This is a genomic window from Paraburkholderia kirstenboschensis (genome assembly GCF_904848585.1).
Taxonomy (GTDB): domain Bacteria; phylum Pseudomonadota; class Gammaproteobacteria; order Burkholderiales; family Burkholderiaceae; genus Paraburkholderia; species Paraburkholderia kirstenboschensis.
The window spans coordinates 1-115,343 of record NZ_CAJHCR010000010.1 but is presented as its reverse complement, the minus strand read 5'-3'; the positions used below and the strand labels follow the sequence as shown (position 1 = coordinate 115,343).

Annotated in this window: 105 protein-coding genes, 1 tRNA gene and 1 pseudogene (1 of these 107 running past the window's edge); 69 read left to right on the top strand and 38 right to left on the bottom strand. The window is 62.2% G+C overall.

Going from position 1 to position 115,343, the window contains the following annotated elements; genetic code table 11:
- The 10 genes and pseudogenes from JMY24_RS23720 to JMY24_RS23675 all read left to right on the top strand — a co-directional run.
- Window positions 1-900, top strand: the 3' portion of a protein-coding gene (locus JMY24_RS23720) for a recombination-associated protein RdgC (RefSeq protein WP_128594685.1). The gene continues 24 nt to the left of window position 1, outside the view; only the last 900 of its 924 coding nucleotides appear in the window; the start codon falls outside the window, past its left edge; its stop codon occupies window positions 898-900.
- A 491-nt stretch (window positions 901-1,391) separates the two neighbouring features.
- A pseudogene (gene tssG / locus JMY24_RS23715) lies at window positions 1,392-2,435 on the top strand (type VI secretion system baseplate subunit TssG); the annotation flags it as partial.
- Between the two features lie 45 nt (window positions 2,436-2,480).
- Window positions 2,481-4,349 (top strand): type VI secretion system baseplate subunit TssF, encoded by a 1,869-nt coding sequence (gene tssF / locus JMY24_RS23710; protein WP_236597493.1) that lies wholly within the window; start codon window positions 2,481-2,483, stop codon window positions 4,347-4,349.
- Window positions 4,350-4,392: 43 nt separating this feature from the next.
- A complete protein-coding gene (locus JMY24_RS23705) occupies window positions 4,393-7,077 on the top strand; it encodes a type VI secretion system Vgr family protein (protein ID WP_201703021.1) in 2,685 nt (894 codons plus the stop codon).
- A 44-nt stretch (window positions 7,078-7,121) separates the two neighbouring features.
- Window positions 7,122-9,053 carry a phospholipase D-like domain-containing protein gene (locus tag JMY24_RS23700; RefSeq protein WP_201703019.1) on the top strand — a complete coding sequence of 644 codons (1,932 nt, stop codon included), beginning with the start codon at window positions 7,122-7,124 and terminating at the stop codon, window positions 9,051-9,053.
- A gap of 122 nt (window positions 9,054-9,175) precedes the next feature.
- The gene (locus tag JMY24_RS23695; RefSeq protein WP_201703066.1) at window positions 9,176-10,714 is read left to right on the top strand and encodes a tetratricopeptide repeat protein; all 1,539 of its coding nucleotides are present in this window, start codon (window positions 9,176-9,178) and stop codon (window positions 10,712-10,714) included.
- 90 nt (window positions 10,715-10,804) lie between these two features.
- Window positions 10,805-10,945, top strand: a complete 141-nt coding sequence (locus JMY24_RS23690; protein ID WP_164853435.1) for a hypothetical protein — start codon at window positions 10,805-10,807, stop codon at window positions 10,943-10,945.
- On the top strand, window positions 10,942-12,393 hold the full coding sequence (locus tag JMY24_RS23685) for an SEL1-like repeat protein (RefSeq protein ID WP_236597485.1): 1,452 nt from the start codon (window positions 10,942-10,944) through the stop codon (window positions 12,391-12,393). Before JMY24_RS23690 ends, JMY24_RS23685 begins: the two co-directional genes overlap by 4 nt.
- Before the next feature lie 33 nt (window positions 12,394-12,426).
- Window positions 12,427-13,686: a tetratricopeptide repeat protein gene (locus JMY24_RS23680; RefSeq protein ID WP_236597484.1), complete on the top strand. Its 1,260-nt coding sequence runs from the start codon at window positions 12,427-12,429 to the stop codon at window positions 13,684-13,686.
- Window positions 13,607-13,870: a PAAR domain-containing protein gene (locus JMY24_RS23675; protein ID WP_128592379.1), complete on the top strand. Its 264-nt coding sequence runs from the start codon at window positions 13,607-13,609 to the stop codon at window positions 13,868-13,870. The genes JMY24_RS23680 and JMY24_RS23675 overlap by 80 nt, the downstream gene beginning before the upstream one ends.
- A gap of 421 nt (window positions 13,871-14,291) precedes the next feature.
- Here JMY24_RS23675 and JMY24_RS23670 read toward each other — a convergent pair whose 3' ends face one another.
- From JMY24_RS23670 to JMY24_RS23660, 3 genes are all read right to left on the bottom strand, one after another.
- Window positions 14,292-14,765, bottom strand: a complete 474-nt coding sequence (locus JMY24_RS23670; protein ID WP_128594687.1) for a VOC family protein — start codon at window positions 14,763-14,765, stop codon at window positions 14,292-14,294.
- Between the two features lie 36 nt (window positions 14,766-14,801).
- Window positions 14,802-15,266 carry a VOC family protein gene (locus JMY24_RS23665; RefSeq protein ID WP_128592381.1) on the bottom strand — a complete coding sequence of 155 codons (465 nt, stop codon included), beginning with the start codon at window positions 15,264-15,266 and terminating at the stop codon, window positions 14,802-14,804.
- A gap of 206 nt (window positions 15,267-15,472) precedes the next feature.
- A complete protein-coding gene (locus JMY24_RS23660; protein WP_128594688.1) occupies window positions 15,473-17,203 on the bottom strand; it encodes an SH3 domain-containing C40 family peptidase in 1,731 nt (576 codons plus the stop codon).
- A 118-nt stretch (window positions 17,204-17,321) separates the two neighbouring features.
- Between JMY24_RS23660 and JMY24_RS23655 the strand changes: the two genes are divergently transcribed.
- The 3 genes from JMY24_RS23655 to JMY24_RS23645 all read left to right on the top strand — a co-directional run bounded on the left by JMY24_RS23655 (window position 17,322) and on the right by JMY24_RS23645 (window position 20,112).
- Entirely contained in the window at window positions 17,322-17,747 is a 426-nt protein-coding gene (locus tag JMY24_RS23655) for a TOBE domain-containing protein (RefSeq protein ID WP_128594689.1), read from the top strand.
- Between the two features lie 87 nt (window positions 17,748-17,834).
- Window positions 17,835-18,335 (top strand): GAF domain-containing protein, encoded by a 501-nt coding sequence (locus JMY24_RS23650; protein WP_128594690.1) that lies wholly within the window; start codon window positions 17,835-17,837, stop codon window positions 18,333-18,335.
- 49 nt (window positions 18,336-18,384) lie between these two features.
- Window positions 18,385-20,112, top strand: coding sequence for a putative bifunctional diguanylate cyclase/phosphodiesterase (locus tag JMY24_RS23645; protein ID WP_128594691.1), 1,728 nt, complete (start codon window positions 18,385-18,387; stop codon window positions 20,110-20,112).
- Between the two features lie 434 nt (window positions 20,113-20,546).
- Here JMY24_RS23645 and rng read toward each other — a convergent pair whose 3' ends face one another.
- The 9 genes from rng to upp all read right to left on the bottom strand — a co-directional run bounded on the left by rng (window position 20,547) and on the right by upp (window position 29,603).
- Window positions 20,547-22,016 carry a ribonuclease G gene (gene rng / locus JMY24_RS23640; RefSeq protein WP_020069534.1) on the bottom strand — a complete coding sequence of 490 codons (1,470 nt, stop codon included), beginning with the start codon at window positions 22,014-22,016 and terminating at the stop codon, window positions 20,547-20,549.
- Between the two features lie 9 nt (window positions 22,017-22,025).
- The gene (locus JMY24_RS23635; protein WP_128594692.1) at window positions 22,026-22,655 is read right to left on the bottom strand and encodes a Maf family protein; all 630 of its coding nucleotides are present in this window, start codon (window positions 22,653-22,655) and stop codon (window positions 22,026-22,028) included.
- 364 nt (window positions 22,656-23,019) lie between these two features.
- Window positions 23,020-23,490, bottom strand: coding sequence for a 23S rRNA (pseudouridine(1915)-N(3))-methyltransferase RlmH (rlmH, locus tag JMY24_RS23630; RefSeq protein WP_128594695.1), 471 nt, complete (start codon window positions 23,488-23,490; stop codon window positions 23,020-23,022).
- A 66-nt stretch (window positions 23,491-23,556) separates the two neighbouring features.
- Window positions 23,557-24,012 (bottom strand): ribosome silencing factor, encoded by a 456-nt coding sequence (gene rsfS / locus JMY24_RS23625; protein WP_128594696.1) that lies wholly within the window; start codon window positions 24,010-24,012, stop codon window positions 23,557-23,559.
- A 4-nt stretch (window positions 24,013-24,016) separates the two neighbouring features.
- Entirely contained in the window at window positions 24,017-24,733 is a 717-nt protein-coding gene (locus JMY24_RS23620) for a nicotinate-nucleotide adenylyltransferase (RefSeq protein ID WP_413231266.1), read from the bottom strand.
- 61 nt (window positions 24,734-24,794) lie between these two features.
- Window positions 24,795-25,718: an oxygen-dependent coproporphyrinogen oxidase gene (hemF, locus tag JMY24_RS23615; RefSeq protein ID WP_201703018.1), complete on the bottom strand. Its 924-nt coding sequence runs from the start codon at window positions 25,716-25,718 to the stop codon at window positions 24,795-24,797.
- Between the two features lie 397 nt (window positions 25,719-26,115).
- Window positions 26,116-27,414, bottom strand: a complete 1,299-nt coding sequence (gene purD, locus JMY24_RS23610; protein WP_128594699.1) for a phosphoribosylamine--glycine ligase — start codon at window positions 27,412-27,414, stop codon at window positions 26,116-26,118.
- 350 nt (window positions 27,415-27,764) lie between these two features.
- On the bottom strand, window positions 27,765-28,493 hold the full coding sequence (locus JMY24_RS23605; protein WP_027776629.1) for a YebC/PmpR family DNA-binding transcriptional regulator: 729 nt from the start codon (window positions 28,491-28,493) through the stop codon (window positions 27,765-27,767).
- A gap of 459 nt (window positions 28,494-28,952) precedes the next feature.
- The gene (upp, locus tag JMY24_RS23600; protein WP_128594700.1) at window positions 28,953-29,603 is read right to left on the bottom strand and encodes a uracil phosphoribosyltransferase; all 651 of its coding nucleotides are present in this window, start codon (window positions 29,601-29,603) and stop codon (window positions 28,953-28,955) included.
- Between the two features lie 248 nt (window positions 29,604-29,851).
- Between upp and JMY24_RS23595 the strand changes: the two genes are divergently transcribed.
- From JMY24_RS23595 to JMY24_RS23525, 15 genes are all read left to right on the top strand, one after another.
- Window positions 29,852-30,631, top strand: coding sequence for an SDR family oxidoreductase (locus JMY24_RS23595; RefSeq protein ID WP_128590647.1), 780 nt, complete (start codon window positions 29,852-29,854; stop codon window positions 30,629-30,631).
- A gap of 96 nt (window positions 30,632-30,727) precedes the next feature.
- Window positions 30,728-31,117 carry a methylglyoxal synthase gene (locus JMY24_RS23590; protein WP_128590649.1) on the top strand — a complete coding sequence of 130 codons (390 nt, stop codon included), beginning with the start codon at window positions 30,728-30,730 and terminating at the stop codon, window positions 31,115-31,117.
- Window positions 31,118-31,206: 89 nt separating this feature from the next.
- Window positions 31,207-32,181, top strand: a complete 975-nt coding sequence (locus JMY24_RS23585; RefSeq protein ID WP_128594701.1) for a quinone oxidoreductase family protein — start codon at window positions 31,207-31,209, stop codon at window positions 32,179-32,181.
- Window positions 32,182-32,393: 212 nt separating this feature from the next.
- Window positions 32,394-32,507 (top strand): potassium ABC transporter ATPase, encoded by a 114-nt coding sequence (locus tag JMY24_RS23580; RefSeq protein WP_128590652.1) that lies wholly within the window; start codon window positions 32,394-32,396, stop codon window positions 32,505-32,507.
- Window positions 32,504-32,596 carry a K(+)-transporting ATPase subunit F gene (kdpF, locus tag JMY24_RS23575; RefSeq protein WP_020069547.1) on the top strand — a complete coding sequence of 31 codons (93 nt, stop codon included), beginning with the start codon at window positions 32,504-32,506 and terminating at the stop codon, window positions 32,594-32,596. The genes JMY24_RS23580 and kdpF overlap by 4 nt, the downstream gene beginning before the upstream one ends.
- On the top strand, window positions 32,593-34,398 hold the full coding sequence (gene kdpA, locus JMY24_RS23570; protein ID WP_201703017.1) for a potassium-transporting ATPase subunit KdpA: 1,806 nt from the start codon (window positions 32,593-32,595) through the stop codon (window positions 34,396-34,398). Before kdpF ends, kdpA begins: the two co-directional genes overlap by 4 nt.
- A gap of 82 nt (window positions 34,399-34,480) precedes the next feature.
- Window positions 34,481-36,577 (top strand): potassium-transporting ATPase subunit KdpB, encoded by a 2,097-nt coding sequence (gene kdpB, locus JMY24_RS23565; RefSeq protein WP_128594702.1) that lies wholly within the window; start codon window positions 34,481-34,483, stop codon window positions 36,575-36,577.
- A 44-nt stretch (window positions 36,578-36,621) separates the two neighbouring features.
- Window positions 36,622-37,200, top strand: a complete 579-nt coding sequence (gene kdpC / locus JMY24_RS23560; protein ID WP_128594703.1) for a potassium-transporting ATPase subunit KdpC — start codon at window positions 36,622-36,624, stop codon at window positions 37,198-37,200.
- Window positions 37,201-37,382: 182 nt separating this feature from the next.
- Window positions 37,383-40,304: a sensor histidine kinase gene (locus tag JMY24_RS23555; RefSeq protein ID WP_201703064.1), complete on the top strand. Its 2,922-nt coding sequence runs from the start codon at window positions 37,383-37,385 to the stop codon at window positions 40,302-40,304.
- Window positions 40,297-40,995 carry a two-component system response regulator KdpE gene (gene kdpE / locus JMY24_RS23550; RefSeq protein ID WP_128594704.1) on the top strand — a complete coding sequence of 233 codons (699 nt, stop codon included), beginning with the start codon at window positions 40,297-40,299 and terminating at the stop codon, window positions 40,993-40,995. The genes JMY24_RS23555 and kdpE overlap by 8 nt, the downstream gene beginning before the upstream one ends.
- A 119-nt stretch (window positions 40,996-41,114) precedes the next feature.
- A complete protein-coding gene (sugE, locus tag JMY24_RS23545) occupies window positions 41,115-41,435 on the top strand; it encodes a quaternary ammonium compound efflux SMR transporter SugE (RefSeq protein WP_128590821.1) in 321 nt (106 codons plus the stop codon).
- 203 nt (window positions 41,436-41,638) lie between these two features.
- Complete coding sequence (locus tag JMY24_RS23540; protein ID WP_201703016.1) at window positions 41,639-42,250, top strand: DUF4126 domain-containing protein; 612 nt, start codon at window positions 41,639-41,641, stop codon at window positions 42,248-42,250.
- Window positions 42,251-42,366: 116 nt separating this feature from the next.
- Window positions 42,367-44,856, top strand: a complete 2,490-nt coding sequence (locus tag JMY24_RS23535) for an ABC transporter permease (protein ID WP_236597492.1) — start codon at window positions 42,367-42,369, stop codon at window positions 44,854-44,856.
- A 31-nt stretch (window positions 44,857-44,887) separates the two neighbouring features.
- On the top strand, window positions 44,888-45,301 hold the full coding sequence (locus JMY24_RS23530) for a group II truncated hemoglobin (protein WP_020069556.1): 414 nt from the start codon (window positions 44,888-44,890) through the stop codon (window positions 45,299-45,301).
- A complete protein-coding gene (locus JMY24_RS23525) occupies window positions 45,294-46,022 on the top strand; it encodes a DUF924 family protein (protein WP_201703014.1) in 729 nt (242 codons plus the stop codon). The genes JMY24_RS23530 and JMY24_RS23525 overlap by 8 nt, the downstream gene beginning before the upstream one ends.
- A gap of 235 nt (window positions 46,023-46,257) precedes the next feature.
- On the opposite strand, the gene JMY24_RS23520 is transcribed toward JMY24_RS23525, so the two are convergent.
- From JMY24_RS23520 to JMY24_RS23470, 11 genes are all read right to left on the bottom strand, one after another.
- Entirely contained in the window at window positions 46,258-48,105 is a 1,848-nt protein-coding gene (locus JMY24_RS23520; protein ID WP_201703013.1) for an ArnT family glycosyltransferase, read from the bottom strand.
- A gap of 260 nt (window positions 48,106-48,365) precedes the next feature.
- Entirely contained in the window at window positions 48,366-49,112 is a 747-nt protein-coding gene (locus JMY24_RS23515) for an SDR family oxidoreductase (protein ID WP_201703011.1), read from the bottom strand.
- A gap of 67 nt (window positions 49,113-49,179) precedes the next feature.
- The gene (locus JMY24_RS23510; RefSeq protein ID WP_128594709.1) at window positions 49,180-49,764 is read right to left on the bottom strand and encodes an LOG family protein; all 585 of its coding nucleotides are present in this window, start codon (window positions 49,762-49,764) and stop codon (window positions 49,180-49,182) included.
- Between the two features lie 11 nt (window positions 49,765-49,775).
- A complete protein-coding gene (locus JMY24_RS23505; RefSeq protein ID WP_020069561.1) occupies window positions 49,776-50,489 on the bottom strand; it encodes a TetR/AcrR family transcriptional regulator in 714 nt (237 codons plus the stop codon).
- A gap of 222 nt (window positions 50,490-50,711) precedes the next feature.
- Window positions 50,712-51,407 carry a diacylglycerol kinase gene (locus JMY24_RS23500; RefSeq protein ID WP_128594710.1) on the bottom strand — a complete coding sequence of 232 codons (696 nt, stop codon included), beginning with the start codon at window positions 51,405-51,407 and terminating at the stop codon, window positions 50,712-50,714.
- A gap of 20 nt (window positions 51,408-51,427) precedes the next feature.
- Window positions 51,428-52,459, bottom strand: a complete 1,032-nt coding sequence (locus JMY24_RS23495; RefSeq protein WP_201703009.1) for a glycosyltransferase family 4 protein — start codon at window positions 52,457-52,459, stop codon at window positions 51,428-51,430.
- Window positions 52,460-52,499: 40 nt separating this feature from the next.
- A complete protein-coding gene (locus JMY24_RS23490) occupies window positions 52,500-53,441 on the bottom strand; it encodes a UDP-2,3-diacylglucosamine diphosphatase (RefSeq protein WP_128591190.1) in 942 nt (313 codons plus the stop codon).
- A 130-nt stretch (window positions 53,442-53,571) separates the two neighbouring features.
- Window positions 53,572-54,129: an RDD family protein gene (locus JMY24_RS23485; protein WP_128594711.1), complete on the bottom strand. Its 558-nt coding sequence runs from the start codon at window positions 54,127-54,129 to the stop codon at window positions 53,572-53,574.
- 13 nt (window positions 54,130-54,142) lie between these two features.
- The gene (locus tag JMY24_RS23480; protein WP_201703007.1) at window positions 54,143-54,901 is read right to left on the bottom strand and encodes a DUF3106 domain-containing protein; all 759 of its coding nucleotides are present in this window, start codon (window positions 54,899-54,901) and stop codon (window positions 54,143-54,145) included.
- Window positions 54,902-54,917: 16 nt separating this feature from the next.
- On the bottom strand, window positions 54,918-55,346 hold the full coding sequence (locus JMY24_RS23475) for a DUF3619 family protein (RefSeq protein ID WP_128586923.1): 429 nt from the start codon (window positions 55,344-55,346) through the stop codon (window positions 54,918-54,920).
- Window positions 55,343-55,906: an RNA polymerase sigma factor gene (locus JMY24_RS23470; protein ID WP_027801291.1), complete on the bottom strand. Its 564-nt coding sequence runs from the start codon at window positions 55,904-55,906 to the stop codon at window positions 55,343-55,345. Before JMY24_RS23470 ends, JMY24_RS23475 begins: the two co-directional genes overlap by 4 nt.
- Window positions 55,907-56,261: 355 nt before the next feature.
- Between JMY24_RS23470 and JMY24_RS23465 the strand changes: the two genes are divergently transcribed.
- The 7 genes from JMY24_RS23465 to JMY24_RS23435 all read left to right on the top strand — a co-directional run bounded on the left by JMY24_RS23465 (window position 56,262) and on the right by JMY24_RS23435 (window position 66,305).
- Window positions 56,262-58,025: an acetolactate synthase 3 catalytic subunit gene (locus JMY24_RS23465; protein ID WP_128594713.1), complete on the top strand. Its 1,764-nt coding sequence runs from the start codon at window positions 56,262-56,264 to the stop codon at window positions 58,023-58,025.
- Between the two features lie 123 nt (window positions 58,026-58,148).
- A complete protein-coding gene (gene ilvN / locus JMY24_RS23460) occupies window positions 58,149-58,640 on the top strand; it encodes an acetolactate synthase small subunit (RefSeq protein WP_020069570.1) in 492 nt (163 codons plus the stop codon).
- A gap of 112 nt (window positions 58,641-58,752) precedes the next feature.
- Window positions 58,753-59,769: a ketol-acid reductoisomerase gene (gene ilvC / locus JMY24_RS23455; protein WP_128594714.1), complete on the top strand. Its 1,017-nt coding sequence runs from the start codon at window positions 58,753-58,755 to the stop codon at window positions 59,767-59,769.
- Between the two features lie 1,170 nt (window positions 59,770-60,939).
- Window positions 60,940-62,637 (top strand): group II intron reverse transcriptase/maturase, encoded by a 1,698-nt coding sequence (gene ltrA, locus JMY24_RS23450; RefSeq protein WP_128594715.1) that lies wholly within the window; start codon window positions 60,940-60,942, stop codon window positions 62,635-62,637.
- A 117-nt stretch (window positions 62,638-62,754) separates the two neighbouring features.
- On the top strand, window positions 62,755-63,393 hold the full coding sequence (locus JMY24_RS23445) for a phosphatidylserine decarboxylase (protein ID WP_128586920.1): 639 nt from the start codon (window positions 62,755-62,757) through the stop codon (window positions 63,391-63,393).
- Window positions 63,394-63,417: 24 nt separating this feature from the next.
- A complete protein-coding gene (gene pssA, locus JMY24_RS23440; RefSeq protein ID WP_027776653.1) occupies window positions 63,418-64,287 on the top strand; it encodes a CDP-diacylglycerol--serine O-phosphatidyltransferase in 870 nt (289 codons plus the stop codon).
- A gap of 470 nt (window positions 64,288-64,757) precedes the next feature.
- Window positions 64,758-66,305, top strand: a complete 1,548-nt coding sequence (locus JMY24_RS23435) for a 2-isopropylmalate synthase (RefSeq protein WP_201703005.1) — start codon at window positions 64,758-64,760, stop codon at window positions 66,303-66,305.
- A gap of 120 nt (window positions 66,306-66,425) precedes the next feature.
- Here JMY24_RS23435 and JMY24_RS23430 read toward each other — a convergent pair whose 3' ends face one another.
- The 3 genes from JMY24_RS23430 to JMY24_RS23420 form a co-directional block, all read right to left on the bottom strand.
- On the bottom strand, window positions 66,426-68,006 hold the full coding sequence (locus JMY24_RS23430; RefSeq protein WP_128594717.1) for a SulP family inorganic anion transporter: 1,581 nt from the start codon (window positions 68,004-68,006) through the stop codon (window positions 66,426-66,428).
- A gap of 76 nt (window positions 68,007-68,082) precedes the next feature.
- A complete protein-coding gene (locus JMY24_RS23425; protein WP_128586916.1) occupies window positions 68,083-68,718 on the bottom strand; it encodes a carbonic anhydrase in 636 nt (211 codons plus the stop codon).
- A 238-nt stretch (window positions 68,719-68,956) separates the two neighbouring features.
- Window positions 68,957-69,508 (bottom strand): hypothetical protein, encoded by a 552-nt coding sequence (locus JMY24_RS23420; protein ID WP_201703003.1) that lies wholly within the window; start codon window positions 69,506-69,508, stop codon window positions 68,957-68,959.
- A 185-nt stretch (window positions 69,509-69,693) separates the two neighbouring features.
- Between JMY24_RS23420 and JMY24_RS23415 the strand changes: the two genes are divergently transcribed.
- The 30 genes from JMY24_RS23415 (at window position 69,694) to JMY24_RS23275 (ending at window position 98,326) form a co-directional block, all read left to right on the top strand.
- Entirely contained in the window at window positions 69,694-71,073 is a 1,380-nt protein-coding gene (locus JMY24_RS23415) for a branched-chain amino acid ABC transporter substrate-binding protein (RefSeq protein ID WP_201703001.1), read from the top strand.
- A 210-nt stretch (window positions 71,074-71,283) separates the two neighbouring features.
- A complete protein-coding gene (gene rpsO / locus JMY24_RS23410) occupies window positions 71,284-71,556 on the top strand; it encodes a 30S ribosomal protein S15 (RefSeq protein WP_006048211.1) in 273 nt (90 codons plus the stop codon).
- Window positions 71,557-71,914: 358 nt separating this feature from the next.
- Window positions 71,915-74,062: a polyribonucleotide nucleotidyltransferase gene (gene pnp / locus JMY24_RS23405; protein WP_193425015.1), complete on the top strand. Its 2,148-nt coding sequence runs from the start codon at window positions 71,915-71,917 to the stop codon at window positions 74,060-74,062.
- A gap of 236 nt (window positions 74,063-74,298) precedes the next feature.
- The gene (locus JMY24_RS23400) at window positions 74,299-75,315 is read left to right on the top strand and encodes an NAD(P)H-quinone oxidoreductase (protein WP_128594718.1); all 1,017 of its coding nucleotides are present in this window, start codon (window positions 74,299-74,301) and stop codon (window positions 75,313-75,315) included.
- 193 nt (window positions 75,316-75,508) lie between these two features.
- Complete coding sequence (gene tpiA / locus JMY24_RS23395) at window positions 75,509-76,288, top strand: triose-phosphate isomerase (protein WP_128584811.1); 780 nt, start codon at window positions 75,509-75,511, stop codon at window positions 76,286-76,288.
- An 82-nt stretch (window positions 76,289-76,370) separates the two neighbouring features.
- Window positions 76,371-76,748 (top strand): preprotein translocase subunit SecG, encoded by a 378-nt coding sequence (gene secG, locus JMY24_RS23390; RefSeq protein WP_128584810.1) that lies wholly within the window; start codon window positions 76,371-76,373, stop codon window positions 76,746-76,748.
- 112 nt (window positions 76,749-76,860) lie between these two features.
- Window positions 76,861-76,945 (top strand) — tRNA-Leu (locus JMY24_RS23385).
- 160 nt (window positions 76,946-77,105) lie between these two features.
- The gene (locus JMY24_RS23380; RefSeq protein ID WP_013339872.1) at window positions 77,106-77,465 is read left to right on the top strand and encodes an NADH-quinone oxidoreductase subunit A; all 360 of its coding nucleotides are present in this window, start codon (window positions 77,106-77,108) and stop codon (window positions 77,463-77,465) included.
- Window positions 77,466-77,528: 63 nt separating this feature from the next.
- On the top strand, window positions 77,529-78,008 hold the full coding sequence (locus JMY24_RS23375; RefSeq protein WP_006052903.1) for a NuoB/complex I 20 kDa subunit family protein: 480 nt from the start codon (window positions 77,529-77,531) through the stop codon (window positions 78,006-78,008).
- Between the two features lie 20 nt (window positions 78,009-78,028).
- Window positions 78,029-78,631, top strand: coding sequence for an NADH-quinone oxidoreductase subunit C (locus JMY24_RS23370; RefSeq protein WP_128594719.1), 603 nt, complete (start codon window positions 78,029-78,031; stop codon window positions 78,629-78,631).
- Window positions 78,632-78,640: 9 nt separating this feature from the next.
- Window positions 78,641-79,894 (top strand): NADH-quinone oxidoreductase subunit D, encoded by a 1,254-nt coding sequence (locus tag JMY24_RS23365; protein ID WP_128584809.1) that lies wholly within the window; start codon window positions 78,641-78,643, stop codon window positions 79,892-79,894.
- A gap of 131 nt (window positions 79,895-80,025) precedes the next feature.
- On the top strand, window positions 80,026-80,511 hold the full coding sequence (gene nuoE, locus JMY24_RS23360; protein WP_128584808.1) for an NADH-quinone oxidoreductase subunit NuoE: 486 nt from the start codon (window positions 80,026-80,028) through the stop codon (window positions 80,509-80,511).
- Entirely contained in the window at window positions 80,508-81,836 is a 1,329-nt protein-coding gene (gene nuoF, locus JMY24_RS23355; protein ID WP_013587777.1) for an NADH-quinone oxidoreductase subunit NuoF, read from the top strand. Before nuoE ends, nuoF begins: the two co-directional genes overlap by 4 nt.
- Before the next feature lie 161 nt (window positions 81,837-81,997).
- On the top strand, window positions 81,998-84,331 hold the full coding sequence (gene nuoG, locus JMY24_RS23350) for an NADH-quinone oxidoreductase subunit NuoG (protein WP_128594720.1): 2,334 nt from the start codon (window positions 81,998-82,000) through the stop codon (window positions 84,329-84,331).
- Window positions 84,332-85,396, top strand: a complete 1,065-nt coding sequence (gene nuoH, locus JMY24_RS23345) for an NADH-quinone oxidoreductase subunit NuoH (RefSeq protein WP_128584807.1) — start codon at window positions 84,332-84,334, stop codon at window positions 85,394-85,396.
- A gap of 15 nt (window positions 85,397-85,411) precedes the next feature.
- Window positions 85,412-85,900 carry an NADH-quinone oxidoreductase subunit NuoI gene (gene nuoI, locus JMY24_RS23340; RefSeq protein ID WP_027776665.1) on the top strand — a complete coding sequence of 163 codons (489 nt, stop codon included), beginning with the start codon at window positions 85,412-85,414 and terminating at the stop codon, window positions 85,898-85,900.
- Between the two features lie 211 nt (window positions 85,901-86,111).
- Window positions 86,112-86,798 carry an NADH-quinone oxidoreductase subunit J gene (locus JMY24_RS23335; RefSeq protein WP_128584806.1) on the top strand — a complete coding sequence of 229 codons (687 nt, stop codon included), beginning with the start codon at window positions 86,112-86,114 and terminating at the stop codon, window positions 86,796-86,798.
- Between the two features lie 20 nt (window positions 86,799-86,818).
- Complete coding sequence (gene nuoK / locus JMY24_RS23330; RefSeq protein WP_013339863.1) at window positions 86,819-87,124, top strand: NADH-quinone oxidoreductase subunit NuoK; 306 nt, start codon at window positions 86,819-86,821, stop codon at window positions 87,122-87,124.
- Window positions 87,125-87,141: 17 nt separating this feature from the next.
- Entirely contained in the window at window positions 87,142-89,211 is a 2,070-nt protein-coding gene (gene nuoL, locus JMY24_RS23325; RefSeq protein ID WP_128594722.1) for an NADH-quinone oxidoreductase subunit L, read from the top strand.
- Window positions 89,212-89,225: 14 nt separating this feature from the next.
- The gene (locus tag JMY24_RS23320) at window positions 89,226-90,716 is read left to right on the top strand and encodes an NADH-quinone oxidoreductase subunit M (protein WP_128584804.1); all 1,491 of its coding nucleotides are present in this window, start codon (window positions 89,226-89,228) and stop codon (window positions 90,714-90,716) included.
- A gap of 24 nt (window positions 90,717-90,740) precedes the next feature.
- Window positions 90,741-92,213 (top strand): NADH-quinone oxidoreductase subunit NuoN, encoded by a 1,473-nt coding sequence (nuoN, locus tag JMY24_RS23315; protein WP_128594723.1) that lies wholly within the window; start codon window positions 90,741-90,743, stop codon window positions 92,211-92,213.
- A complete protein-coding gene (locus tag JMY24_RS23310; RefSeq protein WP_201702999.1) occupies window positions 92,213-92,509 on the top strand; it encodes a DUF2818 family protein in 297 nt (98 codons plus the stop codon). The genes nuoN and JMY24_RS23310 overlap by 1 nt, the downstream gene beginning before the upstream one ends.
- 43 nt (window positions 92,510-92,552) lie before the next feature.
- Window positions 92,553-93,143: an NUDIX domain-containing protein gene (locus tag JMY24_RS23305; RefSeq protein ID WP_128594724.1), complete on the top strand. Its 591-nt coding sequence runs from the start codon at window positions 92,553-92,555 to the stop codon at window positions 93,141-93,143.
- 318 nt (window positions 93,144-93,461) lie between these two features.
- Window positions 93,462-93,707: a hypothetical protein gene (locus JMY24_RS38455; RefSeq protein ID WP_128584800.1), complete on the top strand. Its 246-nt coding sequence runs from the start codon at window positions 93,462-93,464 to the stop codon at window positions 93,705-93,707.
- 46 nt (window positions 93,708-93,753) lie between these two features.
- Window positions 93,754-94,278 carry a helix-turn-helix transcriptional regulator gene (locus tag JMY24_RS23300; RefSeq protein WP_128594725.1) on the top strand — a complete coding sequence of 175 codons (525 nt, stop codon included), beginning with the start codon at window positions 93,754-93,756 and terminating at the stop codon, window positions 94,276-94,278.
- Between the two features lie 262 nt (window positions 94,279-94,540).
- Complete coding sequence (locus JMY24_RS23295; protein ID WP_128584798.1) at window positions 94,541-94,966, top strand: DUF1178 family protein; 426 nt, start codon at window positions 94,541-94,543, stop codon at window positions 94,964-94,966.
- 48 nt (window positions 94,967-95,014) lie between these two features.
- On the top strand, window positions 95,015-96,211 hold the full coding sequence (locus tag JMY24_RS23290) for an acyl-CoA dehydrogenase family protein (protein ID WP_128594726.1): 1,197 nt from the start codon (window positions 95,015-95,017) through the stop codon (window positions 96,209-96,211).
- 10 nt (window positions 96,212-96,221) lie between these two features.
- Entirely contained in the window at window positions 96,222-97,349 is a 1,128-nt protein-coding gene (locus tag JMY24_RS23285) for an acyl-CoA dehydrogenase family protein (RefSeq protein ID WP_128594727.1), read from the top strand.
- 36 nt (window positions 97,350-97,385) lie between these two features.
- Window positions 97,386-97,844 carry a MaoC family dehydratase gene (locus tag JMY24_RS23280; RefSeq protein WP_128584795.1) on the top strand — a complete coding sequence of 153 codons (459 nt, stop codon included), beginning with the start codon at window positions 97,386-97,388 and terminating at the stop codon, window positions 97,842-97,844.
- Window positions 97,845-97,846: 2 nt separating this feature from the next.
- Window positions 97,847-98,326 carry a MaoC family dehydratase gene (locus tag JMY24_RS23275; RefSeq protein WP_128594742.1) on the top strand — a complete coding sequence of 160 codons (480 nt, stop codon included), beginning with the start codon at window positions 97,847-97,849 and terminating at the stop codon, window positions 98,324-98,326.
- A gap of 91 nt (window positions 98,327-98,417) precedes the next feature.
- On the opposite strand, the gene JMY24_RS23270 is transcribed toward JMY24_RS23275, so the two are convergent.
- The 6 genes from JMY24_RS23270 to JMY24_RS23245 form a co-directional block, all read right to left on the bottom strand.
- Complete coding sequence (locus JMY24_RS23270; RefSeq protein WP_128594728.1) at window positions 98,418-99,119, bottom strand: glutathione binding-like protein; 702 nt, start codon at window positions 99,117-99,119, stop codon at window positions 98,418-98,420.
- 145 nt (window positions 99,120-99,264) lie between these two features.
- Window positions 99,265-100,521: an acyl-CoA dehydrogenase family protein gene (locus JMY24_RS23265; RefSeq protein ID WP_128594729.1), complete on the bottom strand. Its 1,257-nt coding sequence runs from the start codon at window positions 100,519-100,521 to the stop codon at window positions 99,265-99,267.
- A gap of 104 nt (window positions 100,522-100,625) precedes the next feature.
- Window positions 100,626-101,732, bottom strand: a complete 1,107-nt coding sequence (locus JMY24_RS23260) for a phosphotransferase (protein ID WP_128594730.1) — start codon at window positions 101,730-101,732, stop codon at window positions 100,626-100,628.
- Between the two features lie 20 nt (window positions 101,733-101,752).
- Window positions 101,753-102,469, bottom strand: coding sequence for a histidine phosphatase family protein (locus JMY24_RS23255; RefSeq protein WP_128584790.1), 717 nt, complete (start codon window positions 102,467-102,469; stop codon window positions 101,753-101,755).
- A 10-nt stretch (window positions 102,470-102,479) separates the two neighbouring features.
- Window positions 102,480-103,268: an oxepin-CoA hydrolase, alternative type gene (locus tag JMY24_RS23250; RefSeq protein ID WP_128594732.1), complete on the bottom strand. Its 789-nt coding sequence runs from the start codon at window positions 103,266-103,268 to the stop codon at window positions 102,480-102,482.
- Complete coding sequence (locus JMY24_RS23245; protein WP_128594733.1) at window positions 103,265-104,830, bottom strand: 3-hydroxyacyl-CoA dehydrogenase; 1,566 nt, start codon at window positions 104,828-104,830, stop codon at window positions 103,265-103,267. The genes JMY24_RS23250 and JMY24_RS23245 overlap by 4 nt, the downstream gene beginning before the upstream one ends.
- A gap of 123 nt (window positions 104,831-104,953) precedes the next feature.
- Here JMY24_RS23245 and JMY24_RS23240 point away from each other — a divergent pair, with 123 nt between their 5' ends.
- On the top strand, window positions 104,954-105,601 hold the full coding sequence (locus JMY24_RS23240) for a glutathione S-transferase family protein (RefSeq protein WP_201702997.1): 648 nt from the start codon (window positions 104,954-104,956) through the stop codon (window positions 105,599-105,601).
- Window positions 105,602-105,710: 109 nt separating this feature from the next.
- Here JMY24_RS23240 and JMY24_RS23235 read toward each other — a convergent pair whose 3' ends face one another.
- Window positions 105,711-106,883, bottom strand: a complete 1,173-nt coding sequence (locus JMY24_RS23235) for a pyridoxal phosphate-dependent aminotransferase (protein ID WP_128594734.1) — start codon at window positions 106,881-106,883, stop codon at window positions 105,711-105,713.
- 124 nt (window positions 106,884-107,007) lie between these two features.
- A complete protein-coding gene (locus JMY24_RS23230; RefSeq protein WP_128594735.1) occupies window positions 107,008-107,523 on the bottom strand; it encodes a putative toxin-antitoxin system toxin component, PIN family in 516 nt (171 codons plus the stop codon).
- A gap of 57 nt (window positions 107,524-107,580) precedes the next feature.
- On the opposite strand from JMY24_RS23230, the gene yaaA reads away from it, so the two are divergent.
- On the top strand, window positions 107,581-108,363 hold the full coding sequence (gene yaaA / locus JMY24_RS23225; protein ID WP_201702995.1) for a peroxide stress protein YaaA: 783 nt from the start codon (window positions 107,581-107,583) through the stop codon (window positions 108,361-108,363).
- Between the two features lie 65 nt (window positions 108,364-108,428).
- On the top strand, window positions 108,429-109,583 hold the full coding sequence (locus JMY24_RS23220) for a M14 family metallopeptidase (RefSeq protein WP_128594736.1): 1,155 nt from the start codon (window positions 108,429-108,431) through the stop codon (window positions 109,581-109,583).
- A 187-nt stretch (window positions 109,584-109,770) separates the two neighbouring features.
- Here the strand turns inward: JMY24_RS23220 and JMY24_RS23215 are convergent, their stop codons facing one another.
- The 4 genes from JMY24_RS23215 to JMY24_RS23200 form a co-directional block, all read right to left on the bottom strand.
- Window positions 109,771-110,400, bottom strand: coding sequence for a BspC domain-containing protein (locus tag JMY24_RS23215; protein WP_128594737.1), 630 nt, complete (start codon window positions 110,398-110,400; stop codon window positions 109,771-109,773).
- 189 nt (window positions 110,401-110,589) lie between these two features.
- A complete protein-coding gene (locus JMY24_RS23210; RefSeq protein ID WP_128588703.1) occupies window positions 110,590-111,264 on the bottom strand; it encodes an energy-coupling factor ABC transporter permease in 675 nt (224 codons plus the stop codon).
- Window positions 111,265-111,373: 109 nt separating this feature from the next.
- Window positions 111,374-112,252 carry a response regulator transcription factor gene (locus JMY24_RS23205; protein ID WP_128594738.1) on the bottom strand — a complete coding sequence of 293 codons (879 nt, stop codon included), beginning with the start codon at window positions 112,250-112,252 and terminating at the stop codon, window positions 111,374-111,376.
- Between the two features lie 211 nt (window positions 112,253-112,463).
- A complete protein-coding gene (locus tag JMY24_RS23200; RefSeq protein ID WP_201702993.1) occupies window positions 112,464-113,678 on the bottom strand; it encodes a DUF2863 family protein in 1,215 nt (404 codons plus the stop codon).
- Window positions 113,679-113,948: 270 nt separating this feature from the next.
- On the opposite strand from JMY24_RS23200, the gene JMY24_RS23195 reads away from it, so the two are divergent.
- Entirely contained in the window at window positions 113,949-115,064 is a 1,116-nt protein-coding gene (locus JMY24_RS23195) for an AI-2E family transporter (protein WP_201702991.1), read from the top strand.
- Window positions 115,065-115,343: the final 279 nt, after the last annotated feature.

Here is a 115,343-nt window from a genome sequence, read left to right as displayed (position 1 = left end):
CACCGCCTTCCCGCGCCGTGGTCCATCACCCCCGAACAGATGCAGAAGTGGCTCGCGCCGCATGCTTTCGCGCCCGGCAATAGTGTCGAGATGCAAAGCCACGGCTGGGCGTCTCCTCGCGACAATGATTCGCTTGTGTATGCGCTCAATGGGCAATTGCTGCTCACGTTTCGCACCGAAAAGAAACTGCTGCCGGCTTCGGTCGTCACGCAAGTCACGAAGGCGCGCGCCGCCGAACTGGAAGAGCAGCAGGGCTTCAAGCCCGGCCGCAAACAGATGCGCGAACTCAAGGAGCAGGTCACCGACGAACTATTGCCGCGCGCTTTCAGTATTCGCCGCGATACGCGCGTGTGGATCGATTGCCGCAACGGCTGGCTCGTCATCGATGCAGCGTCGCAAGCGGTAGCCGACGAAGTGCGCGGGCTGCTGGTGAAGTCGATCGATCAGTTGCCGCTCGGTACCGTGCGCGTCACACAATCGCCGGTTGCGGCCATGACGGATTGGCTGCTGTCGGGCGAGGGGCCCGCTGGTTTCACGCTCGATCAGGACACCGAGTTGCGCTCGCCGGCGGAAGGCAACGCGACGGTGCGTTACGTGGGACATACTTTGGACGCCGAAGATATGCGCCGTCATATCGAGGCCGGCAAGCAATGCATGCGGCTTGCGATGACGTGGAACGATCGGGTGTCGTTCGTACTGACGCCTTCGCTGACGATCAAGCGCATTGCGCCGCTCGACGTGCTGAAAGAAGCGAGCGACCCGACCGCGCAGAACGACGACGAGCGCTTCGACTCGGACTTCACGCTGATGACTGCGGAGCTCGATCGCATGCTGGGCGACTTGCTCGACGCGTTGGGCGGAGAGCAGGTTGATGCGGTGCTGCAGGCCGCGGCGGCTTGAGGGTGTTAGGTAGAGTTGCCCACCGGTAATGCAGACCGGCGTCCTTACATGGTTTCTAACTCTCAGCCTCCGTTGACATACACCTGTTGACGCATAGCTATTCGGCCCGCCTCGCGCGGGCTATTTTTTTCTGCCGTTCATACGCAAATGCCTCGTGGCGATAGTTATGGCCAACGGTGGCGACGCGGCATCGCAATCTGAATTTTCCGCATGCTTTTTCGGTAAATCCGGTAGGCGTCCGGCGCTGGTCTGATACCCGGATGAACTTGGCCTGCTCATAATCAGGGGTCAGGAATCCAGCAACGGACGGCTATGGCGATGAGCGACGCACACCACGGGAGCCCGAATGACGGGGCAACGGCGGGGCACGTGCCCGGGCAGATCTGTCGCAGCGTGCATTCTCATCCCGCCGATTGCTGCACCGTTGAAGCGCCCCGTCTGCGTGAACGCGCCGTCCGTTCCTTGCATCTGAGCACGGGCGACGAAGCCTGATGAGTCGCGCACCTGTCGACCCGGCCGCGCCCGACGTGGTGCTTTCTCCAGAAAGCGTTGAACAACTGCGGGCTGAACCCTGGCGCTATGGATTTATCTCCCTGCTGCGTCGCATCGGTGCTGATCCCCGCATCGATCCCATCGGCACTGCACGGCGCCCGCAGGCAGAACCCTTCCGTCTCGGTCAGGCACCAAGCCTTGCATTCGCGCCGCGCGAGATTGCCGACGTGTGCACGGTCAACGGGCGTCTGAAAATCCGGCTTCTGGGTCTGGGCATGCTCGGGCCAAACGGGCCGCTGCCCGTTCACGTCACCGAGATTGCGCGGGAGCGCGAGCAGAACCGGCACGACCCGACGCTGGTTGATTTCCTCGATATCTTTCATCACCGCTATCTGACGCTGCTGTATCGGGCGTGGGCGTCGGGCCAGGCTGCCGCAGGGCTCGACCGGCCGGACAATGAAGCGTTTTCGTTCTACGTCGCAAGCCTCACGGGCTACGATGTCGACGAAATTGCTCATCAGCCGTTTCCTGCGCATGCGCGTCTGGCGGCATCCGCGCACCTGGTGCGTGAAGGCCGCAATCCGGAGGACTTGCGCGCGACGCTCGAACACTACTTCGGCGTACCCGTCGCGATTGAGGAATACGTCTTTCACTGGATGGAAACCGCGCCGGCCAGCCACAGTTACCTTGGTGCGCCCGTGGAGTCGTCAACCCTGGCGATGGGCGCGATGCTCGGCGAGCAGGTGCCGGATCGCCAGCACAAGTTCCGCATTATCCTGGGACCGCTCGATATGGACGCCTACCTGCGCTTCACACCGCAGGGTGTGGACCTGCCGAAGCTGGTCGAGTGCGTGACGGAATTCACCGGACGGGGTTCCCGCTGGGAACTGGAGTTACGCATCAAGCCACAGGGCGCACCGCCTGCGGTACTGGGTGGGCCGCAGCGACTGGGATGGTCGGGGTGGCTCGGGCATGCGCCCACCAATGCGCCGATTACCGGCATGCGCTTTGAACCGGATTACTACGCGACGCGATTCACGAAGCGCGACAGTCCATACAGGCAACGCCGCGATACCGGCAAGGGCCACCTGCTGTCGTACTACAACGAAGAGCTACTGTATCTGCGGGAACTCGCCGCTGAATTCGGGCAGGCGCATCCGAAAATCGCGCGGCGTCTGGGCATGCAGGCGGGCGAGATCGGCGATGTCTACGTTCAGCGGCTGATCGAGGCATTCAGCTTCATGGCTGCGCGCATGCGCCTGAAGCTGGATGCCGCGTTCCCTGACTTCACCCGACCGCTGCTGCAATGCCTCTATCCAAACTACCTGGCGCCCACGCCATCGATGAGCGTGGCACGGCTTTACCCGGATCACGCGAAGGGCGAACTTGCCGGCGGAGTCTGTCTTGCTCGTGGCAGCCTGTTTGCGTCCGACGTGCCCGGTGGAGGCGGCTCGCCATGCCAGTTCCGCAGCACACAGGACGTCACACTGTATCCACTGGAAATCGTTAGCGCCCGGCTGACCGGCATTCCGCCCGATATCCCCGCGCTCGACCGTTACGTGCGTCCCGACCGGAAAGTGCGCGGCGCATTGCGCCTGCGATTGCGAACCACCGGCAGCATCACCGTTGGCCAGCTGCGCGGGCTTGATCGCCTGCCGGTCTATCTCGCGGGCGACGTGCAGACCGCGTCGCAACTGTTCGAACTCCTGCATACAGCGGGCATTGCATCCGTGCTCGCGACACCGGGTAGTTTCGCGACTGTTCACGAGCCCCTGCACGCTGTCAGACGTGATGCCGTCGTGCATGAAGGACTCGGCACGGACCAGGCGATGCTGCCGCTTGTCTGGCCGAAGTTTCACGGCCACAACCTGCTGCATGAATATGCGGTCTGCCCCGAACGCTTCCTGTTCTTCGCACTGACCGGGCTCGAGGCGGGCCTGCGCCGGATCAGAGGTCAGGAGGTTGAGATCGTCGTGCTGCTCGACCGCCCCGCAGGCGACCTGTGCAATCGGGTCGAGGCGTCTCACTTTGCGCTCTTCTGCACCCCTGTCATCAACCTGTTTCCGGTCAAGGTAGATCGGCTCAGGCTGCCTGACGATCACACACCGGCGCCGCTGCTTTTTGATCCACTCGCGCCCGAAGATTACGAGGTGTTTTCAGTCTCGGCGTTGTCCGGATTTGTCGACAGGAAATCTTCGGGACTTCAGTTCCATCCGCTGTACGAGCCGCTCGCGAACAACGAAACAAACACTGCTGAACGGTACTTCGTGGCAACCCGCGAGCCGGCGCAAGGCGGCGACCTGACGCGCCGCTACCAGACGCGCGCCGCCTACGCGCCGGGCGAGATGCTGATGTCGCTGGTCGACGCACACGGTGCGCCTGCTCATGACGACATGCGGTACATCAGCGCGCAGGTGTGGGTCACCAATCGTGATTTGCCCAGTCTTCTGCACGTGAACGGCGTGGACGATCTCACCCCGGTCGTCAGCGCGCCAGTCAGCAGCGTTGGACTGATCCGCGCGCCGACCGCGCCGAAAGCACCACTTGCGCAAGGCGCCACAGCCTGGCGGCTGGTCCGTCAGCTCAACTTCAATTATCTGCCGCTGGAGGACACCAGCGGCCAGAGGCTGCGCGAACTGCTCCTGCTGTACGCAACCGGCGACAACCCTCGCTTCGTGCAGCAGGTGCAAGGCATCGCGGGCGTCGAGATGCTCACGGTCACACGCAGGCTGCCCGACGCAGATGGACCCGTTTTCGGCTGCGGCACCGGCTGCACGCTCACGGTCGATGAAGCGGGCCTCGCCGGTGAGAGTCCGTATCTGCTCGGGCTGATCCTTGAGCACTATCTCGCACGGCACGTCTCGATGCATACCTTCGTGGAGACCTCCATGCGCTCGACACAGCGCGGCCCCGTCGCACAGTGGCCGCCGCGCATGGGCACGCGTAGCGCGGCCTGAATGGCCGGCCATTGCATCAATCGATTCTGGACGAAGGAGACGCATGCTGAAGTTTTCGACCCAACGCACTATCACAGCCAGCGGTGCGGCCTTGCCCAGGTCGCCGTCGGGCGAGCCCGCACTGGTGCTCCGATCGATCCGCGGCGAGGAAGCCCTGTCGGAAATTTATACATACCTGCTGGACATGGTGACGCCGGACGACCTCGACATGCTGGCCGACGACGCGGCGAACCTCGACCTGCGCGACATGATCGGCAACGAACTGACGGTGAGCATCCAGCTTGAGGGGATCAGCCGGTCGTCGGGCCCCGTGTGGGCACGGAATATCGGCAGCGGCACGCGTGAAATCAGCGGCATCGTCACGAGCGCGCGCTTTGTCGGGCAGCAGGACCGGCTCAGCCACTACCAGCTCACCCTGCAACCGTGGATCTTTCTGGCGGACCAGCGCTCGGACTACCGGATTTTCCAGCGCAAGAACGTGAGAGACATCATCCGCGAGGTCTTGCAGGCCTACCGGTACACCTGTGCCTGGCGCACCAGCCGGATCTACCCGCCACTCGACTACCAGGTCCAGTATGGCGAAACGGACTTCGCCTTCATCCAGAGGCTGATGCAGGAAAACGGCATCTACTGGTTCTTCGAACATACGCAAACCCACCACACGATGGTGTTCGTGGACCATGTGGGCGCGCACAGACCGGTGGACAGCGAGGCGTATCACACGCTCGCGTACTACCCGCCGGGACACAAGCTCGATGCCGAGTATATCGACGCGTTCGATATCGCCCAGACGCTGCAGTCGGGCGTGTGGACAACCAGCGACTACGACTTCAAGCAGCCCGAGGCGCATCTCGCGGTTCGCAGGGTCCAGCCGCAGGAGACGGTGGACAACGATCTGGCGCGCTACGAGTGGCCGGGCGACTACACGGACCCGGCCGAGGGGGCGAAGCTCGCGCAGATCCGCATCGAGGAAATCTTTGCGCGCGGCGAGCGGGCAGAGGGCCGGGGCAGCGTGCGCAATGTCGTGTGCGGGACGAGCTTCCATCTGGAGAACCATCCGTACCGCAAGGCGAATCGGGAATACATGGTGATCCGCGCGAAGCTCGACGCCGAGGAGACGGCGCAATCCTCCGGTTTGGGCGTCTACCGGTTCCGCACTGAGTTCACCGTGCAGCCGGCGACCAATGTGTTCCGCCCGGCGCGCACGGTCCTGAAGCCGCGCACAACCGGCCCGCAAACGGCTGTGGTGACGGGCTTCGACAGGAACGTCGTGTCCACCGAGCCGTATGGTCGCGTGACGCTTAAGTTCCGCTGGGACAGGTCACCGGACAGGGACGCGAACTCATCGTGCTGGGTGCGGGTGATGTCGCCATGGGCGGGTAACGGGCACGGGAGCATCGGCGTGCCGCGTGTGGGCACGGAAGTGATCGTGGATTTCATCAACGGCGACCCGGACCGGCCGTTCGTGATCGGGCAGGCCTATAACGCGAACAACATGCCGCCGTGGCCGTTGCAGGGTAACCACGTTCTCTCGGGCATGCGTAGCCGCAGCCTGAACGGGGGCGCGTCGAACCAGTTCGTCGCGGATGACACGCCGGGCGAGTTGCAGGCGCAGGTGACGAGTGACCAGGCGAATTCCCGGCTGGTGGTGGGCTACAACACGCGCATTGTGCCCGGCGAGGGACGCAAGCAGGCGCGCGGCGAGGGTGTCGAGATCGCCACCGACGCGCACGGCGTGTTCCGGGCAAACAAAGGCCTGCTCATCACCACGGAAACGCGCGACGGTGCGCAGGCCCCCGCGAAGGACATGGGCGAGACGGTGCAGCGGCTCACGCAGGCGCGCGAGCAGCATGAAAGCCTGGCTGGACTGGCGCAGCAGAACCAGGCGCAGGACCCGGACAAAGATCAGAGCGATGTCACGAAGGTCATCAAGGCGCAGAACGACGAAATCAGAGGGGCGGGCGGCAACAACGAAGGCCACTTCCCCGAACTGGCCAGGCCGCATCTGGTTCTCGCCAGCCCTGCCGGTATCGAAACCACCTCGGCGCGATCCACACATGTTGCGAGCGGTGAACATATTGCGTTGACCAGTGGCGAGCATGTGAGCGTGTCAGCTGGCGGACGGCTGCTGGCAAGCATCAGGAACGGGATCAGGCTGTTCTGCGTCAAGGCGGGCATGAACCTGATTGCCGCCGGCGGGGACATCGATCTGAAGGCGCTGAAAGACAGCGTCAACATTCTGGCGAAGCTGAACATCACTCACACCGCCAACCGGATCACGATCACCGCGAAGGACGAAGTGGTGATCAACGGCGGCGGTAGTTATACCCGGTGGAGCGCAGGACAGATCACGAGCGGTACTTCAGGTGGCTTTGCCGTTCACGCGGCCAGCCGTGCATTCACGGGGCCGGACAACCAGGAAAAGCCGGTGTTGCCTATGACGGCCCCAGTGAGGGAGGACCTGCACTTTGCGCTGAGCGCCTTGGCTGGTGAGGCGCATCGTTACCTGAACGAACCGTACGAACTCTACAAGGGCGCCGTGAAAATCGGCCACGGTCTCACCGATGAATACGGCCGCATTGTGGTCAAGGACCACCAGCCGGGTACATCCGCTTACCGGGTCAGGCTAAGTAACGGTGGTCAGTTTGATCTCAATGTGCGTGATGCACTCAATGGCAATCCTGATCATACCGATTACCGCACCAACCGCGGTGAACGTCTCGTTTAAGGCCGAGCGCCATTTCATCAAGACAGATCGACAAGGAAGACGACGTGCCACATTTCCCGCTGAAGACCCACAACACGGCAAACGTTGCCATCGATGAACAAAGAAGAACGGCGCAAGGCTCGGTGCAATGGCTGCTGGAAGGTAATCCGCTCGCGCCGATTACGGAAGGCAACCGGCTCGATTTCATGATCTGCGGCGAGGAGGGCTTCGCCTCCATTGCGAAGGACCTGTCGGAAGCGAAAGAGACTGTTGACCTGATCTGCTGGGGCTTCGATCCGGGCATGGAACTGGTGCGCAAGGGAGACCGGTGGAAGCGGGGCGAGACATATGGTGAAATCCTCGAGCGCATCACCACCAGAAAAGATCACCCGGTGACCGTGAGACTGCTGATCTGGTACGACCAGGTGGCGTCGGCGAAACAGAACAACATGCCCGGCTATACCGATCAGGGCAGCTGGAATCCTGTAGCGAAACTAGCAGGCGGATCCTCGCCTTATAACAACGCCGAACGCAACAAGGATTGCGTCGCGTGGTGGGGGCGTAATCTGCCCAATGGCAGTGGAAGCGGGAAGAATCCGCGCCTGCAGATTGTTTTGCGCAGCATTGACAAAAAGGATGTCCAGCAGGCGCTCACCAGTGAGGAGGACAAGCCTGCCTATCAATGGGGCAGTCCGGTTGATGAAACCGGCCTTCTGGTGGGCTATCCGACGCATCACCAGAAGCCGGTGCTGATCGACTATGCGTACGACGGCGGCAGCAAGGCGGTGGGTTACGTGATGGGGCTGAATTCGGTCACCGACTTCTGGGACACCACCGAGCACACGCTGGATGATCCGCTGCGCGAAACCTGGTCGAATGCCAGGACTGGCGACGAACGCAAACACGAAACGGCCACACAGAAACTGGCCAGTACCGCGACATACCGGCATACCAAGCCCTATCAGGATTATGCGTGCCGTGTCGTCGGCCCGGCGCTGCAGCAGTTGCACGAGAATTTTGTGAACGGCTGGAATGCGTTCGCCGGGAAGCTGAGGCTCACGGCGGATCCGACGGTAAAGCCGCCCAACCTGCCGACGCTGCCGGCCAACCCGGCGCACAAGGTGCAGATCGTGCGCACGCAGCCGCACGAGCATGAAAAGACCATCAAGGACCTGTATTTCCAGGCGACGAGTTACGCACGCAATTACATCTACATCGAGAACCAGTACTTCTTCTACCCGGAATTTGTGCGGAATCTGAAGGGCGAGCGCAAGAAATTCTGCGACGCCTGGGCGAGGCTATCGCGCAAACCGATGATGGAGGTTCCGTCGCTGCACCTGTTCATCGTCATTCCGCATCCTGAAGATGACGGGATGGTGCCGCGCACGTTCGACATGCTGACGGAACTGGGGGCGAGCAGCGCAATGCCCGAACAGGGAAAGTACGTTGACGGCGGCAAGCTCGATCAGGATTACGTGGATGCCCACGAGGGCGCAAAGGGCAACAAGGTGCTGAACCGTCCTGATCTGAAGGAGCTTCAGGCGACGTTCGGGCTGAAGGTGAGCGTGGCGCGGTTGCGCACCAGCGGTGCGGACGCGAACGGGAAGATGGCGTACCGGGAAATCTACATTCACTCGAAGCTGATGCTGATCGACGACGTGTTCGTGACGCTGGGCAGCGCGAACCTGAACCAGCGCAGCATGGCGGTGGACAGCGAGATCAATATCGCGGCGACCGGGCTGGAATGGGCAAGCGGGCTGAGGCAGCGGGTGTTTGAACTGCATTCGGGGGGAGTGACTAGCGGGACGGGAGACCGGGCCAGGATGCCTCATGTGTTTGACCAATGGGAAGGACGCATGAAGGATAACCACGACATTCAAATTGCAGGGAGCAAGAACCTTCGGGGTTTCCTGCTGCCGTTCGAAGACCACCGGGCGACCACGACGATGCACGCGTCGGTCACGCTGCCGTCCTCCAGCAATACGGCGCTCGCATGAAAGCAACCCGACTGATTTCCGTTGCGCGGCTCTGCCGCGTCCTGATCGCTGCCCTTTGCCTGAGCGTCACCGGCGTTCAGGCAGGAATCCTTACCTCACTGACCGATAAAGTAACCGCCACCATGTCCAGCCTGCCGCGTTACGAGAAACTGCCGCTGTTCGATCCGCATCGCAAGAGCTTTGCCTGTGTGTATCAGGACCAGCATGTGCCCGCCAATGACCCGCAGGCGGAAGTCTGGTTCCAGCAGGCGCTGGCGCTGAACAGCCCGGATATCTATTACCAGGACCGGGACTATCCGAAGATCTACCAGCTGTATCTTCAGGCGGCGGAACGCAACCACTGGAAGGCGATGCTCAACCTCGCGTCGCTGATTGTTGGTGGCGCCTCCGGTGTGCCGGAGCAGAACCGGGAGATTGCGATCCGCTGGGTCGAGAAGGCAATGCAGCTGGGTGTGCCGGACGCGTACGACGTGATGGGCACCTACCACCAGAACGGCATGATCCGGGGTAGCGACGCCACGAGTGCCTATGCGTTCTTCCAGCGCGCCGCTGACATGGGCAGTCCGTCGGCGATGACCTACCTTGGCTACAAGATGGCGGGCACCTACGATGATCCGGGCGAAGGCTTCTGGGGCAATCTGGCTGTCGCGGTCCCGATGCTCGAATGTGCATTTGCGCAGGGTTATGGCGACGCTGGCGAAAAATTGAGTCTAATCTACGCTCGTCCGAATACGCCAGAGGCCAAGCTCCGTGCGCTCAGGGTTCTGCATGAAGGCGTGAAACTCGGCAGTGCAAAATGCGCTAGCAGCATAGCTCCTGAATTTCGTGGTTTTGACCTCGAAGATGGCAGCAATCTCGTGGGCCACATCGACAAGGCGCGTGCCGAACGCTATAGCACACTGGCCAGAGCCCTGGAGTTTTACGAGGGCCGCCTGAAACTGCCAAACCTTGACAAGATACTGCCACTGCCGCCCGCACCGCTGCCGAAGTGGGACGGCAACAAACAGACGCTGATCGACGCAGCCAAGGCGGTCACGCTGCCGCCCAGAGCACGACAGGGCGCTATGTTGCACGGGCGCGAATTCATGCTGGAAGGCCATGGCGTGCTGTCGCTCGCGCAAAGCCCTTATGCGGTCGCCGGTGACCAGCCAGTGCCCGAAACCGGCTACTGGCTCGCGCTCTACAGTCCGTCGATGACAGGCGCTGAAAAACCGGCGTATGCGCGTGGACAGTTTCCGGAGCGTTACCAGACCGGTGAACGTTTTGAAGGTTCGCGCTTTGAATGGCTGTCACCAGCAGAAGTGCAGTGGCAGTACCTCGGCGAAGCTCGTCCATTGCCTCCGGGGCGTGATGTCTTCCTGAGACAGATGCTCGGGGCGGGACTACTGCGACAGGTATCGCCGCCCGCATCAAATCTGCAATGCAACGGCATGCAACGCTGCCCCCAGACTGGCATCTGGGAAGGCCGCATACCGGCAGAGCACCCGCTGGCAGCACTGTACAACCGGTGGGAACGGCAGACGTTTGTGGAACAGGGCCAGTCCTTTCCGGACCCACGCGGGCACCTGTTGGAGATCGCGTCAGAAAGCGTGCAATGGACTTACCTCGGTAGCCCTAACGCCGACGCGGATGCACCCGGCTTAAAAAGGATCACTCTTTAAGCCATCCGACATGATCTGATTCAAGGAAGAATGCGATGGCACGGCAGGCCGGGCTCGGATGCCGTCATCGCCAGGGATTGGAATACGCAAATGAAGGACAGCCTCGTCATCCGAATGAAGGGCGTTGAGAACACGAAAGGTTTCCTGCTGCCGTTCGAAGATCGCCGGGCCACCACAGCGATGCACGCATCGGTCACCCTTCCGTCATCCGGCAATACGACGCTCGTATGAAAACAAACGGTTCGATCTCCGTAGCCCGACTCGGCCGCCTGCTGATCGCGGCCCTTTGCCTGTACGGTACCAGCGTGCAGGCAGGGCCCTTCACCTCGCTGACCAACAGGCTGGCAGCCACCATGTCTAGTCTTCCGCGTTACGAGAAACTGCCGCTGTTCGACCCGCATCGCAGGAGCTTCACCTGCTTGTACCAGGATCAGCGTGTGCCCGTCATTGACCCGCAGGCCGAAGCCTGGTTCCAGCAGGCGCTGGCGCTGGACAGCCCGGATATCTATTACAAGGAACGGGACTACCCGAAGATCTATCAGTTATATCTTCAGGCTGCCGGACGCAACCACTGGAAGGCGATGCTCAATCTTGCCTCGCTGATTGTCAGTGGCTACCCCGGCGTGCCGGAACAGGACCCGGAGAGGGCGATTGGCTGGGTCGAGAAGGCGATGCGGCTGGGCGTTCCGGATGCGTACGACATGATGGGCACCTACCATCAGAACGGTATGGTCCGGGGCGGCGATGCGACGAGTGCCTATGCGTTTTTCCAGCGCGCGGCCGACATGGGCAGTCCGTCGGCGATGACGTTCCTTGGTTACAAGATGGCCGGTACCTACGATGATCCGGGCGAAGGCTTCTGGGGCAATCTGGCTGTCGCGGTCCCAATGCTCGAATGTGCATTAGCCCAGGGTGATGGGGATGCCGCCGAAAAGCTCGGTTTTATATATGCACGTCCCGAGACGCCAGAAGCCAAACTTCGGGCGCTCAAGGTTCTGCATGAAGGGGTGAAACTCGGGAGTGCAGAATGTGCAAGCAAACTGTCCATCGAGTTTGACGGTTTCAATCTGACCAGTGGCCGCAATTTGCCAGGCCACATCGACGAGGCACGCTCTGAACGTTATAGCACCCTGGCCAGAGCCCTTGAGTTTTACCAGGGTCGCCTGAAACTGCCAAACCTGGACAAGATACTGCCGTTACCCCCCGCGCCGCTGCCGAAGTGGGATGGCAGCCGCCAGACGCTGATCGACGCTGCCAAGGCAGTCACGCTCCCGCCGCCCAAAACCTCGCAGTCCACAACATGGCAGACACCGGCTGACATGACGGGACATTACCCGACGGAAGCCCGCCAGTTGCCTCCCGGGCGTGAGGTCTTCCTGACCCAGATGCTCCAGGCCGGGCTGCTACGACTGGTGTCTCCGCCCGAATCGCGCCTGATATGCAATGGCGTGCAGCGTTGCCCGCAAACGGGTATCTGGGAGGGCCGTGTCGCCGCAGATCATCCGCTGGCCGGACTGTACAACCGCTGGGAACAGCAGGCGTTTGTGGAGGCGGGCCAGTCGTTCCCGGAGCCGCGCGAACGCTTCCTCGACATCGCATCGGAAAGCGTGCGATGGATCTATCACGGCAGCCCTAACGCCGATGCCGATGCGCCCGGTGTGAAGAAGATCACGCTGTAAGCCGGCAGGCGATAACTTGACAGGGAAAACAGGATGGCAGATCGACAGGGAAGAGACATGGCTGGGCAGGGAAAGTACGTTGACCGCGGCAAGCTCGGCATGAAGGTAATCGGACTGATTTCCGTTGCGCGGCTCTGCCGCGTCCTGATCGCTGCCCTTTGCCTGACCGTCACCGGCGTTCAGGCAGGCATCCTTACCTCACTGACCGATAAAGTAACCGCCACCATGTCCAGCCTGCCGCGTTACGAGAAACTGCCGCTGTTCGATCCGCATCGCAAGAGCTTTACCTGCGTGTATCAGGAGCAGCATGTGCCCGCCACTGATCCGCAGGCCGAAGCCTGGTTTCAGCAGGCGCTGGCGCTGGACAGCCCGGATATCTATTACAAGGAACGGGACTACCCGCAGATCTACCAGTTATATCTTCAGGCTGCCGGACGCAACCACTGGAAGGCGATGCTCAATCTTGCCTCGCTGATTGTCAGTGGCTACCCCGGCGTGCCGGAACAGGACCCGGAGAGGGCGATTGGCTGGGTCGAGAAGGCGATGCGACTGGGCGTTCCGGATGCGTACGACATGATGGGCACCTACCATCAGAACGGTATGGTCTGGGGCGGCGATGCGTCGAGTGCCTATGCGTTTTTCCAGCGCGCGGCCGACATGGGCAGTCCGTCGGCGATGACGTTCCTTGGTTACAAGATGGCCGGCACCTACGACAATCCGGGTGAAGGCTTCTGGGGCAATCTGGCTGTCGCGGTCCCGATGCTCGAATGCGCGTTTGCACAGGGTTACGGGGATGCAGGCGAAAAGCTGAGCTTAATCTATGCACGTCCGAATACACCGGAGGCCAAGCTTCGTGCGCTCAAGGTTTTGCATGAAGGGGTGAAACTCGGTAGTGCAAAATGTGCAAGCGCGCTATTCACCGAGTTCGACGGTTTTGACCTCGAAGCGGGCAGCAATCTTGTTGGGCATATCGATAAGGCGCGTGCCGAACGTTATAGCAAGCTTGCCCGGGCCTTGGAGTTTTATGACGGCCGGCTAAAGCTTCCAAACCTTGACAAGATACTGCCACTTCCCCCCCGCACCGCTGCCGAAGTGGGACGGCAACAAACAGACGCTGATCGACGCAGCCAAGGCGGTCACGCCGCCGCCGCCACCCGGCGTAAAAAAGATCACCCTTTAGCTACCCGGATTATCAGATACAGAGGAAAACACAATGGCACGGCAGGTAATTGTAGTGGGCGACACAATGGCCCCCCACGGCGGCACGGTCATCACCGGCTCCGACGTCGATAGCGTAGATGGAAAGGGCATCGCCCGTCAGGGTGATCTGGTTGACTGCACGGAGCATGGCGTCAACTCTATCGCCGAAGGTGATGAGTCGAGTATTTTCAGCGGTAAGCCAGTGGCCCTTGACGGCCACCGCGCGGAGTGCGGCTGCTCACTGGTCAGCCGTACCGGCACCTTATCTATATCGTGAATCGTTGTTCACACAGCAACGCCACGTGCGGGTGCGGTCTTCTATCAGCATCGTTTAACCAGTTGAACTGTCCAGGCCGCGTGGGCGGTTCGCTACGGGCGAGTTATTCGAAGGAGTGGTGAATGGCGAACTGTTCGGAAGACTTCGAACTGAAAGGCAATGCGCCCGACTCTTGAGGGCATTCAGACCAAAGCAGAACCAGCAAGCAATAAAGAAGATGAGCGGCGCTGCTGGCACCCGTCACGGCAAATGTGTCTTGCACCACGCGCTGGTGGTCGAAAAATTTCCGGGCGTGTGGGGAACAGACTTTTCCCCACACGTCGCCCGAAAAACGATGCGTAGCCTCACCATACATCACACGCTGTGATCTTTTACGGCTTTGCAAACATATCCTGCAAGCAGCTTCACCCCACCACTCAAACTACTCACCCCGATACGCCCGCTCCAACCCCTCGACATCGAGCTTCACCATTTTCATCATCGCCTGCATCACGCGATTCGCCTTGGCGGTATCCGGATCGCGCAGCATGGTCACGAGCACATCGGGCACGATCTGCCACGAGACGCCGAACCTGTCCGTCAGCCAGCCGCATTGCCACGGTGCGCCGCCGTCCGTAAGCTTCGCCCAATAGCTGTCGATTTCTTCCTGCGAACTGCAATGGACAAAGAGAGAGATCGCCGGCGTGAACGCAAACTGCGGGCCGCCATTCAGCGCCATGAATTCCTGGCCTTCAATCTCGAACGTGATCGCCAGCACGCCACCCTCGGGTCCGGGGCCCGCCTCCGTGTAATGCATCGTGGTGACAATGCGCGACCCCGAAAAAACAGACGTATAGAAGCTTGCCGCTTCTTCAGCATTCCCGTCGAACCACAGACACGGCGCGATCTTCTGCATGGCGGTCTCCTGCTCTTTGAGCGGACGCGCCGCGGGTTACTTCATGGCGGCCATGGCCTGCTGGATCTCTTCGGTGCTGAGATCGCGCTTGTGCGTGGCCAACGACCAGCTATGGCCGAACGGGTCTTTCAGCTGGCCGTAGCGGTCGCCCCAGAACATGTCGGCGACAGCCATCTTGACGGTCGCGCCCGCATCGACGGCTTGCTGGAAACTGGCGTCGACATCTTCGACGTAGTGGTGAATCGTCACCGGCGTGCCTTGCAGGTGGTTCGGTCCGAACGCCTGGTGTTCAGGCCATTCGTCGGTGAGCATCAGCATCGAATCGCCGATTTTCAGGCACGCGTGCATCACTTTGCCGCCCGGTCCCGGCAGCCGGAACTGTTCGACGGCGTTGAAGGCTTTCGTATAGAACGCGATGGCTTCGGCCGCGTTTGCGCAGATCAGGTATGGCGTGAGCGAGTGCATCCCGTCCGGGATCGGTTTGACAGCAGTGCTGGTCATGACGGCGACTCCTTGAAGTAACAGGTTCGTGGATTGAAAGTCCGACTGTTTCAGCCAGGCTTCCAACGTTACGACGAGTACGTCACCGCCGGATCGACACTCCGTAAAAAATATTTTTCAGCACGAACGTGCGCGTGACCGACCAACGTTCTAATGCGTGAAAGTCTCTTGTCAGCCCTCAGCCCTCAGCCCTCAGCCCACAGCCCTCAGCCCGCCGGATTGTCTTCGTCCGCAGGCGCCACTGCGGGTCCTGGCGAGGGCGCCGCCGCGCCGGCGGGCGCGCCGAGTATGCTGATCTGGAAAGTCGGCGTGGCCGCGAGTGACTGCAGTGTGGAATCTTCAGGAATGTGCTCGAAAAGCGGCAGGATGACGGAGCCGCCGATCACCGCGCGCCGGCTGTTGTCAGCCGGACGCAATCCCCACACATCCTGATAGACGACCGGGACCGCGACGCCGTTGCGAGTCGTATTGCCGATGTAAAGCATCACATGCCCGCCGATATAAATCAGCGTGCGTAACGGCACGCCATGTTGCGCCAGATAGTCGAGGCGTTGTCCAGGCGTCGAAGCGGACAGATCGATCATGCGCCCGGCGCTCATCTGCGTGGACGAATGGCGCGGCAACCACACGCCGAAGGTCGCGAAGATGCTTTGCAATTCCGACGAGCAGTCGTTGTAGAGGCCGCTGTTGCCCCAGCCGTAAGGCCGGCCGATCAGCGCTTTCATCAGCTTCGCGAGATGGCGCGGCGTGGCGGCGAGCGGCATCGGTGCAATCTGTGTGTCGCTGAGCTCCGCTGTGCGCACGATCGCGTCGCCTTCTGCGTCCCGTGCGGGCACGAGGACTTCGCGTGGAGTTGGCGTGTCGGCGACTGCGCGACGTTCGCTAGCGTCGGCGCCGGCATTCGCGTTGGGACCAGCGTTGGCATCCGCGTCCACGCTCAGGTCATTCGCAGCGCCACCACCGCTAGCGCCACCGTCAGCCGCCGCCCTTGTCTTCGCGCTGTGCCCCGCATTGACCGACGAGCGCGCGATCAATGGCAGCAGCGTGCCGGCAACCGCATCGAAGCGGAACACGCCGCGGCTATCGCGCACCGGCGCGGAAGCAGCGATCACCGCGCCGAGCGATTTCGCCGTCGCTGCGCGCCATGTATCGACGAATCGCTCGTTCGCCATGCCCACGCCGTCGCTGCGCACCCAGCCCTGCACGTCCGGCGTCTGCACATAACGCCACGCGCCGTCGACGCTCGTGCCCAGCACATACAACGGCGTGCCCGGCCGCACCGCAGAGATTTGCAGGTTGTCGAACGGATAGCCTTCGCCAGCCAGACGATGGCTGTAAAACGACGGGTCGGAGGTCGGCAGCTCGCGCACCATGAGGTTGGTTGTCGCGATTGCGCGCCGTGTGGGCTGATAGACCGGCGCCTCGGCGAACTGCGCGACGTTCATGTTCCGCGCGATGGCGTCGATCCACGCCTTGTCGTGCGGGCGGAAGTTCTCGCCATAACCGATAGCCGCGCCGCTCTTGCCGCTATTGTCGAAGCTGGCGATGCGGCGCTGCTGCAACGCGACAATATCCGCGCCTTGCTGGCGGTAGACTCGCATGGCGACGTACGCGGAATTCCACGGCGACGGCGCATTCGTGCCGGTGCCGAAGTAGCGTGCATAGAGCGCCCGGAAATGCGCTTGCTGGTCGGCGGCGCTCAGGAACGCCTGGTCGTAACCGGGGCTGGACGGATCGAGCCAGTGATCGACGTCCTGATCATAGGCGGCGAGCGGAAACAGCGTAATCGTATCGGCGGTAACATGCGCGTCGCGTGTCTGCGACGGATTGCTACACGCGGCAAGCGCCGTAAGCGAAGCGAGAGCCACGGAAAATACGACGGCGCGCGCGGCGTTCGGCCACAGGCGAGCGATGCGGGAAGGGACGGCTACAGGCATGAGTTCGGCAAAGTAAGTCCAAGGGCACGATGATACGGCGTCGCGCGTTCCATTACACTTGATCGATTAGCAAACGAACGCATTCGACGCCTCGCGCGTTGAACCAAAGGAGCACGACATGCAAACGAGCGCACGCAACCAGTTTGCCGGCGAAGTGATAACAGTCACGCACGGCGCCGTAAACGACGAAGTCACGCTGCGCACCGCTGACGGACTCGAAATCGTCGCGATCATCACGCACGGCAGCGCAACGGCGCTTGGTCTCGCCGCAGGCAAGAAAGCCTTCGCGCTGGTGAAGGCGTCTTCGATTATCGTGATGGTCGACGTAGCGAAGAATCAGGTGTCGGCGCGCAACTGCATCCCGGGGACCGTGACGGCAGTAACGAAAGGCGCGGTCAATTCGGAGGTGATCATCGGCGCGGGCGGCGCGCAGATCGCCGCGGTCGTGACCAACGAGAGTGCCGAGCGCCTGGGCCTCGCGGCAGGCAAAGCGGCGACGGCGATCTTCAAGGCATCGAGTGTGATCGTCGGTATCGAGTCGTAGTGGCCGCACTCCAGTGAAGCGGAGCGCCGCTTGCTTTACACTGGGCCGCCTGGTTGCCTCACTTTCCGCTTTTATCACGGACCCGTCATGTTCGAAGTTTCCTCCGCCTCGCAACTGCCCAAGGCCACGCATTACGAAGAACTCGTCGCGCAGGCGCGCGCGCTCCTCGCCGACGAAACCGACTGGATCGCCAACGCCGCGAATTTCTCATCGTTCGTATTTCATTCGCTGAGCGATCTGAACTGGGCCGGGTTTTACTTTTACGACGGCCGCGAACTCGTGGTCGGCCCGTTTCAGGGAAAGCCGGCGTGCGTGCGCGTCGCGCTCGGCAAAGGCGTCTGCGGCACGGCTGCGCAAACGCGTGAGACGCAGGTCGTACGTGACGTCCACGAGTTTCCCGGCCATATCGCTTGCGATTCCGCGTCGCAATCGGAAATCGTCGTGCCGCTCGTCGCACCCGACGGCACGCTGATCGGCGTATGGGATGTGGACAGCCCGCTTGTCGCGCGCTTCGACGAGTACGACGCAAAGGGCATGCAAGCACTCTGTGCGGTGTTTGTCGAAGCAGCGCTGCCGCGCGCGCCCTAACCGCCGCACGCGGTCTCAGTCATCGTCAGAAAAATACAAGGCCCGCGCGATGCAAGACCCGTCTCATCCCTCAGTGCATGCGCGCGACGCCGCTCTCGCAGCGGCCCCATTCGGCATGTTCATTTGCAATGCGCAAGGCACGTTCGAGCACGTCAACGCGGCATTCGAAAAACTGACGGGGATGACCGCCAATGAACTGGTCGGCCGGCGCAGCTTCGAATCGCTGCACGATCCGGCCGAGCTCGCGAGACGCCGCGCCGAATTGCCGATATTGGCCGCGATAGGCGCACGCTACGAGAGTGAGTGGACTTATCTGCGACGCAGCGGCACGCCGGTGCGGGTGGTGCTCGCGCTCTCTCCGCTTTCCGGTGAAGCGGCGTGTGATGCCAGCGAGGCGCGTTACATCGGCGTAGTCGTCGACATGACGCGCTATGCTCAATCGGACGCGCGCCTCTGGTATGTCTCTCATCACGACGGCGTGACGCGTCTGCCCAATCAGACGCTTTTCACCGAGCGCCTCGAGTTGACGATCGCACGCTGCGAACGCCACACGAGCGGCTTTACCGTGTTAATCGCCGAGCTCGATCACTTGCGCAAACTCCGCGACGCGCTCGGTCTGCACGCGGCCGAGCTCGTATTGCAGATCGTCGGTGAGCGGTTGCGCGGCCTCTTTCCGAACGACGGCACGATCGCCTCGATCGGCGGCACGCAGTTCGCATTGCTGATCAACGAGACCGGCCCCGCTGCCGATTCGTTCGCTGCCGAGGCGCTTAGCCGCATTGCCGAGCCGATCGACTATGGCGGAACGGCGCTGAACATCGCGGCGAGCATCGGCATCGTCGCGTATCCGGACGACGGCGGCGATGCGCCGACGTTGATGCGCCGCGCTGGCGTCGCGCTCTCGGCGGCAGCGGCGGTCAACGGCAACGCGGTCCGGCGATTTTCGACCGCGCTCGAAGGGCAGGCCGCGCGCCGCTTCCAGATCGAGACCATGTTGCGTGAAGCGTTGGAACGCCAGCAATTGCATCTCGTCTACCAGCCGCAGGTGACGCTTGCCACTGGCCGCATTGCGCAAGTCGAAGCGCTGCTGCGCTGGAATCATCCGCAGCGCGGCATGATCAGTCCGGCCGAATTCGTGCCGGTCGCCGAAGAGTCAGGGTTGATCGAGCAGATCGGCGAATGGGTGATCCGCACGGCGTGTCGCGACGCGGGCAAACTCCTTCGCCTCACCGGCAACCTGCCGCGCGTCGCGGTCAATGTGTCGCCGCAGCAGTTCCAGCGGCACGACCTCTTCGAGACCATTCGCGGGGCGCTCGACAGTGCCGCGCTCGCTCCGTCCTATCTGGAAGTGGAGATCACCGAAGGTGTGTTGCTGGGCGACACTGAGCAGACGCTGCAAACGCTCCACGCGCTGCGCGAACTCGGCGTGGAGATTGCCGTCGACGACTTCGGAACAGGCTATTCGAGTCTCGCGTATTTGACGCGGTTTCCGTTGAATCGCCTGAAGATCGACCGGTCTTTCGTCACGCGAATGGGCACGGATCCGCAATGCCACGCGCTCGTCGGCGCGATCGTGGCGATGGCGCACGCGCTCGGGCTGCGCGTCACGGCGGAGGGCGTGGAAACACCCGAGCAGGCGGCGCAGTTGCAGGCGCTTGGTTGCGACGAGGCGCAAGGGTTCTGGTTTTCGCGGCCGGTGACGGCGTCGGGGTTGGGGAGTTTGTTGAGTCCGTCGGGCGCGCGTGGCGCTGATGGAATGCGTGCCGTCCACGATTAGGGTGGCGGCAGTGTTTGCTGATCCGTCCGGACCGGCGCCGCGTGTCTTCAACTCCGGTCATGGGCGCCGTGAATGGCGGCCAGCCGATCGTCAGTGCGGGCCATCAATTCGAGTACCTCTCGCAGCACCAGTTACTGATTGAGTACCGCACTCCGCCGCGGCGATTCCAATAACCGATGCGAGATCGGCTCAAGGTCGCGAAAATCTGCAGATTGGTTTCCCGCGAGGCCGCTTGCATAGCCAAGGCTCGCCGGCGCGGATAGAAGTTGCATGCGGCCAGCGGCGCTGAGCAGGTACGCAGTAGCGTTGGCGGGCGCATCGCAGCAATAGAGGACCGCTCGCTTAAGACCGGCCTCGTCGGTTGGCACCGTGCCGAGATACACGCCGCACGGCGAGCAGATCGACGAGGGCGCCCGCCACACAGCAGTCAGCCACTACATCAAGACTATATCGTACTGCTCCTGACTCAAATTCGACTCCACCTGCAACGACACCGGCTTGCCGATAAAATCAATCAACATTGCCAGATGCTGGGACTCTTCTTCGAGAAACAGATCGATCACCTGTTGCGACGCGACCACGCGGAACTCGCGCGGATTGAACTGTCGCGACTCGCGCAGAATCTCGCGCAGCACGTCGTAGCAAACGGTACGCGGCGTTTTCACCTGGCCTTTGCCCTGGCAAACCGGGCACGGCTCGCACAGCACGTGCGCGAGCGATTCGCGCGTGCGCTTGCGTGTCATCTCAACCAGCCCTAGTTGCGAGAAACCATTCACGGTCACGCGTGTGCGGTCGCGCGACAACGCCTTCTTCAATTCGCCCAGCACCTGATCGCGATGCTCGACGTTTTCCATATCGATGAAATCGATGATGATCACGCCGCCCAGATTGCGCAACCGCAATTGCCGCGCAATGGTATGCGCCGCTTCCAGGTTCGTCTTGAAGATGGTGTCGTCGAAATTGCGCGCGCCGACGTAGCCGCCCGTATTCACGTCGATGGTGGTCATTGCTTCGGTCTGGTCGATCACCAGATAGCCGCCCGACTTCAGATCCACGCGGCGCGACAACGCGCGCTGGATTTCCGCCTCGATGTTGTACAGATCGAAAAGCGGCCGCTCGCCCGTGTAGTGATGCAGCTTCGCGGACACCGCCGGCGTGAACTCCGCCGCGAAATCGGCCAGCATCTGATACGTCTCGCGCGAGTCGACCTGAATGCGCGACGTTTCATCGTTGACGAAATCGCGTAGCACGCGTTGCGCGAGATTCAGATCCTGATAGAGCAGGCTCGTGGGCGGCATGCGCTGGCCTTGCGACAGAATCGTCGCCCATGTCTTGCGCAGATATGCGACGTCGGCGGCCAGTTCTTCGCTCGTCGCATCTTCGGCGATGGTGCGCACGATGTAGCCGCCTTTCTCGTCGGCGGGCAACACGGCGGTCAAACGTGCGCGCACGGCTTCGCGCTCGGCTTCGCTTTCGATCTTCTGCGAGATGCCGATATGCGGCTCTTGCGGCAGATACACGAGCGTGCGCCCGGCAATGCTCACTTGCGTGGAAAGCCGTGCGCCCTTGGTCCCGATCGGATCCTTCACCACCTGGACCATCAGCGTCTGACCTTCGAACACGATCTTTTCAATCGGCTGATGCGGCGTCTGATGTTGCGGCTCGCCGGCAATGCGCGGGTGCCAGATATCGGCTACGTGCAAAAATGCGGCGCGCTCCAGACCGATGTCGATAAACGCGGATTGCATGCCCGGCAACACGCGCACGACTTTGCCGAGATAGACGTTGCCGACGCGGCCCCGCGACAGCGTTCGTTCGACGTGAAGTTCCTGGACGGCGCCTTGCTGGACGAGCGCGACGCGCGTTTCCTGCGGCGTGACATTGATCAGGATTTCTTCATTCATGGTGTTGTTCTAGAAGTCGATGCGCGCTGCACGCAGGAGGGCAGCGGTTTCAAAAAGCGGCAAACCCATGATACCTGAATAGGACCCGTCGATATGCTCGATAAACTCCGCGGCGCGCCCCTGCACGCCGTACGCTCCCGCCTTGCCGAGCGGCTCGCCGCTCGCTACATAGCGGTGAATCGTGTCTCGATGCAACGCAGCAAAGCGCACTTTCGATGTGGAGAGCGCGGCGGGCAGTAACTCGCCGTAAGCATCGACTACCGCCACGGCGGTCAGCACTTCGTGATCGCGGCCAGACAGGCGCGCGAGCATGGCTTGGGCATCGTCGGCGTCAAGCGGCTTGCCGAGAATCGCATCGTCGACGGTGACGGTTGTATCCGCAACCAGAATAGGTCGCGCGACGTGGTTGCCGGCCACGAGCCGGGCGCGCGCGGCCCGCGCTTTCGCCACGCAGACACGTTGCACATAGTCGTGGGCGCGCTCGCCGGGCAATTCGGCTTCGAGCGCTTCGGCGTCTTCATCGGGGCGCGGCAGCAGCAGTTCGAAGCGCACGCCGATCTGTTGCAGCAACTCCTGACGGCGCGGACTTTGCGACGCGAGATACACGAATGGATGCAGCGAAGCGGCGGACGTTGGCATGAAAATGTCTCGAACAAACGGATTATGTGAGCGCGCGATGAGGGTGTCGATTTTGCGCCGAACGAGCTTTGCGGGTGCATGCCGGCGATCTATCCTGCCGACGCGCGCGCGCGCGCGCGCACGCCGAGCCGCAGCCCGCACCGCGCCCTGACGCGCCGCGCTATGACAAACGCGACGCGCGCGGCCAGCATGGGGACGCCCGACCAGGAGCGCCGGGCCAAGAGCGCCCGGCTAGGGGCGCCAGGCCACGGGCGCGCGTCAACAGCGTAATGAAGAACTATGGCAATTGCCGGCGATTACTTCCACAACGTCCCGCGTCAGGAACAACGGGACTCGAAACGCCTGGCGTCTCGATCAATCTAACTCACGCGCGATGATACGGATGATTCTGCGTGATGGTCCACGCGCGGTAAAGCTGTTCGGCGAGCAGCACACGTACCATCGCGTGCGGCAACGTGAGGCTCGAGACGCGCAGCATCATGTCGGCACGCGTCTTCAGTTCGGGATCGAGCCCGTCGGCACCGCCGATCAGAAACGCGACGTCGCGTCCGTCCTGCTGCCAGCCGGGCAGGGCGCCGGCAAGTTGCATGGTGGTCCAGTCTTTGCCGCGTTCATCGAGCGCGACGATGCGCGCGTTTTTGGGCAACGCGGCTTCGATCTTCACTCGCTCGGCGGCCATTACGCTCTCCGCCGGACGGCCCGACGAACGCTGCTCGGGCTTGATTTCGCGCAGTTCGATACGCAGCTCAGGCGGCATGCGCTTCGCGTATTCGTCGAAGCCGACAGCGATCCAGTCGGGCATCTTGTGGCCGACGGCGAGGATGTGCAGTTTCATGATGCCTGGGAGCGCCGCTCGCGCAGTTCCATCTGGAGGCGGTTCAAGCGAGCGGTCAAAGCCCGCTCACTTCCGGCGCGCGGCCGTCTTGCGCGCGGGCTTCTTCACAGCCGGCGCCTCTTCGTCTTCTTCGTCCTCGTCGGGCTCGCTCGAACGCGCGCCGCCGAACGGATCAGGCGTAGAGAGCTTGATGCGGACCGGCTTGTCGCCCCAGATTTCCTCGAGGTTGTAGTACTGGCGCAGCGCCGGTTGCAGGATGTGGACGATCGCGTCGCCGCAATCGACCAGCACCCATTCGCCGATGTCCTCGCCCTCGGTGCTGACGATGTCGCCGCCGGCTTCCTTGACGTTCTCGCGCACGCTCGAGGCGAGTGCCTTGGTTTGCCGGTTGGAGGTGCCGCTCGCGACGATCACACGATCGAACAGCGCGGTCAGGTGGCTGGTGTTGAACACCTTGATGTCTTGCGCTTTGACGTCTTCGAGAGCGTCGACTATCACGCGTTGCAGTTTGCGAATATCCATGGATTTACCGGTGGTACAAATGATGTTGAAGAATGTAGTCCCACACCGCAGTGGGGACGTGGCTTGCGGCCTCACCCTGCTGTTCGCCGCCCACATGGGCAAGCCGCTGGCTCACCTGTTCACGCAGATGCGCGCGAATGTCGGTGGCCGAGACGTTGAACGCAAGCGTGGTATCGATCAGCAAGTGGCCGCAAGGCGTGGCTTGCAGAACGTCGGCGCTGGCGCGGCGCGCGTCGATTTCTTTCGCGACCGCGGGCGGAATCGACGCGAGATCGAAACCGGGCCGCGTGGCCGCGCAGATGTGCGCGAAGTCGAACAGGCGCCGCCAGTCGCGCCATGTATCGAGATGCACTAGTTGATCTGCGCCGATCAGCAATGCAATGGATGCCTCGTCGCCTTCCCGTTCGCGCCAGCGTTGCAGCGTGTTGACAGTGTAGGTCGGGCCTTCGTGCTCGATTTCGTCGGTTGCGACTCGCACCGTCGCTCCCGGCAGCACGAGTTGACCGGCCGCCGCGCGTGTCATGGCGAGGCGATGCACGGCCGGCGACACGTCCGCTTTCTGCCAGGGCTGGCCGGCCGGCAACAGCACGAGCTCGGTCAGTTGCAGCACGTCGGCGAAACGCCGCGCGAGCGCGAGGTGGCCGTCGTGGATCGGATCGAAAGTGCCGCCGAGCAAACCGATCCGGCGAGGCAGTGCAACGGGATGAGCGTTCGGCTTCAGGTGAAAATCCTTTGTCGTAGCCAGGTGCGGGGCAGTGCGCCTCTCCGGGGTTCCAGAGCGCTCACAGCCAGTCGCGCGGCACGAGAAAATCGGTGTAAAGGCGCGCTTCCGGCGTGCCGGGTTCCGGATGCCAGTTGTAGCGCCAGTTCACCACAGGCGGCATCGACATCAGAATCGATTCGGTGCGTCCGCCGCTCTGCAGTCCAAACAGTGTGCCACGGTCGAAGACCAGATTGAACTCGACGTAGCGTCCGCGCCGGTAAGCCTGGAAATCGCGCTCGGCCTCGCCGTACGGAATGTTGCGGCGCTTTTCGATGATCGGCAGGTACGCCTTGAGGAACCCTTCGCCCACGCTTCTGAGCATTGCGAACGATTGATCGAAGCCCGGCGCCGAGTAATCGTCGAAAAAAATCCCGCCGATGCCGCGCGGCTCGTTCCTATGCTTCAGGAAGAAATAGTCGTCGCACCAACGCTTGAAACTCGGGTACAGGTCCGCGCCATAAGGCTCCAGCGCATCGCGGCACACGCGGTGAAAATGCCGCGCGTCTTCTTCGTAGCCGTAGTACGGCGTCAGATCCATGCCGCCGCCGAACCAGAACACCGGCTCTTCGCCAGGCTTGGTCGCGACGAGCAGGCGCACGTTCATATGCACGGTCGGGCAGTGCGGATTGTGCGGGTGCAGCACGAGAGACACACCCATCGCCTCGAAGCCGCGCCCGGCCAGTTGTGGGCGCGCCGCGCTCGCGGAGCCCGGCAACGCGTCGCCCGCGACGTCGGAAAAGCCAATGCCGGCACGCTCGAAGAAGTTGCCGCCTTCGAGAATGCGCGTGAAGCCGCCGCCACGCAGCTTTTCGCCGGGCGTGCGCTGCCATGCGTCGGTGGCGAAGGGCTTGCCGTCGAACGCGCCCAGCGTGTCCGCGATTTGTGTTTGCAGGCTTTGCAGCCAAATGCGCACGGCTTGTGCGTCGTAGCTCGGATCGGTCATCAATGCAGGTGCTGAAGGCGGCACGTCGGTGCCGCGGGTTGCTCGTGAAGCGCCGCGCTGTATTTCGGAGATGCCGCCGCGAAGGCGCGGCCGTTCGGGTGCAGGGTGCTGCGCGCGCGGCAGGGTTGCCCGTTGCTCGGGCGTTTAAGCCGTGGGCACCGTTCCCGCCATTTGCCCGACTTGCCGCATTCGCCCCTTCGCCTGATTCGCCCCTTCGCCTCATTCGCACCGAGGCTCGGCGGTACCGGATTCGCGGTGCACCGACGGACGCAGTTCTCAGCCGGGGCTTCGCGCTGCCTCTGCCGTTACGCCAATGCGGGCGCGGACGAACAAGCGCCGCCGCAAACCCGCAGTGTAGCGCCGCTGGCGCACCACACGGGCGAGCGCGCCACGCGCGTCAGTGCTTGCCTTCCGTCCTGGCGTCGTGCTTGCGGTTCAGCGCGCGATAGCCGATGTCGCGCCGATACTGCATGCCGTCGAACGAGATCTGGTTGATCGTTTCATACGCGACCGACTGCGCGCTGCGCACGGAATCGGCCAGACCGACCACGCACAGCACGCGGCCGCCCGACGTGAGCAGCTTGCCGTCCGTTAGCGTGGTGCCCGCATGGAAAGTGACCGAGTCCGCCGTTTCCGCAGGAATGTCGTTGATGCGGTCGCCCTTGCGCGGCGTGTCCGGATAGTTGTGCGCGGCGAGCACCACGCCGAGCGCGGTGCGGCGGTCCCACTCCAGTTCGACCGTGTCCAGCGTGCCGGCGATTGCCTGCTCGACCACCTTCGAATAGTCGCCCTTCAGACGAGCCATGATCGGCTGCGTTTCGGGGTCGCCCATGCGGCAGTTGAACTCGAGCGTTTTGGGATTGCCTTGCGCGTCGATCATCAGGCCGGCGTACAGAAAGCCGGTGTAACGGATGCCTTCCTTTTCCATGCCGCGCACGGTCGGCAGAATGATTTCGCGCATCACGCGCGCATGCAGTTGCGGCGTGACGATCGGCGCGGGCGAGTATGCGCCCATGCCGCCGGTATTCGGGCCCTGATCGCCGTCGAGCAGACGCTTGTGATCCTGGCTCGACGCGAGCGGCAGCACATGCTTGCCGTCTACCATCACGATGAAGCTTGCCTCTTCGCCCGCGAGGAACTCCTCGATCACAACACGCGCGCCGGCGTCGCCGAGCTTGTTGTCGGAGAGCATCATGTCGACCGCGGCGTGCGCTTCTTCCAGCGTCTGCGCGACGACCACACCCTTGCCGGCGGCGAGGCCGTCAGCCTTGATGACGATCGGTGCGCCCTTTGCGTCGAGATACGCGTGCGCGGCGGCGACGTCGGCGAAGGTTTCGTATTCGGCCGTGGGGATCGCGTGGCGCTTCATGAACGCCTTCGCGAAGTCTTTCGAGCTTTCGAGCTGCGCTGCTTCCTTCGTCGGCCCGAAAATCTTCAGACCGCGCGAGCGGAACAAATTGACAATGCCTGCCGCGAGCGGCGCTTCCGGCCCGACCAGCGTGAAGGCGATCTGTTCCTGCTCGACGAAATCGGCGAGCGCGGCCGGCTCGGTAATGTCGACGTTGCGCAGACGCTCGTCCTGCGCGGTGCCGCCGTTGCCAGGCGCCACGTAGACGAGCTGGACCCGCGGCGATTGCGCGAGCTTCCATGCGAGCGCATGTTCGCGACCGCCGGAACCGACGACGAGTAACTTCATGTGAATCCCCGAGACTTTAAAAACCATAAACGGCTGAAGCAGCAAGCGCAGCCGTGCAATAAATAGCGAGATTCGCGCCGGGTCAGCCAGCGCCGGCGATGAAGCCGGCGCAGCAAATCCGGGACGAACCCGAGTGGCGATGGCATGGCGGGCGCACGACCCTGCACCTATGTCCAAAACGCCCGTTCAGCGCAACGACCTGCATAAAGCGGCAATAGCGGCGGCAATAACAGCGGCGATCAAGCAGCAATCGAGCAGCAATCGAGCAGCAACGCGAGGGGCCGCCGGCAGCACCGCGCGGATTCGGGTTCGCCCAAGGCGGACCCGACCCGCATGCTGCGTGAGCAAGCTCACTCGTCGGCGATCGCGGCGTTTGTATAGACTTCCTGCACGTCGTCCAGATTTTCCAGCGCGTCGAGCAGCTTCTGCATTTTCACCGCGTCGTCGCCCGTGAACTCGACTTCCGTCTGAGGTTTCATCGTCACCTCGGCCACTTCGGCCTTGAAGCCCGCGGCTTCGAGCGCGGTCTTCACCTTCGGGAAATCGTTCGGCGGGCACAGTACTTCAATGCTGCCGTCCTCGTTCGTGACGACGTCGTCAGCACCGGCTTCGAGCGCGGCTTCCATCAGCTTGTCTTCGGGCGTGCCCGGCGCGAACAGGAACTGGCCGACGTGATCGAACATGAACGACACCGAGCCGTCCGTGCCCATGTTGCCGCCGTTCTTCGAGAACGCGTGACGCACTTCCGCCACTGTGCGGGTACGGTTGTCGGTCATGGTGTCGACGATCACCGCCGCACCGCCGATGCCGTAGCCTTCGTAGCGGATTTCCTCGTAGTTCGCGCCGTCGACGCCGCCCACGCCGCGCTGGATCGCGCGGTTGACGTTGTCTTTCGGCATGTTGGCGTCGTACGCCTTTTCGACGGCGAGCCGCAGACGCGGATTCGAGTCGATGTCGCCGCCGCCCATGCGCGCCGCGACCTGAATTTCCTTGATGAGCCGCGTCCAGACCTTGCCGCGCTTGGCGTCGGCCGCTGCCTTCTTATGCTTGATGTTGGCCCATTTCGAATGACCCGCCATACCTTTCTCCGTCGCGCGCGCCAGCGGGGCGCACGCATTGTGCAATTGTCGTTGCGATTCCGGGCGCTCGTGCGTGTGCTTGCCGCCTCGTGCCTCGATGTTGAATTCGTGCCCAGTCCGTTTAACCGCCGCGCCGCGCCTTGCGTCGCCTCGCGCCGCGGCAGGCGCGGCTGGCGGGTGCGAAGTGCTGTGGCGCGCCCGGCAGGCGCCATGCGGCTAACGCACCGCGAATAACGGCTGGCTCGCCCGGTCAGCGTGCATTGCCCGCCCGGACACGCGATGAGCCTTAAGTTGCCGGAAGCGGGGCTGCCCCGGGGCTGCCCTTTAAGTGGACTCGAATTTTATCACGCCGGGAGGGGGCGGCAGAGGCAGACATTGACGTGAATTGCACAGAAAGTGCGCCTGTGGGGCGCTCAGCGGCGGTGATGCAATGCCGCCGGCCCCGTTTTTTTCCAACCCTCAGTTCTTCGTCCCGAACAACCGGTCGCCCGCATCGCCCAAGCCCGGCACGATGTACGCGTGCTCGTTCAGATGCGAATCGAGCGATGCAACGAAAAGCTTCACGTCCGGATGGGCGTCCTGGAACACCTGCACGCCTTCGGGCGCGGCGACCAGCGCGAGGAACAGGATGTTTTCACCCACCACGTTGCGGCGCTTGAGCACGTCGACTGCATGCACGGCCGAATAGCCGGTCGCGACCATCGGATCGCACAGAATGAACACGCGGTCTTCGAGATCGGGCAGGCGCACCAGATATTCGACCGGCCGGTGATCTTCGGCGCGATACACGCCGATGTGACCCACGCGCGCGGACGGCACCAGTTCCAGCAGGCCGTCCGACATGCCGATGCCCGCCCGCAGCACCGGCACGATTGCGAGCTTCTTGCCCGCGATCACCGGCGCGTCGATCTCGACGAGCGGTGTGCTGAGACGGCGCGTGGTCATCGGCAGGTTGCGGGTGATTTCGTAGCCCATCAGCAGCGTGATCTCGCGCAGCAGTTCGCGGAACGTGCGCGTCGAGGTGTCCCGGTCGCGCATGTGCGACAGCTTGTGCTGGATCAGCGGGTGATCGAGGATGAAAAGATTGGGGAAACGGCTGTCCTGAGTCATGGGCGGGGCACGAGCGGCGGCAAAAAGGTCGATTCGGGGCCGATTCGGGGATCGGTTCGGCGCTTTGCACGGCGAGCGCAATCAACTTGCGACGGCCGGCGCACGCGCCACGGCGCAAGTTTACCGAAAGAGTGGCACCGGAAGATACCGGAGATTGCAGCAGCCCGGCGCAGTCCGGCACCGATTCTTCTAGAATCGGGGGAAACTTTGCAACCATTCAGCAAGACGCCAGCGAGGAGAACGCACACATGGACATGGGAATTGCAGGACGCACAGCGCTGGTTTGCGCGGCGAGCAAGGGTTTGGGGCGCGGCTGTGCCGAAGCGCTCGCGGCCGAGGGCGTCAACCTGACGATCGTCGCTCGCACCGCCGCGACGCTCGAGGCGACAGCCGACGAAATTCGCCGTCAAACCGGCGTCGAGGTGAAGACGGTCGCATGCGACATCACCACGCCCGAAGGCCGGGCCGCGGCGCTGGCAGCCTGTCCGCAGCCGGACATTCTGGTGAATAACGCGGGCGGCCCGCCGCCGGGCGACTTCCGCGATTTCACGCACGACGACTGGATCCGCGCGCTGGAAAGCAACATGCTCACGCCGATCGAGCTGATCCGGGCGACCATCGACTCGATGAGCGCGCGCGGCTACGGGCGCATCGTCAACATCACGAGTTCGGCGGTGAAAGCGCCAATCGACGTACTGGGACTGTCGAATGGCGCGCGTTCGGGCCTGACCGGCTTCGTCGCGGGTCTTGCCCGCAAGGTGGCGCCGACCGGCGTCACGATCAATAACCTGCTGCCGGGAATGTTCGACACCGACCGGATCGCCGTCACCATGCAGGCCGCAGCGAAATCGAACAACATTTCCATCGAGGAAGCCCGCGCGCAGCGCATGAAGACGATTCCCGCCGGACGCTTTGGGAATCCCGACGAATTCGGCCGTGCCTGTGCCTTTCTGTGCAGCATCCACGCGGGTTACATCACCGGACAGAACTGGCTGATCGACGGCGGCGCCTATCCCGGCACGTTCTAGACGCATACGTTCGCGACGTACGCGCCGTGCGTACGGACAGCACTTCGAGCAACATCACAACAACGACAATCACAACGGTTCCAGGAGTCTTACGTCATGACCACTCGCATTGCGCTGATCGCGCACGATCACAAGAAAGACGACATCGTCAAACTGGCCGGCGAATACGTCGACACGCTCAGGCGCTGCGATATCGTCGCGACCGGCACGACCGGCGGGCGCATTGGCGAAGCGCACGGGCTGACAGTCGAGCGCATGCTGTCCGGCCCGCATGGCGGCGACCTGCAGATCGGCGCGCAACTGGCGGAAGGGCGTGTGGACATGGTGATCTTCCTGCGCGATCCGATGACGCCGCAACCGCATGAACCGGACATCAACGCGCTCGTGCGCGCATGCGACGTACACAACATTCCGTGCGCGACCAACATCTCGACGGCGCGCATGATTCTCGACGTGCTCACGCTGCGTCTCACGCAGCAGGTTTGACGCTGCATCCGCCAGACTCATCGGCCAGGCGCATCGGCCAGACTCATCGGCTAGACAATCAGCCCGCATTCCAAATCAAGGAGACATGAATGGTCAAAGCAATCCGATTCGATAAAACCGGCGGCCCTGAAGTGATGAAATGGGTCGACGTCGAGGTGGGCGACCCCGGCACCGGCGAAATCCGCATCCGTCAGACGGCGGTCGGGCTCAACTATATCGACGTGTACTTCCGTACCGGTTTGTATCCGCTGCCGCTGCCGGGCGGCCTCGGCATGGAAGCGGCCGGCGAGGTGATCGCGGTCGGCGCCGGCGTGAACGATCTGAAAGCGGGCGATCGCGTCGCCTACGTGGCGAGGCCGCCTGGCGCGTATGCGCAGGAGCGCGTGCTGCCGGCCGCACAGGTCATCAGGCTGCCGGACGCAGTGAGCGATGAACAAGCCGCGTCGGCGATGCTGCAGGGCCTCACCGCGCAGTACCTGCTGCGCCGCACGTATCGTGTGAAGGCCGGCGACACCATTCTGATTCAGGCGGCGGCGGGCGGGGTGGGTTTGCTGGTGTGCCAGTGGGCGAAGGCACTTGGCGCGACGGTGATCGGCACCGTCGGCTCGGACGAGAAAGCGGAGATCGCGAAGGCCCACGGCTGCGATCACGCCATCGTCTATACGCGTGAGAACTTCACGAAACGCGTGCGCGAAATCACCAATGGCGCGGGCGTGCCGGTGGTGTACGACTCCATCGGTAAAGATACGTTTACGGGCTCGCTCGATTGCCTCGCGCCGCTCGGCATGTTCGTGAGCTTCGGCAATGCATCGGGACCGCTGCCGCCGATCGACTCGTCCGAATTCGCCGGCCGCGGCTCGCTGTTCTTCACGCGTCCCACGCTGTTCACCTATATCGGCAAACGCAGCGACTACGAGGCGATGTCGGCCGAACTATTCGATGTGCTCGTCTCCGGCAAGGTCAAGACGAGCATCAATCAGCGCTACGCGCTCGCCGATGTTGGTCAGGCGCATGCCGATCTCGAAGCGCGCAAGACCACGGGGTCGACTATTCTCTTGCCGTAGTCCCCATGCGCGTTCACGCGTTGTCTTGACAGTCCGGACCTGAGCAGCGAACAGGTCGAACCTTTCACCACCACCAGGGCCGTTGCATCTCGCGATGCAACGGCCTTGTGCGTTTACGCGATTTTTATATCGGGAACGCCAGCTTTGATCAGCCCTTTACGCGCTTGCGCATACCGTTGTGGCTATCCGAGTTCCGTCAATGGAGAATCAAAATGGATGTGCTGTACGTCGTAGCCGTCGCGCTTTTTACCGCGCTGACCTTCGCACTGATTGCCGGCTGCGAGAAGCTGATGCCGTCCCGTCGCGGCCAGGGAGCACGCTCATGAACTGGATGCTGTGGCTCTCCGGCGCGGCGACCGCGCTGCTGTTCGCGTACCTCGTCTATGCGCTGTTGCGCGCGGAGGACATCGAATGAACACGAATAATGTCTTGCAGGCGGCGCTCTTTCTCGTCGTGTTGCTGGCCGCCGCGGTGCCGGTGTCGCGCTATCTGCATGGCGTGATGGACGGCAGTTCGCGCGTGCTGCGCATCGGCGGGCCAATCGAGCGGCTGTTGTATCGCGTCGCAGGCGTCGATCCTTCGGCGGAAATGAGCTGGAAGCATTACGCGATCGCGACGATTGCGTTCAATGCGCTGGGCGTCGTGTTTCTTTATCTGCTGTTGCGCGTGCAGGGCTGGTTGCCCGGCAATCCGCAGCAGTTCGGCGCCATGACCGTCGACGGTGCGTTCAATACCGCGATCAGCTTCGTGACCAACACGAACTGGCAGGACTACACGCCTGAACAAACGGTGGGCTATCTCACGCAGATGCTCGGCCTCACGGTGCAGAACTTCTTCTCCGCGGCTACAGGCATCGTCGTCGTGATCGCGCTGATTCGCGGCTTCGCGCGCCATACGGCGCAAACCATCGGCAATTTCTGGGTCGATCTCACACGCGTGACGCTGTACGTGTTGCTGCCGATGTCGGTCATCATCGCGACGCTGCTGATGAGCCAGGGCGTGATCCAGAATTTCAAGGCGTATGAGGACGTGCCGACGTTGCAGACCACGACCTACGCCGCACCGAAGATCGACGCGCAAGGCAATCCGGTGAAGGACGCGAAGGGTAACGCGGTGACTGTCGATACGCCGCTAAAAAAGCAGACCATCGCGATGGGCCCGGTTGCATCGCAGGAAGCGATCAAGATGGTCGGCACCAACGGCGGCGGTTTCTTCAACGGTAACTCCGCGCATCCGTACGAGAACCCGACGCCGTTCTCCAACTTCCTGCAGATCTTCGCGATCCTGATCATCCCCGCCGCGCTCGCGCTCGTGTTCGGCCGCATGATCGCGGACCGCAAGCAAGGCGTGGCCGTGCTCGCGGCGATGACGATTGCGTTCGGCGTATGCGTATTCGGCGAGATCGGAGCGGAGCAGGGCGGCAATCCGGCCTTCACCGCGTTGCACGTCGATCAGTCGGCGAGCGCGATGCAGTCGGGCGGCAACGCGGAAGGCAAGGAAACGCGCTTCGGCATCGCGCAATCCGGCATCTTCACGGTCGCGACGACGGCGGCTTCATGCGGCGCCGTCGCCAACACGCATGATTCGCTCACGCCTATCGGCGGCCTCTATCCGCTGCTGTTGATGCAGCTTGGCGAAGTGATCTTCGGCGGTGTCGGTTCGGGCCTGTACGGCATGCTCGTGTTCGCGCTGCTCGCCGTGTTCGTGGCGGGTCTGATGATCGGCCGCACGCCGGAATATGTCGGTAAGAAGATCGAAGCATACGAGATGAAGATGGTGTCCATCGTCGTGCTGCTTACGCCGTTGCTCGTGCTGGTCGGCACGTCGATCGCGGTGCTGAGCGACGCGGGCAAGGCGGGCATCGCCAATCCGGGCCCACACGGCTTCTCCGAGATTCTCTACGCGTTCAGTTCGGCCGCGAACAACAACGGCAGCGCGTTCGCGGGCCTGACCGTGGGCACGCCGTTCTATAACTGGCTCACTGCAATCGCGATGTGGTTCGGCCGCTTCGGCACCATCGTTCCCGTGCTCGCGATTGCGGGCTCGCTCGCCGCGAAAAAACGTATCGGCGTGACCGGCGGCACGCTGCCGACGCACGGGCCGCTTTTCGTCGTTCTGCTACTCGGCACGGTGCTGCTGGTCGGCGCGCTCACTTACGTGCCGGCGCTCGCGCTGGGTCCCGGCGTCGAACATCTGATGTTGATGGGCGCCCACTGATGCCAGCGCCGATGTGCAAGGACATGTCGAGTCGCGTATCCGTACGCGTCGGCAAAAAAGCAACGCGAAATTCGAGGATTCAATGACTGAACACAATGCAACGAGGTCCATGTTCGATCCGGCGCTGCTGCGCCCGGCGATCGTGGACTCCTTCAGGAAGCTCACGCCGCGCACGCAGTTCCGCAATCCGGTGATGTTCTGCGTGTACGTCGGCAGCATTCTTACGACGGTTCTATGGATCGCCGCGCTCGCCGGTCAGGCGGAGGCGCCTGCGGGTTTCATCCTCGCGGTCACGCTGTGGCTGTGGTTCACGGTACTGTTCGCGAACTTCGCCGAAGCGCTCGCCGAGGGCCGCTCGAAAGCGCAGGCCGCATCGCTGCGCAGCGCGAAGAAAGACGTGATGGCGAAGAAGCTCAACGAGCCGCATCCCAAGTCGCCGATTCGTATCGTCACGGCGTCGGATTTGCGTCGTGGCGACGTCGTGCTGATCGAAACCGGCGACGTGATTCCGGCCGACGGCGAGGTGGTGGAGGGCGTCGCGTCCGTCGACGAATCCGCGATTACCGGCGAATCCGCGCCGGTGATTCGCGAGTCGGGCGGCGACTTTTCTTCGGTGACGGGCGGCACGCGCGTGCTCTCCGACTGGATCGTCGTGCGCGTCACCGCAAATCCCGGCGAAGCGTTTCTCGACCGCATGATCGCGATGGTCGAAGGCGCGAAGCGTCAGAAGACGCCGAACGAAATCGCGCTGACCATTCTGCTGGTTGCGCTGACCATCGTGATGCTGCTCGCGACGGCTACGCTGCTGCCGTTCTCGATGTTCTCGGTGGAAGCGGCGCACCTGGCAAATGCGGCGGGCCACGTAGTCACGATCACCGCTCTCGTCGCACTGCTCGTTTGCCTGATCCCGACCACGATCGGCGGCTTGTTGTCGGCCATCGGCGTGGCTGGAATGAGCCGCATGATGCAGGCGAATGTCATTGCGACGTCGGGCCGCGCGGTCGAGGCCGCCGGCGACGTCGACGTGCTGTTGCTCGACAAGACCGGCACGATCACGCTCGGCAATCGCCAGGCGTCGCTCTTCGTTCCGGCGCCGGGGCTTACCGAAGAAGCGCTCGCGGACGCAGCCCAACTCTCGTCGCTTGCCGACGAAACGCCCGAAGGACGCAGCATCGTCGTGCTCGCGAAACAACGGTTCAATATCCGTCAGCGCGATATGGCGTCGCTGCATGCAGTGTTCCTCGCGTTCACCGCGCAAACCCGGATGAGCGGCGTCGATCTGCCAAACCGCGAAATTCGCAAGGGCGCCGCCGATGCGGTGAAGAATTACGTCGAAGCGAACGGTGGCCGTTTTCCGCACGAAGTCAGCAACGCCGTCGCCGAAGTCGCGCGGCGCGGCAGCACGCCGCTCGTCGTCGCGGACAAAGGCGAACACGGCGCGCGCGTGCTCGGCGTGATCGAGTTGAAGGATGTGGTGAAAGGCGGCATCAAGGAACGCTTTGCCGAGTTGCGCAAGATGGGCATCAAGACGGTCATGGTGACAGGCGACAACCGGCTGACCGCGGCGGCGATTGCGGCAGAAGCGGGCGTCGACGATTTCCTTGCCGAAGCGACGCCCGAAGCGAAGCTCGCGACGATCCGCGCACACCAGGCCGAAGGACGCCTCGTGGCGATGACGGGCGACGGCACGAACGACGCCCCCGCGCTCGCGCAGGCCGACGTCGCGGTAGCGATGAACACCGGCACGCAGGCCGCGAAAGAAGCCGGCAACATGGTCGACCTGGATTCGAATCCGACCAAGCTGATCGAGATCGTCGAAATCGGCAAACAGATGCTGATGACGCGCGGCTCGCTCACCACGTTTTCGATTGCCAACGACCTTGCCAAGTACTTCGCGATCATCCCGGCTGCGTTCGCGACCACCTATCCGGCGCTGAATGCGCTGAACGTGATGCATCTGGCGACGCCGGCATCCGCGATCATGTCGGCGGTGATTTTCAACGCGTTGATCATCGTGCTGCTGATTCCGCTCGCGTTGAAGGGCGTGCGTTATCGCGCGCTCGGCGCTGCGGTGCTGCTGCGACGCAATCTGCTCGTGTACGGGCTGGGTGGAATCGTGGTGCCGTTCATCGGCATCAAGTTGATAGATATGGTGCTGGCTGCGTCCGGCTGGGTTTGAGTTCGGCCGTTTGAAAACCGGCAGCTTACGAGGAAACAATCGTCATGAAAAATCTGTTGCGTCCTTTGATCGTCATTTTCGCGGTGCTTAGCGCCGTTACCGGCCTCGCTTATCCGGCGTTGATGACCGCCGTGGGCCAAACGCTGTTTCGCGATGAGGTCAATGGCAGCCTCATCGAGCAGGACGGCAAGTTGGTCGGCTCGAAGCTGATCGGCCAGCAGTTCGACGCGCCGCAGTACTTCTGGGGACGTCTATCGGCGACAAGCCCGATGCCCTATAACGCACAGGCTTCGGGCGGCTCCAATCTCGGGCCGACCAATCCGGCGCTTCTGGACGAAGTGAAAGGCCGCATCGATGCTTTGAAGGCAGCGGGCACGGATATGTCGAAGCCCGTGCCGGTCGATCTGGTGACTTCTTCCGGGAGCGGACTCGATCCCGAGATCAGCCCGGCGGCGGCCGCTTATCAGATCGATCGGGTCGCGAAAGCGCGGGGGCTCGCGGAGAACGATGTGCAAGCGCTAGTGGACCGTTACACGAGCGGCCGTCAATTCGGCGTTCTCGGCGAGCCGCGCGTGAACGTGCTGCAACTGAACCTCGCGCTCGACGAGATGAAGCGCGGTTGAGGGCGCTTGATTGGAGTTTGGCGCGGCGCTAACGAACAAGCGGCGGAACACGCGGCGCGCGCGAATGCGCTTCTTATCTTTTCACAGGCCACGGCCGTGCATCGTCACGAACGATTTGCGGCCGAGCCGCCGCCGTGCCACCATGCACGCAACGCCGCGTGCCTACCATCAAACATGCAAGCATGAACCGCCCCGATCCCGATGAACTGCTCGACAAGCTGCAGCGTGACGAACAACAGCGTCAACGCGGCAGGCTGAAGATTTTTTTCGGCGCGTCGGCGGGCGTCGGCAAGACATACGCGATGTTGCAGGCGGCGCGCCGCCGTCGTGACGAAGGCGCGGACGTGGTGATCGGCATCGCCGAAACGCATGGACGTGGCGAAACGGCCGCGCTGCTCGAAGGACTCGACGTGCTGCCGCTCGCGCAGTTCGACTACCGTGGCCGCAAGCTCGGCGAATTCGATCTCGACGCGGCGCTGGCGCGCAAGCCGCAACTCATTCTCGTCGACGAACTCGCGCATTCGAATGTGCAGGGCGCGCGGCATCTCAAGCGCTGGCAGGACGTGTATGAACTGCTCGACGCCGGCATCGACGTCTATACGACCGTCAACGTTCAACACCTGGAAAGCCTGAACGACGTGGTTGGACAGATCACGGGCATCCGCGTGTGGGAGACAGTCCCCGACCGTGTGTTCGATCGCGCCGACGAAGTCACGCTGGTCGACCTGCCCGCCGAGGAACTGCTCGACCGCATGCGCGACGGCAAGGTGTATCTGCCGCAGCAGGCCGAGCGCGCTGTGCGCAATTTTTTTCGCAAGGGCAATCTGATTGCGCTGCGCGAGCTGGCATTGCGCCGTACGGCCGATCGGGTCGACGCGCAAATGCGGGAGTACCGTGCTGACCGTTCGATCGAGCGGATCTGGCAGGCGCGCGAGCGCTTGCTGGTATGCGTCGGTCCCGGTCCCGAAGCGCCGATGCTGGTGCGCGCGGCGGCTCGTCTCGCCGCGAGCCTGAAGGCCGACTGGATCGCCGTGTATGTGGAAACACCTGCGCTGCAACGTTTGCCCGATGCGCGCCGCGAACGCACGCTGAACGCATTGAAGCTCGCCGCGGAACTCGGCGCGGAAACGGCGACGCTCGCAGGCGCCGACGCGGTTTTGGCACTGGCCGGTTATGCGCAAGCTCGCAACGTTTCGAAACTGGTGGCGGGCGCGTCGACCCGCTCGGGTTTGACACGCTGGCTGCGCCGGCCGCTTGGCGAACGCATCGCGGAAAAGGCGGGCCATGTCGATCTCACGCTGATTCGCGCGTCGTCGTCGGAAAGCGGCAGCGGCGAGCAGCACCGCTTGCTCAGCACGACCGCGAACGCGTGGCGCGACGCGTTGAGCGCCGCGCGCGAACGCCGCTCGCCGCCGCGCGCGTATGGCTTTGCACTGGCGATCTGCGCGGGCATCACCGCGTTGTCGAGTCAGCTGAGCAATCGCATCGATCTGACGAACCTCGTCATGCTGTATCTGCTCGGCGTGATCTTCGCCGCGGCGAAGCTCGGGCGCGGGCCCGGCGTGCTGCTGTCGTTCGTGAGCGTCGCCGCATTCGACTTTTTCTTCGTGCCGCCGCGCTTCTCGTTGTCGGTGTCGGATACGCAATATCTGCTGACGTTCTTCGGCATGTTGCTGACCTCGCTCGTGATCAGCCATCTAACCTCGAGCTTGCGGCGCGAGGCGCGCGTGGCGCGGCGTCGCGAGCAGCGCACCGGCGCGATGTACTCGATGGCGCGCGAACTGGCCGCGGCGCTGACTACCGAACAGATCGTCGGCATTGGCAGCCGTCACGTGAGCGAAGTGTTCGGTGCGCGCGTGGCGATTTTGTTGCCGGACAGCGCCGATCGGGTGAAGCAGAAAATCGAGGACCCGGACGCCGCCATCACGCTCGAAGGCGAACTGCTCGATACCGATGTCGGCCAGTGGGTCTACGATCACCAGAAGCCGGCCGGACACGGCACCGACACGCTGCCCGCTGCGGCTGCTTTATATCTGCCGCTGAAGGCGCCAATGCGCACGCGCGGCGTGCTTGCAGTGGTGCTGCGCGACGAACGCGAACTGGATGTGCCCGAGCAGGAGCGCATGCTCGACGCGTTCGCCGCGCAGATCGCGCTGGCGCTCGAGCGCGTGCATTACGTGGACATTGCACGCGATGCGCTCGTCAGTATGGAATCCGAACGTTTGCGCAACTCGCTGTTGTCCGCGATTTCGCACGACTTGCGCACTCCGCTCACGACTATCGTCGGCTTCTCGTCGATGCTCGCAGAATCGCGCGGACCTCACGTCGACGCGGAGCGCGACGGTGAACTCGTCGAGGCGATCCATGAAGAAGCGCTGCGCATGACCGGCATCGTGACGAATCTGCTCGACATGGCGCGCTTGCAGGCGGGCAGCCTGCAGCTAAACCGTCAGTGGACGCTGCTCGAAGAAACCGTGGGCGCCGCGCTGCGTGCCTGCAAGCGTGCGTTGACCGGACACCCGGTGCAGGTGAATCTCGCTGCCGACCTGCCGTTGCTGCATCTGGACGCTGTACTGATGGAGCGGCTTTTCTCGAACCTGTTCGAGAATGCGGCGAAATACACTTTGCCGGGCACGCCGTTGAGCATCGGCGCGCAACGCTTCGAGGTGGACGGCAAGCCGTTCGTGCGCGTCACCGTCGACGATAATGGGCCGGGTCTGCCGGTCGGCATGGAAACGCGAGTGTTCGAGAAGTTCACACGCGGCGAGAAGGAATCGGCCAAGCCCGGTGTGGGCCTGGGTCTCGCGATTTGTCGCGCGATCGTGGAGGCGCATGGCGGGAGCATCGGTGCGCTCAATCGCATGCCGGCAGGGGCGGCAGGGGCGGCAGGGGCGGCAGGGGCGGCAGGGGCGGCAGAGTCGGGAGAGTCGGCTGAAGGTCGCATCGACGGTGCGCGCTTCTGGTTCACGCTGCCCGTCGACACGCCGCCGGACGCGCCGGATGCAATGGAGGAAGAAGCCGTCGACAATCCGGCTCAGCAGCCGCTTGCTTCCCCGCATTTGAACCCGCACCTGGACCAGCTTGCGAAACCAACTCATGAGTGAGCCGAGCATCACCGTCGTCCTGATCGAGGACGAAAAGCAGATCCGCCGTTTCGTGCGCACGGCGCTGGAAGGCGAGGGCATCGCTGTGCATGACGCCGAGACCGGCAAGCAGGGTCTTGTGGAAGCCGCGACGCGCAAGCCCGATCTCGTGATCGTCGATCTCGGGCTGCCCGACACCGACGGGCTCGACGTGATCCGCGAATTGCGTGGCTGGAGCGAATTGCCGGTGATCGTGCTGTCGGCGCGCACGCAGGAGAGCGAGAAAGTCGCGGCGCTCGATGCCGGTGCGGACGACTACCTGACCAAGCCGTTCGGCGTGTCCGAACTGCTCGCGCGAATTCGCGCGCATCTGCGGCGTCGCAATCAGGGGGGCGCGAACGAATCGCCGCAGGTGCGCTTTGGCGCGGTAAGCGTCGATCTGGCGTTGCGTCAGGTGACGCGCGAGGGCGCCGTGGTTCATTTGACGCCGATCGAGTATCGGCTGCTCGCGACGCTGGTGCGCCATGCAGGCCGCGTGCTGACGCACCGGCAATTGCTGCGCGACGTGTGGGGGCCGTCGCATGTCGAGAGCTATCACTATCTGCGCATCTATATGGCGCATTTGCGCGGCAAACTCGAGCGCGATCCGGCGCAACCCGAGCACATCGTCACCGAGACGGGTGTCGGTTACCGGCTGGTCGGCGTGGCTTGAGCATGCGGCGTGCGCCCCGAAGCGCGATGGCGACTGGGTCGTTATAATTACGGGCCGTAAGGACGGCCTTACGCTTTTCACAAACGGGGACGGCCCCATCTGATCAATGGAGCTGTTTCATGTCCTGGATTCTTCTATTTATCGCCGGTTTGCTCGAAGTCGCGTGGGCGGCCGGTCTTAAAAGCTCGGACGGTTTCACCCGGCTCTGGCCTTCCGTCTTCACCATCGTGACGGCGGTTGGCAGCTTCGTCCTGCTTGCCATGGCAATGCGGCAGTTGCCGCTCGGCACCGCTTACGCGGTCTGGACCGGCATCGGCGCGGTCGGCGCGTTCATCTTCGGCATCGTGATGATGGGCGAGGCGCTGACGCTCCCGCGGGTGGCGAGCGCGGCGCTGATCGTCGTCGGACTGGTCGGGCTCAAGCTGTCGTCGGGACATTGAGCCGCTGCACACGCCGCCATTTTGCAAGCCACTCTGCGTTCTGCGAATTAACGTGGCTATAATGAGATTGAAACCAACCTGAATTTGCCCGCGGCCTGCTCGGCGCGGCCGGCTTGGCGCGGGTCTGACGACTTCGGTGTGGCGGCTCCTTCCTGATTGGCCCGCCGAAGCGCCTGGCACGCACCGCGCGCCTGGAGGCGGCCATGCTTGAATCACTTTCGCTCGCTGCGGGGCTCTCATGGGGCAGCGGCCTGCGCCTCTATCTGACGGTCCTGCTGGCCGGCGTGTTCGAGCGCCTCGGCCTCGTTCATCTTCCCGATACCTTGTCCGCGCTGTCCTCGCCGTGGGTGATCGGCGTGGCGGGCGCGCTGACCGTCACCGAATTTCTTGCCGACAAGATTCCCGCGTTCGATTCTCTGTGGGACGCAATCCACACCTTTATCCGCATTCCGGCCGGCGCGGTGCTTGCAGCCGGCGCACTCGGCCATGCCGATCCCGCGCTGCTGACCGTCGCCGCGCTCGCGGGCGGCACGCTCGCGGGCACCGCGCATCTCACGAAAGCGGGCACGCGCGCGCTAATCAATCTGTCGCCGGAACCGGTGTCGAATATCGTCACGTCGACCGCCGAAGACGGTCTCGTATTCGGCGGCATCCTGCTCGCGCTCTTCGTGCCGCTGCTGTTTCTGGTACTGATCGTCGGGTTTCTCGTGCTCGCCGGCTGGGTGTTGCCGCGGCTGTGGCGCGGCGTGCAGGGCGGCTTTCGCGGCATGGCCACGCATATGGTGTCGCGCCTCGCGAGGAGCAGGCACGATTGAGCGATACCAGCGAAACGAACGAAACCAGCGACAAGGTCAGACATTCCACGGCGCGCGTCGCCGTAGCTGCGGCGCGCCGCTTTAGCGGCGGCGATCTGCTGCGCCAGGCGATTCGCATGACGGCGCGCGACTGGCGCGCGGGCGAACTCACCATGCTGCTGCTCGCGCTGGTGCTGGCCGTCGCGGCGCTATCGAGCGTCGGCTTTCTCGCCGATCGTTTGCATCAAGGGCTCGAGCGCGATGCACGGCGCATGATCGCCGCCGACTTCATCGTGCGCGCCGATCATCCGGTCGATCCGCAGTTCGCGCAGCAGGCGTCGGCGCTCGGGCTGAGCACGGCGACCACGGCAATCTTTCCAAGCATGATCAACTCGACCGCCGCGCAGCCGGTGTCGCGACTCGCCGCGATCAAGGCAGTGTCGCCGGGCTATCCGCTGCGCGGCGCGTTGCGGATCGCCTCCGCGGCCGCGGCGGCGGATCATCCCGCGCAAACCATTCCCCCTCCGGGCATGGTCTGGGTCGATCAGCAACTGCTCGACGCTTTGAAGGTGCGCATAGGCGACACGGTGAAGGTCGGCAACCACAGCTTCACCATCGGCGCAATGATTACGCGCGAACTGGACCGCGGCTTTTCGTTCGTCAACTTTTCGCCCCGGCTGATGATGCGCGCCGACGAGGTGCAGTCCACCGGACTCATCACGTTCGGCAGCCGCGTGACGTACCGGCTGCTGGTCGCGGGCACCGATGCGTCGGTCGCGCGCTTTGCAGAGTTCGCGCATGGCAAGGTGGACGGCGGCAAGATGCGCGGGGTCGCGCTCGAATCGTTGCAGGACGGCCAGCCGCAAGTGCGCCAGACACTCGACCGCGCAAGTCATTTCCTCACGCTCGTGTCGCTGCTGACCGCGCTGCTCGCGGCGGTGGCGATCGCGATGGCCGCGCATCGGTATATGCGCAGGCACCTGGACGGTTGCGCGGCAATGCGTTGTCTCGGCGTGAGTCAACGCACGCTGCGCGCACTGTTCACGCTCGAATTCGTCGGCGTCGGCGTGGTGGGCGGCGCGCTCGGCGTCGCATTAGGGTATCTCGGCCATCTGGCGTTGCTGACGTGGCTTGGCAGCCTCATCGACGTCGTGTTGCCGTACCCCACGGCATGGCCGGCGCTCGAGGGCATCGCCGCCGGTCTCGTGCTGCTGCTCGGTTTTGCGCTGCCGCCGCTGTTGCCGCTCACGCGTGTGCCGCCGGTTCGCGTGCTGCGTCGCGAGTGGGGCGAAGCGGGGCGCACGGCGTGGGCCGCCTACGCGCTTGGTATCGTGCTCTTCGCCGGACTGCTGATCGTTGCGGCGGGTGAGTTGAAGCTCGGCGGAATTGTCGCGGGCGGTTTCGCGGGCGGGCTGCTGGTGTTCGCGTGCGTCGCCCGGGTTGCGCTTTGGGGCGCGGCGCGCGTGGTGCGCAGCGAGCGTGTGAATGCGGGCATCGGCTGGCGTTATGCGCTCGCCTCGCTGGAGCGGCGCAGCAGTGCGAGCGCGTTGCAGATCACCGCGCTCGGCATCGGCCTCATGTGTCTGCTATTGATCGCGATGACGCGCAATGACCTCGTGGCCGGCTGGCGCAAATCGACGCCGCCCGATGCGCCGAACGAATTCATCATCGACATTCAGCCCGATCAGCGCGAAGCGGTCACGCATTATCTGGACTCGCACGGCGTGCCCGGCACGGTGCTCTCGCCGATGGTGCGCGGCAGGCTCACCGCCATCAATGGCAAAGCGGTGAATCCCGATTCGTTCAAGGGCGACGACGCCAAACGGCTAGTGGACCGCGAATTCAATCTGTCGTACACGACTCAGTTGCCCGAGGACAATCGCCTTTCCGCGGGCACCTGGTACGGCGACACGAAGACGCCGCAGATTTCGATTGAAGAAGGCCTCGCGAAGCTGATCAACGTCAAGCCGGGCGACGTGCTGCGCTTCGACGTCACCGGCTTGCAGATCGACGCGCCGGTCACGAGCGTTCGCAAGCTCGACTGGGGCTCGTTCAAGGTCAACTTTTTCGTGTTGATGCCGCCGGCCGCGTTGCAGGACTTCCCGGCCACGTTCATCACGAGCTTCCATTTGCCGCCGGAGAAACGTTCGACCATCGACGGCCTGATCGCCGCCTACCCGAACCTCACGGCCATCGACACCGGTCCGATTCTCGCGCAGGTGCAGCGCGTGTTGCAGCAGGTGATCGGCGCGGTGCAATTCCTGTTCGCCTTCACGCTCGCGGCGGGTGTGCTCGTGCTGTACGCGGCGCTCGCCGGCACGCGCGACGAGCGTATGCGAGAATCCGCGCTGCTGCGCGCGCTGGGCGCATCGCACGGCCAGGTGCGTGCGGTGCAGATTGCGGAGTTCGTCGCGGTCGGCGCGCTCGCCGGATTCATGGCGGCGGTCGGGGCGCAGGTGATCGGCTGGGTGCTCGCGACTCGCGTGTTCCAGTTTTATCTGGAGTTCGATCCATGGATGCTGCCCGCCGGAGTCGCGGCCGGCGTTGCCTGTGCCGCGGTCGGCGGCTGGCTGAGTTTGCGGCATGTGCTGTCGCGTCCCGCGTTGCAGTCGTTGCGGGACGCCTGAATTTTCCCTCGATTTCTGTTGATGAGTTGTTATGAGTGAGCTCGATGACGAAGTGTCGGCGGCGCAGCCGACGGCCTTCGAACTGGTCGGCGGAGAAGCGCGTGTACGCGAACTCGTCGACCGTTTTTACGACCTGATGGATCTCGAAGCGGAGTTCGCCGGCATTCGCGCGTTGCATCCCGAGTCGATGGACGGCTCGCGCGACAAGCTGTTCTGGTTCCTCTGCGGATGGCTGGGCGGCCCCGACCATTACATCAGCCGGTTCGGGCATCCGCGCCTGCGTGCGCGGCATTTGCCGTTCGCGATCGCGTCGAGCGAACGGGACCAGTGGCTTCGCTGCATGGCTTGGGCGATGGAAGACATAGGGCTTGCCGAGCCGCTGAGAGAACGTCTGCTCGGCTCGTTTTTCGAAACGGCCGACTGGATGCGCAACCGCAATGGCTGACGCTGACGCTGACGTCGGTGGCGCGGCGCCGTCCCCGGCGCCGGATGCGCTCACCGTTGCGCTTGAAGGCGAGGCGGCCGGCGGCGCGTCGGCTGACTACGCCGCGCTCGATCCGCAGGCGCGCGCCGTGCTCGACTGCTGGTTCGGTACGCCGGACTCGCCGGACTTCGGCGAGCCGCGCAAGCTCTGGTTCACCGCCGACGATTCTTTCGATGCGATGTTGCGCGAACGTTTCGGAACGCTGATCGATGCGGCCCGCGAGTCCCGGCTCGACAGTTGGGCCGCAACGCCGCTAGGGGCACTCTCGCTCGTCGTCGTGCTGGATCAGTTTTCGCGCAACTGCCACCGCGACACGGCGAGGGCATTCGCGGCCGATCGGAAAGCGCTGGCTGTTGCGCAGCAGATGGTTGCGAGCGGAGCGGATCGGCTGTTGCCGGGCGTGCATCATCGCGCGTTCGCTTATCTGCCGTTCGAACACGACGAATCGCTTGCGAGCCAGCATGAGTCGCTGCGTCTTTTCAAAGCCCTTGCCGCCGAGCCGGGCGGTGCGTCTTACTACCCGTTCGCGGTGAGGCACGCAAAAATCATCGAGCGCTTTGGACGCTTTCCGCATCGTAATGCGGTGCTGGGGCGTGAATCCACAGCCGATGAACTCGCCTTTTTGCGCGAGCCTGGCTCGTCGTTTCAATCGCGCGCGAGGAAGCCCGCCGGCGGGGGTTGATGCGCGTTTTAGCCGTCCGATGCACTGCGTTGGGGGCTAACGCCTGAACTTTGCGATCTTCTTGAACGGGCGCATTGCCCCCTAAGGCGCGGGCGCCGCTCACTTAATGCGCGGGCCGCCGCTCGCTTAATGCGCGGGCCGCCGCTCGCTTAATGCGCGGGCGCCACTCACTTAATGCGCGGGCCGCCGCTCACTTAACGCGCGGGCGCCGCTTACTTAACGCGCGGCCCTCGCCTTATGGAGTTCCCGAAGCCGCAGCCGGCGTTGCAGTCGGCGTGCGCACGAAGACGCGCAACAACTCGTCGGTATCGCCCGGACGCGCGCCCGACCAGAAGAGCCGCCAGTCGCCAGCCGGTGTGCGCGGGTTGTCTCGCCGGCTCCCGACGATCAGCCACGTACACTCGGTTGTGCCGGTATCGGCGGCCGGCCGATGCTCGATGCCGGTGTAATACTCGAGCATCGGCGCTTCGGATTCGCCCAACCCGACGCTCGCCATGCAATCGCCGTCATTCCATTGCACGCTCAACACCGCGCCGAGGTTTTCGAACACTGAGCGGTAGCTCTTCGCGTAATCGAGCCAAGGCAGCAGCAGCGTGCTCACCAACCCCCAGGCGACGATAGCGCCTGCGCACCAGCTCAGCAGGCCGCGCCATTTCCCCGAGTACTTGAAGACGGGCAGCAGCCACAGCCAGCCGATAGTCATCAATAGCGCGGCGGCGATCAGCCCGGGGCGGACGGGCAATACGAAGTCGAGCGGTAACCATCGACCGAGCCGGTGCAGCGATGCGTGCGTGTTCGCCGGGCTGCTCACGATCGACCAGACAATCCATGCGAGCGCCGCCGTGCTGCCGAACAAAACGCGGCTCGTCATGTCCCACGCCGTATGCAGACGCTGCGGCAGCCGTTCGGCGCCTTGCATTGCGAGCAACGCCAGCGGAGCGATGAACGGCAGAATGTACAGCTCGCGGATCGTCGCCGAGCTTTGCAGCACGACGAAACCAGTGCCCGCGAATACCGCCGGCAAGGCGACGCTCGGGTCGCGCCAGCGCCGCCATGCGCCGCCCGCAAGTGCGGCCACTGCCAGCGGCACGGCAGGAAAACCGACGGTCAGCACGGTGCGCAGCACGAATAGACGGTTCTCGCTCTCCGAGCCGAGTTCGGCCACCGAAAAACCAAAAAACCGGCCGACGTTGTTATCCCACAGCCACACCTTGAAGAGCGCTTCAGAGCGCAGATAGAAGCAGACCGGCCAGATCAGTGCGAACGGCGCGCACACCAGCGCGGCCACGCCGAGCGCGCCGGCGAAGCTGCGGCTGCGGCAGGCCGGATAAAGTGCGAGGACCGCGCAGACGGTCGCCCCGAACACCAGCGGCACGAACAGGCCCTTCGCGAGAAACGACACGCCGACGCCCACGCCGAACGTCGCGGCGCCGCTTAGAATCGCATCGCGGCGCTGCGGGACGGCGTCGACAGACACGTTGTTTCGTTGTCCGTCATAACGAAGATGCGTGAGCACGAGTTCGAACAGCCCGCAAAAGCCGATGGCCGCACCTGCCATCAGCGCGACGTCGGTCATCATGTCGTGCACGTGTTTGACGACGACGAGGGTGCCGCCGAATAACGCCACGGTGCTGACCACGCGCAAGTCGAGCCAGTTCGATGTATCCACTGCGCGGCGCGCGACGCGGGCCGTGTAGTACACGGTCAACCCTGCGAACAGCGCGCTTGCGAGGCGCGCCGCGTCATGCAGAGGCAGATAGCGGCCGAACATCCATGCGAGGCCGGCGGCCACCCAGTCGTAAACAGGCGGTTTTTCGACGAACGGCTGGCCCGCATTGGTCGGCACCACGAGATCGCCTGTGTCGAGCATGTGCCGGATGATGCCGAACGTATAGGTCTCGTCCTGTTTCCAGGGATCGTGACCCAAGGTGCCCGGCAAAAGCCACGCGCAGACGATCGCCATCGCGACGAGCCAAAGCAGCGGACGCACCCTGGTGAGCGCACGCCAACGCTCGCGGTGGGGCGCGCGATCGGCAGCTTGCGAGCCGGCGGCCGGCGATGGTGCGATTGGCTTTTCTTGCATGAGACGATCTCTTGTCGCGGTAAGCGGCAACTCAGGCGCGTGTACCGTGTTCTTGCTGGCGTCGCGGGCAACGGCGCGCGATCGGCCGCGATTGTAGTCTCTAATTATTACGATCGATTACAGGCGCGGCGGGCGTACGAACGCGGCAATTGAACGTGCCGGGGCAATGCCGATCCTGATCGGCGGGGCCATCGCGTGACATGGAGAAGACGCGGCGCGAGATCGGCGCCGCGTGAATCGACAGTGAAGAAGAGCGGGGCCTAGCGGCCGCCCGCGACGTCGACGAGCGCGCCGGTCACATACGACGCGGCGTCGCTCAACAGCCAGACGATGGTTTCGGCAACTTCGTCGGCGCGGCCGGGACGGCCCAGCGGTGTTGCCGCGCCCAGTTGCGCGGCGCGTTCGGGCTTGCCGCCGCTCGCGTGGATTTCAGTGTCGATGAGACCCGGCCGTACTGCGTTCACGCGCACGCCTCGTGGGCCGAGTTCCTTCGCGAGCCCGAGCGTCATGGTGTCGACCGCGCCTTTCGCGCCTGCATAGTCGACGTATTCGTTCGGCGAACCCAACCGCGCCGCCGCCGATGACACATTGACGATCACGCCGCCCGCGCCGCCGCGATCCGTCGACATGCGCCGCGCGGCTTCGCGCGCGCATAGATACGCGCCCAGCACATTGACGTTGAAGATACGCGTGAGGCGCGCAAGGTCCATGTCGGCGAGTTGCATCGACGGTGCAACGATGCCCGCGTTGTTGACGAGCGCGTCGAGCCGGCCAAAGGTCTGCTCGATCCTGTCGAACATCGCAATCACGTCGGCTTCGTTCGCGACGTCGCCGGCAATTGGCAATGCGCGTCCGCCGGCTCGCTCGACTTCGGCGACGGTCTCCTGCGCGGCCGCGAGATTCTGCGTGTAATTCACGCCGACCGACCAGCCGCGCGCGCCCAGCAAGCGCGCAGTCGCGCGGCCTATGCCGCGGCTACCGCCGGTGATCAGAACGGTTTGGGTCATCGCAACCTCAACGTGCAGGTAGAGTGGGCGCCAGGCAAACGCGGCGGTCTTTCAATCGCTGACGCAATCAGACGGCGTCGCGGTTGATCGCCCACTTGTCGGCGGCGGGCGGTTGATAGCGTTGCAGCTTGCCGATCAATGCGCCGGGATCGGCGTCGATCTGCAGGATGTCGAGATACGTTTCGCGCATGAAGCCTTCTTCGACAGTGTGCTGCAAGAGCTTGATCAACGGATCGTAAAAGCCGTCGATATTGAGCAGTGCCACCGGTTTCTGGTGATAGCCGAGCTGCGCCCACGTGTAGACCTCGAAGAACTCCTCCAGCGTGCCCGCGCCGCCCGGCATCGCAACAAACGCATCGGACAGATCGGCCATCATCTTCTTGCGATGATGCATGTCGGGCACCACGTGCAGTTCGGTCAGCCCGTTATGGCCGACTTCCTTGTTGACGAGCAACTCGGGAATCACGCCGATCGCGCGGCCGCCTTCGGCCATGACGGTGTCGGCGATCACGCCCATCAGGCCGACTTTGCCGCCGCCGTAGACCAGCGCGAGACCAGCTTCTACGAGCGTGCGGCCGAACGCGCGCGCCGCTTCCGCATACAACGGTTTGGCCCCATTCGAGGAGCCGCAATACACACACACCGACTTCATGGAAAAACGTCCTATTCGTTGCGAGGCGCGGCGCCTTCTTTCGGCGGCAGATAGTCGTAGAACTCGCGCTTGGGCAGCTTGCCCGACACCAGGTCGTCGAAAATCTGCCGCGAGCGGCCGCGCAGATAAGGCGCCATCAACGACACGATCTGCACGCTCACCTGGTGCAGTTCCGCGCGAATCGCTTCCTGCTCGTTGTATTTGCGCGGGTTCATCACGAACTGATACGACAGCCAATACGTTGCGATCACGCCGATGTTGGTCGCGATCACTTGCAGTTCGTCCGGCGTGGCGACCATTTCGCCGTCAGCCACGAGTTGATCGCAGAACTGGCTTGCAAAGCGCACCTTGTGACTGATGATCTGCTTGAAGTGTGTTTCGAGCGTGCGGTTGCGTGCAAGCAGATCGTTCAGATCGCGATACAGGAAACGGTAGCGCCATGTGAAATCGACCATGTATTGCAGATACGACCACATTTCGTCGATGGTCGCGCGATGGTCGTCGGGAAAACGCAGACGCTTTTCGATCTCCTGCTCGAACTGGCTGAAGATGCTGTTGATGATGTCGTCTTTGTTGCGGAAGTGGTAGTACAGGTTGCCTGGACTGATCTCCATTTCCTCGGCGATAGTCGTCGTCGTGACGTTCGGCTCGCCGATTTCGTTGAACAGCTTCAACGACAGTTCGAGTATCCGTTCGCGCGTGCGGCGGGGAGGTTTGGCTTCCATGTCGTCCGGCCCTGGTTACGCCGGGTTGGGCGCGCGGCGGCGTGCCGCTGCTGCGTGTTCCACCCGGACGCGGTTGCTATTTTGAGACTGCCGGACGATTATAAACCGAGCGTTCTAATATCAAGCGGATACTCAGGGTTTTCATTTCTGTGGCGCACGCAAGTGATCCGAACGCTGCGTTTGCAGTGTTCAACCTCGCCGCCGGGTTTCGTTGCGTTGTCCTCAAAGCCACGCTTTGACCCAGTGCACGACGAGCGGGCCTACGATCAACACCCACGTCATCAGGCACATGCCGAGCGCAACCATCACCGCCGCGCTGCCGAGGTCTTTCGCGCGCCGCGACAGTTCGTGCCGTTCAAGCGAAATACGGTCGATAGCCGCTTCCACGCTCGAATTCAGCAATTCGACGATCAGCACCAGCAGCACGGAGCCAAGCAGCAACACGCGCGATACCGGTTCGACCGGGACCAGCACGCCGCACGGAAGCAGAATCGCGGCAAGTGTCAGCTCCTGGCGAAACGCGCTCTCCTCGCGGATAGCGACGCGAAAGCCGGCGAGCGAGTTTTTCATCGCGTGCCAGGCGCGGGTGAGGCCGCGGTTGCCCTTGTACGGATTGAAGGGCAGAGGCGCGAGCGGATCGTCGGGACCGAGCGGTTCGTGCTGGGTGTCGCTCCTCGCGGGCGTGCCGTTGTGGGCGCGCTCGCCGCTTTGGCTGTTCCGGCGATGCGCTCCGATTTGATCCGGCACTGTGGATTCGCTGACGTCGTCGAACGGCTCGACGCCCGCGGTGTCGTGGTCGTTGTAATGGTCCCGGTGGTTGGGATGGTCGGGATGGTCGCTGTGATCGTCGTGGGCGTGAACGGCGCGCAGCGCGCCGTTCGAGGACGCGCGGCTCGCTGGAGAGTATCTGCTTCGCATGGGCAACCAGGCGCGCCGCGTCACGCGGCTGCGCTTTCCTCTTGATACGACGCACGCGGCAACGGCTTCAGATGCGCGGCGAACTGCTCGGAGGCCGCCGCCCACGAAAAGCGCTCGGCCCACGCGCGGGCGTCCGCGCGGTCGATCTTGAGCGCTTCCAGACACGCGTCGCGCAGGTCCTCGTTCATCGCGCCGGCGCCGCCGTCGCCGAGCACGTCGATCGGGCCGGTGACCGGATAGGCGGCGACCGGCGTGCCGCAGGCGAGTGCTTCGAGCAGCACGAGCCCGAACGTGTCGGTGCGGCTCGGAAAGACGAACACGTCCGCTGCAGCGTAGACCTTGGCGAGCTCGGCCTGTGTGAGCACGCCGAGATAATTGGCTGTCGGATAGCGCGACTTCAGCTCGGCCAGCGCGGGCCCTTCGCCAGCCACCCATTTCGAGCCGGGCAAATCGAGCTTCAGAAATGCTTCGACGTTTTTCTCGACGGCCACGCGCCCCACGTACAGAAAGATCGGCCGGGCGGTGTTGAGCACCTTCGAATCCATCGGGTGAAAAATGTCGAGATCGACACCGCGCGTCCACAGCACGACATTCGTAAAGCCGAATTTTTCGAGGTCGCTTTTGACGACCGGCGTCGGCGCCATCACGGCAAGCGACGGCTTATGGAACCAGTGCAGGAACTTGTACGTAGCGGCGAGCGGAATGCCGAAACGCGCCTGCACATATTCGGGAAAGCGCGTGTGATAGGCGGTCGTGAACGGCAGCTTGTGCTGGATCGCGTAAGCGCGTGCTGCCATGCCGAGCGGGCCTTCGGTCGCGATGTGGAGCGCATCGGGCGCGAATTCGTCGATACGCCGGCGCAGCTTGCGGCGCGGCAGCAGCGACAGACGGATCTCGGGATACGTCGGGCAGGGAATCGTCCGGAATTCGAGCGGCGTCAGCAGGTCGACGCGGTGGCCGAGCTCGGTCAACTCGCGCGTGGTGTTCTTCAGCGTGCGCACGACGCCGTTGACCTGCGGTTCCCATGCGTCGGTGACGATCATGATCTTCATCGATTGGTTCCTCGATTCGAGCCAGGAGGGTTAAGAGGGATTACGCCGTCGCCCGGGCCTTTTGCACGCCCGCTTCCGGGGCGCGCATCACGGTCCAGTAGATCACCTTGAGTTCGCCTTCGTACGTCTCGACGAGCGCCGACAGGCTTTCGACCCAGTCGCCGTCATTGCAGTACAGGACGCCGTCTATATCGCGTATCTCGGCCTTGTGGATGTGCCCGCAGACCACGCCGTCGCAGCCGCGGCGGCGCGCTTCGTCGGTCATCACGCGTTCGAACGACGAGATGAAGTTCACCGCGTTCTTTACCTGATGCTTCAGGTATTGGGAAAGCGACCAGTACGGGAAGCCGAGCCGGCTGCGGATCCGGTTGAACCAGCGGTTCAGGATCAGGATCATCGTGTAGAGGGTGTCGCCGAGGTAGGCGAGCCACTTCGCGTGCTGGATCACGCCGTCGAACAGATCGCCGTGCACGATCCACAGACGCTTGCCGGCGAGCGTCGTGTGGAAGGCTTCGCCGCGCACGTGGATGTCGCCGAACGCGAGGTCGCAGAACTGGCGCGCCGCTTCGTCGTGATTGCCGGGCACATAGACGACCTGCGTGCCTTTGCGCGCCTTGCGCAGCACTTTCTGCACGACGTCGTTGTGGGCCTGCGGCCAGTACCAGCCTTTCTTCAACTGCCAGCCGTCGATTATGTCGCCGACGAGATACAGATACTCCGACTCGTTGTGGCGCAGGAAGTCGAGCAGATAAGGCGCCTGGCAGCCGCTCGATCCGAGGTGGATGTCCGACAGCCAGATGGTGCGGTAACGATGCGGCTCCGCGTGCTCGTCGTCGTGCTGGGCCGCGTGCGTATCGAGCGGCAGCGGCGCGACGGGGAGCGGCAAGCCGTGGCTATGGGTGGGTTCGGGGCGGAACGCGACGGGGTCGACGCTCGGGCCAGTCTGGCGGAACAGGGAAGTCGCGGACGTTTTGGAGTCCATGGCTCACGCGTCGAGTTGCAGTGCCCGTATTGGGCCTACGGCGCGTGACTGTGCCGTGACAGTCATGAGAAGTTCTTATTACTGCGGCGGGCGGGGAGGGCGCGCGAGATTCGCCAGGCGCGTGCAGCGCTCAGCGCGCTACGTCGATTACGCGCGTACCCGCGAGACGGTCATGTAGAAACTGACGGCTTGCGCCGAAACGGCCGGTGGCCGCCCACAGCACGAACCAGATAGCGGCGATCGCAAGCGTTTGCGGCAAGCGCAGGCCGAGGAGCGGATGCAACGCGAGCGGCGGCAGAAACCATAGCCACGCAAGCACGTAGCGTGCAATCGCCCGCCAGGCGGAGAGTGGCGCGCCATTGGCCGCGACCACGCGCAGACGCCAGGTTTTCATCGGCAGGGTCTGGCCGCTGTGAGTCCAGAACCACACGAAATACAGACCGACGACGAGGCCGATCCACGCCGCCAGCAGATTGTGGTGCGTGAGTCCGTTGCGCTGCTGGGTGAGCGTGCTGAACAGGTAACCGGCGACGAATACGACGCCGAACAGCAGCAGCGCTTCGTAAAGCAGCGCGGCGAGGCGGCGGCGAACGGTAGGCGGGGTGCCCTTCGAAACAGACGGCTCCGGCCGGGACGGACTCGCGTTGGAGGTCGAACTGGATCTGGAAGTCACGCGCGGTTCGGACACGGGCAAGAGCGGCTCACGAACCGTTGAAAATCGACGGCGCTTCCGCCGGGGAGACCGGCAGCGGCGTGGCCGGCACGAAGCTGCCAGCTGCCGGGATGCCCGGCAGCGACGCCGGGCTCGGCAAAGACACGGCCGCCGCTGCGCTCGCCGACGACGTGCCGCTCGCGGCACGCTCGCGCGCATTGACGAGCCGGTCGAGCCCCTTGATCTCGCTGCGGCCGGACGGCGGCGCGCTGACCACGCTCGGACGCCGCTTGTGCTCGCTCGCGGCGAGTCGCTGCTTCAGTTCTTCCGGCAACTCCTGATACGCCTTCCACGCGTTCTGACGCGCTTCCCGGGGCAACTGCTTGGAAACCTGGTAGTTTTCACGCGCGACGCGGCGCTGATCAGGCGTCATGCGCACCCATTCGGTCATCCGGTCATGCAAGCGTTTTTGAGCTTCAGGCGACAACTTCGAGTAACGCGATGCGATTTTCAGCCATTTGCGCTTGCGTTCGTCGCTGAACGAATCCCACTGCGCCTCGAATGGTGCCAGCGCCATGTGCTCCGCGGAGCTCAGCCGCGACCACGCCAGCGGGCTTTTGCTACCAGGCAGGCTGGGCAATTCGACGCCGAGTGCGGGCGCGGGCGGGCGCGCCGCGCCGTTGCCGGTCGCGGCGGGCGCGCCGGCGGGCGAAGGGCTCGGGTAGAAGCGCGGATACGTCGCGGCAAACGACACGAGAGCCGCAATCGCACATCCGAAAACAACGGCAAGGCCGCGCTTGTAGCTCACCCGAACTATCTCCCGCTCAGTGGGCGCGCGAAAGATACGCGTTGAAGCCGTGGTCGAGATAGGCATTGAGCGGCAGGTCGTCGCTTAACATGGCGGCATCGATATCGGCGAGTTCAGCCGTACGCTGCTGGTCTTCCCAGTAGGCAATGCCCACGAGGCTCACGACGAGCGCGGCGAGCGGCCACGCGAGCGCGAAGCGGCGCAGCGGCGAACGACGGCGTTGCGGCAGTTCGCCATGCGACAGACCGGCGGGCATGCCAGCTCCGGCGAGAGCAGGCACGAACACCGGCGCGCTCACGGTTTCGGGCTTCTTGCGGGCAAGCGCGGCGCGACGCGCCGCAGCGAGTCGATCGACGGTGGCGGGCGGAATGCTGGCGGCGTTTTCGTCGAGCGCGCGGCGCACCTGGCGCGCGAACTCGAGTTCTTTTGTTTCAAGGGAGCTCATAGCGTGATTCCTTTGGCCTTGAGCGCTTGCGCCAGCGTGTGAGTGGCCCGCGAACAATGTGTCTTCACACTGCCTTCGGAGCAGCCCATTGCGGCGGCAGTCTCGGCGACATCCATATCTTCCCAATAACGCATGAGAAACGCCTCCCGTTGACGTGCCGGTAACTTTTGGATCTCGTCGTCGATCATCTGCAAGACCTGTTCGCGTTCGAGCTTCTGCTCGTTGCTCTCGGCGCCTGCCGAGCCCTGCTGGGCCTCGAACGTTTCCAGCGGATCGAATTCGTCGTCGTCGGCATTGCCAAGCGACGAGAACAGACTGACCCACGTATTGCGTACTTTCGCACGACGGAAATGGTCGTGCATCGCATTCTGCAGAATACGCTGAAACAGCAGCGGAAGCTCGGCCGCGGGACGGTCGCCGTATTTTTCGGCGAGCTTGATCATCGCGTCCTGCACGATGTCCAGCGAGGCGTCGTCGTCCCGCACGGCGTAGACCGTCTGCTTGAATGCGCGCCTTTCGACGCCCGCCAGAAAATCGGCGAGTTCCTTGTCTGATGCCATCCGTTTGGGGGTCGGCGCAGCGAGCGTGCGCGTAATCGGTCGAAAAATGTCGTAAAACTCGCGGATGCTAACAAACTTTTGCGAAAGCAGGGGCGAAACCTGGGCCGCCTGGCATCGTCATGACGATGCGAGCCGGTCAGAAGAGCGCCTCAGGGACGGGCATTCGGGCAATATTTGCTTGACCGCGCGGGCGTCTGCCGCTATCGTCGCTGGTTCGCAACATAAGTGACTTGTCTCATTGAGGTGTGGCCCAAGAAGCTCACCTGTCAACTGGACGCGCCGCTTGAACCCGAGCCACAAGCCCGGCAGAGAGCACCCGATCAATTTTTTGCCGAAAATTCGAAAGGTGAATTGAATGAATATGCCCAGCGCGGAATTCTCCACGTCGGATACCACTCCACAACACGAAGCTGACTCTATCGGCGCCACCGTGCTCATGAAGGCACTGGCCGACGAAGACGTCGAATTTGTTTGGGGCTATCCCGGCGGCTCGGTACTCTACATTTACGACGAGCTGTACAAGCAGGACAAGTTTCAGCACATTCTCGTGCGTCACGAGCAGGCCGCGGTTCACGCCGCCGACGCCTATTCGCGTTCCACCGGCAAGGTCGGTGTGTGCCTCGTGACTTCCGGCCCCGGCGTCACCAATGCGGTGACCGGCATCGCCACCGCCTACATGGATTCGATCCCGATGGTCGTGATCAGCGGCCAGGTGCCGACTGCCGCGATTGGCCAGGATGCGTTCCAGGAGTGCGATACGGTCGGCATCACGCGTCCCTGCGTGAAGCACAACTTCCTCGTGAAAGACGTGCGCGACCTCGCCGCCACCGTCAAGAAAGCGTTTTACATTGCCCGTACCGGCCGCCCCGGCCCGGTGCTGATCGACATTCCGAAAGACGTGTCGAAGGCGCCTTGCCAGTACGACCCGATCAAGACTGTGTCGCTGCGCTCGTACAACCCGGTCACGAAGGGCCACTCCGGTCAGATCCGCAAGGCTGTTTCGCTGCTGCTCTCGGCGAAGCGCCCGTACATCTACACCGGCGGCGGCATCATCCTGGCCGATGCATCGCGTGAGCTGAACCAGTTCGCCGATCTGCTCGGCTATCCCATCACCAACACGCTGATGGGTCTGGGCGGCTACCGCGCGAGCGACAAGAAATTCCTCGGCATGCTCGGCATGCACGGCACGTACGAAGCCAACATGGCGATGCAGCACTGCGACGTGCTGATCGCAATTGGCGCGCGCTTCGACGACCGCGTGATCGGCGACCCGGCGCACTTCGCGTCGCGTCCGCGCAAGATCATTCATATCGACATCGATCCGTCTTCTATTTCCAAACGCGTCAAGGTCGACATTCCGATCGTCGGCGACGTGAAGGAAGTGCTGAAGGAACTGATCGAACAGTTGCAAACGGCCGAGCATGGCCCGGACACCGCGGCGCTTGCCGACTGGTGGAAGGACATCGAGGCCTGGCGCGCGAAAGACTGCCTGAAGTTCGACCGCAAGAGCGACATCATCAAGCCGCAGTACGTGGTGGAAAAGGCGTGGGAGTTGACCGACGGCAATGCGTTCGTCTGTTCCGACGTCGGTCAGCACCAGATGTGGGCTGCGCAGTTCTATCGCTTCAACAAGCCGCGCCGCTGGATCAACTCGGGCGGCCTCGGCACCATGGGCTTCGGCCTGCCCGCAGCGATGGGCGTGAAGATGGCGCACCCCGACGACGACGTGCTGTGCATCACGGGCGAAGGCTCGATCCAGATGTGCATCCAGGAGCTCTCGACCTGCAAGCAGTACGAGACGCCTGTGAAAATCATTTCGCTGAACAACCGCTATCTGGGCATGGTGCGCCAGTGGCAGCAGATCGAATACAGCAAGCGCTATTCGCATTCGTACATGGATGCGTTGCCCGATTTCGTGAAGCTCGCCGAGGCATACGGTCACGTCGGCATGCGTATCGAACGCACGGCCGACGTCGAGCCGGCGCTGAAGGAAGCGCTGCGCCTGAAAGATCGCACGGTGTTTCTCGACTTCCAGACCGATCCCACCGAAAACGTCTGGCCGATGGTACAGGCCGGCAAGGGCATCACCGAGATGCTCATGGGTTCGGAAGATCTATAACGACGGCGCGTTGAGTTAAACGCGGTGCCGGCTTCGTCATGCGCGCCTTCATGAAAGGCGACAAGCGGACGAAGCGGCGCGAACCGTTCGCAGACATCGACAAACATCTGGAAGAAGCGAATCATGAGACACATTATTTCCGTCCTGCTGGAAAACGAACCGGGCGCGTTGTCACGCGTGGTGGGTCTCTTCTCGGCACGCGGCTACAACATCGAAACCTTGACGGTGGCTCCGACCGAAGACCGTTCGCTGTCGCGCATGACCATCGTCTCCATTGGCTCGGACGACGTGATCGAACAGATCACGAAGCATCTGAACCGCCTGATCGAGGTGGTGAAAGTGGTCGACCTTACCGAGGGCGCCCACATCGAGCGCGAGCTGATGCTGATCAAGGTGAGGGCGGTCGGCAAGGAACGTGAGGAGATGAAGCGGATGTCGGATATTTTCCGCGGCCGCATCATCGACGTCACCGAAAAGACCTACACGATCGAACTGACGGGCGCAGCCGACAAGCTCGACGCCTTCATCGAAGGGCTCGACGCCACAGCGATTCTCGAAACGGTCCGCACGGGCAGTTCGGGCATTGGGCGCGGCGAGCGCATTCTGAAGGTGTAACCCGCTCCGCTTCGATCCGGCCGGGTGGCGTTCATTACTACCCGGCCTTGCAACACAACATTCGCAGTATCTGAATCTCTCTGAATCATCCGAATCTAGCCAAGGAACCGACATGAAAGTTTTCTACGACAAGGACGCCGATCTCTCCCTCATCAAGGGCAAGCAGGTCACCATCATCGGCTATGGCTCGCAAGGCCATGCGCACGCGCTGAACCTGAACGAAAGCGGCGTGAACATCACGGTCGGTCTGCGCAAGGGCGGTGCATCGTGGAGCAAGGCTGAAAACGCCGGCCTGCAAGTCAAGGAAGTGGCGGAAGCCGTGAAGGGCGCGGACGTCGTCATGATGCTGCTGCCGGACGAGCAGATCGCCGAAGTTTATGCGAAGGAAGTGCACGGCAACGCCAAGCAAGGCGCGGCGCTCGCGTTCGCGCACGGCTTCAACGTTCACTACGGTCAGGTGATCCCGCGTGCCGATCTGGACGTGATCATGATCGCGCCGAAGGCGCCGGGCCACACGGTTCGCGGCACCTACACGCAAGGTGGCGGCGTGCCCCACCTGATCGCCGTTGCGCAAGACAAGTCGGGCGCGGCACGTGACATCGCTCTGTCGTACGCGGCAGCGAACGGCGGCGGCCGTGCGGGCATCATCGAAACGAACTTCCGCGAAGAAACGGAAACCGATCTGTTCGGCGAACAGGCCGTGCTGTGCGGCGGTACCGTCGACCTGATCAAGGCCGGTTTCGAAACGCTGGTTGAAGCGGGCTACGCGCCGGAAATGGCGTATTTCGAATGCCTGCACGAACTGAAGCTGATCGTCGACCTGATCTACGAAGGCGGCATCGCGAACATGAACTACTCGATCTCGAACAACGCCGAATACGGCGAGTACGTGACGGGTCCGCGCATCGTGACGGCTGAAACGAAGAAGGCGATGAAGGCCGTGCTGACCGACATTCAGACGGGCGAGTACGCGAAGAGCTTCATCATCGAAAACAAGGCTGGCGCACCGACGCTGCAATCGCGCCGCCGTCTGACGGCCGAGCACCAGATCGAGCAGGTCGGCTCGAAGCTGCGCGCAATGATGCCGTGGATCGCGAAGAACAAGCTGGTCGACCAGTCGAAGAACTAAGAAGTCCGTTTTATCGTCTCATACCGGCGCGGCGCACCGCCGCATGCGTCGGTAATGCAAAAAGCCGCCCGAGGGTGCTGAACCCCGGGCGGCTTTTGCTATCCTACGGTTTTACGTGCGACACGCATGCTCGTGTCCGTCAGCCCCACGTTACGGGGCATCGACTAGAGGGTTATTGAGGAAGGTCTTGACTGGACTCACCATGCCCTCCGCAGGCGGCTCCCTTGTGAGCTGCACTTTAAGCAGTAGATGTGTCCTTATGGACACACCTTGGTAGTGAACACGGGACACGGCGCAGTCTGCCGTCAACCGTATTGCATTGACCTGATTACCGTCAGGTCCCGCCCAGTCAGCGGCTTCATCTCCGCCGACAGGGCGGGGTGGTGTTTGCAATTCCCGCGCCTTCGGGCAACGGAGTCGCTAAACGACACGAGCGAAAGCTCGGCGTGTCATTGTTCGGCCTCGCTGGCTGAATTGGCGAGGGTAGTGAACCTGCTGTACGACCAGCAGTAGCCTAGGAAGACATGCGTCACTGGCAACGGTGAGGTGTGAAGCTCTTCTGACAATGTACCCCCCGGAAGTTCGGGCAGATGGTGGCTGTGAAACGACCATCTGGAGACTCCCAGCAGCAACGGGGTTGAGGGGCTAGGCTGGCTGATACGGTTAACGTAAGTGAACTGCTGATAAACCTCGTAAGTAGGACGGTGCCAAAGCTGCTGGTAGGCATCAACCAAAAAGGTGTGCGGTCGGATAGCTCGCTGTAAATTCGGGCTACGTCGTCTTCGGACCGCCGGGGAATAGGCAGAACCTAAGTCAGTCGTGTGACATGCCGGGAACGTGGTAAGGCTGTATGGTTGCCGGAGCAGTGAGGCTGGCAGGCGGACCGTGAGGAACGCTGTTAATTGTGCAGGTAGAGGACGACGGAAAAAGCGAAGGCCGGGCTGTAATGGTCCGGATAGGGGTTGAGACATCACCTCACGCGAAAGCGGGCAGACTTCCGTCTGGTCTACCGTCGCAAGACGGCTGACTGACCTTTAGCTGGAACTGGTGATTGCTGGCGGCTTCTTAGTCGTCAGTGCTTGTTGTTTACCCCCTTGCGGGAGCAGATCGCTCCCGCAAGGGGTGATCTGTTCTCCGCCCGGGATTCACTTCTTCGAGTAGGAGAGCAGCATGAAAGTATCTGGCCGAAAGACTGGATCTGCGCTTTCCCACGCGCCGGACAACTGGTACGCCGTAGATTGGCGACGGGTTGAACGGAACGTGAGAGGGATGCAGATACGAATTGCGAAGGCGACGCGGGAAAGTGACTGGCGCAGGGTGAAAGCCCTGCAACGGATGCTGACCCGCACGTTGTCCGCGAAGCTGTATGCGGTACGACGTGTTACGCAGAACCAGGGTGCGCGAACGGCGGGAGTCGATCGTGAACTGTGGGATTCGCCTGAGAGCCGATGGGAAGCCATCGGCAGGTTGAAGCGGCGCGGATATAAGCCTCTGCCATTACGGAGAGTCTTTATCCCCAAGGCCCATGGAAAAGAACGCCCTCTGGGCATTCCAACCATGCGGGACAGGGCGATGCAAGCTCTGTATCTGCTGGCTCTGGAGCCGGTGTCGGAATCGACGAGCGACGCGAACTCGTATGGGTTCAGGCTGAACCGCTCGACGGCTGACGCCATGTCGCAGATTTTCGTCGCCATGTCCCAAAAGGGCTCAGCCCGCTGGGTACTGGAGGCGGATATCAAAGGCTGCTTTGACCACATCAACCATGAATGGCTGGAGAACCATGTCCCTATGGACAAGGAGATCCTCCGGAAGTGGTTGAAGGCTGGCCTGATTTATAAAGGTCAGCTACAGGCGACTGAGGCTGGTACGCCGCAGGGAGGGATCATCTCCCCGACGCTGGCGAACGTGACGTTGAACGGGCTGGAGCGTGAACTGATCGCGCACCTCGGTGCGAAGTTCGGGATCGCAAAGGCGAAGAAGCTGAAAGTGAATGTGGTGCGGTACGCGGATGACTTCGTGATTACCGGTGACTCGCAAGAGGTGCTGGAGCAGGAAGTTCGGCCTTGGGTGGAAGCATTCCTTGCCGTTAGAGGATTGCAACTTTCCGAGGAGAAAACACGGATCACGCACATTGACACAGGCTTTGATTTCCTTGGGTGGAATTTCCGAAGGTACTCGGGAACGCTACTCATCAAGCCGAGCAAAAAGAACGCGCAAGCGTTCTATCGCAAGGTGGCGGAAACGATCAGCGGTAACAAGACGGTGAAGCAGGCGAGTCTGATCCGGCTGCTGAACCCGATGCTACGAGGCTGGGCGCGGTATCACAGTCCTGTAGTAGCCAAAGAGGCGTACAGCCGCATGGAGTCTTTGATTTTCCGGAGGCTCTGGCGGTGGTCTAAGAGGCGGCATCCGAGCAAGAGTGCCGACTGGGTGAGAAAGAAGTACTTTCACTCAGAGGGCAGCCGACACTGGGTGTTTGCTGTTCCAGTGGTTCGTGAAGCAGGAAAGGGGTTACTTGAGCTGTACCAGATCAGCGGTACCGAAATCAGGCGACACAGAAAGGTCAAAGGGGCGTTCAACCCATTTGACCCAGAGTGGGAGCAATACGGCGAGCAGTTGCGCGAGGCACGCATGGAACATTCGATGCGACACCGGCGACAATGGGTCTCGTTGTACATGTCACAGAGCGGATTGTGCGCGCACTGTGGATGCGCTCTGACGAAGGAAACCGGTTGGCATGACCATCATCTGGAATATCGGATGCATGGTGGATCGGATGCTCTTTCGAACAGGGTTTTGCTTCACCCGGACTGCCACCGGCAAGTGCACGCAGGTAAAATTGCAGTAACTAAGCCGGCCCGGGACTAACCCCGGGCTTTGTTTGTAGATTTGAGCCGTATGCGGGGAAACTCGCACGTACGGTTCTTAGGGGGCTCCTCTTCCGCGAGGAAGGGGGGCTACCCTCCAAAAATACTGAAGCCACCCATGAATTACCCACATCCGATCATCGCGCGAGAAGGCTGGCCGTTCATCGCCATCGCGGCCGTCGTTGCATTACTGGTTCACGCCTTCGCGGGATTCGGCTTTGCGTGGCTCTTCTGGCTGATCCTGATCTTCGTCGTGCAATTTTTCCGCGATCCGGCGCGCCCGATTCCGACTCAGGCGAATGCCGTGCTATGCCCGGCCGACGGCCGTATCGTCGCAGTTGAAACCGCGCATGATCCGTACGCCAATCGCGAAGCGCTGAAAATCAGCGTGTTCATGAACGTGTTCAATGTCCATTCGCAGCGCTCGCCCGTCGACGGTGCGATCTCCAAGGTCGAATATTTCCCCGGCGCATATCTGAATGCCGCAGTGGAGAAGGCTTCGCTCGAAAACGAACGCAATGCAATCGTGATCGAAATGGCCGGCGGGCAAACGGTCACGTCGGTGCAGATCGCCGGTTTGATCGCGCGGCGCATTCTTTGCTATGTACGTGCTGGCGAGCCGCTTTCCCGCGGCCAGCGCTATGGCTTTATCCGCTTCGGTTCGCGCGTCGATGTGTACCTGCCTGTGGGTAGCCGTCCGCGAGTGTCTATCGGCGAGAAGGTGTCGGCGTCGTCCACGATCCTCGCTGAACTGTAAAGCGGCACAAAGGAGATTGTCCGAATGGCCGCATTCAAACCGCGCCGACCGCGCACCAGTGGACCGTTACCGCGTCCGTTTCGCCGCAACAAGCCGATCGTCACGGATTCACCGGTGGTGGAGAGTCGCCGCGCCCAGCGTCAGCAATTCCTGAGAAAGCGCGGTATCTATCTGCTGCCGAACGCGTTCACCACGGCGGCGCTTTTCTGCGGCTTCTTTGCCGTCGTCCAGGCGATGAACGTACGTTTCGAAGTCGCGGCAATCGCGATCTTCGTGGCCATGGTGCTCGACGGCATGGACGGCCGCGTCGCCCGTATGACGCATACGCAAAGCGCATTCGGCGAGCAGTTCGACAGTCTGTCCGACATGGTGTCGTTCGGCGTTGCGCCGGCGCTCGTCATGTATGAGTGGATCCTCAAGGACCTTGGCCGGTGGGGCTGGCTTGCGGCGTTCGTCTACTGTTCGGGCGCGGCGTTGCGGCTTGCGCGCTTCAACACCAACATCGGCGTGGTCGACAAGCGCTTTTTCCAGGGCATGCCGAGCCCGGCAGCCGCGGCGCTGATCGCGGGCTTCGTGTGGCTTGCCACCGACAACCGCGTGCCGCTCAAGCTCGTCTGGCTGCCGTGGGTCGCTTTTGTGCTGACGATCTACGCGGGCGTGACGATGGTGTCCAACGCGCCGTTCTATAGCGGCAAGGCGCTCGACGTGCGGCATCGCGTGCCGTTCGGCGTGATTCTGCTGGTGGTCGTGGCATTCGTGCTGGTGTCGTCCGATCCGCCGCTCATGCTGTTCGGCCTGTTCGTGCTGTACGGTCTGTCCGGCTATGTGTTCTGGGGCTACCAGGCTTTACGCGGCAGGGCGAATCCGGCTCGTTCGGTCGCGCACGACAGGTAGCCTGGTGTGCATGCACGCTGCTCACTCGTAGTGTAAGAACTCGCGAAGTATCGAAACGGCGGCCTTCGGGTCGCCGTTTTCATTTTCCGATGCCGCTTGCAACCTCGCTCCAACGCGCGCCGCGTGGAGGTTTGACGTCAATTGCACGGCGAAGGGAATGCCGCTATAGTCGTTGGATGACTGCGTCCGCGTTGGCTTTTTAGCCGCAGTAGAGGCGGCGTGGGCGGCGCGGCAACACGGGCCACGATCGCGGGCCACGTTCGGGCCACAACTGAGCCACAAAGAGCCACGACCGACCCGCACCGCAAACCCGACACGCCGGCGCATTGATCGCGCTGACCGCCGCACCGACCGGTTCGCGCCCGTTCCGCTTCATACATGGTCGAGCGTTGCTTGCGGCGCTAACGGCGGCGGCATCCACATTCCAATATCCGATTCCCACAATTGAACGACTCCGCAGGAGACTCGACATGTCCGACAAACTGATCATATTCGACACTACGCTGCGTGACGGCGAACAATCGCCCGGCGCGTCGATGACGAAAGAAGAAAAAATCCGTATCGCGAAGCAACTCGAACGGATGAAGGTCGACGTGATCGAGGCAGGCTTCGCGGCAAGTTCGAATGGCGACTTCGACTCGATCCAGACAATCGCGGGTCTGATTAAAGAGAGCACGGTGTGCTCGCTTGCCCGCGCAAACGACAAAGATATCCAGCGTGCAGCCGACGCGCTCAAACCCGCTGAGCGTTTCCGCATTCACACGTTTATCGCCACGTCGCCGTTGCACATGGAAAAGAAGCTGCGCATGACGCCGGACCAGGTGTTCGAGCAGGCGAAGCTGGCGGTTCGTTTCGCCCGGAAATTCACCGACGACGTCGAGTTCTCGCCGGAAGACGGCAGCCGCTCGGACATGGACTTCCTGTGCCGAGTGCTGGAAGCGGTGATTGCGGAGGGCGCGACCACCATCAACATCGCGGACACCGTTGGTTACGGCGTGCCCGAACTCTACGGCAATCTCGTGAAGACGCTGCGCGAGCGCATTCCGAACTCGCACAAGGCGGTGTTCTCCGTGCATTGCCATAACGATCTCGGCATGGCGGTGGCGAACTCGCTGGCCGGCGTGCAGATCGGCGGCGCACGTCAGGTCGAGTGCACGATCAATGGTCTCGGCGAGCGTGCGGGCAATACGTCGCTCGAAGAAATCGTGATGGCCGTAAAGACTCGCAAGGACTATTTCGGCCTCGAACTCGGTCTCGATACGACGCAGATCGTGCCGGCTTCGAAGCTGGTATCACAAATCACCGGTTTTGTCGTACAGCCGAATAAGGCCGTGGTGGGCGCGAACGCATTCGCGCACGCGTCCGGCATTCACCAGGACGGCGTGCTGAAGGCGCGCGACACCTACGAAATCATGCGCGCGGAAGACGTGGGCTGGAGCGCAAACAAGATCGTGCTCGGCAAACTGTCGGGGCGCAATGCGTTCAAGCAGCGTCTGCAGGAGTTGGGCATCGCGCTCGACAGCGAGGCCGAACTGAACGCGGCGTTTGCCCGCTTCAAGGAACTGGCCGACCGCAAGGCGGAGATTTTCGACGAGGACATCATCGCGATCGTCACCGAAGAATCGGCTGAGGCGCAGCAGAAAGAGCACTACAAGTTCCTGTCGCTGTCGCAGCATTCCGAGACCGGCGAACAACCGCATGCAAAGATCGTGTTCGCGATGGACGGCAAGGAGATCACCGGCGAGGCGTGCGGCAACGGTCCCGTGGATGCCACGCTCAACGCAATCGAAACGGAAGTGGGCAGCGGCTCCGAGTTGCTGCTTTACTCTGTGAATGCGATTACCACCGGCACTCAGGCGCAGGGCGAAGTGACCGTGCGGCTTTCGAAGAGCGGGCGCATCGTCAATGGCGTGGGCACGGATCCGGATATCGTGGCGGCTTCCGCGAAGGCTTATATCTCGGCGCTCAACAAGCTCTATTCCAACGTCGACAAGGTGAATCCGCAACGTTCCGAATGAACTCGCGGCAGCGGCTCATGCGTTGCCGTCACTAGAAAATGATGCCCCGCGCCTTGAATGGCGCGGGGCATTTTTTATTGCCGCATGCTCGTCTCGCTCGTTTGCCGCAGTCTCCCCACGTTACTCGGTCGCCGCACGTCGCATCGACCAGCCGCGCGCAGCGCGTGCCTGACCTCGCACCTGATGCCGCACTTCGACCGCAATGCCGCGGCGTGGCGCGTCCTCGACAAAGGTATCGAGCAGTTCACGCACATCGTGGTCGACGAAATCGGCGCGCGTCGCATCGACTATCAGCGTCGCGCCGTCGGGAATCTGCTGCAGGTAGTGCTTGAGCGGCACCTTGCCGAGAAACGACACGTCCTTGCGGAACGACAGCAGGTAATGATCGCCGTGTTGCGCAAGCACGATCGGACGGCGCAGATTCGCATACAGCGCAAGCAGCACGCTGCACAGAATGCCGAGCACGATGCCGATCAGCAGATCGGTCGCGAGCACGCCGACCAGCGTGACGATAAACGGCGCGAAGGGGGCAAACCCCTGTTTTGCGACCGCGACGAACAGCGACGGCTTGGCGAGCTTGAGCCCCGTGTAAATCAGGATCGCGGCAAGACAGGCGAGCGGAATCAGGTTGATGACGCTCGTCAACGCAAACACGCTGACGAGCAGCAGCACGCCGTGAATGATCGCCGACAGACGGCTTTGTGCGCCGGCATGCACGTTGGCGGAACTGCGCACGATCACCGCCGTAATCGGCAGGCCGCCTATCGCGCCCGCAATCAGATTGCCGACGCCTTGGGCCTTCAGCTCACGATCCGGCGGCGCGGGACGCCGTTCGGGGTCGATCTGCTCGACCGCTTCGAGGCTCAACAAGGTTTCGAGACTCGCGACGATCGCAAGCGTGATCGCGACGCGCCACACGTCCGGGTTGACGAGTTGCGCGAAATGCGGCCCGAAATCGGCCCACTCGAGCGCGACGCTCAACGCCGCGAACGATTCCAGCGACGGCAACGCGACGCGATGTTCCGCCGGCGGCGCGAGCGACGGCGCCAGCATGTGCAGCAGCAACGTGGCGCCGATACCCAGCAGCACGACCGCGAGCGGAGCGGGGACGATGCGCACCAGCGCAAAGCGGCGCATGGGGCGCGTTTCCCAGCCGATCAGGATCGCCAGAGACAGCAGCGTGATCACGCAGGCCACGAGCGAGACCGAGCCGAATGGCGCGACGATCGTGCCGGCAGCTTGCGCTGCGGCGGGCGCGCCGTTTGCCGCTTGTCCGGGGACCAGCCCGAGCGCAAGCGGGAACTGTTTGACGATCAGCAGCACGCCGATCGCGGCGAGCATGCCCTTGATGACCGGCGACGGCACATACGCCGCGAAACGGCCCGCCTTGAGCATTCCTAAGCCGAACTGGATCGCACCGGACAGCAGCACGGCCGCGAGGAACGCCGAAAAGCTCCCGAGCTGCGCGATCCCGTCGACGACAATCACGACGAGACCGGCCGCCGGTCCGCTGACGCTCAGGCGCGAGCCGCTGAGAACCGCGACCACGAGGCCGCCGACGATGCCCGACACAAGTCCGGCAAACGGCTCGACGCCCGACGCGTTGGCGATGCCGAGACACAGCGGCAGAGCCACGAGGAAAACGACGGTGCCCGCAAGCACGTCGCGCTGAAATGTCGAAAAGAAAGCTCGAAGGTTCATGGTGTCGGTGCTCAAATGAGTGATGCCTGATCGCAGGCGAAGGCTGAACCGGATAGGCCCCGAACGCGGATGCGCATCAGGCGGCGCTATGGGCGGCGGTCTCGCAGGTCATTGCGTCGTCGGCCTCGTAACCGGACGCGAGCACCTTGATGCGCCCGTCTTCGAGCGCGAAGATCCAGCCGTGCACGAGCGGCGCCGTCTCGGCATCGCGTACGATCGGATTCGCACGAAGTCGGCTCACCTGTTCGAGCACGTTCAGTTCGGCGAGGCGGTCGACGCGCTCACGTTCGCTCGCGTGTGCGTCGAGTTCGTCGCGATGATTCCTGGCGAGTGAACAGAGCGGCGCGATACGGCGATTTACGTGCGGCAGGCCCGGGTCGGGCGGCAACAACGAGGCGCGTACGCCACCGCAGCCGTAATGTCCGCAGACGATCACGTGGCCGACCTTCAGCACGCGCACCGCGTATTCGAGAACGCTCGCGGAGTTGTCGTCGTCGGGATTAAACAGGTTGGCAATATTGCGGTGTACGAACAGGTCGCCCGGCTCGCAGTGCGTGATGGTTTCGGCCGGCACGCGGCTATCCGAGCAGCCGATCCACAGCACGTGCGGATTCTGTCCGCGTACCAGATCGCGGAAAAACTCGGGGTTGCGCTCGGCGGTTTCATGCGCCCATGCGACGTTGGCGACAAGAAGGCGTTTGGGACGATTCATCGATAGCGGCTCCGTAAAGGGCGCATCGTCCGGTGCAGGAATCACGGCTGTGCCGTGTGGTCGCGCTCGTTGTTCCGCAGTCGGACCGGCATCGGATCAATGCTTACAAAAGCCTTTCTATCAAAAAATTAATTGCCTGTGTGTGAAATAAAATTCGTCGCCATGCGAAATAAATAAAAAAAAGCCGCTCTCGGGAGCGGCTTCGGGAGATGCATGGTTAGTGACTCGCAGCGCAAGGCTAGAACATGTTGCGGCGGTCCGGATCATGCAACGGATCCGGCGATTTTTGCGTGAGACGCAGCACGCCTTGATCGTCGAAATAGAAGCTGAACATCATGTACCAGTAGTTGTCCTCGAGATAGCGATAGGTCCAGACCTCGCGCTTCATCAGCGGGAAGTAGGACGTCTCCACCGGGCGGCCGAAGTTCACCAGCACGTCGCTTCTCGTCCACTTGCCGATTTCGGAGCGATAGAACTCGTTCGGCTGCAATACCTGGCGGACGTTCACGATCTTGCCGGAGGCGTCGACGTCCGCAGCGGTGGTCGTTTCGCCCATCGGCTGGGTCGGCCACATCAGCCGTTTGCCGCCGTTCGGCAAATCGTAGCTTTCGCGCGGCGGGCCGAGGCGCGCGACGATTGTCGATTCGTCCGCGCCCGCCTGGTATTGCTGCCAGGGCTGCGCGCAGCCGGCGAGGGCGAGCGCGCTCAGGCACACGAGCGCCGCGCGGCGCACGCGCCCGGCAGCCGGCGCCCCGATCAAGGCCGCCTTACGGTGATGCCGGTTCAACATGATTCCTCCGATGGCTTTCAAGTGGCGTTTTTATCATCATCACGGATTATTTTGACACGCGCCGCCGTAAAAGATTTGCGGTGCGCACGCGTTTGCCGGGCCCCACGATAACGGCTGGAGCGGCTTGCTTATTCCGTCGCCGACGCCCTATGATCCGCGCTTCGACGAATCAGACGGAACGGACGATGGCGAAGTGGCAATGGAAGACGGCCGTGGCATTGGCGGCACTCTCGGTGACAGTGGCAGCGGCCTGCGCTGCCGCGGCGCAAACGGCGCAAACGGCGCAAACGGCGCAAACGGCGCAAACGGCGCAAACGGCGCAAACGGCGCAAACGGCGCAGACGGTGCGGACGCCAGAAGCCGCGCCCACGCTTACAGGCGCGCCGATCCAACTGGCGCTGATCGAAGGCATGTCAGGTCCGTTCGCAAACGCCGGCGCGGCAGTGGAGCGCAATCTGCGCTACGGCGTCGAACAGGTGAACGCGCGCGGCGGTGTAAAGCTGGCGGACGGCGCTCACCCGCTCGAGCTGGTCGTGCTGGACAGCAAGGGCGGCACCGAAGAGGCGCTGACGCAACTGCGTGCCGCAGCCGACCGCCACATCGGTTATATCCTGCAGGGCAACAGTTCGGCGGTCGCGGCAGCGCTCATCGGCGCGATCGACAAGCAGAACAGCCGCGAGCCGGGCAACCGCGAGCTATTTCTCAATTATTCCGCCGACGACCCGGCACTGACCAACGCCAATTGCAGTTTCTGGCACTTCCGCTTCGACGCGCATGCGGGTATGCGCATGGACGCGCTTGCCGACGTGATCCAGCACGACCAGACGGTGAAGAAGGTATATCTGCTGAATCAGGACTACAGCTTCGGCCACGACGTGAGCCGTCTCGCGCGTTCGGCGCTGTCGGCGAAGCGTCCTGACATTGCGGTGGTCGGCGACGAGTTCCATCCGATTGGCCGCGTGAAGGATTTTGCGCCGTATGTCGCGAAAATCCGCGCGAGCGGGGCGCATGCCGTCATTACCGGCAATTGGGGCAACGACCTCACACTGCTCGTAAAAGCGGCGCGCGAGCAGGGGCTCGACACGAAGTTCTACACGTTCTACGGCAACAGTCTCGGCGCGCCGGCCGCGTTGGGCGACGCGGGCGTCGGGCGCGTGATCGCCGTCGCGGACTGGCATCCCAATGCGGGCGGCGCGGCCTCCGATGCCTGGTACGAGGCGTTTCGCGCTCGCTTCCCAGCCGCGCAGGACGACTACCCGGTATTACGCATGCCGCTGATGATCGAAACCCTGGCCGCGGCGATGAATCGCGCGAAAAGTGCCGATCCTACGGCGGTCGCACGGGCGCTCGAAGGCATCCGGTTCGACAACGGCTTCCACCCGTCGTGGATGCGGGCGGACGATCATCAACTGATCCAGCCGCTTTACGTGATGGAAATGGATAAAGTCGGCACGCGCGGCGTGCGCTTCGATAACGAGGGCTCCGGCTTCGGTTTCCGCACGGTGCTGGCGTTGCCGGCGGAGCGCACCGTTCCACCGAGCGTGTGCAGGATGAAGCGGCCGTGAAGCGCCGTTGCCCGCGCCTGCGCGGTGTCGTCCGCGGCCGCTGTCTGGCGCGGCACCGCAGGGTTCGCGGCGGGATCGCGCTGTGCTACAATACGCGTCCCGTTGCGGTACCGGCTGTCATGCAGGTGTCTGGCAGCGCTAGTTCGCACGGGTAACCCACGGCACGGCCTTTCTTCCGTGACCGCCTGTCTAGTTCTCAAGGAAATCGACATGTCCGCAGTTGATACAAGCAAGAAGTCCGAAGTCGTTGCGCAATTCGCACGCGCAGCCAACGACACCGGCTCCCCCGAAGTTCAGGTCGCGCTGCTCACGACCCGCATCAACGAACTGACCGTTCACTTCAAGGCACACGCGAAAGATCACCACAGCCGCCGCGGTCTGCTGCGCATGGTGAGCCGCCGCCGCAAGCTGCTCGACTACCTGAAGGGTAAGGACGCGGATCGTTACCGCGCACTGATCGAGAAGCTGGGTCTGCGTAAGTAATCGGCCAGTCGTTCAGCAAGATGCCTGTGTCAGTTCCACTGATACAGGCATTTTGTTTTTGCGCGGTGCGCTTCATGTGGGGCGCACAGCCTGTAGTCCGCCGCGGCGTGCCGGTTCATGCGGCGGGGCAGTAAGCAGTAAAAGCAGTAGAAAAAGCAGCAAATATAGAAACATGGCCGGGCTTCAGGGCGGAGCTTTGTGTCATTCCAGCGATTCGCGCGCTTAGTCGACGTAAGCAATGCAGACGGCGCAGAGCGTGGCTCTCTGGAATGGCATAACACTACTCTTCCCATGCGGCGCCGGTCCTGGCGTTGCCGCGCCGCTTCTGGTCCGCGCGGCATAACGATGAGGAAAAGCAATGACTATGTTCAGCAAGATCGTCAAAGAATTTAAGTGGGGACAACATAACGTTCGCCTCGAAACCGGCGAGATCGCTCGCCAGGCGAGCGGTGCGGTGATCGTCGACGTCGAAGACACCGTGGTTCTGGCGACCGTGGTCGGCGCCAAGACGGCCAAGCCGGGCCAGGACTTTTTCCCGCTGACCGTCGACTATCTCGAGAAAACGTACGCTGCCGGCAAGATTCCTGGCGGCTTCTTCCGCCGCGAAGGCCGTCCGTCTGAAGGCGAAACGCTGATCTCGCGCCTGATCGACCGTCCGTTGCGCCCGCTGTTCCCGGAAGGCTTCTACAACGAAGTCCAGGTCGTGATCCACGTCCTGTCGCTGAACCCGGAAATCCCCGCTGACATTCCTGCGCTGATCGGCGCGTCGGCGGCGCTCGCCGTGTCCGGTCTGCCGTTCAACGGCCCGGTCGGCGCTGCACGTGTGGCCTATATCAACAACGAATATGTGTTGAACCCGACGCGTCCGCAAATGAAGGAATCGGCGCTCGACCTGATCGTCGCCGGCACGGAACGCGCGGTGCTGATGGTGGAATCGGAAGCGCAGCAGTTGAGCGAAGAAGTGATGCTCGGCGGCGTGGTGTTCGGCCATGAGCAGATGCAAATCGCGATCGACGCGATCCACGATCTGGTCCGCGAAGGCGGCAAGCCTGAATGGGATTGGCAACCGGCCGCGAAGAACGAGCCGCTGATCGCGCGCGTGACGGAACTGGCGCAAGCCGAACTGCTCGCCGCTTACCAGATCCGCGACAAGCAGGCGCGTTCGACCAAGCTGAAGGAAATCTACGCCGCAGTTTCCGCGAAGCTGGAGCAAGACGCGTCGGCAAGCGGCACCGTGGCGGCCGACAAGGCAACTGTCGGCAACGTGCTGTTCGACATCGAAGCGAAGATCGTCCGTACGCAGATCCTGAACGGCGAGCCGCGTATCGACGGCCGCGACACGCGCACCGTGCGCCCGATCGAAATCCGTACCGGCGTGCTGCCGCGTACGCACGGTTCGGCACTGTTCACGCGCGGCGAAACGCAGGCGCTGGTGGTGGCAACGCTCGGCACGAAGGGCGACGAGCAGAACATCGACGCGCTCGAAGGCGAATACCGCGAACGCTTCATGCTTCACTACAACATGCCTCCGTTCGCGACCGGCGAAACGGGCCGCGTCGGTTCGCCGAAGCGCCGTGAAATCGGTCACGGCCGTCTGGCCAAGCGCGCGCTGGCTGCGTGCCTGCCGAGCGCCGACGAATTCGGCTACTCGATCCGCGTCGTGTCGGAAATCACGGAATCGAACGGCTCTTCGTCAATGGCTTCGGTGTGCGGCGGCTGCCTCGCGCTGATGGACGCCGGCGTGCCGATGAAGGCGCACGTCGCCGGCATCGCCATGGGCCTGATTCTGGAAGGCAACAAGTTTGCCGTGCTGACCGACATCCTCGGCGACGAAGATCACCTCGGCGACATGGACTTCAAGGTGGCGGGCACCGAGCAAGGCGTGACCGCGCTGCAGATGGACATCAAGATCCAGGGCATCACGAAGGAAATCATGCAGGTCGCCCTCGCGCAAGCGAAGGAAGGCCGCATGCATATCCTCAGCAAGATGACCTCGGCGGTGTCGGGCGCGAACACGCAATTGTCGGAGTTCGCACCGCGCATGATCACCATCAAGATCAATCCGGAAAAGATCCGCGACGTGATCGGCAAGGGCGGCTCGGTGATCCGCGCGCTGACGGAAGAAACCGGCACGACGATCGATATTTCGGACGACGGCGTCGTGACCATCGCGAGCACCAGCAGCGAAGGCATGGCCGAAGCGAAGAAGCGTATCGAGAACATCACGCTTGAAGTCGAAGTGGGTCAGGTGTACGAAGGCACCGTGCTCAAGTTGCTCGATTTCGGCGCGATCGTGAACATCCTGCCGGGCAAGGACGGACTGCTGCACATCTCCGAAATCGCCAACGAGCGTATCAAGGACATCAACGACTACCTGAAGGATGGCCAGCAAGTGAAGGTCAAGGTCATCCAGACGGACGAAAAGGGTCGTGTGCGTCTGTCGGCAAAGGCGTTGCTGAACGACGGCGCGCCGAGCGCGCCGCAAGGCGAGCCGACGCCGCAGTAAGGCGGTAGCGGCACAACGGCCGGCAGCGCGTATGCGCGCCGGCCGTTTTTCATGATGGACGCAGGGTGGATTGCGTTGCAGACGGATCTGGTTTGGCAAGCGAATAACCGGGTCGAATGCGGCGGCTTTATCGGCGGTTCACGCGAGTCGTGCTCGATTGCCGCGATCCGGCGACAATGCAGGGAACGCGGACGAACGCGGGTACGCAACGCAATCCAATCTTGGAGTTGACGCAGATGAAAGCGATCGAAATCACGGAATTCGGAGCGCCGGAAGTCCTCAAGCTCGCGGAGCGGCCCACGCCGCAGCCGAAAGCGGGCGAGGTGCTGATCAAGGTGGCGGCTTTTGGTATCAACCGCCCGGACGTGTTTCAGCGCAAGGGCGCCTATGCGCCGCCTCCGGGGGCGTCGGACCTGCCGGGGCTGGAAGTGGCGGGCGAGATCGTCGGTGGCGACATCGACGGGAAGAACAATCCGTTCGGCCTGAAAATCGGCGATCGCGTATGTGCGTTGCTGGCGGGCGGCGGCTACGCCGAGTACGCGACCGCGCCGCTATTGCAATGTTTGCCGGTGCCGAACGGCTTGTCCGATGTCGAAGCGGCCTCGCTGCCGGAGACTTTTTTTACGGTCTGGAGCAATGTGTTCGATCGCGCGCAACTCGGCAAGGGCGAGGGCGGGCCGAACGAAACTTTGCTGGTGCAGGGCGGCTCGAGCGGTATCGGCGTCACCGCGATCCAGATTGCACATGCGCTGGGTTTTCGCGTGTTCGCAACCGCCGGCTCGGACGAAAAGTGTCGTGCGTGCGAGGCATTGGGCGCGGAGCGTGCGATCAACTACAAGACGGAAGACTTCGTCGAAGTCATCAAGTCGCTGACTAACGACCGTGGCGTGGACGTGGTCCTCGATATGGTGGCGGGCAGCTACGTGTCACGCGAACTGACGGCGCTCGCCGACGGCGGGCGCATCGTGCTGATCGCGCTGCTGGGCGGCGCGAAGGCGGAATTGAATCTGAACGAGGTGCTGCGCCGCCGCTTGACGGTAACAGGTTCGACGCTGCGTCCGCGGCCAGTCGAATTCAAGGCGAAAATTGCCGCACAACTCAAGGAGCAGGTGTGGCCGCATATCGAGAGCGGTCGGATCAAGCCGGTGGTGCATCGCGTGTTTCCTGCCGCGCAGGCCGCTGAAGCGCATGCGCTGATGGAAAGCAGCACGCACGTCGGCAAAATCGTGCTGACTTGGGGTCAGGACGCTTGATGCTGGCTCCCGGGCGGGGTTCGGTGCGCACAGGCTTGTTTGACCCGATCTCGCCCACGCAGTAAAATTGCGCGTTTTGCGCACGCCGCATGAATTCGAAAGGCGGACTGTAAGCGCACACAAAGGCACACAAAGGCACACAAAGCCCGCCGCCAAAGCACGACAAGCAGACGACAAGGGGCAAGACGAGACGATGTCGACACAACGAGCGAAACTGGTAGTTGGTAACTGGAAGATGCACGGGTGTCTCGCCGACAACGCGGGGCTGTTGCAGGCGGTGGCGAAAGGTGCCGCGGAACTCCCGGCTGAGGTGCGCGTGGGTGTGTGCGTGCCGAGCCCGTACCTCGCGCAAGCGCAATCATTGCTGCAAGGCAGCCGGGTGGTGTGGGGCGCACAGGACATTTCGGCCTTCACGCACGGTGCTTATACCGGTGAGGTGGCTGCGCAAATGGTGGCGGATTTCAGCGCCGCGTTTGCCATCGTCGGGCATTCCGAGCGCCGCGCCTATCATCGCGAAAGCGCCGAACTGGTCGCAGTAAAGACACAGCGTGCGCTCGAGGCAGGGTTGACGCCGATCGTATGCGTCGGCGAAACGCTCGAGGAGCGCGAAGCCGGGTCGACCGAACAGGTGGTCGGCGCGCAACTCGACGAGGTGCTGGCGAAGCTGTCGGCGCAGGAAGCGGCGCGCATTGTGGTTGCGTACGAGCCCGTCTGGGCGATCGGCACCGGCAAGAGCGCGAGCTCGGGGCAGGCGCAGGCGGTGCACGCTTTCTTGCGCTCGCGTCTTGCGGCAAAGGGCGCCAGCGTCGCAAATGTAGCGCTGCTGTACGGCGGCAGCGTTAAGCCGGACAACGCGGAAGAGTTGTTCAGCCAACCGGATATCGACGGTGGGCTGATCGGCGGGGCGTCGTTGAAGGACCAGGATTTTCTGGCGATCTGCAAGGCAGCGGCTGCGACCACAGCCGCAAGTTAAGCGGCTCGCCTTCGTCGAGAATGACCCATCCCGGGTCTCGCAATCCGCGGGGCTCGGCTAAATAAAGACTCAGGTGAGTGTAATGCTGTATTTGAAAACATTGATTATCGTCGTTCAGCTGTTGTCGGCGCTCGGGGTCATCGGCCTCGTCTTGCTGCAGCACGGCAAAGGCGCCGATATGGGCGCGGCTTTTGGCAGCGGAGCATCGGGCAGCCTGTTCGGCGCCACTGGCTCGGCAAACTTTTTGTCGCGCACTACGGCAGTGCTCGCCGCCGTGTTTTTTGTAACCACTTTGACGCTGACCTACCTCGGTGCGTATCGCGCAAAGCCTTCTGCAGGCGTGCTCGGTGCGACGGTGACGGCACCCGTTGTGGCTTCGGCCGCTTCGGCGCCGGCAGGTGGTTCGGGTGCGTTGGCGGCGTCGGCTGCGTCCGTGCCCGCTACCGACGTGCCGAAATAAATTTTCGTAGAAAGTGGTTTTGTGCGTTGAACAAACTGTTTAGAGCAGTTACAATCTAAGTCTTGAAGCGATTCGCGGGTTTTATAAGTTGTTTTCCCGGATTGCATACAGTGCCGACGTGGTGAAATTGGTAGACACGCTATCTTGAGGGGGTAGTGGCGAAAGCTGTGCGAGTTCGAGTCTCGCCGTCGGCACCAAATGTTATCTAATGCCAGCCGCTTGCTTCGCTTCGGCTGGCATTTTCACTTCTGGCGCGCGGATTGCGCTCCATCCGTGACATGTACGTCTCAGAAGTGATTTCGCGTCAGGGGTGCTATGCTCCTGACGGCACTCAGAACCAACCGATTGAGGATAGTCTTGAACCTCGCAGCCTATTTCCCCGTCTTGTTGTTCCTCGTTGTGGGCACCGGTTTAGGCGTAGCACTGGTCAGTATTGGCAAGATCCTCGGTCCCAACAAGCCCGACACCGAGAAGAACGCACCGTACGAGTGCGGCTTCGAAGCATTCGAAGATGCGCGCATGAAGTTCGACGTGCGCTATTACCTCGTCGCCATTCTCTTCATCATTTTCGACCTTGAAACCGCGTTCCTGTTCCCGTGGGGCGTCGCCCTGCGCGACATCGGCTGGCCCGGCTTCATGGCGATGATGATTTTCCTGCTCGAATTCCTGCTGGGCTTCGCCTATATCTGGAAGAAGGGCGGCCTCGACTGGGAATGATGGTTTAATCGCCGGTTTGCGTGGGTGGCCAAGGCTTGCCGCCCCGTCTGGAGTGGAAAGCAAATGAGTATCGAAGGGGTCTTGAAGGAAGGGTTTGTCACCACAACGGCTGACAAACTGATCAACTGGACGCGCACCGGCTCCTTGTGGCCGATGACGTTCGGTCTTGCGTGCTGCGCGGTCGAGATGATGCATGCGGGCGCTGCCCGTTATGACCTCGACCGTTTTGGCGTGGTGTTTCGTCCGAGTCCGCGTCAGTCGGACGTGATGATCGTCGCCGGCACGCTGTGCAACAAAATGGCGCCGGCTCTGCGCAAGGTGTACGACCAGATGGCCGAGCCGCGTTGGGTGATTTCGATGGGCTCGTGCGCGAACGGCGGCGGCTATTACCACTACTCGTATTCGGTAGTGCGTGGCTGTGACCGCATCGTGCCGGTCGACGTCTACGTACCGGGCTGCCCGCCAACGGCGGAAGCGCTGGTTTACGGCGTGATCCAGTTGCAGGCCAAGATTCGCCGCACTAACACAATCGCCCGTCAATAAGGCAACGCCTCCCCCACAATATGGCAAGCAAACTCGAGACCCTGAAAGCGAACCTCGAGGCGGCATTTGGCGGCCTCCTGCTGAGCACTACCGAGGCAATCGGTGAGTTGACGATCGTCGTGAAAGCAAGCGACTACCTCAACGTGGCAACGCGTCTGCGCGACGACCGCTCGCTCGGTTTCGAGCAGATGATGGATCTGTGCGGCGTCGACTATCAAACCTATGCCGACGGCGCTTATGACGGTCCGCGTTTTGCGGCCGTTCTGCATTTGTTGTCGGTGCAGAACAACTGGCGTGTGCGGCTTCGCGTGTTCGCGCCCGACGACGAAATGCCCATTCTGTCCTCAGTGGTCGACGTCTGGAATTCGGCCAACTGGTACGAGCGCGAAGCGTTCGACCTGTACGGTATCGTCTTCGAAGGCCATCCGGACCTGCGCCGCATTCTGACCGACTACGGTTTCATTGGTCACCCGTTCCGCAAGGATTTCCCTGTCACCGGGTACGTCGAAATGCGTTACGACCCGGAAGAGAAGCGTGTCGTCTATCAGCCTGTGACGATCGAGCCGCGGGAAATCACGCCGCGCGTGATCCGCGAAGATCGCTATGGCGGTCTGAAACACTAAGAGAACGCCATGGCAGAGATCAAGAACTACACGCTCAATTTCGGTCCTCAGCACCCGGCAGCGCACGGCGTGCTGCGCCTCGTGCTGGAACTCGACGGCGAGGTCATCCAGCGCGCCGATCCCCACATCGGCCTGTTGCATCGCGCGACTGAAAAGCTCGCCGAAACCAAAACGTTCATTCAGTCGGTGCCGTACATGGACCGTCTCGACTACGTGTCGATGATGGTCAACGAGCACGGCTATGTGATGGCAATCGAGAAGCTGCTCGGCATCGACGTGCCGGTGCGCGCCCAGTACATCCGCGTGATGTTCGACGAAATCACGCGTGTGCTGAACCACCTTATGTGGATCGGCGCGCACGCGCTCGACGTCGGCGCAATGGCGGTGTTCCTGTACGCGTTCCGCGAGCGTGAAGATCTGATGGACGTGTACGAAGCGGTGTCCGGCGCACGGATGCACGCGGCCTACTATCGTCCGGGCGGTGTCTATCGCGATCTGCCGGACGCCATGCCGCAGTACAAGGCGTCGAAGATTCGCAATGCGAAGGCATTGTCGAAGATGAACGAGACCCGTCAGGGTTCGTTGCTCGACTTCATCGACGATTTCTTCACGCGTTTTCCGAAGTGCGTCGACGAATACGAAACGCTGCTCACCGACAACCGGATCTGGAAACAGCGTCTGGTCGGCATTGGCGTGGTCACCCCTGAGCGCGCCCTGCAACTGGGTATGTCCGGTGCAATGCTGCGTGGCTCCGGCATTGAATGGGATCTGCGCAAGAAGCAGCCGTACGAAGTCTATGAAAAGCTCGATTTCGACATTCCGGTCGGCGTGAACGGCGACTGCTACGACCGCTATCTGGTTCGCGTCGAAGAAATGCGCCAATCCACGCGAATCGTGAAACAGTGCATTGAGTGGCTGCGTAAGAATCCGGGCCCTGTGATGATCGACAATCACAAGGTTGCTCCGCCGTCGCGCGTGGGCATGAAGTCGAACATGGAAGAACTGATTCACCACTTCAAGCTGTTTACGGAAGGCTTCCACGTACCGGAAGGCGAGGCTTACGCCGCCGTCGAGCATCCGAAGGGCGAGTTTGCTATCTACCTGGTGTCGGACGGCGCGAACAAGCCGTATCGCCTGAAGATTCGCGCACCGGGCTATGCGCATCTGTCCGCGCTCGACGAAATGGCGCGCGGTCACATGATCGCCGACGCCGTAACGATCATCGGCACGCAGGACATCGTGTTCGGCGAAGTAGATCGCTAGGACGTAATCATCGGCGCGCGCCTTCAGGAAGTTCCGAAAGCGCGCGTCAAGCAAGGAACGCCGGGTCTGTCGCAGCACGAAGTGGGCGACAGGTTTTCGTTCGGTAGGAATTGAAAGAGTCGTGTCTGAAAATGATCTCAGCTGAAGGCCTGAAAGAAATCGATCGTGCGATCGCGAAGTATCCCGCCGATCAGAAACAGTCCGCCGTGATGTCGGCGTTGGCCACTGCTCAGGAAGAGCATGGCTGGCTGTCGCCCGAACTCATGCAGTTCGTCGCGGACTATCTCGGCATGCCGGCAGTCGCCGTGCAGGAGGTGGCAACCTTCTACACGATGTACGAGACGTCGCCGGTCGGCAAGCACAAGATCACGCTCTGCACGAACCTGCCGTGTCAACTCGGCCCGGACGGCGGCTCTGACAGCGCCGCTGAATATCTGAAGCAGAAGCTCGGCATCGACTTCGGCGAAACCACGGCTGACGGCAAATTCACCTTGAAAGAAGGTGAGTGCATGGGGTCGTGCGGCGACGCGCCGGTGATGCTGGTGAACAACCATCGCATGTGCAGCTTCATGAGCCGCGAGAAGATCGACCGGCTGCTCGAGGAACTTTCGAAATGACGTCTTTACACGATCGTCACATCAAACCGCTGATTCTCGCTGGCCTGAACGGCGACAACTGGCATCTCGAAGATTATGTGGCGCGCGGCGGTTACGCCCAGCTGCGCCGCATCCTGGAAGAAAAGATTCCGCCCGAGCAGGTGATCGCCGACGTCAAGGCGTCGGGTCTGCGCGGCCGTGGCGGTGCGGGCTTCCCGACCGGCCTGAAGTGGAGTTTCATGCCGCGTCAGTTCCCGGGGCAAAAGTACCTCGTCTGCAATTCGGACGAAGGCGAGCCGGGCACGTTCAAAGACCGCGACATCCTGCGCTTCAATCCGCACTCGCTGATCGAAGGCATGGCCATCGGCGCGTACGCGATGGGCATCACGGTGGGCTACAACTACATCCACGGCGAAATCTGGGAAGTCTACAAACGCTTTGAAGAAGCGCTGGACGAAGCTCGCCGCGCCGGCTTCCTCGGCGAGAACATCATGGGTTCGGGATTCTCGTTCGAACTACATGCGCACCACGGTTACGGCGCCTACATCTGCGGCGAAGAAACCGCGCTGCTCGAGTCGCTGGAAGGTAAGAAAGGCCAGCCGCGCTTCAAGCCGCCGTTCCCGGCCAGCTTTGGCGTGTACGGCAAGCCGACCACGATCAACAACACCGAGACGTTCGCGGCTGTGCCGTTCCTGCTCGCGATCGGGCCGCAGAATTACCTCGAAATCGGCAAGCCGAACAACGGCGGCACGAAGATTTTCTCGATTTCGGGCGACGTCGAACGTCCGGGCAACTACGAGGTTCCGCTCGGCACGCCGTTCGCGACGCTCATGGAACTCGCTGGCGGCATGCGCGGCGGCAGGAAGATCAAGGCTGTGATTCCAGGCGGTTCGTCGGCGCCGGTGATCCCGGGCGACATCATGATGCAGACCGATCTGGACTACGACTCGATCGCCAAGGCCGGCTCGATGCTTGGCTCGGGCGCGGTCATCGTGATGGACGAGACGCGCTGCATGGTGCGTTCGCTACTGCGTTTGTCGTACTTCTACTACGAAGAGTCGTGTGGTCAATGCACGCCTTGCCGTGAGGGCACGGGCTGGCTGTACCGCGTCGTGCATCGTATCGAGCACGGCCTGGGCCGTCCGGAAGATCTGGATCTGCTGAACTCGGTTGCGGAAAACATCATGGGGCGCACGATTTGCGCGCTCGGCGATGCAGCGGCCATGCCGGTGCGCGGCATGCTCAAGCACTACTGGGACGAATTCGAATATCACGTCGCTCACAAGCATTGCCTAGTCGGCGGTCATGCGGGCGCCGCGGCGGCTGCGGAAACAGTGGCTGCCTGAGCGGGGCGGTAAGCGACCCCGGTAAGCGACCGGATAAGCGCTCCACAGGAACGCTGGACAGGTCCGTACCAGAACACGTCAACCACGGGATTTCATTGCCTGAACGGGCGATGAACGGGGCGAACGATTGAGCGGTAACAGGTTAAGGAAGATTGACCATCATGGTTGAACTTGAAATAGACGGCAAGAAAGTAGAAGTGCCTGAAGGCAGCATGGTGATCCAGGCTGCGCATAAGGTCGACACGTACATTCCTCACTTCTGCTATCACAAGAAGCTGTCGATTGCGGCCAACTGCCGGATGTGTCTCGTCGATGTCGAGAAAATGCCGAAGGCCGTGCCCGCATGTGCGACGCCGGTGTCGGCCGGCATGATCGTGCGCACCAAGTCGGATAAGGCGGTGAAGGGCCAGCAAGCCGTGATGGAATTCCTGCTGATCAATCACCCGCTGGATTGCCCGATCTGCGATCAGGGCGGCGAGTGCCAGTTGCAGGATCTGGCGGTGGGCTACGGCAAGTCGTCGTCGCGTTATAGCGAAGAAAAGCGTGTCGTGTTCCACAAGAATGTCGGCCCGCTGATCTCGATGGAAGAAATGTCGCGTTGCATTCACTGCACGCGCTGCGTCCGCTTCGGCCAGGAAGTGGCCGGCGTGATGGAGCTCGGCATGCTGGGCCGCGGCGAACACTCGGAAATCACGTCGTTCGTCGGCAAGACGGTCGACTCCGAACTGTCGGGCAACATGATCGACCTGTGCCCGGTCGGCGCGCTGACCAGCAAGCCGTTCCGTTACAGCGCACGTACATGGGAACTGTCGCGCCGCAAGTCGGTGAGCCCGCATGATTCGGTCGGCGCGAACCTCGTGGTGCAAGTGAAGAACAACCGCGTGATGCGTGTTCTGCCGTTCGAAAACGAAGCCATCAACGAATGCTGGATTTCGGACAAGGACCGCTTCTCGTATGAAGGCCTGAACAGCCCCGAGCGTCTGACGCAGCCTATGCTGAAGCAGGGCGGCAAGTGGGTCGAAACCGACTGGCAGACCGCGCTCGACTACGTGGTGAAGGGTCTGAAGGGCATCAAGGGCGACCATGGCGCGAACGCGCTGGCCGCGCTCGGCAGCGCCCACAGCACGGTCGAAGAACTGTTCCTGCTGAAGCAACTTGCGCAAGCGGTCGGCACGCCTAACGTCGACTTCCGTCTGCGTCAGTCGGATTTCTCGGCTCCGGTGAACGGCACGCCGTGGCTCGGCACCGCGATTGCGGATCTGTCGAACATCGACTCGGCGCTGGTGATCGGTTCCGATCTGCGTCGCGATCATCCGCTGTTCGCCGCGCGTCTGCGTCAGGCCGCAAAGGGCGGCGCGAAGCTCACGCTGGTGCAGGCAACCGGCGACGACGCGCTGATTCCGCAAGGCCAGCGCATGGCCGCAGCGCCGTCGGCATGGCTCGAAACGCTGGCTGGCATCGCATCGGCGGTCTCACAAGCGAACGGCGCAGCGCTGCCTGAAGCTTTCTCCGGCGCACAAGCTACCGACACCGACAAGGAAGTCGCGAAATCGCTGGCAACCGGCGAAAGCCGTCTCGTGCTGCTTGGCAACGGTGCGGTGCGCCATCCGGATTTCGCGGTCATTCATGCGGCGGCCCAATGGATCGCGGATGCGACCGGCGCAACGCTCGGCTTCATGACGGAAGCGGCCAACACGGTCGGCGCGCATCTGGTGAACGCATTGCCGGGCGAGGGCGGTCTGAATGCTCGCGAAGTGTTCGAACAGCCGCGCAAGGGCTATCTGCTGCTGAACATCGAACCTGAATTCGATACAGCGAATCCGGCTCAGGCTTTGGCCGCACTCAAGCAAGCTGAGATGGTTGTCGTGATGTCGCCGTTCCAGACCGGCGCAGAATACGCCGACGTGCTGCTGCCGATCGCGCCGTTCACGGAAACGGCCGGCACGTTCGTCAACGCTGAAGGTACGGTGCAGTCGTTCAACGGCGTAGTGCGTCCGCTCGGCGACACGCGTCCGGCATGGAAGGTGTTGCGCGTGTTGGGTAGCCTGCTGGGCGTGCCCGGCTTCGAATACGACACGGCGGAAGAAGTTCGCCAAGCCGCTCTCGGCGATAGCGATCTGCAATCGCGTCTGTCGAACAGAACAGGCGTAGCGGTTGCTCGCGGCAAGACGGCCAAGGCGGCGGAAGGCAAGTTCGAGCGTATCGCCGACGTGCCGATCTACCACGCCGACGCGCTCGTCCGTCGCGCGGAGTCGCTGCATCTGACCGCCGCGGCACGTGCCGCGAACAACGTCGGCCTGCCGGCTGCGCTGTTCGACAAACTGGGTTTGAAAGAAGGCGACGCGGTTCGCGTGCGCCAGGGCGAGCAATCGGTGCAGTTGCCGGCCGTGCGCGACGCGAATCTTGCGGAGACGGTCGTCCGCGTATCGGCGGCTACGCCTGCCGGTGCAGCGCTGGGCAGCCTGTTCGGTGAACTGGTGGTGGAGAAGGCGTAAATGAGCTTGTTCGATACGATCAACTCGGGCGGCACCCAGCTTCTCGGTGTGGCATGGCCCACGGTGTGGGCATTGGTGCGCATCCTGGTGGTGGCCGTCGCGATCCTGCTGTGCGTGGCTTACCTGATTTTGTGGGAGCGTAAGCTGATCGGCTGGATGCACGTGCGTCTCGGCCCGAACCGCGTGGGCCCTGCAGGTCTCTTGCAGCCTATCGCCGACGTGCTGAAGCTGTTGCTGAAAGAAGTGATTCAGCCCGCTCAGGCAAGCCGCTGGATTTACCTGATCGCGCCGATCATGGTGGTGGTGCCGGCCTTCGCGGTCTGGGCGGTCATTCCGTTCCAGGCGGGCGCGGTGCTCGGCGACATCAACGCGGGTCTGCTGTATGCGATCGCGATTTCGTCCATCGGCGTGTATGGCGTGATCCTGGCCGGCTGGGCGTCGAATTCGAAGTACGCGTTTCTCGGCGCCATGCGTGCCGCGGCGCAGATGGTCTCCTACGAAATTTCAATGGGCTTCGCGCTGGTCGTCGTCCTGATGACGGCGGGCACGCTGAACCTGTCGGGTATTGTCAATTCGCAGGAACAAGGCTTCTTTGCATCGCACGGCCTGAACTTCCTGTCGTGGAACTGGCTGCCGCTGCTGCCCATGTTCGTGGTGTACTTCATCTCGGGCATCGCCGAAACGAACCGTCACCCGTTCGACGTGGTGGAAGGCGAGTCGGAAATCGTCGCGGGCCACATGATCGATTACTCGGGGATGGCGTTTGCGCTCTTCTTCCTCGCCGAGTACATCAACATGATCGTGATCTCGGCCTTGGCGTCGACACTGTTCCTCGGGGGCTGGAGCGCACCGTTCGGGTTCCTGTCGTTTATCCCCGGCATCTTCTGGCTCGTCCTCAAGGTCTTCCTGCTGCTGTCGGTGTTCATTTGGGCGCGTGCCACGTTCCCGCGCTACCGCTATGACCAGATCATGCGTCTCGGCTGGAAGATTTTCATTCCGGTTTGCGTGGTGTGGCTGGTGGTGGTCGGCTTCTGGATCATGTCGCCGTGGAATATCTGGAAATAAAGGGCGGATGAACTCATGACCGCAATCCAAAATTTTTTCAAGACCTTCTTTTTGACGGAGCTCCTCAAGGGCCTCGCGCTGACCGGACGTTATACGTTCCAGCGCAAGGTCACGGTGCAGTTCCCGGAAGAGAAGACGCCGATCTCGCCGCGTTTTCGTGGCCTTCATGCGCTGCGCCGTTATGAGAATGGCGAAGAGCGCTGCATCGCATGCAAGCTGTGTGAAGCGGTGTGTCCCGCGCTCGCCATCACGATCGAGTCGGAAACGCGCGAGGACAACACGCGCCGCACGACGCGTTACGACATCGACCTGACCAAGTGCATCTTCTGCGGTTTTTGTGAAGAGAGCTGTCCGGTCGACTCGATCGTCGAGACGCACATTCTCGAATATCACGGCGAGAAGCGCGGCGATCTGTACTTCACGAAGGAAATGCTGCTGGCCGTGGGCGATCGCTACGAAGCGGAGATCGCCGTGAACAAGGCCGCCGACGCACCGTATCGTTAAAACGCTACAGATGTGGAAGCGGTAGGTGCGGCAGTCGCGCATCGGTTTCAGTAAATGCAGCAGTAACACGGCCTGTTGTCGGGCCGAACGCCGCGGCCTGAGTGCCGCGGCACGGCGCACCTGTGCGGCTGTTCTGGCGGTATTCACGCTGTTGCCAGACGCACGTGCCAAAGAAAATGCCTGACGATGGCCTAACGATGAACCGGTAATCATGGAATTCACGACCGTACTGTTCTACATCTTCGCGCTGCTCCTGGTGGTTTCAGGGCTGAAGGTGATCACCTCGCGCAACCCGGTGTCGTCCGCACTGTTTCTCGTGCTGGCGTTCTTCAACGCAGCCGCGATCTGGATGCTTCTGCAAGCCGAGTTCCTCGCCATTCTTCTGGTGCTGGTCTATGTGGGCGCCGTGATGGTGCTGTTCCTGTTCGTCGTGATGATGCTCGACATCAACATCGACGTGCTGCGCAAGGACTTCAAACGATTCGTGCCGATGGCCACCGTGGTGGGCGCGATCATCGTGCTCGAGACCGCGCTGATCCTATGGCATGGCTACGGCGCGACCAGCACGGTGGTGCGTGACACCACTGCTGCCGCGAGCGGCATGGGCGACTGGTCGAACACCCGCCTGATCGGCAAGGTCATCTACACCGACTACATTTTTGCATTCGAAGTCGCCGGGCTCGTGCTGCTGGTGGCGATCATCGCGGCAATCGCGCTGACCACGAGCCACAAGAAGGACAGCAAACGCCAGAACATCAGCCAGCAGGTGAAGGTGCGTGCCCAGGACCGCGTGCGCGTCGTCAAGATGCCGTCGGAAAAGAGCGCGGCGACCGTCGCGGCGGAAGAAGCCGCAGCGGCGGCGGCAGCGGCCGACTCGGCATCTGCCAAGAACAGCTGAGCGGACAGGAGATAGAAACCATGTTGACCCTTGCTCATTACCTTGTGCTCGGCGCGATTCTCTTTGCGATCAGCGTCGTCGGCATTTTCCTGAACCGTCGCAACGTCATCATCATCCTGATGGCGATCGAACTGATGCTGCTCGCGGTGAACACCAACTTCGTCGCGTTCTCGCATTACCTCGGCGACGTGCATGGCCAGATTTTCGTCTTCTTTGTGCTGACGGTTGCGGCAGCGGAAGCGGCGATCGGCCTCGCAATTCTGGTGACCCTGTTCCGTAGCCTCGACACGATCAATGTCGAAGATCTCGATCAGCTCAAAGGTTAATTTCAGGAAAAGCGGTTATGTCCACGATACTCAATGAAAACCTGCTGCTAGCGATTCCGCTGGCACCGCTGGCCGGTTCCCTGATTGCTGGGCTGTTCGGCAAAGCGGTAGGGCGCGCGGGTGCGCACTCGGTCACGATTCTCGGCGTTGCGATTTCGTTCGTGCTGTCGATGATGGTGTTCTTCCAGGTGCTGGACGGCGCGAGCTTCAACGCGACCGTCTACGAATGGATGGCGATCGGCAAGACCAAGTTCGAGGTCGGCTTCCTCGTCGATTCGCTCACGGCGATGATGATGTGCGTCGTGACCTTCGTGTCGCTGATGGTGCACATCTACACAATCGGCTACATGGCCGACGACGACGGTTATCAGCGCTTCTTCTCGTACATCTCGCTCTTCACGTTCTCGATGCTGATGCTCGTGATGAGCAACAACTTCCTGCAACTGTTCTTCGGCTGGGAAGCGGTGGGTCTCGTGTCGTATCTGCTGATCGGCTTCTACTTCACGCGTCAGTCCGCGGTGTACGCGAACATGAAGGCGTTTATCGTGAACCGCATCGGCGACTTTGGCTTTCTGCTGGGTATCGGCCTGCTGTTCGCGTTTGCCGGTTCGATGAACTACGGCGACGTGTTTGCGAAGCGCACTGAACTCGCGGCATTGAGCTTTCCGGGTACGGATTGGGGCCTGCTGACGGTGGCCTGCATTTGTCTCTTCATCGGCGCAATGGGTAAGTCGGCGCAGTTTCCGCTGCACGTGTGGCTGCCCGATTCGATGGAAGGCCCGACGCCGATTTCCGCACTGATTCACGCGGCAACCATGGTGACGGCCGGTATCTTCATGGTCACGCGCATGTCGCCGCTGTTCGAACTGTCGGATACGGCGCTGTCGTTCGTAATGGTGATCGGTGCGATTACCGCGCTCTTCATGGGCTTTCTGGGGATTGTCCAGAACGACATCAAGCGTGTGGTGGCTTATTCCACGTTGTCGCAGCTCGGCTACATGACGGTCGCGCTCGGCGCGTCGGCTTACTCGGTCGCCGTGTTCCACCTGATGACGCACGCGTTCTTCAAGGCATTGCTGTTCCTCGGCGCTGGTTCGGTGATCATCGGTATGCACCACGATCAGGACATGCGCAACATGGGCGGCCTGCGCAAGTACATGCCGATTACGTGGATCACGTCGCTGGTCGGTTCGCTCGCGCTGATCGGCACGCCGTTCTTCTCGGGCTTCTATTCCAAAGACTCGATCATCGACGCGGTGAAGCTGTCGCATCTGCCGGGTTCGGGCTTCGCATACTTCGCCGTGGTGGCCAGCGTATTCGTCACTGCGCTGTATTCGTTCCGTATGTACTTCATGGTGTTCCACGGCAAGGAGCGCTTCCGCGATCCGAAGCATCCGGATTCGCCGATGGGCGCGGAAGCCGCGGCACACGCTCATGGCAACGGGCACGACGCGCACGGTCATGGTCACGACGACCACGGTCACGCTCACGAGCCGCATGAAACACCTTGGGTTGTGTGGGTGCCGCTCGTGCTGCTGGCGATTCCTTCGGTCGTGATCGGTGCAATCGCAATCGGTCCGATGCTGTTCGGCGACTTCTTCCAGCACGGCGTGGCGTTCGACAAGGTGATCTTCATCGGCGAAAACCATCCGGCATTGCATGAAATGGCGGAAGAGTTCCACGGCTGGGCGGCAATGGGGCTGCACTCGGTGGCGGGTCTGCCGGTCTGGCTGGCGCTCGCGGGTGTCGTCGTCGCGTGGTTCCTGTATCTCGTTCGTCCTGACTTGCCGGCTACCATCAAGCGCGCATTTGGGCCGATCTACACGCTGCTCGACAACAAGTACTACATGGACAAGATCAACGAAGTCGTGTTCGCGCGGGGCGCCGTGGCAATTGGCCGTGGTCTCTGGAAGGAAGGCGACGTCGTCGTGATCGACGGTATCGTCAATGGCAGCGCACGCTTCATCGGCTGGTTCGCCGGCGTGATCCGCTTCCTCCAATCCGGCTACATCTATCACTACGCGTTCGCCATGATTATCGGCATGTTGGGGCTCCTGACCCTGTTTGTAACGCTCGGCGGCAAATAAGGCGAGGGACACTAATGCACGCTTATCCGATTCTCAGTATCGCCATCTGGTTGCCGATCCTTTTTGGCCTGCTGGTTCTGGCCATCGGTTCTGACCAGAACCCGGGCCCCGCGCGCTGGGTCGCGCTGATCGGCTCGGTCGCCAGCTTCATCGTGACGATCCCGCTGATCACCGGTTTTGATTCGAGCAGCGCAGATCTGCAGTTCGTCGAAAAGGCGAACTGGATTGAACGATTCAACATTACGTATCACCTGGGTGTCGACGGCATTTCGATGTGGTTTGTCGTGTTGACCGCATTGATCACCGTGATCGTCGTGATCGCCGCGTGGGAAGTGATCACGAAGAACGTGGGCCAGTATCTCGCGTCGTTCCTGATTCTGTCGGGCATCATGGTCGGCGTGTTCAGCGCGGCCGACGGCATGCTGTTCTACGTGTTCTTCGAAGCGACGCTGATCCCGATGTACATCATCATCGGCGTGTGGGGCGGGGCGAACCGCGTGTATGCGGCGTTCAAGTTCTTCCTGTACACGTTGATGGGTTCGCTGCTGATGCTGGTGGCGCTGCTGTATCTGTACGTCCAGACCGGCACGTTCGACCTCGCGACCTGGCAGCATGCACAGATCGCGATGACGCCGCAGGTGCTGCTATTCATAGCGTTCTTCCTGGCGTTCGCCGTGAAGGTGCCGATGTGGCCGGTTCATACGTGGTTGCCTGACGCTCACGTCGAAGCGCCGACGGGCGGCTCGGTGGTGCTGGCGGCGATTATGCTCAAGCTCGGCGCCTACGGTTTCCTGCGCTTCTCGCTGCCGATCGCGCCGGACGCTAGCCACTTTCTCGCGCCGGTCGTTATCACGCTGTCGCTGATCGCGGTGATCTACATCGGTCTCGTCGCGATGGTGCAGACCGACATGAAGAAGCTGGTCGCGTATTCGTCGATCGCGCACATGGGCTTCGTCACGCTCGGCTTTTTCATCTTCAATCAACTCGGCGTTGAAGGCGCGATCGTCCAGATGATCTCGCACGGCTTCGTGTCGGGCGCAATGTTCCTGAGCATCGGCGTGCTGTACGACCGCATGCACTCGCGTCAGATCGCGGATTACGGCGGCGTCGTCAATGTCATGCCGAAGTTCGCGGCCTTCGTGATGCTGTTCTCGATGGCGAATTGCGGCTTGCCGGGCACCTCCGGTTTCGTCGGCGAATTCATGGTGATTCTGGCTGCCGTCCAGTACAACTTCTGGATCGCGGGCGGCGCCGCTGTCACCCTGATTCTCGGCGCGGCCTATACGTTGTGGATGTACAAGCGCGTGTACTTCGGCGCGGTCGCGAACGACCACGTGAAGAGCCTTGTCGACATCAGCCGCCGCGAGTTTTTCATGCTGGCAGTGCTTGCCGCACTGACACTGTTCATGGGCCTGTATCCGAAGCCCTTTACCGATGTGATGCACGTATCCGTGGAAAACCTCCTCTCCCACGTTGCGCAGTCCAAGCTGCCGTTGTCTCAGTAACGCAGAGCGGAGGAATTAAAGACCATGCAAAACGCCCCTATGACTGCCCTGTTGCCCGACGCGCTGGTGATGCTCGCCGTTGTCGTCGCGTGGCTCAACGACACGTTCGTCGGCCAGGCCGGTCGCCGTACCACGTACTTCATCGCGGTCCTGTCGACGCTCGTCGCCGGCATCTGGTTCGCGGTCAATGCGTTCGACCCGTCGGTGCACTACTTCTTCAGCCGCATGTACGTGGTCGACTCGTTCGCGAGCCTGATGAAAGCGGTGGTGACGCTCGGCTACACCGTCACGATCGTGTATTCGCGCCGCTACCTCGAAGATCGCAGCCTGTTCCGCGGCGAGTTCTTCCTGCTGGGCATGTTCTCGTTGCTCGGGCAACTCGTCATGATCTCCGGCAACAACTTCCTGACGCTGTACCTGGGTCTGGAACTGATGTCGCTGTCGCTGTATGGCGTGATTGCGCTGCGTCGCGAAGCTGCGCCGTCGAACGAAGCTGCGATGAAGTACTACGTGCTCGGCGCGCTGGCTTCCGGCTTCCTGCTTTACGGCATTTCAATGCTGTACGGCGCGACCGGCTCGCTCGACCTGAACGAGGTTTTCAAGGCAATCGGACAGAGCCATTACGACCCGAGCGTGCTGCTGTTCGGCGTGATCTTCATCGTCGCGGGCGTCGCGTTCAAGATGGGTGCCGTGCCGTTCCACATGTGGGTGCCTGACGTGTACCAGGGCGCGCCGACGGCCATGACGCTGCTGGTCGGCGGTGGTCCGAAAGTCGCGGCATTTGCATGGGGTCTGCGCTTCCTCGTAATGGGCCTCTTGCCGCTCGCCGTTGAATGGCAGCAAATGCTGGTGATCCTGGCGGCGCTTTCGCTGATCGTCGGCAATATCACCGGTATCGTGCAGCGCAACGTCAAGCGCATGCTCGCGTATTCGGCGATCTCGAACATGGGCTTCGTGCTGCTCGGTCTGCTGGCCGGCGTGGTCGACCATAAGACCACGGGCGCGGCCAGCGCGTACGGCTCGGCGATGTACTACAGCATCGTCTATCTGATCACCACAATGGGTACGTTCGGCGTCATCATGCTGCTCGCACGCCGCGAATTCGAAGCCGACACACTCGAGGACTTCAAGGGCCTGAATCAACGCAGCCCGGTGTTCGCGTTCGTGATGATGGTCATGATGTTCTCGCTTGCCGGCATTCCGCCCGCAGTCGGTTTCTACGCGAAGCTCGCAGTCCTGCAGGCCACCATGAACGCCGGCCTGACCTGGCTGACGGTGCTTGCCGTGATCACGTCGCTGTTCGGCGCGTTCTACTACCTGCGTATCGTCAAGCTGATGTATTTCGACGAGCCGCAAGACAAATCGGCGATCGTGGCCGATACGGGCACCCGCGCGTTGCTCGCGCTCAATGGTGTTGCCGTGCTGGTGCTCGGTATCGTGCCCGACCCGCTGTTGAAGGCTTGCCTGCAGGCTATTCAGCACACACTGTCGTTCTGATGTCCGCTGCTGGCTGGTTTATCGTGCTGTTGGCGCTGGTCGGTGCCAACCTGCCGTTCCTGAATCAGCGACTCTTCGCCGCCGTGCCGCTCAAGGCGGCGAAGAAAAGCGGACGGATCCGGATTGCCGAACTGATCGTGCTGTACTTCGTGGTCGGCGCGTTTGGTTTTTTGCTTGAAGCGCGCGCGGGCAATCGCTTCGAACAGGGTTGGCAGTTTTACGCGATCACATTCGCGCTATTCGTTGTGTTCGCGTTCCCCGGCTTCACCTTCCAGTATCTCGTCAAACGCCGCTGACGGCGTCTCGCCGTCGCGCACCACGCTGTTCCGAGGTCCGCATATGGCTGAACTTCCCAATCACGACGCCGTCCTCACCGAGACTTGTGTCGAGAGCAGAACGGTTCATGAAGGGCCGTTTCTGACGCTTAAGTGCGACACGGTTCGTCTGCCCGACGGCAAACATGCCACCCGCGAATACGTGCAGCATCCGGGCGCCGTGATGGTGATTCCCATGTTCGACGACGGCCGTGTGCTGCTGGAGAGCCAGTATCGCTATCCGATGGGCAAGGTCATGGTCGAATACCCGGCCGGCAAGCTCGATCCGGACGAGGGCGCACTGGCTTGCGCGGTGCGCGAGTTGCGTGAAGAAACCGGCTACACGGCGCGTGAGTACGTCTACCTGACGCGCGTTCACCCCATCATTTCCTATTCCACCGAGTTCATCGACATCTACCTTGCGCGTGGCCTCACGGCCGGCGAGCGCAAGCTCGACGACGGCGAGTTCCTTGAACTCTTTACTGCGACGGTTCCCGAAGTGTCGGAGTGGGTACGGACCGGCAAGATCACCGACGTCAAAACGGTGATCGGCACGTTCTGGCTGGAAAAAGTGTTGTCGGGCGCCTGGCCGCTCGCGCAGGCGCAGTCGAAATAGTTCTTCGCCGTCGAGCGCGCAGGCGGGCGCTTGCGTCGCATTCATAAAGCCCCTGTCGGTCGATGACCGGCAGGGGCTTTTTTCGTGGTGAAGCGCCACCAGGTCTCAGTATCTGCCGCAGTGTCTGAACAAAACGCTTTTGTCTTATGCCGTCCGGCAGTCTCGCTTCATCGCCGTAGTAACTTTAGTATGGATCTCCGAGAACGTCTTCATCGCTCAAATGTTTCGGATAGCGAAACATAAGGCGCTTGAGTCGGGCAAGGTAACGCAGGTTGTCACTTGACAACCTGCGTCGAGAGTACTAAATTGGAGGGCAGGATGGTTCGTGGAACCCATGCTAAGAAAGAGATAGAGGCCGCGTTGGCATATGCCGAACGGCGTGGGTGGCGCATACAGGGCGGTGGAAAGGGCCACGCCTGGGGAAAAATGTATTGCCCTTATAAAGAGGCGGAATGTCGCTGCGGAGAATTCTGCATTTCGAGCGTATGGAGTACGCCGAAGAATGCCGTCAATCACGCCAGACACTTGCGGCGCGTTGTCGATAATTGCACGGCGCACCGTTAGCAAACGTTGAATGACAAGGTCTTGGCTGAATAAGCAGGAGTAGCAAATGGAATATACATTTACGTTGAAGTACAAACTCGCGGCGCAAGACTGCGATCTTGAGGCGATCGTCGAGAGGTTGGGTGAAGCGGGGTGTGACGACGCCACGGTCGGCGTGGGGCAACCGGGGCGGCTCGCGCTGGTGTTCTCGCGTGAAGGGGCGTCCGCGCTTGAGGCGCTGGTCAGCGCGCTCGGCGACGTTAAGAAGGCGGTGCCGTCGGCGCAACTGGTCGAGGCAGGCCCAGACTTTGTGGGACTAACCGACGTAGCGGAGATCGCCGGCGTGTCGCGACAAAACATGCGCAAGCTGATGCTGAGCCATGCGGTCGAATTTCCTCCGCCAGTGCATGAGGGAAGTGCGTCGGTCTGGCATCTGTCAGACGTGCTTGACTGGCTGAACTCGCGCGGCGGCTACGACATCAAGGCGGACGTATTCGACGTTGCGAGATCTGCCAAACAGATCAACCTGGCCAAAGAGGCACGAGGACTTGAGCCAAGGCTTAACCGGCGATTGGAATGCCTTGTGGCTTGAATCCGTCAATGAGTCGAGACGGCAACGCGGCTTCGCCGGCAGACCCATCGCGGCGCGGGGCGCCCCCTATGGTCTGGCGTTGACTTCGCGCTTTGCAGGGTATCGCGCCTTCGGCAGCAGTTTCCGCAAAGCGTTAAAATCGCCCACCACGGCTGATCTCCCGGCAGCGCCTCATTGCGGCGCACCGCGTATGAAGTTTTTACGAACGACCGTTCACAAATATTTGATTTGCGCTAAACTGGCACGCAAGCCCTGATTCCACATGAAGGTCCTCGATTTACAGTGTCCGCACGGCCATCGGTTCGAAGGCTGGTTCGCTTCGGCTGATGACTTCGAATCGCAGCAGTCTCGCAAGCTGGTCGAATGTCCAATTTGCGGCGCGAAAGAGGTGAGCCGTTTGCCGTCGGCCCCGCGCCTCAATCTGTCCGGTGCGACGGAAACAAAGGTGTCGGCGGCACCCGGCGAATTGCAGGCGCGTGTCATGCGCGCATTGCGAGAGGTACTGGAAAAGACTGAGAACGTGGGCGACCGCTTCGCTGAGGAAGCGCGGCGCATTCACTACAACGAAGCGCCCGCACGCAACATTCGCGGTGTCACGACACCAGAAGACGCGCGAGCTTTGATCGAAGAAGGCATCGAAGTGATGCCGTTGCCCGTCCCGGCTGCCTTGAAGGAACCTCTGCAATAGCGCAGTGGCTCTCTGGCGGCGGGCGGTGGCGGCCAGGAGACACTACGTATGAATCTGGACTATTCCCCCTCTGAAAAGGCGTTCCGCGCCGAAATCCGCGTTTGGCTCGAATCCAATCTGCCTCGCGAACTGGGCGAGAAGGTACTCAACCATAAGCGTTTGAACCGTGAAGACTTCGCAAGCTGGCACAAGCTGCTAGGTACGCGAGGCTGGTCGGCTGTGGCTTGGCCCAAAGAGTATGGCGGCCCCGGTTGGGACGCGACCCAGCGGCACATCTGGGACGAAGAGTGCGCGCGTGTCGGCGCGCCGACCGTATTGCCGTTCGGCGTGTCGATGGTCGCGCCCGTTCTCATGAAGTACGGTAGCGACGCGCAGAAACGCTATTACTTGCCGCGCATTCTCGACGGCACCGACTGGTGGTGCCAGGGCTACTCTGAGCCGGGCTCCGGCTCCGATCTCGCGTCGCTGCGAACACGCGCCGAACGTGTCGGCGACCATTACGTGGTCAATGGCCAGAAGACGTGGACCACGCTGGGGCAGCACGCGGACATGATGTTCTGCCTCGTGCGCACGGACAGCGGCGCGAAAAAGCAGGAGGGCATTTCATTCCTGCTCATCCACATGAAAACGCCGGGTATCACGGTACGGCCAATCATCACGCTCGACGAAGACCATGAGGTCAACGAAGTCTTCTTTGAAGACGTGAAGGTACCCGTCGAAAATCTGGTCGGCGAGGAAAATCGCGGCTGGACTTACGCGAAATATCTGTTGGGACATGAGCGCACCGGCATCGCACGCGTCGGTCAATCCAAGCGCGAACTGGTTTTTCTTAAGCGCCTCGCGCTCGACCGGAATAAGAATGGCAAGCCGCTATTGCACGACCCGGTATTCGGTGCAAAGGTCGCGAATCTCGAAATTGAACTGATGGCGCTTGAGGTCACCGTGCAACGCGTGGTCGCTAATGAAGCGGGCGGACGCGGACCAGGACCGGAGGCGTCAATGCTGAAGATCAAGGGCACGGAGGTGCAGCAAGCGTTGACCGAGCTCATGTTCGAAGCTGTGGGCCCGCTTGCCGCTCCCTTTGACGTACCGTTCCTCGAAGGCGAGCGCGACCACAGCATCGCCGGAGATGACGACGCTGCGCCGTTGGCTGCGTATTACTTCAACTTCCGCAAGACGTCGATTTACGGCGGCTCGAACGAAATTCAAAAGAACATCATCGCGCAGATGATTCTCGGACTTTGAGGAGCGGCGCATGGACTTCACTTTCAACGACGAGCAACAGCAACTTGCCGACGCGCTGCGCCGCTATCTGGACAAGAACTACAACTTCGAGGCGCGCCAGGCGATCGTGAGATCGGATGCGGGGGTCTCGGAAACGCATTGGGCAGCCTTGACCGAATTGGGCTTGACGGCATTGCCGGTGCCGGAGGCCCAAGGTGGCTTCAATGGCGGAGCCGTCGATATGCTGGCCGTCATGCAGGAACTCGGTCGTGCGTTGGTGGTCGAGCCTTACTGGGCCACCGCAGTTGGCATCGAGGCACTGCGTCTTGCCGGCACGGGGCAGGGCGAGGACGCATCGCTGCTAGAGCGCGCGGCCCAGGGCGAGATCAAGCTCTCCGTGGCGTTTCACGAGCCGCATGCGCGCTACGATCTGTTCGAGATTGCGACAGTCGCGACCTCGCAAGGCGAGCAGCACACGCTTACCGGCACGAAGTCGGTCGTGCTGCACGGTGCGCAGGCGAACTACTGGATCGTGCCCGCGCGTTCGAGTGGCGAGATCGCGCTATTTATCGTGGCGCGCGACGCTGCAGGCGTGAAGGTCACCGATTACCGAACCATCGACGGACAACGCGCGGCGACGCTCGAATTCGACGGCACCGCCGCACGCCGTTTAAGCGGCCAGCACTCAGGCGCGGCGGCGTTGGAGCATATCGCGGACTACGGCACGTTGCTCTTGTGTGCGGAAGCGGTCGGCGCGCTGGACGCATTGAATGCCGCAACCGTCGACTACACAAAAACGCGCCAGCAGTTCGGCCAGCCGATTGCGCGCTTTCAGGCATTGCAGCACCGCATGGTCGAGATGCTGATTCACGCCGAGCAGGCGCGCTCGGTGACCTACCTGGCCGCAATGCGCTATTCGAGCGAAGACGCCGATGAGCGCCGCCGCGCGATCTCTGCCGCGAAAGTACGCGTGGGGCAAGCGGCCCGTTTCGTCGGCCAGCAGGCGGTTCAGTTGCATGGCGGCATGGGCGTGACGAACGAGGTCGCGGCCGCGCATCTGTTCAAACGTCTCGCTATCATTGAAACCACATTGGGCGACGTCGATCATCACCTCGCGCGGTTCGCCGCGCTGCCCGGTTTTGCCAGCATCGAAGTGTGAGTGGCCGATTGAATCGACCCGCAAGGAGATAGAGCGATGGCTTTGAGTTACGAGGACATGACGGTCGGCTCAACGACCGAGATCGGCAAGCATACTTTCACGCGCGAGGAGATCGTCGAATTCGCTGAGAAGTTCGATCCGCAGCCGTTCCATCTGAACGAGGCCGCGGCTGAGGCGTCGCCGTTTCGCGGATTGGTGGCGAGCGGCTGGCATACCTGTTCGGTCATGATGGGCATGCTGGTGCGTAACGCGCTGGCGGACTCCACGTCGATGGGATCGCCCGGCATCGACGAAATACGCTGGCTCAAACCGGTGCGCGTCGGCGATACGATCACCATGACGAATTCCGTGCTCGACAAGCGCATCTCGGAAAGCAAACCCGATCGGGGCATTGTGTCCACGCAATGGGCGGGCATCAACCAGCATGGCGAGACGGTCGTTACGGTGCGCTCCAAAGGAATGTTCGGACTGCGCAATCCGGGCGCTGCGTCGTGACAATGGAGAGTACGCCACCGGCTACCGCGTTTCGGAATGCCGCGGCGTTGCGTGCGCTTGTTGGAGCGGCGCCGCTCGTTAGCGACTGGGTGACGATCGATCAGCCGAGCGTCGATCGTTTCGCGCAAGCCACCGGCGACCACCAATGGATTCACGTGGATCCGGAGCGGGCGCGGCGCGAATCGCCATTCGGCGGCGCGATTGCGCACGGCTTCATGACCCTCTCGCTGATCCCCGCGTTGCTGGCAAAAACGGTGCGGCTCGAACAGCGGATGGGCGTGAACTACGGGTTGAATCGCGTGCGGTTTACTTCGCCGGTACTCGTCGGTTCGCAATTGCGCGCACAGTTCGCGGTCGCGTCCGTCGCCGACGTCGATGTCGAGAATGCTGGCGTGCAAGTAGTGTGGAATGTCACGTTGGAGCGGCAGGGCAGCGAGCGGCCGGTGTGCGTCGCTGAGTTCATCACTCGCCACTATTTTTGACGCCCCGCAGTCGGTATGAAAAGGCGGCGTGCACGGCAAGCCTCGCCGGCTCACGGTTGCTTGCTCGTGTTGCCGCCCCACACCTCAACCTCTAGTGCTTCGCGTATTGCGTCGCGCCGAACAGCACTTCTTTCGCCTTGTCGTCCATTAGCGGCTTGCGAGCAGACGCCAGCACTTCGACGCCGCGTACAACCGCCGGGCGCGCCGCGATTTCCTCATGCCATCGCTTCACATTCGGAAACGCATCTAGTTCGATGCCCTGGTTTTGCCACGAGCGGGTCCACGGGAACGAAGCGATGTCCGCAATCGTATAGTCGTTTCCGGCAAGGTACTGGGTCTTGCCAAGCTGCTTGTCCATGACGCCATACAGGCGCCGCGTTTCGTTCGTATAGCGGTTGATCGCGTACTCGATCGGCTCGGGCGCGTAGACACGAAAGTGGTGTGTCTGCCCGAGCATCGGACCGAGGCCGCCCATCTGAAACATCAGCCATTGCAGTACGGAATAGCGCGCAGCCGGATCGGTCGGCAGAAAGCGGCCCGCTTTCTCGGCGAGATAAATCAGGATCGCGCCGGACTCGAACAACGCGAATGGTTTGCCGTCCGCGCTCCGCGGACCCTCGGAATCCACAATGGCGGGAATCTTGTTGTTCGGACTGATATCGAGAAACTCGGCCTTGAATTGATCGCCAGCGCCGATGTTCACTGCGTGCACCGCGTACTCGAGTCCCGTCTCCTCGAGCATGATATGAACCTTGTGGCCGTTCGGGGTCGCCCAGCTATAGACGTCGATCATCCTCGCTCCTTTCGTTCTGTAAAGCGGCGCCCCGAGGAGCGCCGCGCTTGACGAAAATTAGAGCATAGATCGCACGATGATGCTGGCGGCGCCACACATGCGCGCTTGCCAGCAGTACTCGAAGCGAAGTTCGAGCAAGACGTCGTCAGGCGCGCGCTGCCGGCGTCTCCACAGCCGCCGCGCCAGGCTCGATGTAACGCGCGAGCTCGAGTTTCGCGATTGCATTGCGATGCACTTCGTCCGGACCATCGGCGAAGCGCAACGTCCGCGCGGATGCGTAGGCGTAAGCCAGCGGGAAGTCGTCGCTGACGCCGCCGCCGCCGTGCGCCTGAATGGCCCAGTCGATCACTTGACACGCCATGTTAGGCGCCACGACCTTGATCATCGCGATCTCGCCGCGCGCGCACTTGTTGCCGACGGTGTCCATCATGTATGCGGTTTTGAGCGTGAGCAATCGTGCCTGTTCGATCATGCAGCGCGCCTCGGCGATGCGTTCCTGCGTGACGCCTTGCATGGCAACGGGCTTGCCGAACGCGACGCGTTGCATCGAGCGTTTGCACATTAATTCGAGCGCGCGCTCCGCAAGTCCGATCAGACGCATGCAATGGTGGATGCGTCCCGGTCCGAGACGCCCTTGTGCAATTTCAAAGCCGCGGCCTTCGCCGAGCAGCATATTGGTCGCAGGCACGCGTACATTGTCGAGCGTGATTTCCATATGGCCATGCGGTGCGTCGTCGTAGCCGAAAACGGAAAGAGGGCGGTGCACCGTGACGCCTGTGGCGTCGGCGGGCACCAGGATCATTGACTGTTGCTGATGGCGCGGTGCCTCGGCATCGGTCTTGCCCATCACGATATAAATCTTGCAGCGCGGATCGCCCGCGCCCGAAGACCACCACTTGTGGCCATTGATCACGTAGTAGTCGCCATCGCGCACGATGCTGGTCTGGATATTGGTGGCATCGGACGACGCGACTTCCGGCTCCGTCATCAGAATGGCGGAACGAATCTGCCCTTGCAGAAGCGGTTCGAGCCATTCGCGTTTGTTCTCTTCGCTGCCGTATCGCTCGATCGTTTCCATGTTGCCGGTGTCGGGTGCATTGCAATTGAACACCTCCGGCGCCCACGGCACCCGGCCCATGATTTCACAGAGCGGCGCATATTCGAGGTTGGTCAATCCGGCGCCGCGCACCGAGTCGGGTAGGAACAGATTCCACAAGCCCGCGTCGCGCGCGTTCTGCTTGAGTTGCTCGATCAGTTCAGTCGGCTGCCATGCGTTGCCGTTCTGCCGGTTTTGCGCAATCTCCGCATAGAACGCTTGTTCGTTCGGGTAAATGTGCTCGTCGAAGAAGGCGAGCAGTTTTTCGCGCAATGCCTGAACTTTCGGCGTGTAATTGAAATTCATCTATGGACCTCGCGGATAACGGACGAAATTTAATGTAGGCGCTGTTTGCTGAGCGCAGGCGTGCTCAAGAGTCTCTAAGCGTGTTCAAGCGTACTCGAGCGCGGTCAGCGCACTTTCTGCGCATATTGCCAGGCGAGTTCGGCCATCGGCTTCGCACGCCGGCCGGCGTCTAGCGCCTGCGCGCTGGCCGCCGTGCCGTCGACCACGCGCTTCATGATTCCCTGCAAAATCGCGGCGATTCGGAACATGTTGTACGCCAGGTAGAAATTCCAGTCGCCGTGAATTTCAAAGCCCGTGCGCTTGTAATAGCGCTCGACGTACTGCTGTTCGTCGGGAATGCCGAGCACCGCCCAATCGAGACCTGCGATGCCGCGAAACTGCGCGGGATCGACATGCCACGCCATGCAGTGATAGGCGAAGTCGGCAAGCGGATCGCCTAGCGTGGACAGTTCCCAATCGAGTACCGCAAGCACTTTCGGTTCCTCGCGATCGAAGACGAGGTTATCGAGCCGGTAGTCGCCATGCACGATCGACGCGCGCTCGCCGGATTCCGTCGGCATGTGCTGCGGCAGCCATTCGATCAGGCGCTGCATTGCGTCGATAGGCTCGGTTTCGGACGCAAGGTACTGCTTGCTCCAGCGGCCGATCTGACGCGCGAAATAATTGCCCGGCTTGCCGTAGTCCGAAAGCCCCACGCTTGCCGGATCGACACTGTGCAGCGCTGCAATCACACGGTTCATCTCGTCGTAGATCGCGCTTCGTTCACCGGCAGTCATGCCTGGCAGCGACTGGTCCCACAGCACGCGGCCATCGACGAACTCCATCACATAGAATGCGCGGCCTATCACGCTCTCGTCCTCGCACAGAGCGAGCATTTGCGCGACAGGCACGTCGGTGTCGGCGAGCGCATGCATCACGCGGTATTCACGTTCGACCGCGTGTGCAGACGGCAACAACTTTGCCGCCGGTCCAGGCTTCGCGCGCATCACGTAAGCTCGCGACGGCGTCACCAGTTTGAATGTGGGATTCGACTGTCCGCCGGCGAACTGCTCGACCGTAAGCGGTCCGGAGAATCCATCCACATGCTGCGTGAGCCAGGCCGCGAGCGCTTCGCCGTCGAAGCGCTGCCGCTCATTGACCGGGCGCGTGCCCTCGAAGGCTGAGTAGTCCGCTTGCTGTTCCGGTTCGCCGCTTTGTGTGGCTTGCACCATGTGTCTCCTCCGGTTTGAGTTCAGCTACGCGTGTATTGGATGAATTGTGCGTAGAGGATTTCCATCGTCGTATTGCGGATGTCGCGATGCAGCGGCGACGGCGGCGAATAATTGATGGCTCGCAGCACCCAGTCGCGCGGTGCGGCGCCGACGTCGAGCGCATTGATGCAGCCGGTGGCCTGCGCGAGATGGCCGAAAAATGTGCGTCCGCCCGCGGTAAGCGCATGCGACAGGATTGCGCGATTCACGCCGCCATGCAGCACCAGCAGAACTGTGTCCCACGAAGTGTCCTCGCGCAGTGCCGCCACGGCGGGCAGTACGCGATCGAACAACTCGCCGATCGTCTCGCCGTCGAGAAAGCGCGTGCTTTCCGGCACGATGCCGTCGAACACCCCGAGAAACGCGGCCTCGATATCCTCCAACGGAATATGGCGCAGCTTGCCGCCGCGAATCTCCTGCCATGCAGGCTCGATTTCGAGTGTGACCTGCTGACCCGTCTCGGCCAGCACGCGCTGCGCGGTTTCAACAGTGCGCGGCAAGCCGCTCACGATCACGCGATCGAACCGAACCTGCTGCTCTGCGAACACGCGGCCCGCCGCGCTCGCCTGCTCGCGGCCATTGGCGTTGAGCGGCACCGTTTCGGGATCGATCGTGCGGCCCGAGTCGTCAAAGTAAGTCACGTCGCCGTGACGCATTAAAAAAATGCGGCGGCGTTTAGGTAACTGATAAGCGGGCATGGTCTCTCGCTCACTTATAAACGGGCGCGCGTTTTTCGAGGAACGCGGAAATGCCTTCAAGACCCTCCCGATGATGCAGCGACGCGACGAAGTTATCGCGCTCTGCGACCAGATGATCGGAAAGCGGCTGCGTGCCGGCGGCACAGACGAGAGTCTTGATACGCGCGACCGAGTTCGGCGAGATCTTGCCGAGTTCGTCGGCCCATGCGACTGCGGCATCGCGCGCGGTGCCCGGCTTCGTCAGTTTGTTGACGACGCCTAGTTCGTGCAAGCGTGCCGCACCGATCGGCTTGCCTTCGATCAGCACTTCCGTCGCCAACTGGCGAGGCAAGGCCTGCGCGAGAAACCATGAGCCGCCGCCGTCGGGCGTGAGGCCGACGCGGGCATACGACATCACGAATTTGGCGTCGTCGGCCGCGACGATCAGGTCGCATGCCAGGGCAAGCGAGAAGCCCGCGCCGGCTGCCGCGCCGTCGACGGCGGCAATCACAGGTTTCGAAGAGAGCCGCAGCGCCGAGATCCACTCGGCTAGCAAATCGATACTCTGCGCCTGGACTGAAGGGTCCTTCGCGCGGTTCTCGAGCAGACGGTTCAGATTGCCGCCAGCGCAGAAGAAATTGTCCGCGCCCGCGATCACCACGGCGCGGATCGACGGATCGCGTTCCACTGAATCGAGCGCCTCGATGCCGGCCGCGTACATGTCGGGGTGCAATGCGTTGCGTGCGCCCGGGTTCGACAGCGTGAGTACCAGCGTCGATTCGCTTTCGGTAGGGCGCGAGGTCAGCAGTTCGGCGCTCATTGTCGGGTCTCCGTGTTCTCTGTTTGAGTGTCGGCGGCGTCGCACTGAGTCAGCGACATGCCAAGTTGCGCGCGCCGCGCGAGCCACGGCGAGGGGCGGTAGCGTGGATCGCCGAGCACGTCGAACATATTGCGCAGGATGGTGAGGATGGTTTTCGCACCGAGCGCGTCGCCGAGCGCAAGCGGTCCGCGTGGATAGCCGAGGCCGAGCGTGACAGCGAGGTCGATGTCCTCCGGCGTCGCGATCTGCTTTTGCGCGATATCGCAGCCGATGTTGACGATCGTAGCCACCACGCGTTGCGCGACGAAGCCGGTGGAATCGCGAATCACGGTGACGGGCACGCCATCGGCCGAGAAAAGCGCTTGTCCTGCGTCACGCGCGGCACGGGTTGTCGCGGGCGTGGTCATCAACGTACGGCGCTGCGCGCCGACGAGCGGAAAGAGCGCGTCGATGGCCACGACGCGGCTCGCGTCCAGCGCTTCGTCGACCGCGGCCGTGGTCGCGTCGTGACCGAACGGCGTGACGACGATCAGCGAGTCCGCAGCGGGCGAGGCGCCGTCGTCGAGCTTCACGCCGGCTTTGCCGACGAGTTCCACGACGGCCCGGTACGCCTCGGGATAGCGCTTGCTGACCCATACGCTTACCGGCAGCGCGGCCGGTGCGGGGGCTTCGGCAGGCGCCTGCTGCTTGCCGTCTTCGTAGCGATAAAAACCTTCGCCCGTCTTGCGGCCAAGCAGTCCACCCGCGAGCCGCGTGCCGGTGATAGGCGAGGGCGTGAAGCGCGGCTCTTCATAGAACTGATGGTAGATCGACTCCATCACCGGATGCGATACGTCGAGCGCGGTCAGATCGAGCAATTCGAACGGGCCGAGACGAAAACCCGCCTGCTCGCGCATGATCCTGTCGATATCGACGAAGCTCGCCACGCCTTCGCCCGCCACGCGCAGGCCCTCGGTGTTCATGCCGCGGCCCGCGTGATTGACGATGAAGCCGGGCATGTCTTTCGCACGCACCGGCGTGTGGCCCATGCGGCGCGCGAGGTCCATCAATGCGTCGCCTGCCTGGCGGTCGCTGCGCAGGCCGTCGATCACTTCGACGACTTTCATCAACGGAACGGGATTGAAGAAGTGATAGCCGACCACGCGCGAGGGATTCGTGCAGCCAGCCGCGATTGCCGTGATGGATAGCGACGACGTGTTCGACGCGAGCACGCAACGTCCGCTCACCACGGTCTCGAGCTCGCGAAAGAGCGCCTGCTTGACTTCCAGCTTCTCGACGATGGCCTCGACGACCAGATCGCAATCCGCCAGATCGTCGATCGCATGCGCGGCCGTGACGTTGGCGAGCGCCGCGAGGGAGCGCGCCTGCTCGAGCTTGCCTTTGGCGGTCAGTTTGGCGAAAGTTTCGGCGAGGTAGTCGCGTGCGGCGCCGATAGCGGCGGGGTTGGCGTCGTACAGACGCACGGTGAGGCCCGCGAGCGCAGCGATCTGTGCGATGCCGCGGCCCATTGCCCCGGTTCCGACAATGCCGATGGTCTCTATGCTGAAGTTGCGAGAGGTCATTGTGTTGCTCGACTCCATGGTTATTTTAGAATAGCACGCTCGTACAATTCATTTGACGATCGCCCGAAGGCCGCCTTCGATCCATTCGGCGGTCTCACACACCGAAAAAGGAAGGAGACAACGATGATCAAGCTCTGCGGGTTCGCGCTCTCTAACTACTACAACAAGGTGAAGTTCGTTCTGCTCGAACACGGCATAGAGTTCGAGGAGGTGTTCGTACAGCCGAGCCAGGACGAGGCGATGCTCGCACACTCGCCGCTTGGCAAAGTACCTTATCTGCAAACCGAAGAGGGCGATCTTTCGGAATCGCAATGTATTGTCGAGTACCTGGCCGCGCGCTTTCCCGACAAGCCGATTTTTTCCGCCGATCCATGGGAAGCCGCCAAGGAGCGCGAGTTGATCATGTTCGTCGACGTGCATCTGGAACTGACGGCGCGCAATCTGTACAAGGAAGCATTTTTCGGCGGCACGCTGACCGACGCGACCAAGGGCCGGGTCGAGAAGCTGCTGGCGCATCACATTGCGGGCTTCAGGCGGATCGCCAGATTCACACCGTATTTGCGCGGGGAACGGTTCAGTGTCGCGGACGCAGCGAGCTACGTGAGTTTGCCGCTCGTCGGCATGGCCACGCAGGCAATCTACGGTCGCGATTTCCTGCTCGACGCGGGTCTCGACTGGAAGAGCTACGTGAAGACGATCAACAGCCGCCCCGCCGCGCAGCGTGTGACCGAAGACCGGAAGGCGTACATTGCGGCGTCGCGTCCGGCCTGACGCATAGCCCTGCGAGAGCCGACCGGAACCGCGACGCGTAACCCACGCGTTGACGGTGGCGCGCGACGGCGAGGAACGTGGGTTCGTTCGCAGCATCGCGCGTGACATGCTAGAGCCGCGCGAGCCGTTCGAGCGCGGTGGCGAGCGTGCTTTCCTGCTTTGCGAAACAGAAGCGCACCACGCCCGACTCATGCGCTTCATGGTAGAAGGCCGACACTGGAATGGCCGCGACGCCGATTTCGCCGGTCAGCCACTGCGCGAATTCTGCTTCGGGCAGATCGCTGATTGCCGAATAATCGACGCACTGGAAGTACGTGCCGGTACACGGCAATAGTTTGAAGCGCGAATTCGCGAGGCCGGCGCGGAAGAAGTCACGCTTTCTCTGATAGAACGCCGGCAGTTCGAGATAGGGCGCCGGGTCCTTCATGTAATCGGCCAGTCCGATCTGCATGGGCGTATTCACTGTGAACACGTTGAACTGATGCACTTTGCGAAATTCAGCGGTGAGCGCAGCCGGCGCCGCCACGTAGCCGACTTTCCAGCCAGTGACGTGATACGTCTTGCCGAAGCTCGACACGACGAAACTGCGCTGCGCCAGTTCCGGATAACGGGCCACGCTCTCGTGCGGCGCTCCGTCGTAGACCATGTGTTCATATACTTCGTCCGACAGAATCAGCACGTTGGTGCCGCGCACGATTTCTTCGAGCTTGCGCATGTCTTCGGCGCGCCAGACGGTGCCGGTCGGATTGTGCGGCGTGTTGATCAGCAGTAGCCGCGTTTTCGGCGTGATCGCGGCGGCGAGTTTGTCGAACGGGATCGCGTAGTCCGGCGCGTCGAGCGTGACGAATACCGGCTTGCCGCCCGCCAGTTCGATCGACGGAAGGTAGCTGTCATACGTCGGCTCGATCACGATCACTTCGTCGCCGGGATGGACCGCGCAGAGAATCGCCGTGAGCAGTGCCTGCGTCGCTCCGGCCGTGACCGTTATTTCGGTGGTGGCGTCGTAGCGGCGGCCGTACACGTTTGCGATCTTGTCCGAGATAGTCTCGCGCAGCGGCGCGGCGCCCGCCATCGGCGGGTACTGGTTGTGGCCGTCGCGCATCGCGTTCGCAACCGCATCCACGATTCGTGGATCGCAGCCGAAGTCGGGAAAGCCCTGACCGAGATTGACCGCACCTTTTTCGGCGGCGAGCGCGCTCATAACGGTGAAGATCGTCGTGCCCACATTCGGCAGACGCGATGGAAACGAGGGACTCATGGGCGTGTCGTGCGGTGCATTCATGGCGCTGTTCGGGCGTGACGAGTGAGTGGACGAAGGCATCGTTTTCAAACCGGCGAAGCCTGATTGTAGGGAATAGCGGCAGTGCGTGCGCGCCCGCGGTGTGCCGTTGGCCGTTCGGCCAGGGTTATACCGGACTTTCCACCGGTGCGGCGGCCCCGCTCGTCGAACCGCTGATCGGACCAGCAAGCAAAGCGGCAAACGGCGCCGGCTGTGCAATCTGAAACCCGAAATCGCGCGCGATCCGCTTCGCGAGTTTCAGCACCGCGCGATCTTTCGACACGAGCCAATCTGCGTGGGCGGCGTGCGCGAGTTCGAGAAATTTCTGATCGTCGCGGTCTTTGCATTTCGGCAACGGCCGCGAGTCTTCGGGCTCAGCGGCGAGCTCGACCACTTGTGCGAGCCGCGCGACGACGGCGAGCGCGGCGGACTTATCCACGTTGCGATCGACGAATTGCGGATAGTCCAGCACGTAAGTGAGTTCGGCGAGGCAGCGGGCGTCGATCACTGCGGCGAGCGTGCCGTTTTCGAGCGCGGCGCGAATTGGCCGCGTGTGCGGGTCGTCGAACACGAGAATGTCGATCCAGACATTCGAATCGAGAACGACGCGCAAAGCACTGTGTGAGGCATGGGAACCGGGCATTCGTTACAATCTGGCTTTCGTCTTTGACCGCCAGGCACGGCGTGCCTGCAAGCCTCTATGATAATCGTTCTGTCGCCGGCGAAATCGCTCGACTACGAAACTCCACCGCACGTCAAAAAACACACAATCCCCGATTTCGTCGACGATGCCGCCGAATTGATCGGCGGTTTGCGCCGTTTGTCGCCACAGCAGATCGCTTCGCTGATGAGCATTTCCGACCAGTTGGCGCACCTCAATTTCGAGCGCTACGCGCAGTGGTCGCCGCGCTTCGGCACGGACAACGCGAAGCAGGCCGTGCTTGCGTTCAATGGCGACGTGTACGAGGGCTTCAACGCGAAGACTTTGTCCTCGGCGGATCTGGATTTTGCGCAGAACCACGTGCGCGTGTTGTCAGGACTCTATGGCTTGCTGCGCCCGCTCGATCTGCTGCAGCCGTACCGGCTGGAAATGGGCACACGCCTGCCCAATCCGCGCGGCAAAGACCTTTACGCGTTCTGGGGCGAGCGGATCACGCAGGCGTTGAACGCTCAATTGAAAAAACGCGCTGCAAAATCCCGTGTGCTCGTGAATTGCGCGTCGGGCGAATATTTCAAGTCGGTCAAGCCGAAGCTGCTTGAAGCACCGGTCGTCACGCCCGTGTTCGAGGACTGGAAGGGCGGCCGCTACAAGATCATCAGCTTTCATGCGAAGCGGGCTCGCGGTTTGATGGCGCGCTACGCGGTAGAAAACCGCCTCGACGAGCCCGAGCAGCTGAAAGGGTTTGACGCTGAAGGCTATGCGTTCGACGTCGAAGCCTCCAACGATTCCACGTACGTATTTCGCCGCCGCGTCGCTGAATAAGCGGACTGCCGCCCAGCGGTGTGCCGCCCAGCGGACTGCCGCCCACATATGCAGGAAATGACATCATGAGTTTATCGATTACGAGCAACTTCGACGCGGGCGCGATCGAGGTGCTGTCTTGCGCCGAGGCTGGCAATATCCGCTTGCGCGTGCGGCCCGACAGCCACGCGGAGTTCGCGCAATGGTTCTACTTCCGGCTCTCCGGCGCCGCGGGCGAGCGCTGCGTGATGACCTTCGAGAATGCGGCGGCGTGCGCGTTCGCGGAAGGCTGGCGCGACTACCAGGCCGTCGCCAGCTACGACCGCGTGAACTGGTTTCGCGTGCCCACGTCGTACGACGGCCGTGTGCTGACGATCGACCACACGCCGGAATTCGATCGCATTTATTACGCGTACTTCGAGCCGTACAGCGAGGAACGCCATTCCGAGTTCCTCGGCGCAGTTCAACAGATGCCGCAGGCCACGCTTACCGAGTTGGGCAGGACCGTCGAAGGCCGGCCGGTGTCGCTGCTCACGCTCGGCACACCGCAAACCGGCGACATCGCCAGGAAAAAGATCTGGCTGATCGCGCGTCAGCATCCCGGCGAGACCATGGCTGAATGGTTTATCGAAGGACTCGTGAAGCGGCTCGTGGGCTGGGGCGATTGGGCGGGCGATCCGGTTGCGCGCAAACTGTACGATCACGCGGTGTTCTACATTGTGCCGAACATGAATCCGGACGGCAGCGTGCGCGGTAACCTGCGCACCAATGCGTCCGGCGCCAATCTGAACCGTGAGTGGATGGAGCCGGACGCCGCGCGCAGTCCCGAGGTGCTGGTAGTGCGTGAGGCGATTCACGCAACCGGCTGCGACCTCTTTTTCGATATTCACGGCGATGAGGCGCTGCCTTACGTCTTCGTGGCCGGCTCGGAGATGCTGCCGGGATTCACCGAGCGGCAAGGCGAGGAACAAAGGGCGTTTATCGAAGCGTTCAAACAGGCAAGCCCTGATTTCCAGGACAAGTATGGGTACGCCGCGAGCAAGTATCGCGAAGATGCGCTCAAGCTAGCTTCGAAATATATCGGCAACGAGTTCGGCTGCCTTTCATTGACGCTCGAGATGCCGTTCAAGGACAACGCCAACTTGCCGGACGAACGGGTGGGTTGGAACGGCGAGCGCAGTGCGTCGCTCGGTGCGGCGATGCTGCAGGCCATCTTGGGGCACGTGGAGACGTTTGCCTGAGTTCCCCGCATTGAAGAGGGCACACATGGATTGCGTGTGTGCCTTTTTTGTTGGCTGGTCTGAACGGCCAGCCGGCGCATGCGCCTTACCGGTTTGCCGACAGCGGTCGCGGATTCGCAGGATTGCCGAATTCAGTAACGCTGGCGTCGCGCAATGTGGCTCGCACGATTGACAGCGTTATCCGGTCCTAGTGCTTTTTCTTCGCTGACGCATTCTTGCTGGACGACTTGCCCGAAGTGCTTTTCGACGACTTCGCGGAACTCTTCTTCGCGCCTTTGCCGCTCGCCGCGTGCTTGCCCTTTGCCCCGTGATGTTTACCCGATGCTGCGCGCGACGGTGATGGCTCTGAGTTGCGCGCCCGCGCCGGAGGCACCGGGTCGTTCCAGCTGAACGCCAACATTTGCGCGCCCACATAGCCGCAGCGGAACTTCAGGTCGGCAGCGTCGCCCCCGCCGCTTTGACGGATGCCGAGCCCTTCGACGGTGACGATGTTGTCTACCTTGACGCGTTGCTTGCCTTCGTCGAACGAATCGTTCCACGGTGTGATTGCGGCGTGCGCGCTGTCGAACGAACTTGGTGGAAACTCGACATGATCGAACGCGGTCGAGGTGCTCGCGACAAAATTGCCATGCGCGGCGCAATCCGCGACGAGCGGATCGGCATGCATTTCATTGACAAATCTGTTGACGAGATCGTTGTGCTGTTCGAGTTGATCGGCGAATGCGGGCGCAGTGCATGCGAGGGAGAGGCTCGCTGCGAGTGTTGCCAACCGGCCGACCAGCCGCAGCAATCGGCGCGGTACGTTGGTGCAATCCATCTAGTTCGTTAGGCGTTATGGAGACGTGAGGCACGTAAGATGCCTGGCGGCAGGGTTGAGTTCAATCGTGCCGCAACTATTTTTCGGCCGCGGTTTTCGCCGCGCTTTGCGATGCCGGGCGCGTGAGTGAACGCATTGGCGCGACTAGCTCACGAGCACGTGGAGTGCGCCTTGAGCGTTGCGCCGGTCTCACGTGCGTGGTCCGCCGAGCCGGTATCGCCGCACATCATAAGTGGTGACCCAGGCAGGGCGGTAGACGGCGATCAATGCCGTGGACATTCCCGTGAACCATGCCTCGCCGGTGGCCAGGAGAAGTACGCTCAGCGCGTAGCCTGCAGGCACAACGGTCACCGAGCCGTCGGCGAGCGCTACGTGAACGCCGAGCGCTGCAGCTGCAGTGAGCGACACCGCGATAGCCGGCGACACGAAGCCTTGGCCGAAGATGAACATGAAAAGATTGCGCGGCAGCCACGCGATGCTTGCTCGTTGAAGCAATGTCGAAATGCCGACCGGCACCGCGCCGAACACGAGGAAAGTGAGTGCGATGCCTTGCCACGGAGCGTCGAAGATCAGGCCGGCAAGGCCAGTGACCACCGCCATTGCAATCAAAGCCAGCGCCCAGTCGAATAGCGTCACGACGAGGGTTGCGCCGAGCAGGTGCATGACGGTGCCGTCGTCTAGCCAGGCGTTGCTGGCCCACAGTACCGACACGGCGACAATGATGGCCAGCCAGACATGCTGCAACGTGCCGTCTTGAAGTCGTTTGAAAGGGTTTTTCCACAGCGCGAGCGCGACCACTATCGCAGTGACTATCCAGCCACCGACAGCGATCCAGAACGGAAGCGGTGTGTAGAGGAAACCCATGAGTCCCATATTACTCGTTGGACGAGAAAAGGTGTGAGCGGATTCCATGCCAGCCGATGCAAGCGCTGGCACACATCGCGCATCACGCTACCGACGCGCACGCATCACCTCACGTGGAGCCGTCCGTGACCGGCTCGGACGGGAGCTCCGCCGCGGACGCGTCGTCATAGGGCGTGCCCGGTTCGGCTGCCATCGGCAAGGGAGCCGTTGAATCGTTGGCGGACAGCGGGTACTGGAAGCGCCGCCGTGTGGCGCGCCGCAGCGGCACGGAGCCGGCCTGGCCCATGACGGGCCGGAGGAGGCTTTCTGCGTTGCTGCGAAGCACTTGCAAATGGTTTGTCAGCCAACCGTTGTAGAGCGCGACAGCGGCGGCGCGATTCGGCGCGCCCAGCTGCTGGAATATGCTGGTTAAATGAATCTTGACGGTGCCTTCGCTAATACCCAATGTGCGCGCGATCATCTTGTTGGTGCTGCCCATATGGACGCAGCGCATGATCTGCTCCTGGCGAGGCGAGAGTCCATTCGACAATCTGGTCCGGCGCGGCGGCGGGCTATTCTCGTCAAACGGGCGGATAGTGGTATCCGTTGGGAGCGGCGGGTTGAGCGCCAGCGCGCCGGACGGCACGTAGTGCCCGCCCAGCATCACCATTTCGAAGGCGCGCACGATCAGGCACGGATCGGTTTCGCGCGGCACGACGCCTAGAACGCCCTCGTCCATGAGATTGCTCACCACCTTCGGCGAAATTTTGTCCGTCAGCACTGCAATGCGCAGATGCGGGTAGTGGCTAAGCAGGCTGCGGATGTCGATCACCGACATCCAGTCCTGCCAGTCGACCACGAGCAGGTCGGGCCACTGACGCTTGAGCGTGCGCTCGACCTGGCGCCAGTCTTGTGCTTCGTTAAAACGCGCTAACCGGTTGATTTGCCGTAACAGCGCTTTGAGGCCGTCGCGTCGTTCCGCGTCTGAGTTGAGTATCGAGAATCGCATGCATGTCTCCAGATGAATCGGGCGAAGTGGCGCGATGCATTCGCCAGGCGTTGGGTCCGGGCGGGTGTGCGATGCGTCGCCGTCCCTATGATGACAAATTCCCTTCGATTTGACGGCCTGTCCAAAAGGCATAGGAAGAATGACGCACAAAAAACCCCGCACGCGGCGGGGTGTGTCAACGAACTGCGATACGCCGAAGGCGCGCGGCTGCCTAGTGGAAGTGCGGCTGCGCGGGTTCGGCGTCTTCCGGCATTTCCGCGTGGACGATTTCGCCGAGCGGATCGGCATACAACGGCACGCCGCAGTCATCGCAATATTCAGGCTCGAACCGGCCTGCGTGGCGGCGCACGTCGGTCACGCCGGTTTCCTTGAGCAGCGCGACGATTTCCTCGAGGGGAGCGTCCGGCGGTGCGGTTTCCTGCGGCTCTTCGTCGATGCCGGCTTCACCATTTTCGCGGCCATACAGGGGCCATACGACGCCGTAAATCACCTCATTGCTGCCGCGGCGCGTAAAGCCGACGCGGTATTCGTCGATGCGGCGCTCGCCGAAACCGGCAACCACCGCGCGCAGGTCCTGCGGCGCGGCGCCAATTGTGTCGAACAGATAACGCACGGCGGTGCGCACGGTGTGAGGGCGCACGCGTTCGTCGGCGTCGCGGCATGCCGAGTAATAGGCATCCGGCAACAGACACTCGAACTCGCAACCGGGCAGCACCAGCGACAGGTTGGCGCCGCCTTGCGTGGCCCATTGCTCGAGGCACTGCCCTCGTTCGATGCGGGTGCCGTGCTCCTCCTCTTGCCAGCGAAACGTGGGCTCGCCGACGGGCGCCGCGACCAGAGCGAGCAGGAAGCGCGGGTCAGCCAGAATAGGAGAGGTTTCCGGCAGCTCGCCGAAGTTGAGCTTGAGGTTGCCGCCAGCCATGGCTACCTGTGCAAGCTGCTGAGCAATGCGCCAGGTTTCGACGTGATGGCGCGGCAGCTGGTCGATGCTGTAAAGGAATGGCGCCATGGCGACACGCGTGTTCGCTGCGAGCACGTGAGCCTGCAGGTGCGCGCGCAAAGCGTCGGCAGCGTCGGCTTTGAGCGGCCCGGACGGAATCATGTAGCGAGTCCAGGCGAGGATGGGTGCCGCAATCAGCAACGCCTCATAAGCCACGCCTTCATGCTCGACGACGAACGACTCGCTGTGCGTTTCCGCCATGTCGGCGAGCGCGCCATAAGCGTCGGGATGATTCTGCTGCAGATGGTCGAGGGCTGCGTCGAGCGTAGTCTGATTGGCGTTGCGCACGATTTTGGCCAGCAGCGCGTCGAGCTTCGCTTCCCAGAAGCGGTCTTCGGTGCGGCTGCCCGACGCGAAAAGCGCGAGCGAGAGACCGACAAGCTTGTCGGCATCGGGGGGGAGACGTTTGGCGATTCGCGAGCGCATAAATCCGGAAGTTGGGTGCACAGAACCTTTTATTGTAGTCGTTTCCGTGGCGCCACATTGTTTGGCGCGTGATACCGGAACGATTCGGACGTTTCTGCGCGGAAAACCGGACCGTCGGCGTGTGTTCGATCGTGCTTCCTTCGTGAATTCGTCAAATAATATAAGACGGTCAGAGAGCGAAAGTGGCTTCTGTACACTGGCCGGTTTGACGGACGCCGAACCAGGGCGTTCGTACTTGTCGCCGCGGTCTGGCGTAACGGGAGATTCATTGTGAAATCGGACCAACTGATCGAACGCCTGGCCGCGGTGTTCGCGCTGATCATTCTCGTGGGCGGCTCGTTGCTGGTCCTCGCGCCATTCACGACCGCTTTGCTATGGGGCGCGATTCTCAGTTACAGCTCCTGGGGACTTTACCGCAGGCTGACTTCGGCGCTTGGCGGTAGGCGCAAGTCGGCTGCCACCTTGATTGTGTTCATTATTCTGATCGTGGTTCTCGGGCCGTTCGTCTACGCGGGGTTTGCGTTTGGCGCGCACGTTCACGACATAGTCGCTCTGGTTCAAAGGTTGTTCGAAGCAGGTTTGCCCGATTTGCCTCCTTGGGTAGCGCGCGTTCCGGTGATCGGGTCGAGCATCGAGAGCTTCTGGGAGCGTCTGACAAGCAGCAATTCCGAACTGATAGCGCAGTTGCGTACGCTTGCGGCGCCGGCCGGCAAGTGGATCCTTGCGGCAGCCATTGCGGTCACGCACGGTCTTGGCCTGTTGGCGCTGAGCATCGTGCTGGCTTTTTTCTTTTATACCGGCGGAGAGGGTGCGGCCGCGTGGCTGAACGCGGGCATGCGGCGTATCGCCGGGGAGCGTGCCGATTACCTGTTGGCGCTCGCGGGCAGTACGGTCAAGGGCGTCGTCTATGGAATTCTGGGCACTGCGCTCGTTCAGGGAATTCTTGCGGGGTTCGGCTGCTGGATTGCTGGTGTGCCGGGGCCTGCGTTACTTGGACTAGCGACGTTTTTCCTGTCGGTAATCCCGGGAGGCCCGGTGATCGTATGGTTGCCTGCGGCAATCTGGCTTTATCACGGCGGTGCGACGGGGTGGGCGGTCTTCCTGGTGGTGTGGGGTGTGCTCGTTGTCGGCATGTCCGACAACGTCATCAAGCCGATTCTGATTGGCAAGAATAGCGACATGCCGTTGATCCTGGTCATGCTAGGTATTCTGGGTGGCGCGTTCGCTTTCGGCTTCCTCGGCGTTTTTATCGGGCCTACCTTGCTTGCAGTCGCGTACACGGTGCTGCACGATTGGACCATCGGAGCAACCGCTGGCAGTACGTTGGTGCCGGGTGCCAAACCTGCCGTTGCGGAAGAAATTGGCCGGATAGAAAAGGCGCCTTGAATAAAAGCAGATAACGCTTGCAAGGCGCTGGTCGGCTCGCTAGAATCTCGCTCTTTCGTGCTCCGGACGCCGGGGCACGGGAAGCGGGAGAGCCAGCAGTGGCAAGGCTTCCAGCGGTCGCAGCAGGTTCAGTCAGTAACAAAAACCTGTTGACGGCGCAGCCGGAGTTCTTCATAATCTCGTTTCTCTGCTGCTGATGCAGCGACGCAGAACGAAGCGGTGCCGGGTAGTAGTGGTAAGGGCAGCGCAGCGTGAAGCGGACCGATCTTTAAAAACTAA

Bases quoted from the DNA above. Each gene is read 5' to 3' on its own strand.
- JMY24_RS23705 (WP_201703021.1), top strand. From the start codon at position 4,393: ATGCTGAAGTTTTCGACCCAACGCACTATCACAGCCAGCGGTGCGGCC.
- JMY24_RS23695 (WP_201703066.1), top strand. From the start codon at position 9,176: ATGTCCAGCCTGCCGCGTTACGAGAAACTGCCGCTGTTCGATCCGCAT.
- JMY24_RS23690 (WP_164853435.1), top strand. From the start codon at position 10,805: ATGAAGGACAGCCTCGTCATCCGAATGAAGGGCGTTGAGAACACGAAA.
- JMY24_RS23685 (WP_236597485.1), top strand. From the start codon at position 10,942: ATGAAAACAAACGGTTCGATCTCCGTAGCCCGACTCGGCCGCCTGCTG.
- JMY24_RS23680 (WP_236597484.1), top strand. From the start codon at position 12,427: ATGGCAGATCGACAGGGAAGAGACATGGCTGGGCAGGGAAAGTACGTT.
- JMY24_RS23675 (WP_128592379.1), top strand. From the start codon at position 13,607: ATGGCACGGCAGGTAATTGTAGTGGGCGACACAATGGCCCCCCACGGC.
- JMY24_RS23670 (WP_128594687.1), bottom strand. From the start codon at position 14,765: ATGCAGAAGATCGCGCCGTGTCTGTGGTTCGACGGGAATGCTGAAGAA.
- JMY24_RS23665 (WP_128592381.1), bottom strand. From the start codon at position 15,266: ATGACCAGCACTGCTGTCAAACCGATCCCGGACGGGATGCACTCGCTC.
- JMY24_RS23660 (WP_128594688.1), bottom strand. From the start codon at position 17,203: ATGCCTGTAGCCGTCCCTTCCCGCATCGCTCGCCTGTGGCCGAACGCC.
- JMY24_RS23655 (WP_128594689.1), top strand. From the start codon at position 17,322: ATGCAAACGAGCGCACGCAACCAGTTTGCCGGCGAAGTGATAACAGTC.
- JMY24_RS23650 (WP_128594690.1), top strand. From the start codon at position 17,835: ATGTTCGAAGTTTCCTCCGCCTCGCAACTGCCCAAGGCCACGCATTAC.
- JMY24_RS23645 (WP_128594691.1), top strand. From the start codon at position 18,385: ATGCAAGACCCGTCTCATCCCTCAGTGCATGCGCGCGACGCCGCTCTC.
- rng (WP_020069534.1), bottom strand. From the start codon at position 22,016: ATGAATGAAGAAATCCTGATCAATGTCACGCCGCAGGAAACGCGCGTC.
- JMY24_RS23635 (WP_128594692.1), bottom strand. From the start codon at position 22,655: ATGCCAACGTCCGCCGCTTCGCTGCATCCATTCGTGTATCTCGCGTCG.
- rlmH (WP_128594695.1), bottom strand. From the start codon at position 23,490: ATGAAACTGCACATCCTCGCCGTCGGCCACAAGATGCCCGACTGGATC.
- rsfS (WP_128594696.1), bottom strand. From the start codon at position 24,012: ATGGATATTCGCAAACTGCAACGCGTGATAGTCGACGCTCTCGAAGAC.
- hemF (WP_201703018.1), bottom strand. From the start codon at position 25,718: ATGACCGATCCGAGCTACGACGCACAAGCCGTGCGCATTTGGCTGCAA.
- purD (WP_128594699.1), bottom strand. From the start codon at position 27,414: ATGAAGTTACTCGTCGTCGGTTCCGGCGGTCGCGAACATGCGCTCGCA.
- JMY24_RS23605 (WP_027776629.1), bottom strand. From the start codon at position 28,493: ATGGCGGGTCATTCGAAATGGGCCAACATCAAGCATAAGAAGGCAGCG.
- upp (WP_128594700.1), bottom strand. From the start codon at position 29,603: ATGACTCAGGACAGCCGTTTCCCCAATCTTTTCATCCTCGATCACCCG.
- JMY24_RS23595 (WP_128590647.1), top strand. From the start codon at position 29,852: ATGGACATGGGAATTGCAGGACGCACAGCGCTGGTTTGCGCGGCGAGC.
- JMY24_RS23590 (WP_128590649.1), top strand. From the start codon at position 30,728: ATGACCACTCGCATTGCGCTGATCGCGCACGATCACAAGAAAGACGAC.
- JMY24_RS23585 (WP_128594701.1), top strand. From the start codon at position 31,207: ATGGTCAAAGCAATCCGATTCGATAAAACCGGCGGCCCTGAAGTGATG.
- JMY24_RS23580 (WP_128590652.1), top strand. From the start codon at position 32,394: ATGGATGTGCTGTACGTCGTAGCCGTCGCGCTTTTTACCGCGCTGACC.
- kdpF (WP_020069547.1), top strand. From the start codon at position 32,504: ATGAACTGGATGCTGTGGCTCTCCGGCGCGGCGACCGCGCTGCTGTTC.
- kdpA (WP_201703017.1), top strand. From the start codon at position 32,593: ATGAACACGAATAATGTCTTGCAGGCGGCGCTCTTTCTCGTCGTGTTG.
- kdpB (WP_128594702.1), top strand. From the start codon at position 34,481: ATGACTGAACACAATGCAACGAGGTCCATGTTCGATCCGGCGCTGCTG.
- kdpC (WP_128594703.1), top strand. From the start codon at position 36,622: ATGAAAAATCTGTTGCGTCCTTTGATCGTCATTTTCGCGGTGCTTAGC.
- JMY24_RS23555 (WP_201703064.1), top strand. From the start codon at position 37,383: ATGAACCGCCCCGATCCCGATGAACTGCTCGACAAGCTGCAGCGTGAC.
- kdpE (WP_128594704.1), top strand. From the start codon at position 40,297: ATGAGTGAGCCGAGCATCACCGTCGTCCTGATCGAGGACGAAAAGCAG.
- sugE (WP_128590821.1), top strand. From the start codon at position 41,115: ATGTCCTGGATTCTTCTATTTATCGCCGGTTTGCTCGAAGTCGCGTGG.
- JMY24_RS23540 (WP_201703016.1), top strand. From the start codon at position 41,639: ATGCTTGAATCACTTTCGCTCGCTGCGGGGCTCTCATGGGGCAGCGGC.
- JMY24_RS23535 (WP_236597492.1), top strand. From the start codon at position 42,367: ATGACGGCGCGCGACTGGCGCGCGGGCGAACTCACCATGCTGCTGCTC.
- JMY24_RS23530 (WP_020069556.1), top strand. From the start codon at position 44,888: ATGAGTGAGCTCGATGACGAAGTGTCGGCGGCGCAGCCGACGGCCTTC.
- JMY24_RS23525 (WP_201703014.1), top strand. From the start codon at position 45,294: ATGGCTGACGCTGACGCTGACGTCGGTGGCGCGGCGCCGTCCCCGGCG.
- JMY24_RS23520 (WP_201703013.1), bottom strand. From the start codon at position 48,105: ATGCAAGAAAAGCCAATCGCACCATCGCCGGCCGCCGGCTCGCAAGCT.
- JMY24_RS23515 (WP_201703011.1), bottom strand. From the start codon at position 49,112: ATGACCCAAACCGTTCTGATCACCGGCGGTAGCCGCGGCATAGGCCGC.
- JMY24_RS23510 (WP_128594709.1), bottom strand. From the start codon at position 49,764: ATGAAGTCGGTGTGTGTGTATTGCGGCTCCTCGAATGGGGCCAAACCG.
- JMY24_RS23505 (WP_020069561.1), bottom strand. From the start codon at position 50,489: ATGGAAGCCAAACCTCCCCGCCGCACGCGCGAACGGATACTCGAACTG.
- JMY24_RS23500 (WP_128594710.1), bottom strand. From the start codon at position 51,407: ATGCGAAGCAGATACTCTCCAGCGAGCCGCGCGTCCTCGAACGGCGCG.
- JMY24_RS23495 (WP_201703009.1), bottom strand. From the start codon at position 52,459: ATGAAGATCATGATCGTCACCGACGCATGGGAACCGCAGGTCAACGGC.
- JMY24_RS23490 (WP_128591190.1), bottom strand. From the start codon at position 53,441: ATGGACTCCAAAACGTCCGCGACTTCCCTGTTCCGCCAGACTGGCCCG.
- JMY24_RS23475 (WP_128586923.1), bottom strand. From the start codon at position 55,346: ATGAGCTCCCTTGAAACAAAAGAACTCGAGTTCGCGCGCCAGGTGCGC.
- JMY24_RS23470 (WP_027801291.1), bottom strand. From the start codon at position 55,906: ATGGCATCAGACAAGGAACTCGCCGATTTTCTGGCGGGCGTCGAAAGG.
- JMY24_RS23465 (WP_128594713.1), top strand. From the start codon at position 56,262: ATGAATATGCCCAGCGCGGAATTCTCCACGTCGGATACCACTCCACAA.
- ilvN (WP_020069570.1), top strand. From the start codon at position 58,149: ATGAGACACATTATTTCCGTCCTGCTGGAAAACGAACCGGGCGCGTTG.
- ilvC (WP_128594714.1), top strand. From the start codon at position 58,753: ATGAAAGTTTTCTACGACAAGGACGCCGATCTCTCCCTCATCAAGGGC.
- ltrA (WP_128594715.1), top strand. From the start codon at position 60,940: ATGAAAGTATCTGGCCGAAAGACTGGATCTGCGCTTTCCCACGCGCCG.
- JMY24_RS23445 (WP_128586920.1), top strand. From the start codon at position 62,755: ATGAATTACCCACATCCGATCATCGCGCGAGAAGGCTGGCCGTTCATC.
- pssA (WP_027776653.1), top strand. From the start codon at position 63,418: ATGGCCGCATTCAAACCGCGCCGACCGCGCACCAGTGGACCGTTACCG.
- JMY24_RS23435 (WP_201703005.1), top strand. From the start codon at position 64,758: ATGTCCGACAAACTGATCATATTCGACACTACGCTGCGTGACGGCGAA.
- JMY24_RS23430 (WP_128594717.1), bottom strand. From the start codon at position 68,006: ATGAACCTTCGAGCTTTCTTTTCGACATTTCAGCGCGACGTGCTTGCG.
- JMY24_RS23425 (WP_128586916.1), bottom strand. From the start codon at position 68,718: ATGAATCGTCCCAAACGCCTTCTTGTCGCCAACGTCGCATGGGCGCAT.
- JMY24_RS23420 (WP_201703003.1), bottom strand. From the start codon at position 69,508: ATGTTGAACCGGCATCACCGTAAGGCGGCCTTGATCGGGGCGCCGGCT.
- JMY24_RS23415 (WP_201703001.1), top strand. From the start codon at position 69,694: ATGGCGAAGTGGCAATGGAAGACGGCCGTGGCATTGGCGGCACTCTCG.
- rpsO (WP_006048211.1), top strand. From the start codon at position 71,284: ATGTCCGCAGTTGATACAAGCAAGAAGTCCGAAGTCGTTGCGCAATTC.
- pnp (WP_193425015.1), top strand. From the start codon at position 71,915: ATGACTATGTTCAGCAAGATCGTCAAAGAATTTAAGTGGGGACAACAT.
- JMY24_RS23400 (WP_128594718.1), top strand. From the start codon at position 74,299: ATGAAAGCGATCGAAATCACGGAATTCGGAGCGCCGGAAGTCCTCAAG.
- tpiA (WP_128584811.1), top strand. From the start codon at position 75,509: ATGTCGACACAACGAGCGAAACTGGTAGTTGGTAACTGGAAGATGCAC.
- secG (WP_128584810.1), top strand. From the start codon at position 76,371: ATGCTGTATTTGAAAACATTGATTATCGTCGTTCAGCTGTTGTCGGCG.
- JMY24_RS23375 (WP_006052903.1), top strand. From the start codon at position 77,529: ATGAGTATCGAAGGGGTCTTGAAGGAAGGGTTTGTCACCACAACGGCT.
- JMY24_RS23370 (WP_128594719.1), top strand. From the start codon at position 78,029: ATGGCAAGCAAACTCGAGACCCTGAAAGCGAACCTCGAGGCGGCATTT.
- JMY24_RS23365 (WP_128584809.1), top strand. From the start codon at position 78,641: ATGGCAGAGATCAAGAACTACACGCTCAATTTCGGTCCTCAGCACCCG.
- nuoE (WP_128584808.1), top strand. From the start codon at position 80,026: ATGATCTCAGCTGAAGGCCTGAAAGAAATCGATCGTGCGATCGCGAAG.
- nuoF (WP_013587777.1), top strand. From the start codon at position 80,508: ATGACGTCTTTACACGATCGTCACATCAAACCGCTGATTCTCGCTGGC.
- nuoG (WP_128594720.1), top strand. From the start codon at position 81,998: ATGGTTGAACTTGAAATAGACGGCAAGAAAGTAGAAGTGCCTGAAGGC.
- nuoH (WP_128584807.1), top strand. From the start codon at position 84,332: ATGAGCTTGTTCGATACGATCAACTCGGGCGGCACCCAGCTTCTCGGT.
- nuoI (WP_027776665.1), top strand. From the start codon at position 85,412: ATGACCGCAATCCAAAATTTTTTCAAGACCTTCTTTTTGACGGAGCTC.
- JMY24_RS23335 (WP_128584806.1), top strand. From the start codon at position 86,112: ATGGAATTCACGACCGTACTGTTCTACATCTTCGCGCTGCTCCTGGTG.
- nuoK (WP_013339863.1), top strand. From the start codon at position 86,819: ATGTTGACCCTTGCTCATTACCTTGTGCTCGGCGCGATTCTCTTTGCG.
- nuoL (WP_128594722.1), top strand. From the start codon at position 87,142: ATGTCCACGATACTCAATGAAAACCTGCTGCTAGCGATTCCGCTGGCA.
- JMY24_RS23320 (WP_128584804.1), top strand. From the start codon at position 89,226: ATGCACGCTTATCCGATTCTCAGTATCGCCATCTGGTTGCCGATCCTT.
- nuoN (WP_128594723.1), top strand. From the start codon at position 90,741: ATGCAAAACGCCCCTATGACTGCCCTGTTGCCCGACGCGCTGGTGATG.
- JMY24_RS23310 (WP_201702999.1), top strand. From the start codon at position 92,213: ATGTCCGCTGCTGGCTGGTTTATCGTGCTGTTGGCGCTGGTCGGTGCC.
- JMY24_RS23305 (WP_128594724.1), top strand. From the start codon at position 92,553: ATGGCTGAACTTCCCAATCACGACGCCGTCCTCACCGAGACTTGTGTC.
- JMY24_RS38455 (WP_128584800.1), top strand. From the start codon at position 93,462: ATGGTTCGTGGAACCCATGCTAAGAAAGAGATAGAGGCCGCGTTGGCA.
- JMY24_RS23300 (WP_128594725.1), top strand. From the start codon at position 93,754: ATGGAATATACATTTACGTTGAAGTACAAACTCGCGGCGCAAGACTGC.
- JMY24_RS23295 (WP_128584798.1), top strand. From the start codon at position 94,541: ATGAAGGTCCTCGATTTACAGTGTCCGCACGGCCATCGGTTCGAAGGC.
- JMY24_RS23290 (WP_128594726.1), top strand. From the start codon at position 95,015: ATGAATCTGGACTATTCCCCCTCTGAAAAGGCGTTCCGCGCCGAAATC.
- JMY24_RS23285 (WP_128594727.1), top strand. From the start codon at position 96,222: ATGGACTTCACTTTCAACGACGAGCAACAGCAACTTGCCGACGCGCTG.
- JMY24_RS23280 (WP_128584795.1), top strand. From the start codon at position 97,386: ATGGCTTTGAGTTACGAGGACATGACGGTCGGCTCAACGACCGAGATC.
- JMY24_RS23275 (WP_128594742.1), top strand. From the start codon at position 97,847: ATGGAGAGTACGCCACCGGCTACCGCGTTTCGGAATGCCGCGGCGTTG.
- JMY24_RS23270 (WP_128594728.1), bottom strand. From the start codon at position 99,119: ATGATCGACGTCTATAGCTGGGCGACCCCGAACGGCCACAAGGTTCAT.
- JMY24_RS23265 (WP_128594729.1), bottom strand. From the start codon at position 100,521: ATGAATTTCAATTACACGCCGAAAGTTCAGGCATTGCGCGAAAAACTG.
- JMY24_RS23260 (WP_128594730.1), bottom strand. From the start codon at position 101,732: ATGGTGCAAGCCACACAAAGCGGCGAACCGGAACAGCAAGCGGACTAC.
- JMY24_RS23255 (WP_128584790.1), bottom strand. From the start codon at position 102,469: ATGCCCGCTTATCAGTTACCTAAACGCCGCCGCATTTTTTTAATGCGT.
- JMY24_RS23250 (WP_128594732.1), bottom strand. From the start codon at position 103,268: ATGAGCGCCGAACTGCTGACCTCGCGCCCTACCGAAAGCGAATCGACG.
- JMY24_RS23245 (WP_128594733.1), bottom strand. From the start codon at position 104,830: ATGACCTCTCGCAACTTCAGCATAGAGACCATCGGCATTGTCGGAACC.
- JMY24_RS23240 (WP_201702997.1), top strand. From the start codon at position 104,954: ATGATCAAGCTCTGCGGGTTCGCGCTCTCTAACTACTACAACAAGGTG.
- JMY24_RS23235 (WP_128594734.1), bottom strand. From the start codon at position 106,883: ATGAATGCACCGCACGACACGCCCATGAGTCCCTCGTTTCCATCGCGT.
- JMY24_RS23230 (WP_128594735.1), bottom strand. From the start codon at position 107,523: ATGCCCGGTTCCCATGCCTCACACAGTGCTTTGCGCGTCGTTCTCGAT.
- yaaA (WP_201702995.1), top strand. From the start codon at position 107,581: ATGATAATCGTTCTGTCGCCGGCGAAATCGCTCGACTACGAAACTCCA.
- JMY24_RS23220 (WP_128594736.1), top strand. From the start codon at position 108,429: ATGAGTTTATCGATTACGAGCAACTTCGACGCGGGCGCGATCGAGGTG.
- JMY24_RS23215 (WP_128594737.1), bottom strand. From the start codon at position 110,400: ATGGATTGCACCAACGTACCGCGCCGATTGCTGCGGCTGGTCGGCCGG.
- JMY24_RS23210 (WP_128588703.1), bottom strand. From the start codon at position 111,264: ATGGGTTTCCTCTACACACCGCTTCCGTTCTGGATCGCTGTCGGTGGC.
- JMY24_RS23205 (WP_128594738.1), bottom strand. From the start codon at position 112,252: ATGCGATTCTCGATACTCAACTCAGACGCGGAACGACGCGACGGCCTC.
- JMY24_RS23200 (WP_201702993.1), bottom strand. From the start codon at position 113,678: ATGCGCTCGCGAATCGCCAAACGTCTCCCCCCCGATGCCGACAAGCTT.